We start from the raw sequence: 108,673 nt of genomic DNA, 5'->3' as shown, positions 1-108,673 counted from the left end.
GTAATGCGTTAAGCTAACTGATACTAATTGCCCGTAAGGCTTGATCCTATAACAGGTGTGTGTCGGCAGCCGTTAGTGCTTCAGCACTTATGGATGCCCCACCCTGCGCGATGCGCAGGGTCTCGGACACCACGCACGGTTGAGTGATCGATGTTGTGCCAGAAACAACACAACCCCACAACGCTCCCGCTGGTGAGCATCACCAGAAACTACTTCTTCCCGATTGGCTGTATTGCTCCACGAGCAGTGCAGCAACAAGTCATGCCTGATGACCATAGCGTGTCGGTACCACCCCTTCCCATCCCGAACAGGACCGTGAAACGACTCCACGCCGATGATAGTGCGGATTACCCGTGTGAAAGTAGGTAATCGTCAGGCTCCCTAGCAGCACCAGAAACCCCACCCCATCAAGGTGGGGTTTCTGCGTTTACGCGCGCAAATACGCTCGTCAAACCCCTCCACAGACCTCAAAGACCCAAGCACTCCGGCAGCGCTGGCAGAGTCGCTCACTGGCAGCGCCGCTTCATCCCGCCAAATCAAAGCGTCAACTGCATCACACCACATGCCGCCAACGTCCCTGTCCAGAGCAGATCGAAGTTGAGCCACTTGGTACGCAAACCGCCAACGCCAAAGTGGTCGAACACAGCCACAGCGATCACACCTGTAGTCACCAGCATCGCAGCACTATGCACGCCCAGGGCGATCGCCGCGATCGTCGCAGTAGGCCCGGAACTGGAGATCACCGTGCCTGGCGCGTGAGCCAACGCGCCGCATATCGGCATCAGAGCCGGAATCAACATGAGTCCGGCACCGTGCGAGCCGGCCATCACAAACGACCAGATCATCAGCCCGGCAAAGCCTGTCTGCATACCCACGCGCGGTCGCATGCGATGGCCTCGCAACGCATGCCACGCCGCCCACCCGATCAGCAAGACCCCACACACTCGGCTCAATATGGAATGATCGATGATCATGCCGAGCGACAACCCGGCCATCAGCATGCAGCCGGCGGCGAGCGCATGTCCAAGTGCGATTGGTATCAGCGAGAGCAAGACCACTCGCCGACTGCGTCGATACAGTCCAAGCGCGACAGCAAACAGCCAGCCCATCGCCGGGTTGATGCCGTGAAACGCGCCGAGCGCGGCAACCACGAACCATGTCCACCACGTCGACGTCGATGGATTCATGCCGTTCAGGGATAGCAGTACGAATCAGACGAACAGTCGCCGCCTTGCAGACGAATCTGATGCGGTCGATGTCCTTCCGGCCATTCCAGAAAGAACTCCTCATCGAACGACAGACCGCCGTCCGGGCCTGCATCGAGCTTGACCATCCAGCCGTCGATGCCATCCGGATAAAACTGCGGATCGACCGCACCGTACAGCGAGTTCGTAAAGTAGATCCGTTTACCGTCGCGACTTACCTCGACCATTTGCGGACCACCGCTGAGCGCACCGTTCGAGGCACCCGGATGGGTCGCCCGCGAGACGATGCCGCCAATACGCACTTTCCCCGTAAGTTTCGGTGCGAACGGATCGGACACGTCGTATTGCAGCAGATCGCCCGTGCCCCAGCAGGACACGTAAAGAAAACGATCATCGAGCGAGAGATCGATGTCAGTCACAAGCGGCGGCACTGCGCCGAAGGACTTGAGGACTGGCGGAAGCAATGCGGGGTCAGCAGGCTCAGCGGGAATATCAATGATCTTGCGCACCGCCCACTTGTCCTTGTCGCGATACCACGTCCAGATGGACGAAGACAAATCCTTCAGACTGATCACGCAATTGACGAAACCATGCGCTTTGGTGGGATCGTGCGCCGGCCGCAATTCGAACACGAGTTGGTACTCCGGTCCGAAATCAATTTCCTGCAGATGTTTGCGGCGCGTGAAATCCCAAAAATGCAGACGGCGACCGTAACGCGCGCCGAGAAGCACCTCCGGAATCAAACCATTCTCGAACGTATCCGGTGTACCTCATTCGCTGGTGACGAGCGTGTCGTAGCCGAGGTGCCACCAGCCGTCGTACGCGAGTTGCTGCGAGCCGCGGTCGACTTCCCAGCGTCCGAGTGGCTCAAAACTTTCCGGATCGAGCAGGAATATTCCACCGGGCGCACCGCCCTCAGCGCTGCCGAGGGCGGTCACATAGATCCCACCCGGACCACAATGTACGGTGTGCGGACGGCTATAACCCGTCCGGCTCGCAATGGTGGCCGGCTCGATCGTCTTGACGATAGTCGGATGAAGCGGATCAGGCTTCGTATCGAGGATATAGATGCGCGACGAGCGTAACCCAGGCACAACCAGGTAACGCCGCTCTGTATGCGGATGTGGCGCGTTGGGGCAGAGGCACGAAGAGCATGCATTCCAGCCGAAATGATGCAACTCGTCGCCGGCATGCGGCATGGCCAGATTGCCGACGATGCTGGCATAAGCCGGAGAGGCCGGATCGACATCGACCACTGCGATCTCATCCGGCCGGGTGCGATCAGGATCGAACGCGGCCACATAGGCGAGCTTTTCGGGCGGCGCCTCTGCGGCAAGGCGCGGTGAGGGATAAAAGCTCGGGTCCGGCTTCCAGATGCCCATGGTGCTCCTCCTCCGTATCAGTGCGACTCGGGACGACACAACTAGCCATCTTGAACTGTAGTTGGTTTAAGCCACGCTCAAAGCTCGATATGGAATAAGCAAATGCGCCGACGTTATGGGACAAGGCGAGTTCGCACAACGCGCAATGCACAATGCGTCGTATGCGATCTGTGGGACGAAGTCGATCGCGAGAAGAAGGGGGATGTGACGAGAGCGCCGTAGCAGCGGTTTGATGCAGTGCAAGTCAGGCGACCGAAGTCGCCCGACACGGCAAACGCTAGACTCCGCGCCGACTAAACAGGCGGACGATAAACAACAGAATGACCGCACCGATTACCGCTGTGATGATCGAGCCGATCCAGCCACCGCCAAGCGAGATGTGCAGGACGCCGGAAAGCCAACCGCCGATAAACGCGCCGACGATCCCGACGATGATGTCGACGATCAACCCGAAACCGCCGCCCTTGACGAGCACACCAGCTAGCCAGCCGGCGATCGCGCCAATGATGAGCCATGCAATGATGCCGTGTTCCATAATCAAGACTCCATGGTTGAGCGTGAAAAATTCACGGTGACAGAGCTTAGTCCAAGGGGGTGACGCAGTCCATATTCAGGATATGGATTTAACAATGTCTGAATGTATTGTGGCGGGATTGGCGAGGAGGCCGCCGCGGTGGCGGGACAGGGCGCATAGCCAGAATGGCTATGGCGCAAAGGCACGGTAAGACAACGCGCAGTCGCTCGGTTCATTTCGTTCTCGGTCTCGGGCTGCACAGACATACGGACCATCGATTCACACGACGCACTCTACCATCAATGCAACGCGGCGCCGGCCGATGCTTCGTCTACGGTTGTTATAGATGACGCCGTCGCCGGGCGCAAGGCGTGGACTACCACCCGCGGCCGGTGTCGCCAGGTTGGGCGTTTGAAAGCGAAGCGGCGGCGCGGGCCGAACAGACGTTTAGGTGCCGGCTTCTACACAGCACGCGGCGCTACTCCGGCGTCGGTTCCGCTTCTTTCGCAATCCAGCTTACGCTCGAGACGCTCGCTTCCATGCTGATGCGACTCGCCATCAATTCGAGCTTCGACTGATCCTTCGGATGCAGTTTCAGGTTAGCCGTGACGCGTATGCGCCCAGGTTGCTCTGCCACGTCCTCGCTCGTCAGACTCTGAAACGACAGGGGCATGGAATACATCGAGTTCGATAGCGCCGCGCGGATATGAACCTCATCCTCTTCGCGGCAGACCACGGTCAGTACGTACTCGCGCACGAGATCGGCATTTGAAACCGGCGTTGCGTTGATGGTGCGGCTAACTTCGCGTAACACGGTGTTGGTCAGCAGCACGATAGCTGTGCCGGCGAGTGCCGGGCCGAAATGTCCCGCACCGCACAACACGCCGACGGCCGCAGAACACCAGAGGGTCGCCGCCGTGTTGATGCCCTGGATGGATCCCTTGTCGCGCATGATCACGCCGCCGCCGAGGAAGCCGACGCCGGACACCACGTAAGCGGCGATCTGCGTGACACCAGCGGTGCCGTTGCCGGTCAGGACGCCCAACGAAACAAACAGACACGCTCCGCTCGCGACGAGGGTGATCGTGCGTAGACCGGCCGTACGTTGCCGCATCTGCCGTTCGATGCCGATTGCAACACCGCAGGAGAAGGCGGCGAGGAGCCGCCAGACAAATTCAAGCGTCATTGGATCAATAGTCGAGGCGTGCTCAAACGTGTAGTTTGAACCAGGCGCGTGACAGCATCGCTAACAATACACGAGTTGCGATGCGTGTCTCCGTGCTATGCCTCGTGCAGGCAGATCAGGCCGTAGAAGCAGACAGATCGAGGACGAGTCGAGTCCACTGTGCGCCGCGCACTTCATTGCGAATCACACCTGTGGTGGCGACAATCCGCCGGCTATCGCCTGCAGGGATGAAGACCTCCACGGAGTCGAAGGGCCGCTGCCATTGCCCTGTCCAGTTGACTGTCACGGCGAGCGTTGCCGCGTCACTTTCCACACTGACCTTCCAGCAACCGTATGCTCCGGTACGCCAGGCTTCCGATTCGCCATCGTCTTCATGACACTCGCCTTGCGCAATACCTGCGCCTTGACAGGGTGCCACCATAAAGCCGCGCAGATCGGCAGGTTGGGCGAAGTGTTGCTGCGCGACATTCAGCGGCACGACACTACCCTCGCGAATCAGCATGACGGGTTGATCCCACGGCGCGGGCAGGGTGATGTGCCGGCCGCCTTCGAATGCTTCACCGCTCCAGTACGAGATCCAACGTGCACCCGCCGGCAACCATACTGCGCGTTCAGTTTTCGAGGGTTCGACAACCGGCGCACAGAGCAGCGATGTGCCGAGCAGCATATCGTCGCCATCGACGTAGCATTGCGGATCGTGCGGGAAATCCGCGAAGGTCGGGCGCAAGACGGGCTCGTAGTGTTGGGTCGACTGCCAAAGCAGGTGGTACAGATACGGCATCAGGCGGTAGCGCAGCTTGATCAGGTCCGAGACTTGACCGGTCGCCTCAGGATGCATCCATGGTTCGTTGACCGTACCATCGTCGTTCCACGAGTGGATGCTGAAACGCGGCATCAGGATTCCGAACTGAATCCAGCGAACAAACAGTTCTGCGTCAGGCGCCGGGCCTGAAAATCCGCCGATGTCATGTCCAATGTTCGACACGCCCGAAAGCGCGAGTCCGAGCCCCATCTTGAGGTTGTAGCGCAGCGTTTCCCATGATGTGTAGTTGTCGCCCGACCACGTCTGAACGTAGCGGTGCATCCCCACACCACCCGAGCGCGAAACGAGAAATGGCCGCTTTTCAGGCGCGAACGCGCGCTGCGCGTCGCGTGATGCGCGCATCATCAGCATGGTCTGCAGCACCTTCGCTTCGCGGGCCGGGTACGGCTTGCCGAAGCCGTGGGCGATGGCGTCCGTCGCCCAGATTTCAAATTCGTTGTTATCGTTCCACGTCGAAGCAATGCCGTAACGCAGTAGCGCGTCGGTCACGTGCGAGCGCCACCATGCAATCGTGTCAGGATTGGTGAAGTCCAGATACGCGCCGACTTCGTCCCAGAACTGTACCCACGCGGGTTCGCCGCTTCGCGCGCGAATCAGCAGGCCGTCGCGTGCAACCTGGTCGAACTCCGGGTGGTCGCGCAGCAGGCATGGCTTGATGTTGGCGCACAGGCGCACGCCTTCTTCCAGATAGCCCTGCACAAAGCCGTCTACGTCGGGGAATTTGTCGCGATTCCAGTTGAAGACGTAACGCTTCGGCCCGATCGACGTATAACCCGACGACAGGTGGAACGAGTCGCACAGGATATCGTGTTCGCGACAGCGCTCGATGAACTCGCCCATGCGCTGCTGCGCGTCGGGCGCGTCCGTATAGCTCATCGTCGACCCGGAGTAGCCGAGGCCCCACTTCGGCATCAGGGCGGGGCGGCCGGTCAGCCACGTGAAGCGGCGCACGGCTGCGAGCGGCGTTGCTGGCGAAGCGATGAAGTAGTAGTCGAGATCGCCGTGCTCCGCGATGAAGTGGCGATAGTGGCCGTGATAGTTGTCGAGCTCACGGCCCATGTCGAATGTGCAATCGGCGAGCGTGTCGTAGAAGAGGCCGAAGCCGAGCGCCGCTTCTCGCTGCCACGTGAGGTAGAAGGGGATGTGCTTGTAGAGCGGATCGGTTGTCTTCGCGCTGTAGCCCATCGCGTCGACGTTGACCATCTCATAGCGCTGATTGGCTCGGTCGAGCGAACCGGCGCGCTCGCCGAGCCCCAGATACATCTCGCCCGGTTCACGGCGTACGTAGTGATAGACGCGCTCGTCCCACCAGCCGAAATTGTAGGCCTGCGTCGCGCGGTCCTGCAGCACGCGCTGCCATTTTTCACCGCTACGCAGATCCCAGCTGCAATGGCCGCCTTGCAGCGCGACGGTGAGCCGGATTTGCGCGGTTTCGATGCACAGTTCTGTGTCGTCGGCATGCTGTCTGAAAGACGGCAATGTATAGCCCGAAAGATCGAGACGATCGCGGCCTTCGATGTCTACGTCGTCGAGTCCCGGTGCAATGGCCCAGGTACGCGGCCCGTGTGCCTCGCCATCGGGCAGCACGCGCACCCGCACGATATCCTCTTCGAGCACGAAGATTTCCATGACCGGCCCCGCCGCGCTCGTCAAGCGTACGAGGTCGCCCGACTGGGTGGAGGGTTTGAATACGGGCGGATTTAACAGCGACGTCATCGGACTTTCCTCTGGTTGAATCTGCGATGCCGTGTCAGGCATGCGCGAGCTTGCGTTCACGTTTCGACTGGCCGCGTATCAGCACCACAAGCAGCGTTGCGCCGATCAGATCGAACGCGCCGAGGCAGCCGAACAGGGGCCCGTAACCGACCGTGTCGGCCAGCGCTCCGACCACCAGCGAAAAGCTCAGGCCTCCTATCCAGGCCGCCATGCCGGCGAACCCGCTGGCAGTGCCGACCTCGTCGGAATCGAATACGTCGGCGCTCAGAGTGTTCACGAGCGCTGAGATCATCTGGTGCGCGAAACCGCCGACGCAGAATAATGCAATGGCCGTGTACGGCGATGCGACGAGGCCGATACAGGCCGGTCCGATCATCAGGAATGCGCCGAGAATCACACCCGCCACGCGCGACCAGATGAGCGGGACGCGGCAATACCGGATCAGGAACGGCGATAGATAACCGCCGAAGATGCCGCCGAGGTCGGCGGCCAGAAAGGGCAGCCACGCGAAGATCGCAATCTGCTTGAGATCCATGTGACGTACCGTCACGAGATAAAGCGGGATCCAGAAACTGAAGGTTTGCCAGGCCGGCTCGGCGAAGAAGCGCGGCAGTGCAATGGCCCAGAAGCGGCGCGAGCCGAGGATCTCACGCACAGGGCGCTGACTGGCCGGTGCGAACTGGGTCTGACCGTCCTGGATCAATGCCAGCTCTTTTCGGGAGACGCGCGGGTGATCCGCGGGTGAACGATACAACGCGTACCAGAGCGCGGCCCAGACGAAACCGAACGCACCGGTTGCCATGAACGCAGCCTGCCAGCCAAAGCAGAGCGACAGAAAGATCACGACCGGCGGCGCGAGCAGGGCGCCCAGCGATGTGCCGGCGTTGAAATAGCCGACGGCGACTGACTTCTCCTTGTCAGGAAACCATTCTGCGACCGCTTTCATGCCAGAGGGAATCGCGGCCGCCTCGAACAGCCCAAGCGCGCCGCGCAGGGCGCCGAGCGACAGCCAGCCGGTGGCGAACCCGTGCAGGACGCCGGTGAGCGACCACAGCGCCGCAAACAGGGCAAAGCCAAGCCGCAAGCCAATCAGGTCGACGATCAGTCCACACACCGGCTGCATGATCGTGTAACCGATCTGGAACGCGCCGACGACGTACGAATACTGTTGAGTGGTGAGCGCGAATACATGCTTCAACTCCGGCGCCAACACAGCCAATGAGTTGCGAGCCAGGTAATTCATGATCGTGCCGAGACAGACGAGCACGATGATCCACCAACGTAAGCCTTTGATTACTTTCAACGCTGTCTCCATCCTGTCATTTTTTGTCGCGACGCGGCGATCCGGTCGGTGTGTCAGCCCTTGGTTTGCCGCTGGGCTCAGCGGTCGATCTGATAGGTCATCACATGACTATCTGCCGCATTCGGTGACCAGAAAGGCTATTTATCCCGAAAAATGGGTAGGTTGTCGTTTTGAGGTGCGCAAGTCATATGACAACTGATGTCGATGTCGCTTAGTCGTATCGTATGTTCGTAAACGAGCGCCGTCAAGCATTCCGCTGTTCGTTTGAACGCGAAATGAACAGTCTGACTGTTCGGGCCTGATTCGAGTCCGCCCTGGCGCGACTTCCGTACGTCAGACTGGAGTCGCCCCGCTGACGGAGACCACGTGGCCGGCCTTCTCACGTCAGCTCAGCGGCGCTTTTGCGCCAGATTTGCCTTCACGCTGCGAAACCGCTGGCTCGAAAGCTGGTCTGCGTATTCCCGTCATCCTCGAGTTCAATCCAGCTAAACCGTCTTTCCATCCCAAATTAAATGTGGAGTCCGAAGCTTGACAGGGTTCATCCCAGAAAACAGACTGGCCCGTGCTTTGAATCAGGTCGTGCAGCCCCTGCGCCAGATCGCATGCGGCAGCCAGGTCCGGCGTCCTCCTGCATAACCCGGCGTGAGCGCCCCCGTTGATCGGGGTTGTGCTCCTTGCGCGCCTGCCCGCGGCCTGATTCTCTTTTCGTTATTACCTGATTGAGGATTGCATGAACAAGAAAACCCTTGGCATCGTTGCCGGCGCATTGATCGCAGCAGCACCGCTTGTTTCACCGGCGGCCGAAGCGTTGCCCGCGGCTTTCGAAGGCAACAGCGTGTTGCAGGCTGACGGCGTGGTGAAGGGTGTCGACCAGGTACGGCACGCCGTTACCGTGGTCGACGCGCATGGCGGCGAAGCATCCTTCACGGTCACGGATACCAGCAATCTTGCCCAGATCCATCCGGGCAGCAAGGTCCATGTCCGGATGATCCGTAGCGCGCTCGTGAGCCCGTCGCATGGCGCGCTTGCGGCACAGTCGCCGCAGAACCTCACGGCCGAGGTGGTGGCGTTCGACCGCGCTTCAGGTGTGGTCGAATTGAGGGGACCTAATGGCGACGTATTCCACATCCAGAGCCACGATCCGATGAAGGTTGCAAACCTGCAGCCGGGGATGCACGTTGACGTGGCGTACGCGCCGCAAGTGAGCGTCGCAGTGGCGCCTGCGGCGCAGTAAAACGTCGGCTGTGAGGCTGGCGTAGTTACTTTGGTAGGGGTTCGCACGCGGAGCACCTGAAAGAGCGTTCCGCGTATTTCATTTCAGCTCGGCTCGCCCGGCACCAACCGTAGCCTCGTGATCTCCGAAGGTGCTCCGAGGCGCTTCGGCGGGCCCCAATAGCCGGTACCGCGGCTCGTATAAACCCACAACCCATTGAGCCGCGCGAGCCCTGCCGTAAATGGCTGCTGCAGGCGCACGAAGAAGTTCCACGGGAAAATCTGTCCGCCGTGCGTGTGTCCCGACAACTGGAGGGTAAAACCAGCTTCGGCAGCGGCTTCCGCCGAACGCGGCTGATGCGCAAGCAGCACTTTGATCAGCACGTCGCCAGGAGCGCCTACGAGCGCGGCAGCAGGATCGCTGTGATGGGCAGGGTCGAAATGGCCCGCGGAATAGTCAGTCACGCCTGCAATCACCGCGCGGGCGCCTTCGTGCTCCACCACCACGTGCTCGTTGAGCAGCACATGCAAGCCAAGCCGGCGAAACTCGTCGATCCACGCGTCGGCGCCGGCGTAATACTCATGATTGCCCGTGACCAGAAACGCTCCGTGGCGCGCGCTCAGACGCGACAGCGGCCGCGTGTGGTCGCGCAACTGCGGCACGCCGCCGTCCACGACATCGCCGGTTACCGCGATCAGGTCAGGCTTCAGGCGGTTGACTGCGTCGACGATCGCATCCACGTAACGGCGCTTGATGGTTGGGCCAACGTGTATATCGCTGATCTGGACGATCGTGAAGCCGTCGAGCGCTTGCGGCAAATCGTCGATGGGGACATCGATCGTGACGACGCGTGCCCGCCTGCGCGCATTGAAAAAGCCGACTGCCGTGGACAGCAACGCCAGCAGCGGCACCGCCGCAGCGGAATCCATGCGCAAGCGCGCCAGTGGGATGGTGTGCGGCCAGATGGCATCGACAGTCAGCAGCGACGCCAGCACGAGATCACGCGCGAAGGTCAGCACCAGCAACGAGGAGAAAAAGCCCATCGCCAGTAAGCCGGCCCAGGCGAGCCGGTCGCCGAGAGGCTGACGTTTGATGGTCCGTGCCAGCATGCCGAGCGGTATGAGCAGGACGGATAGCACGAGCCAGAGTGCCGCAAGCCAACGGCCGGCGTTTCCCACCGGCAGGTCGGGAATGACCCGGAAGCCGACGTAAATGTGCAGCAGGACGCCAATGCCAATAATGCGAAAAAGGAACGATAAGCGGCGCATAGGAAGGGGGTAAGGCGAATCGGGTGCCGGACGTACGCGCAAACTTGCTGGCGCGTGCGGAGAAGGTGTTCGCCGGCAAGGCAGATCATTCTACCGACATGTCGTCACGCCTGCCGACGGCGCCCAAGCCTTTTTGAATTGCGTGTGCGGTAAGCTATTCTAAGGGGGCGCGGGACCGCGCATGTTATCTCCCATTCCATGAACGATCTGTTCGACGACCTTCCCAAGCCCGACGTTGACTGGTATCCCGACTGGCTCTCGCCCGAAGCTGCGGGCCGCGCCTTGACGCAACTGATCGAGGAGGTTGCGTGGAAGCAGGAATCGATGGGCACGCCAGCGGGACGCGTGGCTCTGCCGCGACTCACCGCCTGGCAGGGGGAGGCGGACGCGGTGTACGTTTACTCCGGCATTCGCAATGTGCCGCAAGCGTGGACGCCGATGGTGGCCGAGTTGAAGGCCAGCGCCGAAACGACCAGCGGATGCCGTTTCAATAGCGTGCTGATCAATCGTTACCGCAGCGGAATGGACAGCATGGGCTGGCACGCGGACCACGAACCTGAATTGGGCGCGCAACCGGTAATTGCGTCGGTGAGTCTTGGCGTGGCCCGGACCTTCGATTTGTGCCACAACAAGACGGCGGTCGTGCAGTCGTTTCAGCTCAAAGGCGGCAGCCTGCTCGTCATGCGCGGAAACACTCAGGCGGAGTGGCGCCATCGGGTGCCGAAAGAACCGCGTATCAGCGGCGAACGGATCAATCTGACGTTTCGCTGGGTGACGTCGCGCCGCTAGAGCGGCTAGTTCACTGCGGTGACCGGTATCCTGGAAACCCTCACCAGACGGTCCATCACGCTACGGTTGATGATCCGCGCAGCAGCGTGGAACAGGTCTCTGCGCGGCGCTGCGACGACGATCTCGTCGCAGCCGTATTGTTCTGCACAACTTGCGATAGTCGGCACCAGCGGGCCGACCCTGATTTCTACGGAATACTTAACGCCTGCGTCGTCGAGAATGCGTTTGGCGCGGCTCAGCGCGGCCTCGCCGTCGGAACCTTCGAGTGTGCGCAGCTTCGAGAGGGAATAAAAGGCTTCAAGACGCGTCGATTCGAGCGAGGGCTGCACGTTGACCAGCACGATCTCGGACGCACATCGCTCGTTGTAGAGGAACGCAGCGTGCCGCACGGCCTGTAGCGAGCGCGCCGAGCGGCTTACGGGTACCAGAAGTTTCAGCATGATCGGTTGTCCATCAGATGACCGTTGGATCTGACTGCAGACGCGCAGCAGGATCGACTAAAGCGTAGCGGCAGCCGCGTACCGGGCGTCTAAAGAATGCCCGTGAGCACATAAAAATCGCATCAAAAAATCGTGCCGAAGCGCGAACCAAGGCCGGGCTGGGGCGCCATCAGGGTATGCCCGAATACGTAGTCTGATTGGCATCGCTATACCAAAATTGGTATCGAGTGTGCAAATCATATGATTGGACGCGTGTCACGCCAGCCACTACGCTTTAACACGATCCCCTGCCGCAGCCTTGCTGCAGGCGGCTACGGATCGCCAGCACAACAACGATCAGGAGACAGACATGGCGAATTCACGGCGCGTGGTATGTCGTGCGTTGGGCGCGCTTGCACTCACGGCAGGCACCGGGACATTGAGCCTCGTGGCGCGCAGCGCATATGCCCAGGACAAGACCATCACCCTCGGTTTTGCGCAGGTCGGCGCCGAGAGCGCATGGCGCACGGCGAATACCGAATCGATCAAATCGGCAGCAGCCGATGCAAAGATCAACCTCAAGTTCTCGGACGCCCAGCAGAAGCAGGAAAACCAGATCAAGGCGATGCGCTCGTATATCGCGCAGAAAGTCGATGTGATCGCCTTCTCACCGGTGGTGGAGTCGGGCTGGGAGCCTATCCTGCTCGAAGCGAAGGCCGCCAAAATTCCGGTGATCCTGACCGACCGCAACATCGACGTGAAGGACACGTCGCTCTACGTCACCATGATCGGTTCCGACTTCATGGAAGAGGGGCGGCGTGGCGGTCACTGGCTTGAAGACAACTTCAAAAGCAATCCCGGGCCCATCAATATCGCGGAACTGCAGGGAACGGTCGGATCGGCGCCGGCGAATGATCGCCATTCTGGTCTCATCGAGGTGATCAAGAACGACCCGAAATTCAAGATCATCGCCTCGCAAAGCGGCGACTTCACCTTGGCCGGCGGTAAGCAGGTCATGGAAGCCTTTATAAAAACTTATGGAAATAAAATAAATGTAGTTTATGCGCATAACGACGACATGGCGCTCGGCGCCATCCAGGCGATGGAAGAGGCCGGCCTGCATCCCGGCAAGGACATCACCGTCGTCTCGTTCGACGCGACCAAGGGCGGCTTCCAGGCAATGGCCGCGGGCAAGATGAACGTCGATGTGGAATGCAGCCCGTTGCTGGGACCGCAACTGATGTCGGCGGTGAAGGACGTGGTGGCCGGCAAGCCTTTGCCCAAGCGGATCCTGACGCAGGAAACGGTGTTCCCGATGAGCGTCGCGGCGCAGACGTTGCCGACCCGCAAGTACTGAACCGGGTCGCTGACCGCGTGACGCAGACATAACAAGTTTCTCCAGCGGTGCCTGGCCGTCCTGCTGCGTTCCACAGCAGACGGCCTCTTTTCCACCCATCGAGCGAGGTCTATGGCCCACCCGACTCCCGACTCCCCGGAACCCGTCCGCAGCCACGGCCCGGCGTTGGCGCAGCATGCCGACGCGACCGCCCAGGCGGGAGAGATTGAGCCAATTCTGGCAACGAAGGGCGTCACCAAGACGTTTCCCGGCGTGAAGGCGTTGCAGAACGTCGATTTCCGCCTGTTCCCCGGTGAAGTTCACACGCTGATGGGGCAGAACGGCGCGGGCAAATCCACCTTGATCAACGTTCTGACGGGCGTGGTTGCGCCCGACGCGGGCGTCGTACATCTAGGCGGTCAGGTGGTGGCTTTTGCGTCTCCGCAGGAGGCTGAGGCAGCCGGCGTGCGGACGCTCTATCAGGAAGTGAATCTGTGCCCGAATCTGTCGGTGGCGGAAAACGTGTTTGCGGGCCGCCAGCCGAAACGCTTGGGCGCGATCGACTGGCGCGAAATCCGGCGTCGCGCGCAGGCGGCATTGGAGCGCCTCGATGTCTCGCTGGACGTGACCAAGTCGCTCGATGCCTATCCCATCGCCGTGCAACAGATGGTGGCCATCGCGCGGGCGATTTCGGTCGACGCGCGCGTGCTGATCCTCGACGAGCCGACCTCGAGCCTCGATGACAGCGAAGTCGCGCAGCTTTTCAAAATACTTCGGCATCTTAAGCAATCGGGCATTGCGATCCTGTTCGTGACGCACTTTCTCGAGCAGACCTACGCAATTTCCGATCGCATCACCGTGATGCGCAATGGCGAGCGCGAGGGCGAGTACCTGGCACGCGATCTGTCGGCGGACCAACTGGTCGCGAAGATGGTCGGACACGAGCGCATGAGCACGCGGCTGCGGGAAGCGGCGCACGAAGCGCCGGCAGAGAAAGAGGCGGTGCAGCCGTTCGTCGAGTTGCGCGGAGTGGGGCGTCGCGGGAGCATGCAGCCGGTCGACCTCGACGTGCAACCGGGGCAGATTCTCGGTCTCGCCGGCCTGCTCGGCTCGGGACGTACCGAAACCGCGCGCCTGCTGTTCGGCGCTGACCGCGCCGATAGCGGCACGATTAACGTGGGCGGTCGCGCCGTGCGCTTGCGTTCGCCTCACGACGCCGTGGCGCTCGGCATCGGTTATTGCCCGGAAGACCGCAAGAAGGAGGGCATCGTCGCCGAACTGTCGATTCGCGAGAACATTTTGCTGGCACTGCAGGCACGGCGCGGGTGGTTCCGCAAGATCAGCGGACAGCGGGCGCGTGAGCTGGCTGACTTGTGGATCGAGCGCCTGGGCATCAAGGCATCGGACGCCGAGCAGCCCATTGGCCTGCTCTCCGGCGGCAACCAGCAAAAGGCGCTGCTGGCGCGATGGCTCGCCACCGAACCGAAGCTGTTGATTCTCGACGAGCCAACGCGAGGTATCGACGTCGCCGCGAAGTTCGACATCATGGACCGCATGTTGGCGTTATGCGCCAGCGGTCTCGCGATCCTGTTCATTTCATCGGAGGTCAGCGAGGTGCTGCGGGTGAGTCATCGGGTAGCCGTGCTGCGCGATCGCCGCAAGATTGCGGAGGTGGCGGGTAACGCGTCGAATGAGGACAACATCTATCGGCTGATTGCGGGGAGCGGTGAATGAAGATATCGAACTGGTTCACCCGCGATGGCGCTGAGCGTCCCCTGATCTGGCCGTGCGTAACCCTCGTGCTGCTTTTCGTGCTGGATTTGTGGGTCAATCCGCATTTTCTGTCGCTGCGTGTTCTTGACGGACATCTGTTCGGCGCGCCCATCGATATCCTGAATCGTGCCGCGCCGCTCGCACTGGTGGCCACAGGCATGACACTGGTGATCGCCACACGCGGCATCGATATTTCCGTGGGCGCTGTGGTGGCGATTGCCGGTGCGGCAGCGGCCACGATCCTGGCGACGCAGCCGTTTCCGAGCGCAGGGCTGATTGGCGAGGCACTGGGTGCTGCGCTTGTCGTCGGCGTGTTGAGTGGCATGTGGAACGGCATGCTGGTGTCGTTCGTCGGCATGCAGCCGATTATTGCCACCTTGATCCTGATGGTGGCTGGGCGTGGGGTCGCGCAGTTGCTGACCGGCGGCCAGATTATTCCGATCGGCGCGCCGGGCTATCTGTTCGTCGGTGGCGGCTATCTGTTGGGCGTGCCGTTTTCCGTGTGGATCGCGACCGTCGCGGTGCTGGCGACCGCGTTGCTGATCGAAGGTACGGCGTTGGGACTGTTTATTCGCGCAATCGGCGTGAATCCGGTCGCGACCCGGCTGGTAGGACTGCGATCGAAAGCGATCGTGTTTGCCGTGTACGCCTTCTCGGGGCTTACGGCGGCGGTGGCGGGCATCCTGATCAGCTCGAACGTTCGCAGTGCCGACGGTAACAACGCCGGCCTGTTGCTCGAACTCGACGCGATTCTGGCGGTGACACTGGGCGGCACTTCGCTGCTCGGTGGCCGCTTCAGTCTTGCGGGCACCGTGCTGGGCGCGCTGATCATTCAGACGCTGACCTACACCACCTATTCGATCGGCGTGCCGCCCGAGGCGACACTCGTCGTCAAGGCGGTAGTGGTGCTTGCGGTCAGCGTGATCCAGTCGCCCTCGGCGCGCGCGCTGGTAATGTCTCTGTTCACCCAGCGCGGGGTGGCGCGATGAAACGGCTAGTCGATATCTGGGCCCGTATCTTCGATCCGCGGACGTTGCCTATCGCTGTCACGATCCTGCTGTTCTGCGCGCTGTTTGGCTTTGGTTCGGTGATGTACACCGGCTTTTTCTCGCTGCAAGTGCTGCTCGATCTGCTGATCGACAATGCGTTCCTGCTGATCGTCGCGATCGGTATGACTTTTGTGATCATCTCGGGCGGGATCGATCTGTCGGTGGGCTCGGTGGTTGCGCTTACAACGATTGTCGAAGCGGTGCTGGCGGAACGCTTCCACCTTCCGGTCGTGGTCATTCTTGCCATCGTGCTGCTGATGGGCGCGGTATTCGGCGCCGTGCAGGGGGCGCTGATTCACTTCTTCCGTTTGCAACCGTTCATCGTGACGCTGGCCGGCATGTTCTTCGCGCGTGGTCTGTGCTTCCTGATCACGACGCAGTCGATCACCATCACGGATCCGAGCTTCAAGGCAATCTCGGCGTACCGGCTACAAATCGGCACCGGCTCGGTGAGCGCTAATGTGCTGATCGCACTGGTGACCCTCGTCGCGGCGATCTTCGTGGCCCACTACACGCGCTTCGGCCGCAATGTTTACGCGGTGGGCGGCAATCCGCGTTCAGCACTGCTGATGGGGTTGCCTGTGGCGCGCACGCGGATCGGTGTCTATGCGCTGAGCGGATTCTGCTCGGCGCTCGGCGGCGCGGTCTTCACGTTCTATGTGCTGTCGGGCTACGGACTCCAGGGACAAGGCATGGAGCTCGACGCGATTGCGGCAACCGTGATCGGCGGCACCTTGCTGACCGGCGGGGTCGGCTATGTGATCGGTTCCTTGTTTGGCGTCGGGATACTCGGCACGATCCAGACGCTCATCACTTTCGATGGCACGCTGAGTTCCTGGTGGACCCGTATCGTGATCGGCGCGCTGTTGTGCGCGTTCTGCCTGCTGCAGCGGCTGATCGAGCGGCATGCGCGTTCGGTCCGGCGGCCTGGTGGCACCGCGGGCGCGGTGGTGGCGCCGTCTCGTGAGCGATCGCGACAGGACCCGGGCGCTACCGACTCGCACGCGGCCGGCCGCGTGGCGCGCGCGTCGCAGGAAGGTCTGGGCAAGGCGTTGTGACGTTGATGGCGCGGTACTGTGCTGCGCCTGCCCCGGCTTCCGGCGCGACCGGCGTATCCAGTGTGAAAAGTGGCACGGCGCGGCACGTGTCCCGACTAGCAGCTGCGAGCCGTTGCTAGCCGGGACACAAATGAGCGCGAGAAATCTCAAGACTGCAGTTGACGCCCCCTGGTTTCAGGCAACGTGAGCGCAGCAAGAATCACCACCCCGTAAGCGGCGGCCGCAAACACTCCGATAGCGTGCCCGAGCGTCATGCTTTGCGACACATAGCCGATCAAAAACGGAAACGTCGCGCCGACCGCTCGCCCAAAGTTGTAGCAGAAGCCTTGCCCCGAGCCGCGGATCCTGGTCGGAAAGAGCTCGGTCAGAAACGCCCCCATGCCGGAAAAAATCCCGGACGCGCAGAAGCCCAACGGAAAGCCGAGCGCCAGCATGGAGAGGTTGTCGAGTGTCAGGCGTGTGTACATCAAGGCGATGCCCACCGAAGCCAGCGCGAAGGCGATAAAAGCCCGCTTGCGGCCGATCGCATCACTGATATACGCGCCCGCCAGATACCCGCAATAGGAGCCGACGATCACGACGCCCAGATAACTGCCGGTGCCGATCACGCTCAGATGGCGTTCGGTCTTCAGATACGTCGGCAGCCAGGTCGTTACAGCGTAGTAGCCCCCTTGTACGCCTGTTGCAAGGATCGAAGCACGCAAAGTAGTCCAGACGATGTCCGCACGAAAGATGTCGAGCAGGGACGGCCGCGACGGTGCATTGGCTTCGATCTGCTTCTGTTGCCGATGCACCTCTGGCTCCTCGACGAAGCGGCGAATCCAGATGACAAACGGCGCCGGCGCAATACCAATCGCAAACAGGACGCGCCAGGCGTAGTCCGCGGGGACAAGCGAGAACACCAGCGTGAAGAGCAAGGTGGACAGTCCCCAGCCGATTGCCCAGCCGGCCTGCACGAGGCCGACCGCCTTGCCGCGGTCGCGTGGCCGGATTACTTCGCCGATCAGCACCGCCCCCGCCGTCCATTCGCCGCCGAAGCCAAGCCCCATCAGGCCGCGCGCCCACAATAGCTGCGAGAAGTTCTGCGCCAGCGCACACGCCAAAGTAAAGATCGCAAACCAGAGGATCGTGATTTGCAGCGTCTTGACCCTTCCGATGCGGTCCGACAACACGCCTGCCGCCCAGCCACCGATCGCCGAACTGAGCAACGTCACCGTGCCGATCAGACCTGCCGCGCCGCGCGTAATACCCCAGCTTGCGATCAACGTAGGAATCACGAAGCTCAGAAACTGCGTATCCATGGCATCGAGCACGTAGCCGATCTTGCAGCTCCAGAACGCGCGCTTCTCGCTCGCGGAGATCGTTCGATACCACGAGAACGGACCTTTGGTGCGTTCATCGTAATGGCCAGTCTCGGCCGTCAACGGCGCTTTGCTTTCCATGCTTAACCTCCGGATCGTAGTCAGTGCCGTGTCTGGTTGCGCGGGCTTGTATTGAATGAGAAGACGCTGGCGCAGCGCACGCTCAGAGAATGGCGAGCCGTGCGTTGGGGATATCGGTGATCAGCATGTGGCCTGGTTTGTGTGCGATTGCGAACGGCAGACGTGCGCTTTCAATGGCCGCCTGTGGTGTCACACCGCAGGCCCAGAACACCGGCAACTCGTCGCTGTGGATATCGACTGCATCGCCGAAATCCGGTCGCGACAGATCGCGGATACCGATCAATGACGGATCGCCCAGATGCACCGGTGCCCCATGCACGCCTGGAAAGCGGCTCGTGATCTGGATGGCGCGAATCGCGTCGGCAGCCTTCATTGGACGCATCGACACCACGCGGCGACCGCCGAACACACCGGCCGGCACATTCGCTTCGCTGGTGCGGTACATCGGCACATTGCGTTTCTGCTCGATATGCCGCAACCCGATGCCTTCGCGCTTGAGCATTTCCTCGAACGAAAACGAACAGCCAATCGCAAACACCACCAGGTCGTCGCGCCACAGTTCGTTCAGGCTGCGCACTTCCTCGGCGCGTTCGCCGTGACGGTAGACGTAGAAGGCCGGCACGTCATTGCGGACGTCGAGATCGGCACCGAGCGCAGGCACGCGCCATTCGCCGGGTTCGCCCATACCGAGCAATGGACACGCTTTTGGATTGAATGTGCAGAAGCGCAGGAAATCCTCTGTATATTGACGCGGCAGGATCGCGAGATTGGCTTGCGCAAAATCGCCGCAATAGCCGGCGGTCGGCCCGGAGATGCGGCGGCTACGCACCTGCTGGCGGAATTCGGACGGGGTGATGGTCATAAACAAAGCTCGCTTCGGATAACGAATGCGAACTAGAGTAGTCGCGCCGAAAATATCCCTCTAGCGAGATTTTTTTGCTTTTCGTTAAATTAAACTTAACGGTGGAGAAGTGACTTCGTGCCATTCTCTTCCGCTATTTCCTCGCTTTCCGCCCGAGATGCTGCCGTGAATACACGTTTTGTGGAAACCTTTCTGACACTCGCGCGCCTTGGCAGTTTTCGCGCCACGGCCACTGCGATGCACGCGACACCCGCTGCGATCTCATTGCGCATCAAGACACTCGAGGCGGAATTAGGCGTCGAGTTGATCGAGCGTAGCGCTACAGAGTTCCAATTGACGCCTGACGGCGAGCGGCTGCTCACTCACGCGCGTTCTGTCGTGCAGGCGACGCGTTCGCTGCAACTCGCCGCACAGGACGACGCGCAAATCGCAACGCGACTGCGCCTTGGGGTGATCGAAACGGTCGTGCATAGCTGGCTGCCCGACTATGTGCGCATGCTGAACGACGAACACAGCGGCATTGTGGTCGACCTGTCCGTCGACGTGAGTGCGGTGCTGGCGCCCCGGTTGCGCGCCGGAGAACTTGATCTGGTGTTGCAAGTGGAGGGCGACGGCGACCCCTCTGTGATTTCGACCGCGCTGGCGAGCTACCCGGTGCGTTGGATCGCGCGGCGCGACCTGATTCCGGCAAGCCGCACTAAGCACGTTCAAACCGTGCTGCGCAAACCGGTGCTGACTTTTGGCCGCGGCACCGCGCCGCAGATTGCAGTCGAGGGCATCGTCAGCGCATTGGCGCGACGGGCGGGCGTGCCGCTGGAAGAAACCAACGTCACGTGCATGCCCTCGGTGGCCGTCATCGTGCAGTTGCTGCGAGACGGCTATGGCGTGGCGGCCGTGCCGGCGCTGTTTGTCGAACCTTTGCTGCAAAGTGGCGAGCTGGGAGAGCTTCAGGTGCGCCCGCTGCCTCCGCCTATCGTCGTGGCTATGTGTTATCGCGACGATGCTGCCGTGGGCGTGCTGGCGGCAGCGCGGGTAGCGCGTAACGCGTGCGACGCATACGCCAATACGATGGGGCGGCAGTTGATCCAGCGACGCTAACGTAGCGCGCCATGGGCGCATGGTAGTGCGTTTTGGCCTATGCCATTTGCCGTGCTATCATGTAATTACATTGTGTTTACTTTCATCAGTTTACCCCGTAGCATTTCACTTCAGTTCAGGTGACGCCATGAAGACGACAATCCGCAGAATGGGCAACTCCCATGGCGTACTGATTCCGAAACCTATCTTGACCCAACTGGGACTGGAGGACGAAGTGGATATGCAAATAGAAGGGAACACATTAGTGTTGCGGCGCCCGCGGAGCGCCCGTGCGGGTTGGGCAGAGGCAAGCCGGTCGGTGGCGGCCGCCGGGAGCGACGAGCTCGTGATGGGTGAGTTTCCGAACGCGGACGACGCGGGGCTTGTGTGGTAGCGCGCGGCGAAGTCTGGCTGGTCGCGCTCGATCCTACGATAGGCAGTGAGATTCAGAAAACGCGACCGTGCGTTGTGGTCTCGCCACCGGAGTTGCACGATCATTTGCGCACCGTCATCGTTGCGCCCATGACCACCGCGGGCAAAGCAGCGCCGTTTCGCGTGCCGCTGACTTTCTTGCGCAAGAAGGGTTTGATTCTGCTTGACCAGATCCGAACGGTCGACAAGACGCGGTTGGTAAAAAAGGCAGGGGCTGTATCGGATCTCGCGTTGTCCAACGCGCTGTCGACGCTGCAGGAAATCTTCGCTGAGTGAGACGGCGCTAGAGTAGTGCAGCGTTGCAACGGACATAGCTGCTCTTGACGTGTTGCAATCTTTCGCGTCCGCGCTGTGACGAGCTGCTGCAGCAGTTTCGTTTAACGTGCGCCCGAGACAGACGTAACGCGTCGACGCACGGTCGCCACCCACTGATCCGGGGAAATACTGCTCAAAGCGATCGCCTTCGCTTGCGGCCACTGTTCACGAACAATGTCAGTTAACACCTGACCGGGCGGAGCTTCAACCACCGCCTGCGCACCCATTTCAAGCATCACCGTCAGCGCGTCGAACCAGCGCACGGTGTAACGCATATTCGTCGCGAGGTCGTCGCGGATTGCCTCCGCGGTATGCAACGGCCGGCCACCTCGATTGCCCACGTAGACACTTTTTGGTGCCTGAAACGGCACATTCCGCGCGTAGTCGACCAATGCATCGGCAGCTTCCCCGAGCAATTCGCAATGCGAAGGAACGCTCACTGCCAGACGTGTGGCTTTGCGCGCACCGGCGGCAAGTGCGCGTTCAATCAGGGCATCGAGTGCGGCGTCCGCGCCAGCCATAACGATCTGTCTGGGCGCATTGACATTGCCAATATAGACCTGCGGCAGGCCGTCCTTCGTCTGATTTGCTGCGAGAGTTTCCAATTGCCGTTCGGTCAGACCGGAGATAGCGGCGAGTCCGTAGCCTGACGGATAGGCAGTCTCCATCAACTCGGCCCGCTTGTGAACCATGCGCAGCGCATCGGGAAACGCAAGCGCGCCGCAACTGACCGCGGCGGCATAGGCGCCTACGGAAAGACCGGCGCTGATATCGGGGGACAATTGTGCGTCGGCCAGCACGCGAGCGGCGGCAACGCCTGCCACTACGAGTCCCACCTGAACCGCCACAGTGGAGCGTAGCGCGTCGGGTGTGTCGAGCGTTAGCACGTCGATGCCTAGCACCTGTGAAGCGTCATCGATCGTCGCGGTGACGACAGGGTGCTGCGGCAATCGATGCAGGAAGCCTGCCGATTGAGCACCTTGGCCGGGGAACTGATAGGCGAGCGTCATGCTTGCGGAGGCGGCACCGCCCACGGATCGCTAACCAACCGCGGTCCCTGAGCATGGCGCACCATCACACGTGCCTTGCCGGCTGCCCACTCCGCGAGAGCAATTCCGCCCGAGGGAGTTTCCAACTGGACATCGACGCGTATTCCAGCGTGCCGCGCGAACGATTCGAGTTCGCTCAGCAATTGCGCGGCACGCTCGCGGGAGAGTTTCTGTGCCGTACGGATCAACAGGTCGAGATCGCTCGTAGCTGTGACAGTGGGCGTGCCGGTAGCAAGCTCGAAGCCTGCGCTTCCGGTGGGTCCCCAGGAGAATGCGCGCAACGATTGCGCTTCGTCACGCACGCTGTAAAGCAGCGCGAACGCGGGTAGCGCAAGACGTTCCATATCAAGCTGGGAACTCGCACCCAGGAGATCTTCGGGGGCGATCACGGCCTCGATATCATCGGCCTGCGCCCATGTACCGTACCGTTGCGCACGACCGTTACCGCGCATTCCAACCGCGATGAAACCGGGCGCGGCCGACGCGCGTCTGACCACCGCAAAAGGCGCATGCGCGAAGGCGGGGCGAACCCAGTCCGGTTCGCCATCGTATGAGGGCAAGCGCCGCAGGCGCAGCAGGTCGTGTGGCCGCCAGCGCGTATCGGAAGGGTGCCGTGCAGTGGCGCCATCCACTCCGCCAGAGGCCGCCGCACCAACCTGCGCGGCAAACGCAGTATCAAACGGCGGTGCCGCGCACGTCCGCATTACGCTGCGTCCCACTGTTCCGTCAGCCGCCGCCGCACTTCGATCGAAGCGGCACGGTTTTGCTTCGCAGCGTCCGATTGCAGTCTGTGTGACAGACCGCGGACGTCGTCGCGCGCGCTACGGATCGAATTGCTCAGCACCTGACGCACCTGATCGATCTGCGCGTCGCTCGGCGTATCGGCGTCGACGCCTTTGATCAGTTCGTCGAGCAGACCGAGTTTGGCGAACGAAGCCATCGAATACGACATCGGCACGATCGTTTCGCCCAGTGCTTCGAGGGCTTCGACCGTACGGCGCGTGACGCGGGCAGCCGCTTCCTTGCCCATCGCGTGCACCATCGTGCCGGGCGCATCGAGTGCGACGATCCGGTTGGCCTGGTAGCCATGCGCGAGGAACGCGCCCGACATGGCCGGTCCGACAATCAGCGCGACCACAGGATGACCGGCGTCGCGTGCCGATGCGTAAGCATCGACCGCCGACGCACAGGCAAGATGAAGCCCCAGCGTCTCTTCCCGGTAACCATAGGCCTGGCTCTTGACATCGACGATCGCGACGATAGGGCGGCGCGTGCCGCTTTGCGCATCGTCGGCGACCGCCTTGCGCACCGCGCGGGCGAGCTTCCAGCCTTGTTCGAGGCCGACGACGTTATCGGTAGCACGCGGAAAGCGGTTCTGCGGGTCAGGCACCACGGCAAAAAAGTGCGCGGTTTCGTTGCCGAGCGCAGCGGTGCCGCTCCACACCGGAGCGGGGCTGGACGGTTCGCCAGCGAGCGCCCGGAACCAGCGGGCCCCGCGGGTCAGTGAGGTATCGTTCACGCTTCCTCCTTCGAGGACTGAATTGCGGTGTTCGCATGAAACACGGTCCGCATGGTTTCGGGGGTGACGTTGGCCGGATCGACTTCCGCGAGCCGTGCGAGATAGGTGTCGACCTGTTCGCTACGATGCGCGGCCGGTACGCCCAGTTCGAAGGCGCGCTGCACGGCGGCGCGCACGGCATCCGGGTCATCCTCGACGAGCGCATCTGCGAAGCCCGTCAAGGCCCGCTGCTCGCCGCCGATCAACTGCCACACATGACGGCGGTCGCTGGAATCGAGTTCCTCGATACCGGCTTCCTGCTCGATCACTTCGGGTCCGTTCATCCCAAGCCGTCCTTGCTTCGTGACGACCAGATAGGAGCACAGCGCGGCTGCGAGCGACATGCCGCCGAAGCAACCCACCATCCCCGTGATGACGCCGACCACCGGCACATGCCGGCGCAGCGCGACGATCGCCGCCTGCATCTCGGCGATCACGGCGAGGCCCAGATTGGCTTCCTGCAGGCGCACGCCGCCGGTTTCGAACAGCACCACGGGGCGCACCGGTTTGCCGCGTTCGCAGTCACGCAACGCGAGTTCGAGCGCCGCGGCGATCTTGCTGCCTGACACCTCGCCGATGCTGCCGCCTTGAAACGCCGACTCGATCGCGGCTACCACGGCGGGCTCGCCGTCGATCGTACCGCGTGCGATCACACAGCCGTCGTCGGCCTGGCAGACGATGCCCTGCAGCGGCAGCCACGGCGACTCGATCCGGTCGAACGGCCCGAGCAGTTCGCGAAACGTGCCGGCGTCGAGCAACGCACGGGCGCGCTCGCGTGCCGACAGTTCGATGAAGCTGTCGTGCAGCACGGGCGCTGCTTGAGGAGTGGCAACGGTGCTCACGCTTCACCTCCCTGTTCTGCTTCTTCGACCGCTTCGGCGAGCCGCAACGCCACCACGCCGGGCGTGGCGCCGAAGTCGTTGATCTCGATCTGCGCAGCGCCGTCGTAGCGCGTGAAGAAGCGGTCGAGTACGCTCTTCCAGATATGTCCGTAGCCGTCGACGCTGGTGCGTACGATTACGTGCGCCGTCATTGCGGAGGCTGGCGACAACAGCACTTCGAGGTCGCCCGAGCCGACCACGCCGACGTGCGCGCGGGCCGTGACGGCGCGTTGCGCCGGATAATCGAAGGTCAGATTTTCCATGAGGATTGGCTCCCGCCGGTGCTGTGATGCACCAGCTTGTCGATGAAAAGGGTGGCGGCGAGCAGATCGGCTGCGCCGCCGGGGGATGCATTGAGGGTGAGCAGCGCGCGGTCGAGCTCGTAAAGCGCGGCACGACCCGCGACGCTGGCGCTGCCGCCGAGTTCGAGCACCCGCCGCGCGCCTTGCTGGCCGGCGCGCAATCCGGGCAGGCCGGCGCGATGCAACAGGCAGGTGTCGTCGAGCGAGGTCATGATCGTGAGCAGTGCGTCAAGCCGCGCTGATTCTTCGCTCACGCCATTAGCACGGGCCGCCAGCAGCGCCGGAAGACCGATTGCCATGACGTGTGGAAAGCCATCCTGCGCTTCGCGACGAGCACCGCCCACCTGGTAGCGTTGGCGCGCACGCTCGCCGTTGCTATCGGCAACTGCAGCGAAGCGATCGGGAAAGCAGGCAATCTGCGCGGCAAGCTTGCAGACTTTTACCGCGTGCGAGACCCGGGTCGCTGCGGGCGCGTGTGCGTGGCAGTGACCTTCGGAGTTCGAATGAATTGAATCGCTCGCATGGTTTGTAGCGGCTTGCGCGTCGCGTTGCGCAAGTGCTGCGCCCGCAACCAGCAGTCCGACGATCCAGATGGCGCCACGATGCGCATTGCTGCCGCCGGTGGCCCGCATCATCTCGCGTTCTCCAGCGCGGCCGATCTGCGCCAATTCTGCGCGCAAGGTAGCGGATGGCACGCTGTGCCGCGCGGCGCGCGCAAGCGCAACGAAAGTCGGCTCGAGTGCATGAGCGGAGCGCAGCATGATGTCCAGATCGAGATCGCGGTGCGCGCCGCTGCCGCGCTGATCCACCAGCGCGGGCTTGGGCGTCAGTTGCGCCTCTTCGATCAGCGCAGTGACGGCTAGCTGCGCCAACAGTGCGTCGGCCTCAAAGCTGCCTGAAACACTTTCCGGTGTACGGAGTGATGGCGCCGTCGCGCGTGTTGTGCGCGTACCGGCCGGCGACGCTTCAGTCCCGGATAGAAGCCGGCCAGAATCGCTCGAGATTCGCGTCGCCGTCACCGGCATTACCGCAGGCGTGGCCATGATTACCAGCTCCGGAATTGCGCCGGCGGCACATACAGACCGCCCGACCATGTCACCAGATCGTCGATGCTGCGCGCGGCCAGTAACGAGCGCTTCGCTTCACCGCGGCGGATGCCGAGATCCTCGGGATACGCGACGATGCCGCGCCGGCGCAGCTCCGCGGTTTTTTCCGGCTTCGCGCGCAAGCCGATCGGCGTGACGCCGGCTACCGCAGCAAGTGCCGCGCGCCGTTCGTCGATCCCTTCGGCCTTGTGCAAGTGGGCGATGCCTTCCTCGGTGACCACGTGGCTGACGTCGTCGCCGTAGATCATCACTGGGGCGATAGGCATGCCGCTCTTCGCGCCGACTGCAACCGCATCGAGCTCATCGACGAAGGTCGGCTCGCCGCCTTTCTTGTACGTCTCGGCGAGCTGCACGACCAGCTTCTGACCGCGGGAGACCGGCCCTTGATCCTTGAGAAGCTTGAGCCACGCTTCGCTCGAATGACGTCGTCCGCGCGGATCGTGTCCCATGTTCGGGGCGCCGCCAAAACCAGCGAGCCGCCCACGCGTAACTGTCGACGAATTCGCATCCGCGTCGATCTGCAGCGTGGAGCCGATAAACAGGTCGACGCCGTATTGCCCCGCCAACTGGCACAACACGCGGTTCGAACGCAGACTGCCGTCGCGTCCGGTGAAGAACACGTCGGGGCGTGCCTCGATGTACTGCTCCATGCCCACTTCGCTACCGAAGCAATGCACGCTTTCGACCCAGCCGGATTCGATGGCCGGAATCAAGGTGGGATGGGGATTGAGCGTCCAGTTGCGGCAAATCTTGCCCTTCAGCCCGAGTGACTCGCCATAGGTGGGCAACAGCAGCTCGATGGCCGCCGTGTCGAAGCCGATGCCATGATTGAGTGCGGTCACGCCATACGCTTCGTAGATGCCGCGAATTACCATCATCGCGGTCAGCACCTGCAGGTCGCCGATGTGGCGCGGATCGCGCGTAAACAGCGGCTCCACTGCGAAGGGCCGGTCGGCCTGCACGACCACGTCGACCCACGAGCCGGGAATGTCGACGCGTGGCAATTCATCGACGATTTCGTTTACCTGAACAATCACGATGCCGTGCCGGAACGCCGCGGCTTCTGCGATGGTGGGCGTGTCTTCGGTGTTCGCCCCGGTGTAGAGATTGCCGTGACGGTCTGCTTTTTCTGCGCACAACAGCGCAACGTTCGGCGTCAGCTCCACGAACATCCGTGCGTACAGCTCGACATAGGTGTGGATCGCGCCGATTTCGAGCTGGCCGTCTTCCAGCAGTTGCGCGACGCGCAGGCTCTGCGGCCCCGCGAAGGCGAAGTCGACCTTGTGCGCGATGCCGCGCTCGAACAGCGTCAGATGCTCGGGCCGGCTGATGCTCGAAATCAGCAGATGGACGTCGCGGACCTTTTGCGGATCCACCTTCGCGAACGAGCGCGACAGAAAATCGGCCTGCTTCTGATTGTCGCCTTCGAGCGCAACGCGGTCGCCCGGGCGGATCAGCGTTTCCAGCGCATCGACGATGCGCTCGCTGCGCAACACGCCGTCTTCGAGCCACGGCGCAATGGCGGCGAGGCGGCGCGCTTTCTCGTCGCGCATGGTGGTCCAGGACCGTGCTGCCGGTGCGGCGGCGGAGCGGGGGGATGGTTGGGCTTGTGGATTCATCGGCGGATTCAGCTCCCGGAAGTTGGAGTGCGCGCGCGTCTCGCGCGCGGCTTGCGGCCGTTGGCTTGCGCGGCTTCAGCCTGCGCGCGTTCGGTCAGGAAACGGTAGAGCAACTCGCCGGTGCCGAGCAGATGCGCGGTCAACAGCGAGCGTGCAGCGGGGATGTCGGCGCGGCGCACCGCGTCGAGTATTTCCGCGTGTTCGCGATCGGACTCGTCCTTGTACAGCGGTAGTCCGAATTTGAGCCGTAAATAACGTTCGCCGCGCCGATGCAGCGTGGCAATCATTTCCTCGAGTTGCGGTCGTGCGGCCGACGCGTAGAGGCTCATATGAAACTCCTCGTTGCGGGTCACGTAGAGCGCCGGATCCATCTCTTTCTCCGCAGCGCGGCACAGCTTTTCCGACTCACGCAGCGTTGCCGCGGTGTGGTGCGGAATGGCGAGGCCGACGGCGAGACTCTCGAGCGCCGAGCGGATCTCGTAGATTTCGCGGGCTTCGTCCGCCGACAGCGGCGCGACCGTCGCCCCTTTGTGGACGGTGACCTTCGCCCAGCCTTCGCCTTCCAGTTGACGCAGCGCTTCGCGCACGGGAATTGCGCTGACCGAGAAATGGCGGGCAATGGCGTCCTGCCGCAAGGGGGCGCCGGGGGCCAGCGTGCCTTCGACGATCGCCGTACGCAAAGCGTCCGCGATCACGCGTGACGTGCTGGCCCGCGGCGTGGCCGCTACGGGCAGAAAGGGGACGCGCGCAGCGCTGTCCAGGGGAAAACCATCGGTTGCATCGTTCATAAGTTCAAATATTATATATGAAATGACGCGTTTTGCACGAGGGAAATCCAGGGTCCAGGAAGCAAGCAGACTGTAGGGACCGCGTTCAGAAAGTGTCAGGGGCTGTCTGGCGAAAGCCCATGTAGTTGCCGCACGCACGCTAACCCGTTGTTAAGAATAGGCAATTGGCAATCCAACCGTAGTATCGGAGGAGCATGATGAATTCAATCTCGGACCGCGCGCGTGTCGCGCGGCATCGCACGCCACTAAACCGCTCGCAGATCGCAGGGTTCTGGGGCGCATGGGCGGGCTGGACGCTGGACGGGATGGATTCGTTCATCTACGCGCTGGTTCTCACCCCCGCGCTCACCGAACTGTTGCCGCGCTCGGGCTATGCCGCGACGCCAGCCAACGTCGGGCTCGCCGGGTCGATCCTGTTTGCGCTGTTTCTGATCGGCTGGGGGCTGTCGTTTATCTGGGGGCCGCTAGCCGACCGCTTTGGCCGCACCAAGGTGCTGGCCGGTACGATCTTCACTTTTGCAATTTTTACGGGACTTTCGGCGATCTCGCAGAACGTCTGGGAACTGGCTATCTTCCGGTTTATCGCGGGCGTGGGGATCGGTGGCGAATGGGCGCTGGCTGGCACCTATGTGGCCGAGGCGTGGCCGGAGGACCGTCGCAAGATGGGGGCGGGCTATCTGCAAACCGGTTACTACGCCGGCTTCTTTCTGGCTGCGGCGCTCAATTACACGGTCGGGGTTCACTACGGCTGGCGCGCGATGTTCCTGACCGGTGCAGTGCCGGTGGTCGTCGCAATCCTGATCTTGCTGCGTGTGAAGGAGCCGGAAAAATGGCAGAAGGCGGAGCCGCAAGCCGTGCGTAGCAGGCCATTGCGCGAGATTCTCGGTCCCGTGTACCGGCGCCGCACGTGGGTTGCCTGTGCGTTGTTGACGATTGCGATTATCGGTCTATGGGCGGGCGCGGTGTATGAGCCGTCGGCAGTGATCCAGCTGGCGACGCGCGCAGGAATGGGTAAGCCGGATGCGATCCGCACGGCGTCGATCGCAACTGGCTTGCTGTCTATTTCGACGGTTCTCGGGTGTCTTGCGTTGCCGCCGCTAGCGGAACGGATCGGGCGTAAAAAGACTCTGGCGATTTACTTCGCCGGGATGGCGGTGGCAATCGCGGGCAGCTTTGGGTGGTCGTTTTATATGCCTAACGGACTGGTGCCGTTTATCGCGTGGTTGTGTGTGCTGGGGTTCTTCGGCGGCAACTTTGCGCTGTTCAGCCTGTGGCTGCCGGAGCAGTTCGAAACGCGTGTGCGGGCCACGGCGTTTGCGTTTTGTACGTCGTTCGGACGGTTTGTCGGGGCGGGCGTGAACTTCCTGTTGGGCGCGGCGGTGCTGCATATGCATACGCTCGGTATTCCGGTCGCGCTGACCGCGGTGGCGTTTGTTATCGGGCTCTTCATCATCCCGTTTGCGCCGGAGACGAAAGGGGAAGTTTTGCCGCAGTGAGAAGCAGCGGAAAGCTGTCCTGCGCACGTCGATAGCCAATCGGCCAGGTGGTGCCTGGCCGTGATACACGGCATGCTTCTGATTGTTAGCGGGCGTGCAACATCCTTGGCCATATGCTTGAGGTGTTGTACGAATTTCTGTACAATGAACTCCGGGTCGGGAGTTTCCGATTCGCGCTCGTCAGTGGACTTGCTCGCTTTGTCGCCGGGCTTTGTTCGCCGCAGGAAATACCGCTAACTTTTTTATCAGGAGCGGCCGGAGGCACGCCTTCGGGCCGGATAAGCCATGAACACCCTTACTTACAGCGAGGCCCGTGCTGGCTTTAAGCAAGCGATGGACGACGTCTGCCGCGACCACACGCCTATGCTGATAACCCGGCAAAGTGGCGAACATGTGGTGATGGTTTCGCTCGAGGACTTCAGCGCGATGCAGGAAACCCTGTATTTGCTCAGCTCTCCGAAGAATGCCGAACGGCTTGTACGTTCTGTCTCCCAGATCAATGCACGCAAGGGTACGCCGCGCACACTGCTAACAGATGAGCAAACAGAAAGCCCGAAACAAGGAGACCGTGAGGTCTGATAGTGTTTTTGTCTTTACGGATGAAGCTTGGGAAGACTATTTGCATTGGCAGAGAGTCGACCCCAAGGTATTGCGGAAGGTCAACGAACTGCTTGAAGAATGCCGGCGTGACCCTTTCAAGGGCGCGGGCAAGCCGGAGCCCCTGGTTGGCAATCTGACGGGTTTCTGGTCACGCCGCGTGAGCCTTGCTGATCGCCTGGTCTATATGCCGCAGGACGGATTAATCTACGTCGCCGCCTGCCGTTTTCACTACGACGATTGAATGGAATCCGGGTGCCGCGCCGCCCGGTTCTTTCGTCTCAATCCGCCGAGCGCCTCGCCCTTACCCCACGCCGCAAAATCGACACGAGCGGCCACCCAAGATTGACGCCAAGGCTCGCCGTCACAATCAACGCCATCCCGGCCAGCTGCACTGGCGACAGCGCCCGCCCATAAACAACCGCATCCACGACGATCGCGGTCAGCGGATAAACAAACAGCAGTACCGCGATGATCGGCGTGGTCAGCTTGGGCAGCGCGCCGTAAATCAGCACATACGACAACCCCGTATGCAGCACGCCCATGCCGACGAGCCAGAACCATTGCTTGGGCTCGATATGGGCCACCGAATGCAGCGGCGCAATAAACGCCAGGCAAACCACACCAACCAGACACTGAGCGAGCGTCAGCAGATGGGGGCGCAACTGACCGAGACTCTTGGCGATCAGCGTCACGCTTGCATAGAGCACTGAACCGGCCAGCGCTTCGCCTACACCGATCAGATAACCGGCATGCCCTTGCAGGTTTTCGCTCGTTGCCACACCCGAAGCAAGCACGAGTCCGACAAACGCCGTCGCGATCCAGCCGAGCCGGTCGCCGCCGAGCCGCTCGTTGAAAAGCGCCGCACCCATCAGCACGACCCAGAACGGCTGCACGTGAAACACCACGGTCGCGACCGCGATGCTGGTGCGGTGAATGGCATCGAAGAACCAGACCCATTGGGTCACCATCAGCGCACCGGACAGCACGGCGAGCAACACCATGCGCAGCGTAAATTGCTGCGCCCTGAAAAATCCCTTCCACGCGCAATAACCCGCTAGCGCGAGAGATCCGAACAGGCAGCGAAAGAACACCATCGTCATTGCATCGAGACGCGCTTCCTCGACGAAGATGCCGATCGTCCCCATCAGCAAACCACCGCTGGCGAGGGTGATGGCGCCTTGTTGACGCGAGGTGAGTGACATGCAGAACGCTCCGTGACCGAGACCTTGGTCGAGTATCGGGGACTTGCGAGGCAACGACAAACGAATAAAATTGAGAAATCTGATAAGCCGGGCTTATAAATCATGAACCCTGAATTCGACGTGGATCTGTTGCGTACCTTCGTCGCCGTGGTCGAGACGGGTAGTTTCACGAAGGCCGCGGCGACCGTGCATCGTTCGCAGGCGGCGGTCAGCATGCAGATCAAAAGGCTCGAAAGCATGCTCGGCACGACGCTGTTCGCGCGTGACACCCGCAGTCTGGCGCTGACACGGCCAGGCCACACGCTGCTCGAATACGCGCGGCGGGTGATCGATCTGCATGAGGAAGCGTGGTCGGCGATCGTGCGGCCCGAGGTGACTGGGCGGGTCGTGCTGGGGGCGCCAGACGATTACGTGTCGTCGTTGTTGTCGCCTGTGCTCAGGCGCTTTTCGAATCTGTACCCGCAAGTCGAGATCGAGATTGTCTGCGCGCAAAGCACGGCGCTCGCGCCGATGCTGGCCGACAACAAGATCGACCTCGCATTCGTCACCCGCGATCGCAAGCTGCGCGGCGAATTTGTGCGCAGTGAGCCGATGGTGTGGGTGGGGGCGTCGGAAGATACGCCGGTGCTGGCGGCCTCACCGTTGCCGGTGGGCTTATACGAGCCGGGCTGTGTAGCCCGTACGCATACACTGGCCGCGCTCGATAAAGCGCGGATTCGTTACCGTGCCGCATACAGCAGCGCCAGTCTGCTTGGCCTCGTGGCGACCGTAGATGCCGGATTGGCCGTCATCGCGCTGACTCGCTGCAGCGTGCCGACACGTCTTGCCATTCTCGGCGACGCGCATGGCCTGCCGAAGATCGAGCCACTGGAAATCGTGGTGGCGCGCAGCGCCAAGTCGGACCGCCCGACCTGCGACTATCTCGCGGCGCAGATGATTCAGGATTTGTCGGTGCGCACGCAGTCGCGCGCCTCGGCGGCTGTGGCATCTGCCTTGACGCGCGAGGACCGCGCGTCGGACGTTCAGGCGCGGGCGTAGGCGGTCACGTCACCGTCGATGGCGAGCCTCACGCGCTCGCCCGGTTGCGGTGTCCGGTAGCCCGGCACGCGGGCGCGCACCACCGTCTGCGCCGCCGACTGCAACTGCAGTGCAACGCCGGCATCCTGTCCCTGGAAGGTCACGTCCTGCACGATGGCATCGAACGAAGCGGTCCCATCCGGCGTGGTTTCGTTCGCGCGCCACAGACGGATCTGTTCGGGGCGAACCATTACGTCGACCGCGCCGTCCCGTGCCGGCGCCGACAGCGTCAGCTCGCCCAGTTCGCAGGTCACGCGATCACGGGCGGCAACCCCCTGCAGCAACACCGCCTCGCCGATAAACGAGGCGAGTTCGCGCGTCACCGGACGACGGTAGATCATCTCCGGCGTATCGGTCTGGATCAGCTTGCCTTGCCACAGCACTGCGACTTCGTGGCCCAACGAGAGCGCCTCGGATTGATCGTGCGTCACCAGCACCGCAGTGGCGCCGGCCGCTGCCAGTGCGCTGGCCACCGCCTGGCGCGTTTCGAGGCGTAGGGCGGCATCAAGCGAGGAGAACGGTTCATCGAGCATCACAAGCGTAGGCGATGGCGCCAGCGCGCGCGCCAGCGCCACCCGTTGCTGCTGACCACCGGAAAGCTGCTGCGGCGCGCGGTCGGCAAACGCCGCCGGCAGGCCCACGAGCTCGAGCAGTTCGGAGACGCGATGCCGAACGCGCCGTTGCGTGCGCGGCAGACCGAAGACGATATTGTCCGCCACCGACAGATGCGGAAACAGCGCGCCTTCCTGCGGCACATAGCCGATGCGGCGCTGCTCCGACGGCACATGCAATGCGTCGCCGACAACCCGCCGGCCGTCGATTTCCACGCTACCGCGGTCCGCACGTTCGAAGCCGCACAACACGCGCAGCAGGGTAGTTTTGCCGCTGCCGGACGGACCGAGCAGGGCGAGCAGCGTGCCGCGCTCGACGGACAGATCGATGCCGTGCAGCACCGGGTTGCCGTCGAACGATTTTTGCAGGCCGCAGATACGAAGGTCGCTCATGAAAATCCGATGGGGAAAGCGGTAGATTCCACGCAGTCTTAGCTGCGTTCGCCAAGCAGCGCCGAGCGGCCGAGCAGCGCAAACAGCAGGCCCGAGGCGCACAGCGAAATGCCTGTGAGCAGCGCCGCATAGGGCGCAGCAGCGGCGAAGGCCATGGTCGATGTGTCGGACCAGACCTGGGTGGCGAGCGTCTGGGTGCCGATGGGGGAGAGTAGCAGTGTGGCGTTGAGTTCGGTGACCACCGAGATGAACACCATCGAAGCCGCTGCACCCAGACCTGGCCCAGCCAGCGGCAATAGCACGCGAACCAGAGTTTGTCCCCAACCGAGACCGAGCGCACGCGCCGTCTCTTCGAGCCGCGGTTGCGCCTGCATCAGCGCAGCGCGCACACTCACCAGCGCGAGCGGCAGGAACAGGATGGCATAAGTGATGATCAGCAGCGTGGTGCTTTGGTACAGCGGCTGCAACGCGTGCACGGCGAGTGAGACGACTGCCAGCGCAATCACGAGACCGGGAATGCCCTGCGCCAGAAACACGGTGCGTTCGAACAGCGTGGCGAGGCGTCCCGGATAGCGCACCAGCAGGAACGCCAGCGGCACGATCAGCAGGGTGGTGAGGACGGCCGCACCGAGGCCGAAGCCGAGCGACGAAAGCGTCGAGTCGAGCAGCAATTCGGGCGAGACGTCGGCCGGCGTGACAGCGGCGGCGCCGGGCTGCGTGAGCCAGTAGCCGATCATGCCGAGCGGCACGCCGAGCGTGGCGACGGTCAGCGCGGTAAAGCCAGCAACCACCAGCCAGCGCCAGAAGCCGAGGTCATAGCGCAGCACCGCGCGGCGCGTGCCGCGATCGACGCGTTCGTAACGCGCGGCCCCGCGTACGCGGAATTCGAAGGCCAGCACAACGAGACACATCACGATCAGCAGACAGGCCAGCAGCGATGCGCCGGGGCCGTCGAAACTCGTGCGATATTCGGCGTAGATCTCGGTTGTGAAGGTGCGAAAACGCAGCAGCGTGAACGCGCCGAATTCGGACATCACACCGAGCGCGACCAGCAGCATGCCGCCGAGCAGAGCAGGGCGCAGTTGCGGCAGGATCACGCGAAAGAAAGTGTTCCAGCGGCCACAGCCGAGCGAGCGGGCGCTTTCTTCGAGAGCCGGGTCCATGCTGCGCAAGGCAGCTGCGACCGGCAGATAGACCAGCGGAAAATACGCGGACGTAATGACCAGCAACGCGCCGTTGAAGTCCTGCAGATCGAGACTGAACGATACCCACGCATAGCTCGTGATGAACGGCGGCATCGCGAGCGGCGCGGCCATCGCCACGGCCCAGAAGCGGCGGCCGGGCAGGCGGGTGCGTTCGATAAACCAGGCCGCAGCTGTACCGATCACAGCGCAGGCCAAAGTGGCCGACACCGTGATCATCAACGTATTCACAAGCAGCTCGCCGACGAGCGGCCGGAACACCAGTTCGGCCGCCTCGGCGAAGCCAAAACTTGCCGCCCGCCACACGGTGAACGCGAGCGGCAACAACACCAGCAGAGCACTGACCGCGGCAGCAGCAAACAGACCACCAGGCGCGCGCTTGCGCGCACGCGCCGGTTCAGGGACAACAGCCGGCGCTGCGGCTGACACGGCGTCGCTCATTTACAGCAGTCCGGCCTGGCGCAGCAGCTTGCCAGCCTGGCTGTCGTCGCCGAGTTGCTGCACGGTCAGCGTCGGCGGGCTCAGTTCGTTGAACGGCTTGAGGATCGGGTCCGGAGCCACGCCGTTATGCAACGGGTACTCGAAGTCGACATGGCCCTTCGCCATCAGATCCTGAGCGCGTTCGCTGACCAGATAGGCCAGGAACTTCTGCGCGCCTTCCGCGTTGTGCGCCGACTTCAGCACTGCTGCGCCCGAGACGTTGACGAGTGCACCGGCGTCGCCGTTCGTGAAGTGATAAAGCGCGCTACGGGTGGACTTGTCGCCGATTTCGGCATGCAGACGCGCCCAGTAGTAGTTGTTGATGAGGCCGGTTGCAACCGCGCCGCGATTCACCGCCGCCACCACGCCTTCGTCGTCGTCGAAGATCTGCGAGTTGGCCTTCAGGCCCTTCAGCCAGTCGAGCGTCTGCGCTTCGCCCTTCAGCGCGATCACGGCGCTCACGAGCGGCAGGAAGTCGCCGTCGCTCGGGGCAATGCCGACCTTGCCTTTCCATTCCGGCTTGGCCAGATCGAACAGCGATTGCGGCAACTGGCTCGGCTGAACCTTGTTCGTGTTGTAAGCCAGCACGTTTTCGCGTGCGGTCACGCCAACCCAAACGCCGGTCGGCGAATCGAAGCGTGCCGGCACGGCCGCGAGGGTCGACGCATCGACCTTGCCGAGCAGCCCCTTTTCCTCGAGCAGCATCAGTTCGGGCGAGTTTTCCGTGAAGTACACGTCAGCCGGCGACGCCGCGCCTTCTGCAACGAGCTGGGCAGCCAGTGCCGGGCCTTCGCCGGTGCGGATCTTGACGGAGATGCCGGATTGATTCTGGAAGTCCTTCGCGAGCGCGTTGACCACCTGCTCGTGCTGCGCGCTATAGAGCGTGATCGATTCAGCGTGGGCGGCGAGCGGCGCTGCGCTCAACGTCGCCAACAGAAGAGCCGCCGCGCCGCTGATTGCGCGGACACGGTTGCCAAGCCAGGAATGAGTCATGATTCAGAATTCCTTTTGTGATGGTATTTGATCTTTGTTCATACGCGGCGCGCCGCGAGCGACACCGTTGCGGGTGCCGGTCGCGGCGCGAGTGGTGGTCCCGCGCATCCAGCCAAATCTGCTTCATGAGAGCCGCGTGTGGCTTTCACTGCTTACGTTTCGAACAGCCCAGCGCCGATGTACGAACCGGGCTTCGTTCCCGGCGGACAGGCAAACACCGCGCTGCCGACGTGCGTCGTGAACTGGTTCATCATGTCGAACTTCGAGAGCTTCTCGTTGATCGGGATGAAGCCGGTACGTGGATCGCCCTGATACGCGATAAAAATCAGGCCTGCGTCGTACTCGGTTTCCTGGCGCCATGGCGGCCAGCGCTCGATGTAGAAATTCGAGCCGTCGTTGTACGAATACGAGCGGCGCAGAATCTGCGCGCCGTTGTTGGTGGCCTGGTTCGACAGGCGGACGTGCGAGTTTTCCGGAATGACCGGATTGCCGTCCTTGTCCTGGGCGTCGAGATCGAGCGGCTCGAATTCGTTCTTCTTGCCGATCGGCGCACCGCTGTACTTGTGACGGCCGAACACCTGCTCCTGGAAATCCTCTTCCGTCATGTCCCAGTGTTCGAGCGTGATTCGGATACGGCGCACGACGCTATACGAGCCGCCTTGCATCCATGCGGCATCCTTGCCGTCAGCCCAGACAAACTGGTTCATCAGCTCAGGCTTCTTGATAGACGGGTTGTTGGTGCCGTCCTTGAAGCCCATCAGGTTGCGCGGCGTCTGGCCGCGCGGACCCGACACGAAGCCGGCCTGCCCCCAGCGCATCGTCGCCGCGCCGTAGCACTGGCGCACCAGTTGGCGCACCGCATGGAAGGCTACTTGCGCGTCGTTCGCACAGGCCTGAATGAACAGGTCGCCGCCGGTCTTTTCCGGAATCAGCTGGTCGCCGTTGAAGCGCGGTAGATCGACGAGCGCAGCAGGGCGCCGATCGGCGATGCCGTATCGGTCCTTGCCGCCCGAGGTGAAGAGTCCAGGGCCGAAGCCGAAGGTCACCGTCAGGCCGGCCGCACCGAGGCCGAGCACGTCGCCGGAATCCGGCGCGGCCTTGCCGTCGGGGCCGGGCAGCGCGCCCGCGGGTTGCCCTTGGGTCATGCGCGCGGCCGAGTCGGTCCACGTGCGCAGCAGGGCAATCACATCTTCGCGCTTGGTCGTGGTGAGATCGAGTGCTGCGACGTAGATATGCGCCTGCTGCGGCGTGACGATGCCGCTCTGATGCTCGCCGAAGAACGGTTCGACCGCGAGGTACGGATCGGCGGCGTGCGGCGCTTGCGACTTGTTGAGCGCGGCGTGGGCGACGCCGGTCGCACCCAGGCTTGCGCCTGCGGCGACCGCCGCCCCCCCCGCTTTCAGAAAACCGCGCCGGGCAGGCCGCTTGGGGGGATTTGTATCGTTGGCCATGATTACTTCGCCAGTACCAAAGTGTTCACGTCGTCTTGCACGTAGTAAAAGCCATCGCCGGCCGGCGTCATGACGATGCCGAACAGGTCGCCGTTACCCGGGGGCGATTGCGCCTTGTCGGTGTCGATCCAGCGTGCGTAGATCTGCTTGCCGGTGGCGGGATCGATCTCGACGACCTGGCCGTTCAGCGCGTTCGTCACCAGCAGGTGGTTGTTCGGCGCCACGACCATTGCGAGCGGTCGGTGCAGCAGTCCGTCGGCGGTCAGCTGGCGGCCGACACCGGCGCTGGTGTCGCGCGTCATCGGATCTTCGATTGCGTTGACACGATTGCCGATAGCGTCCGAGACGTACAACAGCTTCTGGTCGGGCGAGAGCGCGAGGCCCGTCGGTCCGATCAGGAACACGCCCTTGTCGGCCTGCGCGCCGAAGCCGCTGCCGACCACCGTTTCGCTCTTCACGACCGGCGGCTTGCCTTCGGGAATATCGAGCTCAAGACGCAGTACCGTCGCCTGCTTGAACACCGGCGGTTCGCCGTCCGGCCCGACCGCGGTTGCAGCACCCACGCCGAAGCCCGCATTGCTTACGAACAGCGTGGCGCTATTGCCGTTGTCGACAACCGCCATGTTGCCCCAGGGGTCGTTGATGTTCGGGCTGGAGATCGTCGAGACGATCTTGCCTTGCGGATCCAGCACGATCAGGCAGCCGGCGCCCTTGGTGCCGGTGGTGCCGTCATTGCTCGGCGTGCTGCCGACGATCACCCAGCCGGACTTCAGCATGGTCATTGCCGTCGACAGACCGACGCCGCCCGGGCATTCCTTCAGGTCGCGCGGAATCACCGCGAACAGCGACATCTGCCTGGTGTCCGGGTGGTAATCGACGATCGTGCTGCCGGTGCCCTGCAGGTTGGTCGAGTTGTTGAAGTTGTCGACGAGCACGTCGTCTTTTTTCACCGTGCCGGCCGTAACCGGCGCGACCACGATCGCGTACGGATTCTGGTCGCCGTTGTCGGGCACCGTGTTGATGAGCGTGGTGTGCTTGTGGACCGTCTCGAGGAATCCTTGCGGATCGGCGTACGCGGTGCCGGCCGCGACCAGCGCAACGGCGCTCGCCGCTGCTGCCATCAGTGCCCGCGTAGCGCGTGGCAAATACTTGCGCCTGGGGTAGTTCATGCTTGAGCCTCCGTGCCTGCGCACAAAGCGTTGAATGCGGTCATGATCGAAAGCATAGTGTCTGGGTTATGAAAGCGGTCAGAACGTGATGTTGGTGCGCACGCCGACGACCAGCGTGTTACGCAGCGGCTGGGTCGGATCCACCGGATTCTGGCCGGCGCCGGCGTTGAACGTGTATTGCGCGTCAGCCTGGATCTGCCACCACGGATTGACCTGATACTGATAGGTCGCCTCCAGCGTGGTTTCCTGGGTGCGCACGCCGTACGGGCCGCCGCTGAACAGGCGGTTTTGCAGATCGAGATTTTCAACGCTGTTGCTGACCTTGATGTACGTCAGCGCAAGGCCCACCGTGTCATTGTCGCGGCCGGGAAGCGGATCCTTCATTACCACGCCGAGGTTGGCCGCGAAGCTAACGAGGTTGCGGTCGCCCGGCGCGCCCATCACGCGTGCAAACACATTGATGGCGCGTGGCTCGTCCGGATCGGGACGCCAGACCATCTGGTCGGCCACGGCGTAGAAGCTGTAGTCGCCGCGATGCTGCGCGGCAATCCCCGTCGAGTTCGGGTTAGCCAGCGACAAGCCGGTAGTGTCGTAATACTCGTCGGCGAAGCTTTCGGTGTTGTACCAGAAGCCGATCTTGTAGCTGCCGGGCAGGCCGCTGTGACCGGCGCTGACCATTTCACCGTCGCCCGGCTGGTTCAGCGCGTACTGCAGTTCGCCGATATAGAGTGCGCCGTTGTGCAGGTTGAAATTCGTGCCGCTGATGTTGTTCGGATTGTTGCCGAGCGGATCGGCGTCGAACACGCCCGCGAGTGCGGTCACCGCCGGCGAGAGCTGGCCACGCACGCGCACGCCGAGGTCCGAAAGCGGGTACGCCGGGCCGCCCGAGGGCAAGTCGTACGACGGCAGGGCAGGCCAGCCGAACATCGTGTTGACGAACAGGCCCGCGCTCTGGCTGCCGATGAATTCCTGGTCGAGACTCTGCTGCCCGACCTTGACGTCCATCTTGTTGTTCAGGAAGGACTGCTGGTACCACAGCTCCCACAGACGCGTCGTATCCTGGGCTTCGATCCCGCTAGCAGTGTTCAGCGTGCCGAGATTGTCCGCGCTCAGGTTCTGACCGTGAATGTTCAGTGCGCTGACGTTGAAGAGGCCGCCCTGCAGACCAAATGCCTTCTTCGTATCGACCTGGACCGTGGCCGTGGTCAGGCCGTCATAGGTGCCGCCGGTGTTCAGGCCGCCGCGCGCGTTGTAGAGGTATTCGCTGGTCTCGGTGAGGGCGAACGTGATGCCGTACTTGCCGAGCCAGGGACGCAGGCCGCCGATGTCGCCGAGCAGGTTGCCCCGGTTCCATACACCGGTCCATTGGCTCGCGGGCTTCGCCTGAATGCTCAGGTCGGCTTCGGGCGCATCGTTCGGCGTGGCGTCGGGGTTGGTCTCGGCCATCGCGGTGGCGGCCGTCAAAGAGGCCCATGCGAATGCCGTGTAAAGTGCCATGCGACGCATCGAGGGCAAACCTGGCGAGCGTGCGGCGCGACCGCGCGGTGAGGCATTCCTGAACGAACGTGCGCTTGACGCGAGTCCGGTGGGCTGGGCGAACTTCATCGAAATCCTTATTGTGTTGTATCGACTGTTCCGGCTATTTGCAGCGAGTGTCGATAGCTGGACTTTGCGCGCATTGCCGCTGCGGGTCGCGACGCCTCAGACAGCAATGCCGAGATCGTACGCATGCGGAATAGGTGCGTCAATACAAATGAGAACGATTCGCAACAATATTACTGCAGTGTAATTCGAATTTTTACGGTTGCTGGAATTTATTTGAGGCTTTGTTATTGTTAAGTAAATTAAATGTAATTACTTTGTATGCAATATGGGCCTTTGATTTCGATCTACGTTCGTTGTGCATACCGCTTGTCAGCGGCGTGTCGCACGCGTAGCTCAACCTGTTACAACTGTCTGGCGGCGCCGTTCGCGTCGAGCAGTAACGTCGCGTCCCGCAGGCCGCTTCAGTCGTTCCAACCGTTCCAGGATTCACTTTCATGTCAAACGTGCTCGACCTCGATCTGTATTTCGCCCGTATTGGCTATCAGGGCCCGCGTGCCCCGACGCTCGCGGTGCTGAGCGAACTGCACCGCCTGCATCCGCTTGCGATCCCATTCGAAAATCTCGACCCGTTTAGCGGCCGGACGGTCGCGCTCGAACTGCCGGTGATCGTCAGCAAGCTGCTCGAGCGCCGGCGCGGCGGATATTGCTTCGAGCAGAACAAGCTGTTCGCCCATGTGCTGATGCAACTGGGCTTTCGCGTGACGCCGCTGATTGCGCGCGTATTGTGGGGCTGCGAGCCGGGTGCGGTCACGGCTCGCACGCACATGCTGACGCGCGTCGATATCGACGACACGGCATGGCTCGCCGACGTCGGTTTCGGCAGTATGACGCTGACCGCGCCGTTGCGTCTCGAGGCGGGCATGCCGCAAGGTACGCCGCTGGAAACGTTCCGGCTCGCCGATGCGTCGCACGGTGCGCTTGACCTCGAAGTGCAGTTGGGCGATACCTGGGCGAAGACGTACCGCTTCGATCTGCAGCGCGCCGAGTGGATCGACTATGAGGTGGCGAACTGGTACACGTCGGCGTGGCCGCAGTCGAGGTTCGTCAATCATCTGATTGCTTGCCGGGTCTTGCCGCAGGGCCGCCTCGCGCTGTTCGACCGCCGTCTGACCGAACGCGGTGCGAATGGCGAAGTCGTCAGCGAGCAGGTGCTCGAGTCCGCCGCGGAGCTTGCGGCGTGCCTCGTCGAGCGGTTCGGCTTTATGCCTGGCGAGATCGACGCGCCGCGTCTCTTCGAGCGGGTGCGGGAGCAATAGCGCGACACCGGCGCGTCTTTGCAGGATCAATCCTGGAGCCTGATGCGATGATCATGCGACTGCTGGTTCAAATGGTGGCTTCGTCCGTCGTCATGGCGGGGCTGCTGTTCGGCGCGGCGGGCACGTTGCATTGGGCCGGCGCGTGGTGGTTTCTGCTCGAATGGGCTGTGCTCGGGACGTGGATCGGCCTTTGGCTCGCCCGGCACGATCCGGCGTTGCTGGCCGAGCGGCTCAAGCCGATCGTGCAGCGGCAACAGAGCCGCTGGGACCGCGTTTTCATGGCGTTCACCGGCGCGATCTGGATCGGCTGGATGATCCTGATTGGCCTCGACGCCGGGCGTTTTCACTGGTCGGCTGTGCCGGGCTGGCTGAGCGTGATCGGCGCGCTCGGGATATTTCTCTGCCTCTACGGCTGCCGTTATGTATTCCGCGCCAACAGCTTCGCCGCGCCTGTCGTCAAGATTCAGTCCGATCGCGGCCACACGGTCAGCGATACCGGCCCCTATGCCTACGTCCGGCATCCGATGTACGCGGCGGCGCTGCTGTTCCTCGCTGGTACACCGCTGCTGCTCGGGTCGTGGTGGGGGCTCCTGTGCGTGCCGCTGCTGATTGCCGGTATCGGTTATCGCGCCGTGCGGGAGGAGCGCATGCTCGCCGAGCAACTCGAAGGCTATGCCGACTACGCGGCGCGCGTGCGCTATCGGTTCGTGCCATATATCTGGTAGCCGGTACCCAGTTCGCACCTCGCGGTCTCACATCCCGGCCTGATTTCTTGTCGGGCCACGTCGGCGCATCCGTGCACCAGCACGGCACATCTTGCGCCATCAGGTGAACCTGTCTAGACAAAATGCACCGCGACGGCGCGTCTGACGGATACTTTTCAACTCCTTCAGGCTTTTAAATATTCGTATATAGCCTTGTTTTATAGGGCTTACCCGAAGGTTTGAGAAAAATTTCATGATTCTGCTTGCGACGATTTTTTTACTCATGCAGACTTGTCTAGTCAATTCAGTCGAGTGAATGGATCACTCGGCTAGCTGGATGGTGTTCCCTCAATCAAAGGAGTTTCGACGTGAAGGTAAAGCGCACTACGTTGGCTAAAGCATTGATTGGCGCCGTCCTCGGCGCAGCGACTATTCTCGCGGCGCCCGTGCAGGCGAAGGAATGGAAATCGGTGACCATCGCCCTGGAAGGCAGCTATGCGCCGTGGAATCTGACGCTCCCCGGCGGCAAGCTGGGGGGCTTCGAGCCCGAACTGGTGGCGAACCTGTGCGCGCGCATCCAGTTGCAATGCAACCTGGTCGCCCAGGACTGGGACGGCATGATTCCGGGTCTGCAGGCAGGCAAGTTCGATGTGTTGATGGACGCCATCTCGATCACGCCGGAACGCGAAAAGATCATCGCCTTCTCGCGCCCTTACGCAGCCACACCGGCCACCTTCGCCGTGACCGATACCAAGCTGTTGCCGAAGTCCGGGCCGACCAGCGCCGTGCTCAAACTGACGGGCGACCCGAAAACCGACCAGCCGACCGTCGACGCGTTGCGTAAGGAGTTGAAGGGCAAGACCATCGGTATCCAGTCCGGCACGGTCTACACCAAGTTCATCAACGACGGCTTCAAGGACGTGGCCACGATCCGCGTCTACAAGACCTCGCCGGAGCGCGACCTCGATCTGGCAAACGGCCGTATCGACGCCTCGTTCGACGACGTGACCTACTACGCCGGCAACGTCGACAAGAAAGAGACTGCGTCGATCGTGATGGCCGGACCGAAGATCGGCGGCCCGATCTGGGGTCCGGGCGAAGGCCTCGCGTTCCGCAAGCAGGACGCCGACCTGAGGGCGAAGTTCGACACTGCAATCGCCGCGGCACTCGCCGACGGCACCGTGAAGAAGCTCTCCATGAAGTGGTTCAAGACCGACGTCACGCCTTGAGCGGCGAGTGCGCGAGCGCGGCGACGCCGCCTCGCGGACGAAGCCGTGACCGCGTGCCTGCACGTGCGGTGAAGTTGGCACGTGCAGCGTGACTGATACAACGGATAGGACGAGGAGTAGGGTATGACTCTAATCGGGATGCTCGGCTTCGGGCCGGATGGCTGGGGCGGCGTCGTGCTGCTGGCGGCCTTGATGACCGTCGCGCTGACGCTCGCGGCGCTCGCTGTCGGCGCGGTGTTTGGCGCACTGGTGGCGGCGGCCAAGCTGTCGCGTTTTCGCAGCTTGCGCATCGTCGGCGATTTCTACACGACGGTGTTTCGCGGCGTACCCGAACTGCTCGTGATCTATCTGTTCTATTTCGGCGGTTCGACGCTGGTGACGACCATCGGTCAGTGGTTCGGCGCCGACGGTTTTGTCGGCGTACCGCCTTTCGTCATCGGCGCGCTCGCGGTGGGGATGATTTCCGGTGCGTATCAGGCCGAGGTTTACCGCGCGGCCGTGCTGGCGGTCTCCCGCGGCGAGCTTGAGGCGGCCCGTTCGATCGGCATGTCCACGCTGACGATGGCCCGTCGCATTCTGATTCCGCAGGTGTTGCGCTTCGCATTGCCAGGCATCGGCAATGTATGGCAACTGAGCTTGAAGGATTCCGCGCTCATCTCGGTCACCGGCCTTGCCGAACTGCTGCGCGCAAGCCAGATAGCGGCAGGCTCGACCCATCAGTATTTCACCTTCTTCGTCGTGGGCGGCGGCTTGTATCTGCTGATGACGAGCATCTCCAACCGGATCTTCAATCACGCGGAAGCGCGTGTGGGCCGGTCCTTCCGCCGCAATTTCGCGCGCAACTGACGAGGCCGGGTCATCATGCATATCGACTTCGATTTCCTGCTCGACACGCTGCGCCAGTTGTTTGCCGCGGTGCCGACCACGCTCGGACTGTTCTTTTCTTCGCTGGTGCTGGGCGGTCTGCTGTCGCTCGTGATCGTCACGATGCGTGTGTCCCCGCACTGGCTGCCGAACCGCTTTGCACGTGCTTACATCCTTGTGTTTCGCGGCTCGCCGCTGCTGATCCAGATGTTCCTTGTGTATTACGGGCTCGGCCAGTTCGGTGTGATCCGCGAGAGCTTCCTGTGGCCGGTGCTGCGCGAACCGTATATGTGTGCGGTGCTGTCACTGGCATTGTGTACGGCCGGCTACACCGCCGAGATCATCCGTGGCGGCCTGATGGCCGTGCCGGTCGGACAGATCGAAGCGGGTTATGCGATCGGCCTGTCGGGCTTCGCATTGCTGCGCCGGGTGATCGGCCCGATCGCGCTGCGGCAGTGTCTGCCTGCCTATTCGACCGAGGCCGTGCTGCTCGTCAAGTCGACCGCGCTCGCGAGTCTCGTCACCGTGTGGGAAGTGACCGGCGTCGCGCAGCAGATCATCCAGCAGACCTATCGGACTACTGAGGTGTTTATCTGCGCTGCGTTGATCTATCTGTTCCTGAATTTCATCATTGTGCGTCTGCTGGGGCTGCTCGAAGTACGGCTGTCGCGCCATCTGCGCGCGGCGCCCGCTCAAGCCGCAACGCGCCCGGTTCCGGCCGCCACCGAAGCACGCCAAACCCCTCGGGCGGCACCTTGAACGGCCACTCGTCCTGGATAGTCTGGAGAATCACATGAACGCTACGGCACCCGTTGCATTGTCGGTCAAGAACATTCACAAGTCGTTCGGCGAGCATCACGTTCTGAAGGGCATATCGCTCGACGCGCATGAAGGCGACGTGGTCTCGATCCTTGGCGCCAGCGGCTCCGGCAAGAGCACTTTCCTGCGCTGCCTGAACTTGCTAGAAACTCCGGATGACGGTTCGGTCGCGCTGGCCGGCGAAGAACTGAAAATGAAGCGCCGTGGCGACGGCAAGCTGCAACCAAGCGACCGCCGCCAGGTGGACCGCATCCGTTCGCAACTTGGCATGGTGTTTCAGAACTTCAATCTCTGGTCGCATATGACGGTCCTCGACAATCTGATCGAAGGTCCGATGCGTGTGCAAAAGCGCAGCCGCGCGGAAGCCGTCGAAGAGGCCGAAGCGTTGCTCGCCAAAGTCGGTCTGGCGGAAAAACGCGGCCACTATCCTGCGCACCTGTCGGGCGGTCAGCAGCAGCGCGTGGCGATCGCCCGGGCGCTGGCCATGCATCCGAAGGTCATGCTGTTCGATGAACCGACTTCGGCGCTCGATCCGGAACTGGTGGGCGAAGTCTTGCGGGTGATGCGCTCGCTGGCGGAGGAGGGCCGCACGATGCTGGTGGTCACGCACGAGATGGGCTTTGCCCGCCATGTGTCGAACCGCGTGATGTTCCTGCATCAGGGCGAAGTCGAAGCGGACGGCACGCCGGACGAGGTGTTCGGCGATCTCAAGTCCGATCGCTTCAGGCAATTCGTCTCGAGCCACCACCATCGCACTACGAACTGAGTATCGTCATGGCCGTTATCCGTTCCGATCGTCCTTTGGACTGGCGTCAGATCGCGGCAGTCGCCGCGGGTGAGCCGCTCGAGCTTTCCGCCGATGCACGCGCGCGCATTTCGGCGGCCCACGTGCTTGTCGAACAGATCGTCGAACGCGGCATTCGCGCCTATGGCGTGAACACCGGCGTGGGCGCGCTGTGCGATGTGATCGTTTCGCCATCCGAACAACGCACCCTGTCGCGCAACATCCTGATGAGTCACGCCGTGGGTGTCGGCACGCCGCTCGGCGCCGCGGAAACGCGGGCGATTATCGCTGCGGCCGTCAACAACTTTGCTCACGGACATTCGGGTATCCGGCTTGCCGTAGCGGAGCGGCTGGTGACGCTGCTCGACGCCGGATGCCTGCCCGAGGTGCCGGCGTTCGGCTCGGTCGGCTATCTGAGCCATATGGCGCATATCGCGCTCGTGTGTATCGGCGAGGGTCATGCGCACTACCGCGGCGAGCGTCTCAGCGGGCGTGAAGCGCTACAGCGGCTCGGACTCGAACCGCTCGTGCTCGACGCAAAAGAGGGGCTCAGCCTGGTCAACGGTACGCCCTGCGTGACAGGCCTTGCGGCGCTGGCGCTTGCGCGCGCCGGGCGGCTGCTCGACTGGACCGACGTGGTCGCGGCCATGAGCTTCGAAAACCTGCGCGGCCAACTGGTTGCATTCGATGCCGAATCGTTGGCGTTGAGGATTTCACCGGGCCTGAGTCTGGTTGGCGAAAGAATGCGCAGCGCGCTTGCCGATAGCGGCATACTCGCAGCGGCGATCGGGCGCCGCACCCAGGACCCGCTCAGCATGCGCACCATTCCCCATGTGCATGGCGCGGCTCGCGACGTCTTCAGCGCAACCGCGGAAGTCGTCAATCGCGAACTCGCTTCGATCACCGACAATCCGATCGTTGCCGGCACGCCCGAAGAGCCGCGCGTCTATTCGCAGGCCCATGCCGTTGGCGCTTCGATTGCGCTGGCGATGGATAGCCTTGCTACGGCTATCGCGCAGGTGGCGGCGATGGCGGAGCGGCGGCTCGACCGCCTCGTCAATCCGCTGGTGAGCGGCTTGCCGGCGTTTCTTGCCGAGCCGGGCGGCACCTGTTCGGGCTTCATGATTGCGCAGTACACCGCGGCTTCGCTGGTGGCGCAGAACCGGCGCCTCGCCATGCCCGCTAGCCTCGACGGCGGGATCACATCCGGCCTGCAGGAAGACCATTTGTGTCACGCGACGCCGGCGGCGCTCAAGGCGCTGGAGATCGTCGACAACGCTGGCCGTATCGTCGCCATCGAACTGCTGGCAGCAGCTCAGGCTTACGATCTGCAAACGCTCGATGCCCCGCGCGCGCCGTACACCGATTCCTTGTGGCGACGCGTGCGCAGCGCCGTGCCGACCTATCGCGACGACCGGCCGCTCGCCGAGGACATGGCGCTCGCATTCCGTATCATTGCCGACACAGCGCCGCCGCCGCTACCGGACCCGGGTAAGATGCGGCCTGCAACCATTGGCACCGGAGCGGACACTGCCTATCCACCGGTTGCCGGCGCGAGCCCTGCAGCACCCACGACGGTTGCGATCGCTGCTTGCGATCTGCAATCGGCGGCGTGAAACGGTCAATGGACCCACGAGCCGGTGCGGCCGGCCTACCCGCCGGACGCATTGGCGCATTTGCGTATTGCGTGCCACCCACGAGGTCGACGTGAATATGAACATAGACAACGCGCCATTCGAAACGACCGAGGGCAGTCCTCGCCAGGTTGCCGAAGCGTCAGCAAAAAATAACGCACAGGAACCTGCAAAAGCGACGCCGGCCTATCAGCAGATCAAGCGCTACGTCGTGAAGCGGATTGCCGAAGGCGACTGGAAACCGGGTGGGCTGATTCCATCGGAGACCGAACTGGTCAAGGAGTTCGGCGTGGCGCGCATGACCGTGTCGCGCGCGCTGCGCGAGCTGACCACCGAGCGGGTATTGACCCGCGTGCAAGGGTCCGGCACGTTCGTTGCGCCGCAGCGCTACGAATCGACGGTACTCGAGATTCGCAATATCGCGGACGAGATTGCTGCGCGCGGCCATCGGCATATGGCGCGCGTGCTGACGCTTGAACCGAGCGACGATCCGGAGGCGCTCGATGCACTTGGTCTGTCCGCTGGACCGGCGTTTCATTCGCGCATCGTGCACTGCGAAGAGGGCGAGCCGATTCAGTACGAAGACCGCTACGTCAATCCCAAGGTATTCCCCGAGTATCTGCAACAGGACTTCACGGCCGAAACGCCGAATCACTACATGGTGCGGCTCGCGCCGATCCAGCGCGCCGAGTTTCGCATCTATGCGCAAAAGCCTGACGCGCACGTGCGCAAGCATCTGCTGATGGAGATCGGCGAGCCGTGCCTGCTGTTGTGGCGCCGCACCTGGGTGGGCGTTGCGGTGGCGACCTCGGTGCGGTTGTGGCATCCGGCGTCGCGCTTCCATCTGGCGGGCAACGTTTGAGTCTGATCCTGGACTGCGGCTTGTTCAGGCGGCCCGTCCAGGCCGCCGTATTCACCCCTGGCGCTGCGAGATGTCAGGCGTGAACCGGCAGCCCAGCCGGTAGCGTGAGCCCGGATGAACGAAGCGGGCGAACGTCACGGCTACGCCGCTCGTCCACGTGCGGCGCACCAGCGTCAGACACGGCTCTTCGACGCGGATTTCCAGCAGCGCGGCTTCGGCAGGCGTCGAGAGGCCCGCATCCACGACATGTTCGACGTCATGCGCCGGCACGACGTTGTAGAGATACTCGGATGGGCGGATCGCCGCGAAGTCCTGCTGCAAAAACTCCGGCGCGGTGGCCGGATTGACGTAGCGGTCCTCGAGTTGCACCGGCAGGCCGTTCTCGCGATGCACGCAGATCACATGAAACACCGAAGCACCCGGCGCCAGCCCCAATGCATTGGACACCACCACGGGCGCGGTTTCGCGTTGCTTGAGCAGCGTTTCGTACGTGTACTCATGACCACGCGAGCGGATCTCGTCGCCGATATGGGCGATCATCAGCAGGGTGGATTGCGGTTTGGCCTCGGCGACGAACGTGCCCACGCCCGACACCCGCGTGACGAGCCCTTCGTCGGCGAGCTCGCGCAGCGCGCGGTTGACTGTCATGCGCGAGACGCCCAGTTCGGCGACGAGGTCGAGTTCGGACGGGATGCGGTCGCCGGGTTGCCGTGCACCCGATTCGATGGTGCGGCGAATATGGCTTTTGACCTGTTCGTAGCGCGCAGTCGGATGGTCGGGCATGTCGAGCGCACTGCCAGCCGCAGCGCTGGCGGTCGCGGCAGCGGCGCTTGCAGAAACGCGCGTTGCCGGCATACGGCCAGTACCGCGGGCGGCGCGTGCGGTCATGCTGGGTCCGCCTCGCCGGCGTCCTGCGTCCAGAAGGCGTTGCGGTCGAAGTAATTCTGCAGGAACTGGCGCAGGCGCGGCTGGCCCGCATCGTGAAAGACGTCGCGCGGTTTGCCTTCCACGGCAATGCGGCCCTGATCGATAAACACAACCTTGTCGGCCACCTGGGCGGCAAAGCCCATTTCGTGCGTGACGACGGCCATCGTCATGCCGTCGCGTGCGAGTTGTTTCATTACCTGCAGCACCTCGCCGACCAGTTCAGGATCGAGCGCCGAGGTGGGTTCGTCGAACAGCATGATGTGCGGCTCCATGGCGAGCGCTCGCGCAATCGCCACGCGTTGCTGCTGGCCACCCGACAGTTTGGCCGGATACGCATCCGCCTTGTGCGCAAGCCCGACCGTCTCCAGCATGGTATTGGCGCGACGTCGCGCATCGTCGCGCGAAAGATGCTGCACTCGCAACAACGCCTCCATCACGTTGCCGAGCGCTGTCATATGCGGCCACAGGTTGAACTGCTGGAACACCATGCCGACATTGCGCCGCACGCGGTTGATTTCGCCCAGCGAAGCGCGCACGCGTTTGCCGTTGCGCTCGGTATAGCCGAGCAGTTCGCCTTCGATGCGTACGTCACCCTGATCGTAGGTTTCAAGCGCGGCGAGGCAGCGTAATAGCGTGCTTTTGCCTGAGCCCGACGGTCCGATGATGCAGACCACCTCGGAGCGGGCAATCTGCAGGTCGACGCCACGCAGGACCTCGACTTCGCCGAAGCGTTTGCGCAGGTCGCGCACGTCGATCAGCGATGCGCTGTTCGCGTGTCCTGCAGCGGCGGCGGCGGTGGGGGCGGAGGTCGGCATATCGGCAAGGGCGTTCATCGATCGGTCCAGTGTGGGGTCATGCCATGAAGCGCGCAATCCGGGCTTCGGCCCACATGCCGGCGCGCGAGGTGATCTCGACCAGTGCGAGATAGCAGACGCACAGCGCCAGCAGCGTTTCGACAAATGCGAAGGTGGCCGAACCGATACCGGTCAGGACAAAGGTAAGTTCAGGCACGGTGACGATCGACAGCACGGCGGTCTCCTTGCTGAGCACGATGATCAGATTGGTAAGCGCTGGGACGATCAGCACGAGCATCTGCGGCACCTGAATGCGTAGCACGGCTTGCCAGCGCGACAGCCCGAGACAGGACGCCGCTTCCAGGTGGCCGCGCGGCACGGACTGGAAGCCGGAGCGGAACGCCTCGGCAAAATACGCGCTGCCGTAGAGGCCCAGGCCGAGCACACCGGCGGTCATCGGTTCAAGCGTGAGGCCGAACGAAGGGCCGCCGTAATACAGCAGAAATAGCTGCACGAGAAACGGCGTGCCGCGAAAGAGTTCGATATAGAAGCGCAGCAGCCCGCGCACCCAGCGTCCGCAAAACAGCTGCAGCACCGCGATCAGAAAGCCGATCAGCATGCCGATGACGACACCCGCCACCCACGTGCCGATGGTCGTCGCGAGACCCGCTGCAATCGGCTGCAGGTTGTGGGTGATGACGGTGGGATCGAATTGCTGCATCGCTGGGGCTCGGGCTTGGTTTCAGTGCTGTCGCGGTGGCATCTTCAGGCGTGCTGCAAGCGGTGCTCGGCACCGTGCGCAACCAGCGCGAGCGCGCCGCAGATGACGAAATAGATCAGTCCTGCAGCAACATATGCTTCTAGCGGCCGATAAGTGCTGGCGGCAATGTTCTGCGCGGTGCGTGTGAGTTCCGCCACGCCGACCACCGAGATCAGCGACGACGCCTTGATCAGCAGCACCATCTCGTTGACGAGCGACGGCAGTGTGAGGCGGAACGCCTGCGGCACCTGGATCCGGCGCAGCATGTCGAAGGGCGACATGCCGAGCATGCGCGCCGCTTCGATGTGCCCAGGTGGAATGCTCAGAAAACCGCCTCGCAGAATCTCGGCGATATACGAGGCCGAGCACAACGACACCGCGCTGATCGCTGCAGCGAGCGGCGATACGTTGATGCCGACGAACGGCAGCAGGTAGTAGACGAGCAGCAGTTGCACGAGCATCGGCACGCCGCGAAAGAAAAACACGTACGCACCGCCGAACATGCGCGCGGCACGATGCGCCGAGAGCCGGGCCGAGCATACGCCGATCGCGACAAAGAAGCCGATCACGAGCCCCGTCAGCGAAATGCCGACCGTGGCGATGGCCGCGTGCAGCAGCAGCGGCAGCCCCTGCAGAAAGACAGTCATGCTGAACATGTGGTGCACCCGCTAGAAGAGCCGGCGAACCGCTGCGGCATGACGCGTGTCCTGCAGCGGTTCGCTCAGTTCATCAGTAGTTCGGCGTGGGCAGCGTGGTCGGCGCATCCATCGCGACGCCGAACCACTTCTTCTGCAACGCGGCGAGACGTCCATCGTCGTGCATCTTGATCAGCGCGGCGTTGAAAGCGTCGTCGAGCGACTTGCTGTCCGGGTCTTTGCGCATGCAGTAAGCAAAGTACACCTTGGCGCCGAACGGCGGCTGCACAACCGCAAAGGTCTCGGGCCGTTGTTTCGCCACATAGGCGATGTTCGTCATCGAGTTCGCCACGGCGGCAATCCGGCCGGCGGCGAGGTCGGCGTACGCCTGGTTGTTGTCGACGTATTCGCGGACTTCAGGCGGCTTGGGCAGCGTCGCGATATAGGCCTTCAGCTGATCGAGTTGCGCCGAGCCCTTGCCGGCGCCCACGGTCTTGCCGGCGATGTCCGACGATTGCTTCAGCGACGTGTCGTTGGCGCGCTTGAGCAGCGCGTCGGTGGCGTCGGCGATGGGCAGCGTGTACGTATAGCGTTCCATACGCGCTTTCGTCACGGTCAGCGGCCCGCCCACCATGTCGAACTTGCCGGCTTCGAGACCGGGCAACACGCTCGGCCAGGGCAGGTCGATGAAGCGGACCTTCACGCCCAGTTCCTTGCCGATCTCGGCGAACAGGTCCTTGTTGAAACCGGCTTGCTGGCCGTTCTCGAGAAAGTCGAACGGTGCGAACTGCATTTCTGTACCGACGACAAGCTCGCCCGCCTGCTTGACCTTGGCGAGCTGATCCGCGTGGGCAGCAACGCTTGCCATACACAATGCCAACATCACTAAACGACACTTCCAGCCTGCAAGGATGCTCATACGATTCTCCGGTTGGCAAAGCGGTGTCGCGCGGCACGCAATGGAGCAGGCGCGCGCTATTGATCGGTATGCGAGGCAGTATATACCGCACCTTTTGCGCGAAATAAATAATCGCATTGTGCACTGCAAGGCAAGCCTGGCAATGGTGAGTCCGAGCGGAAACGTCGCTTGCGAAGGTGCTTTTGGCGGTATATACAACTGAGAACGCGTGTAGCGCCCGGCTCGCTTTGCAAAGTGTTCGAAGTAAAGGCCGCGCACGCATTCCTCAGTCATATCCATCTTGCTCACCAGGAGCATTGCGATGCCACCTGTCACCCGCATTCCGATCATCGACTTTGCCGGGGTGCGCGCCGGCGATCCCGCGGCCCTGCAGCGCGTCGGCCGTGAGATTCACGACGCCTGCACCACGATCGGGTTTTTCTACATCGTCAACCACGGCGTGCCGCAGGCGGTGATCGATGCCGCGGAGCACGCGGCCCGCAGTTTTTTTGCGTATCCGGTCGAGACCAAGCGGCGCGTGGCGGTGAATCAGCGGCATCGCGGCTTCAATGCGCTCGGCGATGCCACCATGTACCAGGCGAAGCGACCCGACTACAAGGAATTTTTCAGCGTCGGACTGGAGTTGCCGGAGGACGATCCCGATGTGCTCGCCGGTCAGGCATTACGCGGGCCGAACAACTGGCCGGACTTTATGCCAGCGTTACGCCCGGCGCTGTATGGCTACTACGAAGCAGTGGCATCGTGCGGCACGGACCTGTTGCGCGCGGTAGCGGCGGGTCTCGGCGTCGACGAACAGTTTTTCGCGCCGCGCTATACCAAGCGGATGCAGCGTACGCAGATGGTTTATTACCCGCCGCAGCCGCCGCAATCGGATGCCGGGCAGTTCGGCGTCGCGCCGCACACCGACTACGGTTGCATCACGTTGCTCTGGCAGGATCAGGTGGGCGGCCTGCAGGTGCGCGAAATCGCCAACGACACATGGGTGGACGCGCCGCCCGTACCCGGCAGCTTCGTCGTCAACGTCGGCGATCTGCTGGCGCGCTGGACCAACGACCGGTTCCGTTCGACGCTGCACCGCGTGATCAACGCGTCGGGCCGCGAGCGTTATTCGATCGCGACCTTCTACGATCCGACTTACGGGGCGCTAGTCGACCCACGCGAACTCGGCACCAGCGAAGCCGACCTCAAGTATCAGCCAGTCGCGGCGGGAGACTACATCCTCGGTCGTATCAACGACTCCATGGGTTATCGAAAGAAACTGGCGGTCCAGGGGACGACGGCATGACCGTAAGTACTCCCGCGGAGTTTTCCAGTACGCTGGCTGCCTTGCGCGATGCGCTGGGTGCGGACGCAGTGCGCGTTGGTGAGCAGATCGGCGAGCGATCAATGACGGATTGGACCCGTCACGAACCAACCCGCGCAGCAGCGTTGCTCTTGCCACGCACGACGGAACAGGTGTCGCAGGCACTGGCGATCTGCCATGCAGCGCATCAACCGGTGGTGCCGCAGGGCGGTATGACGGGCCTCGCGGGCGGGGCGATCCCACGCGCCACCGATATCGCGCTATCGCTCGAGCGTATGACGGGCGTTGAAGAGATCGATCCGGCCGCGGCGACCATGACGGTGCTGGCCGGCACCACCTTGCAGACCGCACAGGAAGCGGCCGCGCAGGCGGGTTTCGAACTGGCGCTCGATCTCGGCGCACGCGGCTCGTGCCAGATCGGCGGCAATCTCGCCACCAACGCCGGCGGTAATCGCGTGATCCAGTCGGGCACGGCACGCGATCAGGTGCTCGGCCTTGAAGTGGTGCTCGCGAACGGCGCGGTGTTGAGCTCGCTCGGCAAGATGGTCAAGAACAATACCGGCTATGACCTCAAGCACTGGTTTATCGGTTCGGAAGGTACGCTCGGCATCATCACGCGGGCGGTATTGCGGCTGCATCCGCAACGCGCGGCGCGGCATACCGCACTGGTTGCGCTGAACAATTACGATGCTGCGGTAAGTCTGTTGCGGCGGCTGTCGACGCGCTTTGGCAACGATATCGGTGCGTTCGAAATCATGTGGCCGGACTTCTATGACTTCGGTGTTGCATTGACTGACGCACGCTCGCCATTCGCCGAAGCGCATCCGCTATATGCATTGATCGAGCACGCCAGCTTCGATGCGGCGGACGACGGCGAGCGCTTCGCTGCAGCGCTTGCCGAAGCGCTCGACACACAGGTCATTCGCGACGCAGTGATTGCGCAATCGGTGGCCGACGCGCGGGCTCTATGGGCGGTGCGCGAATGCACGGCCGAATTCCCGGTACGGCTCGATCCGATCAATTTCGACGTCAGCCTGCCAATTGGTGAGATCGGCACATTCGTCGAGCGTTGCCGCGCGGCACTCGATCGTCAGTGGCCCGGCAACGAGTCGTATTTCTTCGGGCACATCGGCGATTCGAATCTGCACCTCACCGTGGACGGCCGTTCGCTCCCGGGCATCGATCATCACGCCGTGTACGCGTTCGTCTACGAGATGCTGGGACCGCTGCACGGCTCGGTGTCGGCGGAGCATGGCATCGGTTTATTGAAGCGCGAATTCTTGCCGATCTCACGCTCGCCCGAGGAGTTGGCTGCCATGGCCGCGATCAGGCAGGCGCTCGATCCGCACGGAATTCTGAATCCGGGCAAGCTGTTTTGAAGGCGAGTGGGGCGGACAGGGACACCATGCCGCCCGGCATCTCAGTAGGCGGAGTAGTCCAGCAGCTCGTTGGCGTAACGCCGGTAAAGCCAGGACAGGACCGAGGCGGCAAGTCCTATGAAGACGGTGTTGATGAACCCGAATCCCAACGCGAATGCAATCGAGCCCTGCCCACCGGACATCAGCAGCCTCGGGCCGAGCACGGCAAATGTGATTGTCCAGATGAGCGTTAGCGGCAGGTGGGCGACGAAACCGACGCCGAGGATGCTCCAGAAATGACCGCGGCTGTCTTTCCATGCCGCTCGCAGCGTAAGCGGGCTACCTAGAGAGACAGCCGGGTAGATCAGGCATAGACGGCAGACTGCATACAGATACGCTAGCGAAATGAGTAACGCGAACAGGAAGAAGCCGCCCGCGCCCATGTGGCGCATGACCGGGATCAGGAGCATGACAAGCAGAACCGTCACCACAACCAGGACCACCGCGAGACCCAGCGAGAAGAGCATGTAGCGGCCGAGCGGTTCGCCGTTGAGGGGCAGGAGAGGCTGGGTGCCTTCGCCGAGTAGCAGGAACCGGTTGACCTTGATGATCACGCACCCGTAGACGACGAGCTGCAGCACTGAGCAAACCAGCTTGACGAGAGGATGACCGGCCCTTGCTGCGAAATCGAGTTCTGCGCCTGGGGCGAGATGCTGAAAGGGAGCGGAGAGCAGGGTGGTGCAGGTGAGGACTGCAAATATGCAGAGGAAGAATCCAGGCATCCGGACGATGGCTTGCCAGGTGCTGATCCAGCTATTCTTGACGCAGTTACCGAAGGTCAATTCTTCCATGGCGTTTGCCGTAGCTGTTAGGGTTTATTGGAGTGATTCGGATCATAAATGAATTTGCAGGCGCGGTCTGCAGGATGATCGAGTCATTCGGATACCGGACGCACATAGCGCTTCAATGCGCATCCAGATAGCGCAGTATCACCGGGTACACGTCCGCTGCCGCGTTCTTGCCGAAGATGCAGTCGAGATGTCCATACCCAGGAATCACATGCCGTTCGTAATGTTCGGCACCGAAGCGCTCCACCAGCAGATTGAAGGTGGTTTCAGTGCTCACCGGCAGATAGCACCGGTTCTCTGAACCGTGAATGAAGCCGATCGGCAGACGCATGCCCTCCAGATTGGGCAGATAAACGTCCTTGCCGTGAGCGTCCACCACGTGTCCCGCACGCACCATCGTTGCCAGCTGACTGAAAAGCTCGACGTCATGCACGCCGAATAGCTCCTGCAGATTGGCGTGAAGCTGCTCGCCGAGTTGAGCGTGTTCATAGAGGAGACCATACAAAAACGTCGCGCGATGGCAGAGCGCATTGCCACAGCCTTCGTCGTGTCCAACCGGATAGAGGCGCAGCGCCTCGTCGAGCAGATTGTGTGGCCAGTCATGAGCCCGCGTAAATACCGTCAAGTCCCTGACGCCCAGGTGTTCGAGTATTTCCGGCATGTGCAGACCGGCCTTGATCCGCTGCAATGCACCTGGAACCGGATGGGCCGATACCTGAGACAGCAGGGCCGAGCGCACGCCCGTGAGCCCCGAGAGCAAAGACATGGTGACAGCCATTGCGCCGAAACAATGCGCGACTACCTGGATCTGCTCCGCGCCCGTAATCCGCCTGACCTGCGCGACAGCGGCGGGGATGTCCTCATGTGCGATCGCATCCGCCGTAGTGGATTCGAGCGCGCTCGGCAGTTCGATGCTCACCCGCAGGTCGACGAGCCATACGTCATAACCGGCGGCGCATAAAAACTCGACAAGGTTGGTGTCGACCAGGTCCGTCGAGAAGATCCGGCTCGACGTGCCCGAGCCGTGCACGAGCAGCACCGGTCCCTTGTTGCCAGCGTGATAGCGCGTCAGTTTTAGTGTCTTGCCGTCCGCTCCAGATGTATTGAACCAGTTCAGTTCCGGCGCCGGCGCGCGTAGGGTGCGCTTCACGCGCGGTGCGGAGGTGTCCTCCGAATCCAGAAACTGCAGCGGCGCCGCGACGCCGCCATATTCAGTGAACAGCACCCCGCCGAAGAACTTGCCGAATTTCAGCGTCCATTCGAGCCGTGTCGCGAGGTCAGGTGTGTGCGTGACTTCGATGGTGCGCATCTGCCTGAGGAAATTCTCTGGCGTGATGATCAGGGTTGCTTTGCCGATCACGGGGGCATCGGCGACGTCGGAAGCGCGGATCTGCGCGTACAAGGTATTCGTCTGCGGCCACAGTTCGAGTAGCGACGAACGCGTGATGATCTTCTGTCCTGAGAGGTAGTAGCGCGGACCTTCCACCGTCTCGAGCGTCATCTGGTAGTTCATGTCGCGTCGGTCGACCTCGGTCTGATCGACGACGAACAGGTTGAAATGGCCATCCACGATGGTCATTGGTTGGGCCGACAACGCCGGGCACGTCAGCGTGCCGACTGCGCGTGCAGCGTGCTGAGGGTTTTCGAGCATGTCGGCCAGATCGTCGGATTCGACCGTGAGCGTAAAGCTGATCGGAATGGTGCTGTGAGACGCGCCTGGCTGCGCTGCATCAGGCCGATCATGGTTTCGGTGAAGCGCAGGCCGATCTTTTGCGGTGGCGGTGGCGCGACGTCGCCGCGCGATGTGTAGTCGATTTGCCAGCCATGCGCCGCAGCCAGTTGTGCGCAGTTGCGTTCGGCCAGTGCCGAGATCGTCAGCAGTGGATTCACGCCGAGCGAGATCGGCATGACCGCGCCGTCCATCACATACAGGCCGTCATGAACCGCGGCCCCTGTCGTGCCCGAGAACACACGGCCGGCCTGATCGACGACGCCGTTTTCGGCACTATCCGCCATTGCGCAACCGCCCAACGGGTGCACGGTCACGAGGCGCTCGCCAAGCAGATTCGCGGAGATCGGGTCGCGCACATAGTCGCCGCCCAGTGCGCGCGTCGCCGCTTCGAGCGTCTTTTCGATGGTGGCGTAAATCGGCTGCTTGCCGGCGTTGGGCCAGCGGATGCGTGGCCGCCCATGCTCGACTGTGATCTGTCCGCTTTCGTCGTCGTGCGCCATCACGAGGTACGTCTGCGTGTGGTTCATGGCGCCGTGGTACGGCCCGCGCAGCAGGCTTTCGGCGATGCGCGCGTCGGCATCCAGCGTGGCGAGTGTCGACGACGGAGGCTCGGGCATCTTCACGCCTTCGGCCGGCGCGGCGATCCCCATCACGCCCATCATGGCTACTCCGACCGGCCCGGCCAGCGAGCCTTCCTCGATCACGAAGCCATCGCGGACGTCCGGTGTATTGCGGTGATCGATCAGGCCGCAGATCGTGGGTCCGACCGGTGGAATTTCACCGGCCTTGTGTGCGCCCCAGCCGATGCCGTTGATCGGCTCATCGGTGTTGTAGGCAAAGGCGAGCACATCGCCATTGCCGGTGAAGTGCTCGCCGAGTTGCGAGGACACAGATAGGCCGGCGTCACGTGAGCGCAACAGGATGGCGGTCGAACCGAGCGTGCCCGCCGACAGGATGACGATATCCGCAGTGACCACCAGATCCGGCGCGTCATAGATTTCGCGGCCGAGGTCCACCGGTTGATAGCGCACGAGCCACCGCTGGGTAGCCTCGTCGCGCACCACGGAATGCACGGCTATGCCCGTGAAAATCTGCGCGCCGTGCGCGACCGCGTCCGGCAGATAGTTCATGTGGGTCGAATTCTTCGACTCATGGTTGCAGCCTGCATTGCAGTCGCCGCAGCCGATACAGCGTTTCTGTCCAATACCAGCGGCGTTCGGGCCGTCCTTGAAGGTGACCGTGATGGGCGGTCGCGAGAAGCGATCCTGCATGCCGAGTGCCTGCGCCGAGCGCGCGAGCGCATTGAGCTTCGGCAGCGAAGGGAAGTCAGCGGGCACTGGCGACGGTTGCAACATTGCTTCGGCGCGTGCGTACCCGGCGGCGAGGCCGGCCTCGTCGGCGCGCACCGCTGCGGGCCAGCGTGGGTCCTGCCATAGACGCGGATCGGGCCTGAGCGCCACGTTCGCATTGATCAGCGAGGTACCCCCGAGTCCGCAGCCGACCACCGCGTTGACCTCGGCATTGACGTGCACTTCGAGCAAGGCCAGCGGCGAGCCGATCTGCGCAAGCTCGGTGTTGTATTGCACCTGGCTTGCACCCTCAAGCTGCGTGGCGGGAAACTCGCCCGCCATGAATTCGCGGCCGCGTTCTAGCAGGCACACCTTGCGGCCCGCCCGCGCCATCCGGCTGGCCGCGATGGCGCCACCATAGCCCGAGCCCACTACGACGATTTCGTAGTGCGGCTGCATTGCCTGAATGGCGCTGGACAAGCGATCCATCGTGAACACCTCGATTAGGCGGCCACTTCATTCATTTCGCTGTCGGTCGATTCGGCGGCGAGCAGGTTCAGCGCGATCAGGATCGCCGCGCGATTTTCGACGTCGATTTCGATGCCCAGCACGTCGACTAGCCAGCGGCCGATCTTGGTATTGGAAAAATCAGCGGCGTCGTCCGTCTTTTTCATTGTGACGCCGAGTTTGATGGCGCGATAGTGATAAGAGGGAACGCGATGCTGTGCCGCCACGGCCGAAAGTCCGCCTTTGCATTCCGAGCACCAGCCGAGGCTGCCTGCCAGCACGATCCGCTCCGGTTCGTCGAGGCCGTCGATGAAAGCCCGCGCTGCGAAGCGCACGCGCGCTTCGTCGAGACCGTATTGCAGCAGCACGCTTTCGACCGGGTCTTCGAGCGCGTGAGCGTGCAGATCGATTTCCTGCGCCATGCCCTCGTTTTCCATCGAGACGTTGCGCTGATGGCCGGCGCTGCGCAGGCAGTCGATCAGATAGCGGCGGAAGTATGCGCACAGCGCGTAGCCGTTGGACGGCGCGCTTTCGGCGCAGGCGTTCGTGTCGGAATGACCGGGGGTGAGGCGCAAAACCCGGGAAAAGATGAACTGCGCGACCAGTTCTTCCTTGTCCTCGCCGAGCGCCTGCAGTTCGAGCGGATGGTAGGTCCGCAGCGCCCGTTTCACCAGATCCACCATCGAAACCATTTCGTCACCGGACAGTTGGGTGCGACGGCGCCACAGATCAGGCAGGATCGCATTGTCCAGATTGCGGACGAACTCGCGGCTCGGTACAGCGCCCATGAAAACCTCCGTCGAAGGATGGGTCAAGCGCGCGGTAGGCCCCAGTGCGGGGCGGCGAGGGCTGTGTGAACCGGCCCGGTGCCGCGCTGGAAAGTGATCCCAGTATGGTTTTTGCGCGCGGCTTCGCCTATATGGATTAAGTGATAGCTGACAGGTAAACTGCCGGGTAAACCAACGGCGCCGATGGTCCCAAATGGCCCGCTGGCGCTAGCGCCGCCTGATGCCATGCACCATTTCGGTCATCCAGAGCGCCTGAAGCCCGCCTCTTGCCCGCAGCACTTCACCATCGAAATAGCCGGACCCGGCAGCAATAACCTTGCATGGGAGACCGCACGATGCGGGCCGATCCTGTCCAGCGAGCGATCGACGAGGACCTGGTGCGGGTGCTGTACGCCCAGAATCCGATAGCGTTCTTCACTCACTGGTTCGCCATAGCGGTGCTCGTGTCGATCTACTGGGTCGACATGCCGTATCCGCACCTGTTCGCCGCGTGCTTTGGTTTTTACGCGGTGGCTAACTTTGCCGCCCTGGGGCTGTGGCTCTGCAGGCGCCGCTGGCCCAACGCCATGACGGCGCGCAACTGGATCAGGCTGCACGCGGTGCGTGGCGTGTTGCTGTACAGCGCGCCGGGGCTGGCGATCTGGTTCGCGTTCCACAGCCGGCAAGCGGATCTGCCGGTGTTGCACACCGTCATGCTGGTAACGCTGGCGGCGGGCGTGTTCATGTCGAATGGCTTCGACCTGCTCAACTTTTCGACCGGCATCGTCTTCGTGCTGCTGCCGGCCATCGTGCTGCTGTTCGGCAGCCACAACTTCGATCGCACCATCCTGGCGATCGTCCTCGCGTTCTTCTTTTGCGCCATCAACGTCTATGCGATCAGCTATCGCAAGCTGTTCCAGCGGGTCGTGCAGGCGCGCGTCGATCAGCAGCAACTGGCGGAGTCGCTCGCCGAGCAGAAGCATGTCGCGGAAGAGGCGAGTCTCGCCAAGACGCGCTTCTTCGCCGCGGCGAGCCACGATCTGCGCCAGCCGCTGCACGCGATCGGCCTGCTGGCGGCGTCGCTAAATGACGTTGCCGTGACACAGGCGCAGCACGGTAAAACCGCCGCTCACATCGTTCACAACGTGGAGGCTCTCAACCAGCTGTTCAACCAGGTCCTCGATCTGGCGCGACTCGAGAGCGGCGTCACTCAGGTTATCCGGCTGCATTTCCGGCTGGACGAACTGTTCGAACGGGTTGGCAGCCAGTACCGGCCGCAGGCAGCGGCGAAAGGGCTGGCGCTGCGCATCGCGCCCACCACGATGGTGGTGCACGACGATCCGGTGCTGCTCGAACGGGTGCTGAGCAACCTGCTGTCGAATGCGGTGCGCTATACCGAGGAGGGTGCGATCTGGGTGGGCCTGCGGCGCGGCGGGCGGCGTGACGGCGGCTACATCGAGGTGCGCGATTCGGGTATCGGCATTCCGGCGGTCGAGCAGGAGCGCATCTTTGAGGAGTTCTACCAGGTCGCCAACCCGCAGCGCGACGCGCGCCAGGGACATGGCCTCGGCCTGCCGACGGTGAGGCGTCTGGTCGAGCTGCTGGGCGGCGAGTTGCGCTTGCGTTCAGCGCCGGGCCGTGGCTCGGTGTTCCGCTTTCCGGTTCGGGTCGGCGACCCCGGCGGGATTTTGACCAGCCTGAGCGACACGGTGGTGACTGGCCCTTCGGCGCAGGGGCGGCACGTGCTCTGCATCGACGACGACCCTTCGATTCTCGAAGGCCTGACGAGGCTGCTGGGGCGTTGGGGCTGCATCGTGCGGGGTGCGCGCGACGAAACGCTGGCGTTGCAGGCGTTGAGCGAGGGCTTTGTGCCAGACGCGGTGTTGTGCGACTTCCAGCTGGCGAACCATCGCACGGGGGCGCAGGCGCTCACTGCAGTGCGCGAGGCGCTGCGGCGTAGCGGCCACGAAGGGGCTGTGATGCTGCTGATTACCGGTGATATGGCGTCCGGTGAACTGGCGACGCTCGCCGCGCAAGGCATTCCCGTATTACATAAGCCGGTCACGCCGGCACGCCTGCGCCGTACGTTGGAAATCTTGTGGCAGCAGGCGGAGCGGGACGGCGCAGCCGGCAACCTGGCTACAGCGTCCTGCCCGCTTCCAGCCAGCCGTTGATCACGGCAATCGCGGTGGACCGGTTGTGGACGCCGAGCGCCCGGAAGATCACCGAAAGATGCACCTTGATCGTTCCTTCCGCCACACCCAGCTCGCGCGCAATCATCTTGTTGGTCCAGCCGCGGTGCACCAGACGCATGATGTCCTGTTGGCGCGGCGCGAGATTTTCAAGCAGATGCTGCTGATGCGGCTGCAAGGCCTCGACGTGAACAATGGGCTCGGTCACGGATGGCGCGCCCGGCGAACTCCCCGCGCCGCCCGGTGCTGCCTGCGCAGCTTGCGCCGTTTCGCGTACGCCGAGCAGACTCAACGCTTCCATCGGCACATACGCGCCGCCCGATAACACCAGTTCGATGGCCTTCAGCATGACGCTGGCCGGCTGGCGTTTCGGAACGAAGCCAAGCGCGCCGGCCGCGAGGACCGCGCGCATTTCGTCAGGTGATTCTTCAGCGGAAAGCACGACCACCGGTAGCGCCGGGTGTTCCTTGAGCAGGATTTCGAGTGACGCCGCGCCGCTCATGCCGGGCATATGCAGATCGACAATCGCCAGATCGTGATCGGCGTCGGGCCGCGCGGCGGCGGCGAGGGTGTCCCAGGTGTCGGCCTCGTCGAACTGGGCATCCGGGTCGAGTCCGCGCAGCATTCCTTTGACGCCCTGGCGGATCAGTTCATGGTCATCGGCCACAAGAAACTTCATGATGTCTCCGCGTGTCGGCACTGCGCGCTCGTATTTCCCACCCTTATTCCGCCGATGCCGGACGCGGATGGCACCTCCCCGAGATACGTCATCCGTCCCGTCAGGCCACCTGCGCGAGCGTGGCCGCGTCTATCGCGTGCCTCGTCGAACGCGAGGCTATGCTGTTGTGTCGCACTGCTGATGCTTCATCATCTTCATCGCCCCACGCCGCGATCATATGCTTGATCGTCGGCCATGAGGCATTCCCCAGGTGGCCAGCGATGCGACCGGTGAGGGCGCATGCGTGGCGCATTCATTTTTATGGTGTTGATCCCCGGCGGGCTGCGGACAGTGTCGGCGATGGATTGGTCTCCTGCGCTGCCGGCTCTGCGGCACGGTCGTGCGTTTTGCACGCCGTTTTGTTTCCATGCGCCGGACGACTGTCTTTGCTGCGGCCTGCAACATAGACGCATGAAGCGGCGCAATTTTGAAGCACAGCATGAGAGGTTTAACAATTGACGCCGTGTGGCCTTGTTTGGCCCGGTGTGACCTCGTCTGGGCCAAGCTGACCGGCGGAGCAAATGGCCGCCGGCCACAAGTCAATTCACAGCGAACAGCGTCAGGTTCATCAGGATCCGGAATGCGAAACCGAGCGACATCGCGCCGCCCACGCCCAGGCACCAAAGCGCGATAAACCAGACCCAGCCGGGCAGCACTCGCTGCGTGGGCGCGGCGGCCGGCTGCCGGGACTTAGTGATAGTGATGTTGGTCGTCATGGCGCACCTTGCCGCGAAATACCCAATAACCCATCGTCGTATAGCTGATGATGACCGGAATGATCACCGCTGCACCCACCAGCGTGAACATCTGGCTCGAACGCGGCGCGGCGGCTTCCCACAGCGTCATGCTCGACGGAATGGCATACGGCCACAAGCTCACCAGCAAGCCGAGATAACCGATCAGCACAAGCGCGAGCGCCAGCACGAATGGCGTCTTGTGATGCCGGTCGCGCACGGCGCGCCGCATGAACAACGCACAGATGGCAACGAGGAACGGCACCGGCAGCAAGCGATAGAACAAACCCGAGTCGAACCAGCGCTGGGCGATGTTCGGGTCTTGCAGCGGGGTCCAGAGACTGACCACCGCGATGAAGCCGAGCAACACGATCGTCAGCGGCCACACGACGCGATGCAGGCGGCGTTGCAGATCGCCTTCGGTTTTGGCGACCAGCCAGCAGCAGCCGAGCAGCGCATAGGTGACGACGAGGCCAAGACCGGTCAACAGGCTGAACGGCGTGAGCCAGCCGAACGCCGAGCCTGCATAGCTGCCGTCCACGACCGGAATGCCTTGCAGGAAGGCCCCCAGCACGATGCCCTGGAAGAACGACGCGCCGGCCGAACCGCCGATAAACGCCAGATCCCACAGATGCTTCGTACGATTTGCCTTGGCGCGCAGCTCGAACGACACGCCACGGAAGATCAGGCAGGCGAGCATGAAAATCAGCGGCAGATACAGCGCCGACAACACGGTTGAGTAAACCACCGGAAACACCGCAAACAGACCGGCGCCACCGAGTACGAGCCACGTCTCGTTGCCGTCCCAGACGGGCGCGACGGTGTTCATCATCAGATTGCGTTCTTTCTCATCGGGAAAGAAAGGAAACACGATGCCGATGCCCAGATCGAAGCCGTCGAGCACCACATACATGAAGAGGCCCAGCGCGATGATCGCGGCCCACACTACGGTGACATCCATTTTTTAACCTCGTTACGGTGCGGTTCAGGCTACGTCGGCCAGCTGCTCGGCGGCCGGCATGGGGAGACGCGCGGGGCGGCCGGGTGGCGTTTCCGGCGTGCCGTGGGGCGTCTGGCCGGGCAACGCGGGACCCGAGCGCATCAGCTTGAGCATGTAGTAGATGCCAGTGCCGAACACGAGGAAGTAGACGATCACGAACGCCATCAGCGAGATGCCCACTTGCTGCGTGGTAAGCGGAGACACCGCCTGCGAGGTGCGCAGCACGCCGTATACCACCCACGGCTGACGGCCTGCTTCGGTCGTCACCCAACCGGCCAGCAACGTGATGAAGCCAGTGGGGCCCATCGCCACGGCGAGCTTCTGGAACCACCTGGCGTCATAGAGCCTGCCGCGCCGGCGTACTACCCATGCGGTGATCGACATCACGATCATCAGCACGCCGAGTCCCGCCATCACGCGGAAGCTCCAGAAAACGATGGTCGAATCCGGCCGGTCCTGCGGCGGGAATTCCTTCAGGCCGCGGATCTCGCCGTCCCAGCTATGCGTGAGAATCAGGCTGCCCAGATGCGGAATCGACACCGCGTAGCGAGTGGTCTCCGCCTTCATGTCGGGGATGCCGAACAGGTTGAGCGCCGTGCCGCCTTTCTCGGTGTTCCACAGGCCTTCGATCGCCGCGATCTTGGCCGGTTGATACTTGCGGGTGTTCAGACCGTGCTGGTCGCCGACAAAGGCCTGGATGGGCGTGAGGATCAACAGCATCCACAGCGCCATGGAGAACATCGTCTTGACCGCAGGATCGCGCCGCCCCTTCAGCAGATGCCATGCGCCGACGGCCGCGACTACCAGAGCGGCGACGATAAACGCGGCGAGCGCCATATGTGCGAGGCGGTAAGGGAACGACGGATTGAAGATGATCTTGAACCAGTCGAGCGGCACGACGTGACCATTTTCGATAGCGAAGCCTTGCGGCGTCTGCATCCAGCTATTGGAGGCGAGAATCCAGAAGGTGGAGATCAGCGTGCCGATGGCGACCATCAGAGTCGCACCGAAATGCGCGCGCCGACCGACGCGCTGCCAGCCGAACAGCATGATGCCGAGGAAGCCCGCTTCGAGGAAGAACGCGGTCATGACCTCGTACATCAGCAGCGGTCCGGTGATCGGCCCGGCGAAGCTGGAGAAGCCCGACCAGTTGGTACCGAACTCGTAGCTCATGACGACGCCGGAGACGACACCCATGCCGAAAGCCACTGCAAAGATCTTCGACCAGAACAGACACAAATCTTTGTAGTAGGCCTTACCGGTCTTGAGCCAACGCCATTCGAGGACGGCGATGAAACTGGCGAGCCCGATGCTCAGTGCGGGGAAAACGATATGAAACGAAACCGTGAACGCGAACTGGATGCGCGCCAGGTCGAATGCGGAGATTGTGGATGCGGGATTCATGATCTTGATACCGGAGACAACCTACGCGCATCGACCGATGTCGACGCGCACTGCCGTAAGCAGATGGCGCAAGCGTAGGGGAATGCGCGGTGTTTTGCTGCGTCGCGAAGTGCGTCGAAAAGACGCGCGAAGAACGGTGGTCTAGCGATTTTGAGATGCTAAACCGTTGATCGGTATCAAGTTTCTATAAGGTTTCGTGAGCGCTGATGCGGCCCCGAAAATGAAAAACTGCGTCAATACACCGCGCTGCAGCAGAGCGCGTGTGACGCTCGTGCTGGACAGCGAATCACGCGATCGAAATGACGAGTTTCTTGCCGCACGCGGCCGCATATTTGCGCAGCGTGTCGATGGACGGCGAGTGCTGTCCTGACGCAAGTGCGCGCTCGAGTCGCGTTACAGCGGGTGCCTTGGTGCCCATGCGTTCAGCGACTTGCGCCTGACTCAGCCCGGCGGCGTGACGCGCTGCGAGCATCTGGTCGAGGAGGGCGAATTCTTCGCGGTTCAGCCGTTCGTATTCGGCGCGGACTTCGGGGTCCGCGAGGGCGCGGGTGCGTAATTCCTTATACGTTGTCACGTTTGATCTCCAGCAGTCTTTTGCGAGCTATGTCCAGCTCGTTTCGGGGCGTCTCTTGCGACTTCTTCACGAACGCGTGCAGCATGACGACGCGGCGTTCGACGACCGTGCAAAAGAACACTCTGGCAATGCCCTCCGCTCCCTTCAGACGCATTTCGAAAAGGCCGCCGCCCATGGATTGGGTGTGCGGTTCTCCAAGGTTCGGACCATATGTTTCCATGCGATCCGCCAGTGCGATAAATCGCGCCAGTAGCGTCTTGGGCAGCGAAGCGACCTGGACTTTGACCTTCTCGTTGTAAAAGTCGATCAGAAATGCCATTGGACTCCAATATAACAAATATGTTACTAAAATGCAAGCAGAAAACTACCGGTCGGGACCGGTCCGGCATCGCCTTCGATCAGGCAATACCGGGTAGCTTCGCGAACTCGGATGGGGCGACAGGACAGCGAGCGAGAGCAGGGGCGCGACGAACGGCTACGGTAACGTTCAGGATAACGGAGCGAATTGCTCGTGAGAATCTGCCGAATGGTCAGGTCAATTCGGCCGTGTCGTACAAGGCCGTAATAAGTGTTTGAATCTGTAAATTGACAATCTGGATGATTGAACCAGCTAAAGCGATGAGAGCTTGACGCGGCGGGGGAATGCGAGAAAGCGCTTTCTCGAGATCCGTAAGAGCTACCTGGCCGGTCGTTACAAAGGAAGGTTTTTCATCTTGAGACGCGGCCGGGTAGCGGATACTGTCGGGTTCTCGTGTGGTCGACCCCGACATGCGAGTGTGGTCCTAGCGGCGTCCCGCCTTCAAAGCGGAGACGCCGTCTTTTTTATGCCTTGTTTTCCGGCGTTTTTTGCTCGGGACAGCTCTCAGACGTTATAAGCTGGCGAATCCGCAGCCAGCATTTTCGAAAGGAGGCAGGCCATGCGCGATATACGTTGGGTATCGGAGGAAGGCGACGGCATCGAACATCTCGCGTTCGATGCACGTGACGACGGTTTCCACGTCGAGAGCGCGCTCGTAGGACAGCGCTACGGAAAGGGTTATGGGCTTTACTACCGGATGCATTGCGATCCGCGTTGGCGTGTGACCTATGCGTTTCTCAAGATCATGGGCGGCGGCGAACTGGAGATGCACGGCGACGGCGAGGGCCATTGGCGCGATGGCAGTGGCAAGACGCTCGGCGCGATCGAAGGCTGCATCGACATCGATATTGCCGCTACGCCGTTCACCAACACGCTGCCCATCCGGCGTCTGCAACTAACCGAGGGCGAGCGCCGGCCGATTGCAGTGGCTTACATCTCGACGCCAGAGCTTCAGGTTACTCGCGCCGAGCAGGCCTACACATGCCTCGCGTTGAACCGCGAATACCGCTACGAAGGCATCTTTCGCAACTTCACCGCCGACATGCAAGTGGACGAAGATGGTCTCGTGATCGACTATCCGACGCTCTTCACGCGCTTGCCGCGAACGCGCTGACGCCGTTCGCCCGGCTTGGCGACGGATGCTGTGAGGCAAACCGGTCGATCCGGGTGGCGATACCGACGGGATCGCGCAGCACGACCCAGTGGCCGGCGTCGATCGTCTCGCGCGTATAGTTGCCGAGCCACGCCTCGAGCCCCAATGAAAGGGCGGGCCCCACATAACGGTCGCGCAACGGCACAACGAATTGCACCGGCGCGTGAGCCGGGCGGTTGCGTGGATGAAACAGCCGGTCGACGAAGTTGGCGCGGTACAAATTCAAACCGTTGATCGCATTGCGTAGCTGGGCAGGATCTGGCGCACGGCGGATGCGCTCGGTGAGCCGCAACCACAGCGGCCATGCGCGTGCGCCGCCGCAACGCCACACCAGTTCGGGCACGAGCGGCACATGAAACAGGAAGATGTACCAGGACTTCAGCGTTTGGCGCAGGCCACCGGCGAACCGCTGCGTAGAACTGTGCGTGCGGGGTTTGTCCGGGGACGACACGCCGTGGCTGCTATCGCTGCTGCGGTTACCAGGGCCACTCAGGTTACGTAGACCCAACGCGGCGTGATCAAGACACGGCCCCGAAATTGATGTGAACGAAGCGATGCGGCCTTCGAACGCGGGGCTCGTTACCGCTTCCCAGCTCTGGATTGAGCCCCAGTCGTGGCCCACCAGATGAAAGGCCTGTCCGCCACAGGTAGCGTCGACCACGGCGGCCAGATCAGAGGCCAGCCGTTCCAGCCGATACGCGGCCCGGCCAGACGGCGCTTCCGACGCGCCGGCGCCGCGCACGTCGTAGGTAATCACACGATAGCGCCCGTCCAGTTGCGCCCGCACCGGCTCCCATACCGCCGCCGAATCCGGATAGCCGTGTACGAGCACCAACGGCGGCGCCTCGCGCGGTCCGCTGACGTACACGGCAAGGCGTACGTCGCCGGCTTCGACGACGAGCGTATCGCGGATCACGCCACCGCCCGCACGCCGCGGCGGCTCGCCTTCAGCGCGGCGGGATTCGCGGCATTGGCCGAATCAACGGCGGCCACGAGGCCATCGATTCGCGCCAGTTGTGCGCGGTTATCGTGATCCCACGGATGGAAGCTGGGTTTGAAAAAACGCAGCCACTCGAGCGCGATGCCCGGGAACACACCGTGTTTTGGCCCGTACAGGAATTTGACGACGCGCCACATGCCGTGCAGATGTCCGCCGCGTTTGCGATCGGAGATCAGCAGACGCACGTGATAATCGAACACGATCAGCCAGAACGCCAGCGTCACTGTCAGCATGGTGCCGGTGCGCAGCAGATAGCGCGCCGGCCCGGGTTTGATCACGGCGTTCCACACGTCGAACGAGACGGCCTTGTGCTCGGTCTCTTCGAGCGCATGCCAGGTCCACATCTGCGCATAGCCTTGCACCGATCCGCCCACCCGCGTGTCGTCCTCCAGCAGCAGACCGGCCAGCATCGCCGTGTAATGCTCCAGCGCGACGGTCATCGCGAGCTGAAACGATTTGGGCATCTTGCGATTGACGTTGAGGAACCACGTGAGACGTCGATCGAGCTTGTGCGCGGGCAGCCTCGCGTTTTGCAGCAGATCGTTGTACTCGATGTGCTCGCGGGTATGCATCGCTTCCTGGCCGATAAAACCGAGTACCTGCTTCTTCAGGATGGGGTCGTCGATGCGGTCTCGGTAGTTGCGCACGCTGTCCATGAAGAAACGCTCGCCCGCTGGAAACAGCAGCGAAAGCGCATTGAAAAAGTGCGTCACATGCGAGCCTTCCTGATGCCAGTCGCAGGCACGCTCAGGAGGTAAAACGAAACGAAGGTCGCGGCGAATCGGCATCATGGCCTTTCTCTCCCTATGATCTTTGATGTTCACGCGCGCCGTCCGGCGGCTTCTGCTTCGGCAGCGCGGGCGCGCTTATGCGCAATGCGGTGCAGGCGGCGCGTCTGCATCACGACGAGCGCCTGATAGGCGGCCGGCAAGGTGCGGGCGAGCCAGTCGGCAGCCCGCGCATCGCGGCCTATCAGCACGCGCCGTCTGTTCCTGCGCACGCCGTCGAGAATCGTGCGGGCGGCTTCGTCGGCCGTTGTGATGAAGAACTTTTCGAAATCGTCCTTGCCTTGCTGTTCGCTCTCGATCATGAAACCGACCATGTTCGAGGCGATCCGGCTCGACTGCGCGATGCTGGTTCGGATGCCGCCCGGGTGCACGCAGGTGGCCGAGACGCCGCATTTCATCAGATCGAGCTCTTGCCGCAGCGCTTCGGTGAAGCCGCGCACAGCGAACTTGGTCGCGTTGTAGCCGCTCATGCCAGGTTGTGCGAACAAACCGAATACGCTCGAGGTGTTGACGATATGCCCTTCGCCTGACGCCTTCAGATGCGGCAGGAACGCTTTCGTACCATGCACGACGCCCCAGAAGTTGATACCGACGATCCATTCGAGATCGGCATAGTCCATGCCGTCGATCGTGCTGGACAGCGCCACGCCTGCGTTGTTGAAGACGAGATTGATGCGGTCGTGCTGGGCGGCGGTTTCGGCGGCCCAGTCGAACATCGCCGCGCGATCCGCCACGTCGAGTACGCGGGTCGTCACACGTAGCGGCGCACCGACGATCTGCGGTGCTGCGCCCTCGGCGAGCAGCGCGGTTTCGGCAAGGCTTGCGGTGTTGCGATCGGCGAGCGCCAGGTGGCAGCCCTCGCGCGCCAGCTGGATCGCCAGCGAGCGGCCCATACCCGAGCCGGCGCCGGTAATGGCGGCAACACGGTCTGTGAAATTCTTCATCGTACTGTCCTCTCTGAGCGGTGCCTTGTTGTTTTGTCTGTGCGTGCGACGTGTTCGCTTGACGGCATGGCGTTAGTGCGTGCTGCGTCTCAAGTCGCCTCTGCCGACGATGCAGCCGAAGAAGCGGACCCGGCTGAAGCCGTTGACGCGCCGCCCTGCGTCGACCTGGCCGTGTGCGCGTTCAATCCCGCCTCGGTTTGAGCCGCAGGCGCATATGCAAAGTAATCACCCATGCTGAAGCTGCGGGTAGCCTGGCGGAAACGGAACGCGAATCCAGGCCACAGCGTCGTGTTCTTGCCGGTCCGCGGATCGAGGTACCAGCTCTTGCAACCGCCTGTGGACCAGATGGCGCGGCTTAGCTTCTGCTGGATCTGCTCGTTGTAGGCACGTTCGACATGCGGCCGCACCTCGATCGCGGCAGCGCGTTCGCGTTGCATGGTTTGCAGCGCGCGCAGGATGTACTCGACCTGCGACTCGATCATGTACACCATCGAGTTGTGGCCGAGCCCTGTGTTCGGACCGACGACCATAAAGAAGTTCGGATAGCCAGGCAACGTGGTGCCGAGGTACGCGTGCGCACCGTTGTGCCAGGTATCGACGATATCGACCCCGCCTTTGCCGCGTACCACACCACGCGGGAACGGATCCGCGATCTTGAAGCCGGTGCCGAAGATCAGGCAGTCGGCGGGATGACGCACGCCATCGGTCGTGATCACGGCGTCTTCTTCGACGCGCGCGATCCCGCTCGTGATGACCGCCACATTCTGGCGCGACACCGCCGGGAAATAGTCGTTCGAAATGAGGATACGCTTGCAGCCCATCGTGTAATCGGGCGTGAGTGTGGCGCGCAGTTGCGGGTCGGTCACCTGACGATGCAGATGACGCACCGCGACTTTCTGCGCAGTCTTCATCAGCGATGGATGAATCGCAAAGCCAAACGCCCGCGATTCCAGCATGCAATAGAGACCCGCGCGCCACATCTTCTGGGTGAACGGCAGGTGCCGGAACAGCCACTGTTCGAACGGTTTCACGGCGCGGTCGGCCTTCGGCATGATCCACGGCGGCGTGCGCTGGAACAGGTCGAGCTGTGCGACACGCGGAGCAATCTGCGGCACGAACTGAATGGCGCTCGCGCCGGTGCCGATCACGGCGACGTGTTTGCCTTCCAGCGAATAGCTGTGGTCCCACTGCTGCGAATGGAAGGTCTTACCCTTGAAGGTATCGAGCCCGGGAATATCCGGCACCGCCGCACGCGACAGGCCGCCCATGCCCGATACCAGCACCCGCGCCGACCAGCGTTGGCCGTTGGCGAACAGCATGTGCCAGCGATGACGCGTTTCGTCGTAGATGGCGCTCACCAGTTCGTGACCAAAGCGAATGTGCCGTTGCACGCCGAAGCGCTGGGTGCACGCTTCCAGATACGCGCGAATTTCCGGCTGGCGCGCGAACATGCGCGTCCAGCGCGGGTTCGGCGCGAACGAGAAGGAATAGACGTGCGATTGCACGTCGCAGGCGCAACCCGGGTAGTGATTGTCGCGCCAGGTGCCGCCGACGGAGTCGGCCTTTTCGGCGACCATGAAGTCGGTCATGCCGGCCTGGCGGAGCCGGATTGCCATGCCGAGTCCGGCGAAGCCCGAACCGATGATAGCGACATCGGTTTCGAGGGGCGCCAGAGCGTCGGGGGGCATCGTGCGTGCGTTCATCCGATCCGTCTCCTTTTATTCACTCTTAACTGTGACATTGGGTGATGTAACGATAGAGGCTGAGAAGGAATGACGCAAGCAGACGTTTAGGTTGGGGACTCTATGGGTGGGAAAGAACCGGCGGCGGTCGGATGCCGCCGGCCGATGACCGCCTGGCTGTGCGTTACTGGGTAACAGCCCGCGGGCGGGATACCGCGCGATCCATCACCGGCTCGCCTGGTTCAGCGCTTTGCACGATGTGCAATTCCCGCGTCCGCACCGGCAGCCCGCATTGCGCGTCGTTGAGTGTCTGGCGTACCTGGCGGGCGAGATCCCAGCGCATGTCCCAGAACACATCGATCTTCGCCCACACGCGGATATTGAGCACCACCGTGCTGTCGTCGAAGCGGGTCACCATGACTTGCGGCGCGGGCGTTTGCAGTGCGCGCGGATCGGCGGCGGCGAGGGCGCGCAGTGCGGCGAGCGCGTGATCCACGTCGTCGCGCACGGAGATTTCCACTTCGAGATCGAGACGGCGGGTCGGATTGCGGTTGTAGTTGCGGATCGAATTACTCCACAGCGCGCTATTCGGCACGTACTCGCAGATGCCGTCGGATTTGGTCAGGCGCGTGGTGAACAGGCTGATTTCTTCGACGGTGCCGGCGACAGTACCCGTGCCCGCTTCGATCGAATCGCCCACCTTGAACGGGCGTAGCAGCAACAGCATGATGCCGGCCGCGATGTTCTGCATCGTACCTTGCAGCGCAAGACCGATCGCGAGGCCGGCAGCGCCGAGCACCGCGACGATGCTCGCGGTCTGAATACCCAACTGGGACAGCGCGCCGATGATGGCGACCACGCGAATGCCCCACAGGCTGGTGTCGCAGAGGATGGGGCGCAGCGTGGCGTCCATACGCGACTGGTTGGTAAGCAAACGGTTGAGCGAGCGCGAGACGCGCCGCGCCACCCACCAGCCGACCACGAGGATCAGCGCGGCGGCGCACAGGTGCATTGAGATGGCGGTGAGCGAATCCCAGAGAAAGGTCCACCGGTTCGGGTGGATCTGGGCGAGAAGGTTCTGCATGGCCGTGACGGTCCTGGTTTTTCAGGCGACGGCGAGCGAGGGCCGTCGTGATGGTTCATAAGAGGCAATGGGTGCCGGCGCGCTCGCGCGAGGCGAGCGGCCAGTCCGCAAGAGCGGAGCAACCCGGAGAATGACGCGTGGAAGCGTGCGGAGAAGGGACCGCAGCGAAAGGCGAAAGTTCTAGTGATTCAACGTTTTTGACAATTTGCTTTTGCGAGATGCGGGACGGCACGACTGTGTGAAGTTGGTCCCGCAGCCCGCTTATTTCGCTGCGAGACTCGCCGCTACTTGCTGGTTTTGCCAGACGTTGTCGCGCACGGTGATCTTCTGCGGAATCAGATGGGCGCCATAGAACGCGTCGGCGACGCTTTGCTGCGAGTGGACGATTTCGTCGGTGACAGCCGTGGTGCCGTAGGGGTAGCGGCGCACCCAGGTTTCGACCAGTTTTTGATCGAGACCGACCTTCGGCGCAATCAGCGCAGCGGTTTCTTCGGGATGCTGGGTGACCCACTGGCCCGTCGAGCGCAATTGACCGAGAACCGCCCCGATGACATCAGGGTGTTGCTGGGCGAAATCACGGGTCGCCTCGTAGAAGCTGTAGGCCGTATCGAGATTCGTATAATCCGCCAGCGTGCGCGCCTTGAGCGCTTCTTGCGCGGCGGCATAGTAAGGATCCCAGATTACCCATGCATCGACGTCGCCGTTTTCGAATGCGGCGCGAGCGTCCGCGGGGGCGAGGTACACCGGATGAATATCTTCGTAGCGCAAGCCCGCCTTCTGCAGTGCTTCGAGTAGCAGGAAGTTCGAGCTGGAGCCCTTTTGCAGGGCGACGCGTTTGCCCTTCAGATCGGCGACCGTTTGCAACGGCGAACCGGGCTTGACGATGACCGCCTCGGTATGACGTCCTCCAGGTTCGGCACCCACGTACACGAAGCCCACGCCCGCGGCTTGCGCGAACACCGGTGGCGGCGAACCCGTGTAGCCGAAGTCGATGCTGTGCGCGTTCAACGCTTCGAGCAGTTGCGGACCGGCCGGAAATTCAAACCACTTCACGCTGTAGCCAAGCGGCTTGAGCTTTTGCTCCAGCGAGCCTTGTACCTTGAGGACTGCGAGCAAACCGGCTTTCTGATAGCCGATGCGCAGGACTTTCTCGGTTGCACTGGAAGCATCTTGCGCGAGCGCGCTGCTGGTGGGAAGCAGCGTCGCCGCAGCGAACACAGCGCATGCGGCGAGCGCGGTGAATGCGCTAAACGTGGCGGCGATCGGTGCAGCCAGACGAGGGCGGCGGCTCGGGTTGCGTGTCATTCGAAAACTCTCCATGCGTGCGGTCAAGGCAGCGGCCGTGCACGTCCATCCCCGACAGGCGTGCGCGATCGTATGCCGATGCTGCGGGAAGGATGCTGCTGCTGCGGTCAACGGATCGTCGCATGGACGTGCTATACCGCAAACCAAGCAATGGAGATTTGGATATGACGCGCACGGGGAATATGCCTGGTGCGTGGTACTCAGTGCGCTATGCGCGTGGGGTGGGCTTACTTCTTCGCTTTGGCTTTTGTGTTGCGCGTCGGCTGTGCAGCTTTAGTTTCGGCGTGAGCGTCCGCGTCAGCGTGAGACGCCGCCGACGGCTTGCCGGCAGACGCATTACCGAGCCGCTTTTCCATGATCGCAGCGACGCGGTCGCCGAGATAGTCGCCGGCGGCGTCTTCGAGTGCGCGGTTCATCTCGGTTTCGACCAGCACCATGGCCAACGGACGCACCCGCCAGATGGCGTCGACCAGCGCGGGTACATCGGCGGGCGGCGGCAGTGCATCGGCTTCGTAACGATCGAGCTGACGCACCACGAGATCGACCATCGCCTTGGCGACGGCATTGAAATGCGGACGGGAGATCCGTACCGCGTCGAGCAGATCGGCAAGCGGAATGCCTTCATTCGCCATGGTCGCGCCGGCCGACAGCGCGGCGGGGCTGTCGGCCACGAACGACAATCCCTTGCGCTCGAGCAGGCCCAGGTCGACCGCTTTGGACAGAGCGCCAGGCGAGGCCTTGTCGCCGAACATCTGCAGCAATTCGAGCAGCGAATATTTCCTGGGCCGCTCGCGCGACCAGCGGCTGCCGATGGCCGTCTCCAGACCGAGGATCGAGCGCAGGTCGTGGCCTTCGTCGACGGCCTTGATCAGATCCTGGATATTGGCCAGCGTGTAGCCGCGCGCGAGCAGGTGATTGATGAGCTTGAGCCGCGAAACATGCGTGTCGTCGTACACGCCGACCCGGCCTCGCTTCTCCGGCGGCGCGAGCAGACCGCGGTCCTGATAGGCGCGCACGTTGCGCACGGTGCTGTCCGTCACGCGCGCGAGTTCGTCGACGGTGTATTCGTTGCGCGGCGCGGCGGGCGCTGGGGACGGGGAGGGGAGCGTTTTCGGCATGGGGGGATTTTAGCGCGGTGGCGTAGGGGAACGTCCGCGGTTATTTTCAGTGAGATACGGAACGATGGCGAAACACAAACGGGTTGGCCGGGCTAGTATGGACTTGGTACTTACCGTCTAGTCAGGCCAATCCTCGGGCAACGCTTTATCCCCCACACCCAGCGCACGCTGCATCAGCGTGGTATCGAGCCAGCGCCCGTGTTTGAATCCGACCGCTTTTAGCGTACCGGCCATCTCGAAGCCGAGGCTGCGATGCAGCGATCACGGCCACCATTTGCCGCCATGGTCCGGTTTCGCAGCGTTCGATCAACGCCTTCAGCAGAACACGGCCAATGCCGCGCCCGCGAAACGCGTCGTCGATATAGATCGAGTCCTCGATCGTGTTCCGATACGCCGCTCGCGGCCGGTATGGCGTTGCGTAGCAATAGCCGGCAATCGCGCCGTCGATCTCGGCCACCATATACGGCAGACCATGGCTCAACACGGATGCGAGCCGGCCGCGCAGATCGTCGATGGAGGGCGGTGTCTCCTCAAATGAGGCGACGCCGTGCAGCACGTGATGCGCGTAGATCGCTTGAATCGCCGGCAGGTCAGCTTCCGTTGCATCGCGCACCTCCAGCTGTAGGGCCGGGAGAGCGTTCGTCGACGTTTTGGCAGGGGTTTGCGTGATGGTGCTCATGCCTGATCCTGTTGCTGGCCCGGAGCCTCTCCGGAAACACATCACTATGCCCCCGGTTTGCGAGGAATTGAAGCCGTGCAAAATTGTCCGCGGGGTGGCCGTGACGTGGCCGCCCCGCGCGCAGCTCAGCCGCGCGAATAGAGATTCACGTTCGATGCTTGAGGCGGCTGGCGCTTCTGGTGCGCCGCCTGATGCTTCGGTTTGGTCTTATGCTGCGAGGGCCGCGCATTGGCGGCGTGTGGCGTGGTCTGGCCTTCGCCGAAGTTAAACGTCTGCGAGGTTTGGGCATACGCGCCGACGGATACGAGCAGCGCTGCGCATCCCAGACAGGTCGAAAATTTCATGGGTCCTCCTTCTGAACACGAGCGCGTGAGCATACCGCAATGCGGCGCGGGGGAGGAAAGCAGCGCCGCTAACCAGCCGGTCGGACGGGCGCGGCCCTGGCAAACCGGCGCGCCCCGGCGACGCATGCCACCACGACGACCGTGACGAGAATCATCACTGGCGGCACCTGCTCGTGCAGCAGGAGACCGGCGAGCAGCAACCCGAAAAACGGCTGCAGCAACTGCAGTTGTCCGACGCTGGCGATGCCGCCCAAAGCCAGCCCGCGATACCAGAACACGAAGCCGATGAGCATGCTGAACAGCGATACATACGCGAGTCCCCACCAGGCTGCCTGACTGACGCCGTCGAACGAGGCCGGGCACGTCCACCAGGTGAGCGGCACCATCAGCGGCAGCGACAGCACGAGCGCCCAGGAAATCACCTGCCAGCCGCCGAGGTGTCGCGACAGCCGTGCGCCTTCCGCGTAGCCCAGTCCGCAGACGATGATCGCCGCCAGCATCAGCGCGTCGCCGAGTGGCGATGCCTGGAGCCCGTTGCGCACCGCGAAGGCGACCACCGCGCAACTGCCGAGCGCCGAGAATAGCCAGAACGCCGCTTGCGGACGCTCGCCGCCGCGCAGCACGCCGAAGGTCGCTGTCGAGAGCGGCAGCAGGCCGACGAACACCACCGCATGGGCCGAGGTGATATGACGCAAGGCGAGGGCGGTCAGCAGCGGAAAGCCGACCACCACGCCGAGCGCGACGATCAGCAACGGCAGCAGGTCGCGACGCGCGGGGCGCGCCTCGCGAAACACCAGCAGCAGGAGCAAGCCGAGCGTGCCGGCAATCGTCGCGCGGGCGACGGTCAGAAAGATTGGATCGAGCCCCTGCACAGCGATGCGGGTGGCCGGCAGCGAACCGCTGAAGATCAGCACGCCTAGCATGCCGCTAACCCAGCCGTTCGCGGCCCGAGCATTGGTGGCCCGGCCGTCTTTGGACTTTTCCATTGCGATTTCCATGTGCAAGCTAAAGCCGTCAGCATCCTCCTGTCTGGCAAAAAGGGTAAGCTACGGAGCAGTACAATTCGCAGAAACTGTACCTATCGAGGAACAGTACAGATGATGGAAACCGCCAGGGACAATCCGGACAATGTTGTTTTAGCACGCACGCGGGTCGATGTCGTGATGGACGCCTTGCGCGAACGCATCGCCGGCCGCTCGCTGATGCCTGGCGCTCGCGTCCCATCGATCCGCGCCATGACGGAAACGCTTGGCGTGTCAAAGTCGACGGTCGTCGAGGCATACGACCGGCTCGTGGCGGAAGGCACGATCGTCGCGCGACGCGGCTCGGGTTTTTTTGTCTCCGGTCATGCGCCGCCGCTGGCTCTGGCTGATCTGGGGCCGCGGCTCGACCGCCAGGTGGATCCTCTGTGGCTCACGCGGCAGTCGCTTGAGACAGGGCAGAAGGTGCTGAAACCCGGTTGCGGCTGGCTGCCCGCCTCATGGTTGCCGGAAGACGGCGTGCGGCGTGCCCTGCGCGCGGTAGCGCGCGATCCGCATGCCGCGCTGGCCGATTACGCCACGCCGCCCGGTTTGCCCGCCCTGCGCCAGCAACTCGCGTGGCGGCTCGCCCAGCATGGCGTCGACGCACCTCCCGAGCAGATCATCCTGACCGACGGCGGCACCCACGCGCTCGATCTGGTCTGCCGCTTCCTGCTCGAACCAGGCGACACCGTGCTGATCGACGACCCCTGCTATTTCAACTTCCAGGCCTTGCTGCGCGCCCACCGCGCCCGCATCGTCAGCGTGCCGTACACACCGTCCGGGCCGGATCTCGCCGCGTTCGAGCGGGTGCTTGTCGAACATCGCCCGCGCCTGTATGTGACCAATTCGGCGATCCATAATCCGACTGGCGCAACGTTGGCGCCGGCGGTTGCGCATCGTCTGTTGAAGCTGGCTGGCGAGCACAAGCTGCTGATTGTGGAGGACGACATCTTCGCGGACTTCGAGGACGAGGCTGCGCCGCGTCTGGCTGCGTTCGACGGACTCGCTCGCGTCGTATCGATCGGCAGCTTTTCGAAGACGTTGTCCGCGGCCGTGCGTTGCGGTTTCATCGCGGCACGTGCGGACTGGGTGGAGCCGCTAATCGATCTGAAGCTCGCCACGTCGTTCGGTAACGGTCAACTGGCGGCGAGTGTCGTGCACCGACTGCTGGTGGACGGCACCTACCGGCGGCATCTCGAAGGCATGCGCGCGAAGCTTGCCGATTCGATGGGCGAGACCATCCGTCGCCTGACCCAGGCCGGTCTCGATATATGGACCCGGCCGCGCGCCGGCATGTTCGTGTGGGCACGTTTGCCAGGCGGCCTGGATGGCGCGGAGATCGCCCGTCACGCGCTCGTAGACAATGTGGTGCTGGCGCCGGGCAACGTGTTCAGTGCTTCGCACTCGGCGGCGGGATTCCTGCGCTTCAATGTCTCGCAGTGCAACCGGCCAAAAGCCTACGAAGCGCTGCAACGTGCGATGGATCTTGCCCAGGCGCCAGTGTGATTCACTTGCACAGCATCAACACCCGTGCCTCATCCGTGCAATTCGATTTGGGAAGCGCCTTGTCCGCCGTCTGCGCGGGCGCTTCAGTGGTCACGGCCGCCGCACGACGGGCGACGCAGCTGCGCAGCCGCCTTTCGACAGGCGGATAGTATTGCCAGCCCTTGCCGAGACTCGGCAGCTCCATCTTCACCTGCTTCCACTTCGGATGACCGTGCTCCTGCAGGTTGTCGAAGTTCGTGCACAGCGAATCGGCGAAGTGATCGAGGTTGTTGACCGTATCGCGCAGCCCGAAATCGTACGTGACCAGAAATGCCTTGACGGTGAAGGTCGGCACATCTTCCTTCAGCCAGGTCGGATAGCTCGTGGTGTGGATGATGGCCGGAAAGTAGGTCTGCTTGGCGCGCGCCGTTTCAGGCGCGTTCGGATCGACGCGCAGCAGGCGAAGCTGTTGCAGCAGTTCCGGATTCATATCGGTAAAGAGCTTCGCGGGCTGACCGACCACCACGACGGCCACGTCGATCTTCTTGACGATCAGCGCGGCGAGGGCGTCCTCGTTGCTCAGATGCTGCGCGTTCTGATCGGCAATCGGCTGGCCGAACATCAGGCGATAAATGGTGTTGGCCGATTGTGCAGTACCGCTGCCGAGCAGGCCGACGCTGATGTTCTTGTCCTTGATCTCGTTGATGGTCTTGATAGGCGAGTCGGCGCGCACGACGAAATTTATTTCTTCATCGTAAAGCGGCATGATGAGCCGCAAGGGCCGGATCGCCTGGCCGGCGTCGGGGTTGCCGGCATTGGCCATATCCACATAGGCCTGGTAGACATCGGATTGCACCAGCGCGAGTTTTACGCCCGGTTCGAAGCGCATGCGCTGGACGTTTTCCGCGGAACCCTTCGACGGCATGACTTCCAGATCAATACCGGCCGGTTCGGCCACCCATTTCGCGAGATCCGCGCCGATCTGGATGTAGGTGCCTCGTTCGGGGCCGGTGACGATCTTGTAGTGAGCGTTATCGGCAAGCGCGGGCGAACACGCCAGCACCAGCCCGAGCCACCCCGCCAGAATTGTCTTGAGCATGGTCTTCTCCGCCTATCCCTGTGGTTTTAATCAACTTTCGCGGCGAGCCGCGTGAAGCATCGGTGAGTCAGGTTTTGCACTTCCAGATATTGCGTCCTTCGAGGTGCTAAAGACTTCTGTGGCTGCGTTTCGCTCAATGGGCCGGCGCCGCGGCTGAGGCCGGCGTGGTTCGCCAGCCGGACTGCGCGATGGCCCGTTCCTGAGCGTCGATGCTGTTGGGGGCAGGCGTCGCAGTGACGATCTGTGCGGTTCGTGCGGATGGCGGCGGTTGAGGTACCTGAGAGGGTAACGGGACAGTCTTCGCAGCCGGTGCCGCGTGGCCGCCAAGCGGCACCCACCCGGTCTCGACGATCGCCCGCTGCAGCAACGTCTTCGCCTCGGGACTGCCGCTGTCGACTGCGAGCGCATCGCTGGCGCTGTGCTCAACACAGTTCCACAGGTGATCCTTTATGCACACGTGCGCCGTCTGCAATGCCGCGTCGCGCCGTTGCTCGAGTGGCGTGATTTCATGCTGGATCTGCAGCGCGTCGGCGTTGCCGGAATCCATCGAAAGCGCGGCGTTCACCGCAGCCTGCGCGCCCGACAGATCGTGAGCGTCCTCGTGCGCATGCGCTGCACGCAAGCTCTCGGAGAGATCGCGATAGTGCGGAACGGCAACCGGTGCTGCCGCCCCTCGCGGCGGTGCCAAAGATGCGTTGACGGTGCCCGCGCTGGCCGGCGAGTTTGCTGCCTGTTCTGCCATATAAGGTGCGATCGAACCGGCCGTTGATTTGGCGTCCTGTTCATCATAGGTGGGCGGGGCAGTACGATGGTCGCCGAATAGTGTGTAAGCGCCATAACCTAGTATCAATACGACAAGCGCGATCAGCCCGCGTGTGAGCAGCCATCGCGAGCCCACAGGCGCGCCCAGGGGAAGATGCTTGAGCGGGGGAATCGACGCTTTCGGCGTTGCCAGTTCCGGTGCCGCAGACTTGAGATCGGCATCTGTCTGCGTGGGAGGGTGGCGCAGGCCATGGACACCCGCGAAGCGCAGAGGCGACGGCGTGGCTATCGGACGCCGGGTGCCGCAATACGGGCACAGGTCGGCGGGCTGATACAGCAAGCCGCCGCAACGTTTGCAAGGCGCTGGGAAACTTTGGCCAGGAGTAGTCTGGGTGGACATTCTGTGGACCCACCTGCGAAAGGCTATGCTGCTACGGCATGCACCAGATCGTGCTTGAGGCAGTCCGCACTCTCTGCGTGAAACACGATCCACATGCGCTGAAGAGGAGCGTCTGCGATGCAAGTGCAGGCGACGCCACCATGAACAATATGTGAGCTTTCGGAGCGAACGTCAATCGCCGTTCGCACCTACCATGTGTGCCGAAACACACATAGTGGCGGGACGAATCGTTGCACTTGTCGGCAGAACGAATGAATGGGGAGTTTTTTGCACGCTGCCGGTAGCGTGCAGCGTGCGGGGAACATTGATTGGATGAAATGCTTCGCGAGGCCGTTGTCGTAAACAGCCAGGCGAATGGCGGAATTCAATGCTTGCGCAGCGGGTGATCTTTGAGTAGCCAGGCCAGCGCGAACGCCAGGACGACCACACATGATGCCGACAGATAGACCGTGTGCAGCGCGCCGGCAAATGCCTGCAGATAATCGTCGCGCAATGCGACAGGCAACTGATGGATCGCTGCAGGGCCCAGTGCGTGGGGCAATTCGGTATCGGGCGGAATCAGCGTTTGCAAGCGCGCTGCGAGACCGTTCGAAAACACCGCGCCAAAACCCGCGACACCGACCGATCCACCGATCGAGCGAAACAGCGTGGCACCGGATGTCGCGACGCCCATATACTTGAACTCCACTGTGTTCTGCACGGCGAGAATCAATACCTGCATCACCATGCCGAGACCTAGACCCAGCAGCCCCATGTATAGATACATCACATGAATCGGCGTGGAAATTTCGAGCCGCGCGAGCAGCGTCATCGCCACAGCAACGAGAAACGTGCCACCGATCGGAAACATGCGGTACTTGCCGATCTTGCTGATCACGCGCCCGGTGATGACCGACATCACGAGCAGGCCGCCCATCATCGGCAGCATCTGCATGCCGGCCTCTGAAGGCGTCGAGCCTTTGACGACCTGCAGATACAGCGGAATGAACGTTACCGAGCCGAACAGCGAGACGCCGATGATGAAGCCAATCAGGCAGCTCAGCAAAAACGTCCGCTGTTTGAAGAGTTCGAGCGGCATGATGGGCTCGGCCGCGTCCCGTTCCTCATAAATAAAGCCGGCGATGCAGACAAGACCCATGGCGAGGGTGAACCACAGTTGCGGCGACGTCCACGGCAGGATTGTGCCGCCCTGGCTCGTGAAGAGGATGATGCAGGTGAGCGCGCCGGCAAGGAAGGCAGCGCCCATGTAGTCGATCGTGTGCTTGATATGTGCGGCGTGCGGCTTGAACACTGCGCCGATGACGGCCAGCGCGATCACGCCGAGCGGCAGGTTGATGTAGAAAATCCAGCGCCATGACAGATGCTCGACCAGGAAACCGCCGAGGAGTGGGCCGACGACGGTGGCCAGACCGAATACGCCGCCAAACACGCCTTGGTAGCGACCACGATCGGCGGGCGGGATTACGTCGGCGATGGCCGCCATGGTCACCACCAGCAGGCCGCCGCCGCCGAGACCCTGCAGTGCGCGCAAGACGATCAGCTGGGTCATGTTCTGCGCGAGGCCGCACAGTGCGGAGCCGACGAGGAACAGGACGATGGCCGCCTGCAGCACGATCTTGCGACCGAACAGGTCGCCGAATTTGCCGTACAGCGGCACGACGATGGTGGAGGTCAACAGGTAGGCCGTGACGACCCACGACAGGTTGTTGAGGCCGCCGAGCTCACCGACGATGGTGGGCAACGCCGTCGACACGATAGTCTGATCGAGCGCAGCAAGCAGCATCACCAGCAGCAGGGCCGGGAACAGGAGGCGAATCGGCGGATGTTCTGGGCCGCTCGCGAGTTCGGCTGGAGTAGTGGCAGGATGATCCATATGATGGGGACCTATCGAACGTGTCGGGTGTGTTGAAATTAATTAATTCGGAGATTAATATATGCGATATCTCACAATTGGTCAAATGGAAAGGAAATGAGTACTGCACCAGCCGATGAGCTCGCGGCCAAAGAGGCGTCAACAGAACCGGTCGTGGAACAGGCCGCCACGCGCCGGCCCGGTCGGCCGAGCGGCAGCGCGCGCGGCCCGGAGCAGCGTGCCCGTCTGCTCGACGCGGCGCTGAACCTGTTTGCGCGTCAGGGCATCGTCGATACGACACTTGGCGCCATTGCACGGGAGGCCGGTTTCACGCCGGCGATGGTCCATTACTACTTCAAGACCCGCGACCAGTTGCTCGACGTGCTGATCGACGAACGTTTTCTGCCGCTGCGCACGGCGATCGGCGGTGCGTTCGAAGCCAATTCCGACGACCCGGTGGCCGCAATTACGCAGGTTGCGCGAGGCTTCGTGCAAATCGCCGAACAGAATCCGTGGTTTCCGCCGTTATGGGTGCGCGAAGTGATCAGCGAAGGTGGTCTGTTGCGGCAGCGCATGCACGAGCGTTTCGGCCATACCCATCACAAGGCCTCGGTGGCGCGGATCGAGCAGTGGCAAAAGGAGGGGCGTCTCAACCCGGATCTTGAACCTTCGCTGGTGTTTCTGACGCTGCTGGGATTGACCATCCTGCCGCTCGCCACCTCGAAGATGTGGCGCAACGATCCGGTGCGACGCAGTTTGAGCTCCGACGACATCGCCCGCCACGCGGTGGCAATGCTGGTACATGGGGTGGGGCCGCAGCGCGGGAAGGACTAAGGCGTTGATGGCGCCGGTTTGTCGCCGGCGCCAGGTGGGCCCGGATAGAGCGCGAGCTTGGCAGTGGCCCGCGTCGTTCGTGAGATGAACCCGCCGCTGCGATAGGGCGTGCGGGCGCCGGACATCACGTGGTGGTATCCACGCGGATGTCGCGCCTATGCTCCGGTCTTAAGCGTGTGGTAACGCCGAGAAACATCCGGAAAGAGTTTTGCGCTGCCAGCCGATGCAGCGCTGCCTCGCTCTCAAACCTGACGCGTCTTTTTCCACGCCTCGTACGCGGCCTTCGTCGCGTCGTTCGGCGGGTAGGTGCCCGGCAGCGGCGCACCGTCGCGAATTCGCCCGGTCAGAAACTCCTCCTGCAGTTCCTGTTCCGCCGCGGCCTTGGCAACGTCCGCGGCCATTTCGCGCGGAATCACCACAATGCCGTCGGCATCTCCGACGATCACGTCGCCGGGAAATACCGCAACACCGCCGCAGCCGATCGGCACGTTGATATCGATCGCATGATGGCGGATCAGATTCGGCGGCGCGCTTGCACCGGCGCAGAACACTGGCAGGCCGAGCGCGGCAATCGTCGTGCTGTCGCGCACCGGGCCGTCCGAGACCATGCCGGCGACGCCGCGCACCTGCAGACGCTGCGTCAGGATCGAACCGAACGACGCGCTGCTGCGCTCGCCGCGGCAGTCTTGCACGAGGACGTGTCCGGCGGGGATCGTTTCGACGCATTTGCGCTGCGCGTACTCAGGGTCCGCAAACAGCTCGAGGACGTCGATGTCCTCGCGCGACGGGATATTGCGTAGCGTGAACGCCGGCCCGACGAGGTTGGGACCGCTATGACCCGCCAGCGGCGCGACGCCCTGCATGAACGTGTTGCGCAAGCCTCGCTTGAATAGCTGAGTGGTGAGCGTGGCCGTGCTGACTTGACGGAGGGCTTCGAGCGTAGCGGGATCGAGTTCTTGCATCTTGAGATCAGGTGTTGAGAGTTGGAAAAGAGCCTGGTTCAAAGCCTCACTTCGCTGGATGATGAAGCGTGGGCTTGAGTCCAGGCTTGAGTGTCTCATTGTCCGGCAGCGGATCCGAGGAAGCTGGGTGCGTGCGCCGGTAATTCGCCGACAGCACGCCCCAGCGGCGCGCCCAGATCGCCGTGAGAATCGGCGTGAGCAGCGAGGTCACCACCACCGAGGTGGCGACCAGTGCCGTGGCCGCCGGAGCGACCGCAGCATAGCGCGGTTCGATGCCGGCGATGATCTGCGGCACCGCGACCGCCGCGCCGGCGGTCGATGCCGCGCCGATGCCCGCCGTGCCGTTGCCGCGCGCGAGAAAGATATCGGCCAGCACGAGCGTCGTGCCGGTCACCACGATGACACAGAGCCCGATCAGCACGCCGAGCAGGCCCGTGTCGAGGATGACACGGAAGTCGAGATTATTGCCGAGCGCGAACGCAAAGAACGGCACCATCACCGCCACTGCCTGACCGAAGAACTGCCGCAGATCGCTATCCAGATTGCCGAGGACAAAGCCGATCAGGAACGGCAGCAGCGCGCCGAGCAGCGTGGCGTAAGGGAAACTCGCGAGTCCGGCGATACCGAGCGTCACCATGGTCATGAACGGGCCTGACTCGAGCGACATCAGGCAGAACGCGCCGGCTTCTTCCGGCGTGCCGTACTGCTGCATGAGCGCCATATACAGGCCGCCATTGCTCTCGTTCATCACGCAGATCACGGTGAGGACCGACAGACCCGTGAGAAAGCCGGAGGTGATGCCGCCCGGCGGCAGGAAGTGCGAGGCGATCACCCCTGCGACCGCGGCGGTCAGCACCTTGGTGACGACCAGCACACCGCTTTTGCGCAGCACGACGGGCGTGGCCTTGAGACTGATGCTCGCGCCCATGCAAAAGAACCACACGGCGAGAATCGGCAGTGTGCCGGTAATCAGGGCATTGGAGAACGAACCCAGAAATTTCCCGGCATGCGGGGCGAACGTATGCACGCACGCGCCGAGCAGCAGCGGGACCAGCATCAGCCCACCAGGAATACGGTCGATCGCCTTCTTGATTTTCATGCCGGGTGCTCCTCCGCGGTCATCGTCTCGACCGAAATTTAGCACCGCGAGGTCGGAGCGCCCGCAAAATCGTGGTCCTTTGAAGTCATCGTTTACACCTAAGGTGGGGAAGATAGAAATGGCATGACGCCTGGCAGATTTTGCACACCGGAGGTGCATTCTGCCGTGTTGTCAATCGATAAATGGTGACTTGGCTGTGCAGCCTTTTGCGCCCCGCCCGAAGGGCGCAAGCCTTATGCGACGGCGCTGTGCGGCCCACTCACGAGCAAGCGCCGCACCCCTCGCGCAGACAAGGCACGTGATGTGCTATTACCGGATCACCCGGACGAGGGCGTATTTGCCGGAAGAATGCAACTCGTCGTGCGAAACCGAGTCGGAGCTTGCGAGCGATGCATCATGTGATGTACGCCCGCTCCACGAAGGCCGCGGCAAAGCGCGCGATACAATGGCTGCCTTATCGGGCCTAACCTGCTTTATAGCAACAACGCAAAATGAACGGAGTGTTGAGACTCGATCAGGCAACGATCGTGCTCGTCGAGGATGACCTGCAAAGCAGGGAATCGTTGACGCACCTGCTTGAATCGGAGGGCGCGCATGTCGTCGCAGTGGCGGATGCGGAAGAGGGCGTCGAAGCGGCGCTGCGATTGTTACCCGATGCGGTGGTTTGCGATCTCGAACTGCCCTGTATGGACGGTTTCTATCTGATCCAGCGGCTTCGCGATCACGAGATTCGCGGCGATCATTCACCGGCGGTTGCGGTGGCGCTGACCGGCCACACTGACGATACTTACCGCCTGCGCAGCATCGGTGAAGGCTTCCAGCATTTCATGACCAAACCGGCCCGGCCGGATGATCTGGTCGAATTGCTACACGATGCGATAGACGCCCGCGCGGCGGGCTGAGCGCTTTCAGACGCCGCTGCCGCTCGCTGCCGCGGCGGCGCTGGCTTCGACGGCCTGACAGTCGGAGCACAGGCCTTTCAGTTCGATCTCCTCGCTGGCGAGGCGGTAGCCTGCGTCCTGAATCTGCAGCACCAGCGCCTGCCGCAGTTTCGGCTGATGGAGTTCGGTGACGTTGCCGCACTGCTGGCACACCACCAGAATGCCGTGCTGACATTGCGTCAGATCGTGGCAGACAGTGAACGCATTGATCGATTCGATTCTGTGTACGAGCCCCGCGGAGAGCAGGAAGTCGAGCGCCCGATACACCGTCGGCGGCGCGGAGCCCGGGTGGATCTGCCGCATGTCGTCGAGTAGCGAATACGCCTTGGTCGCGCGGCCCGACGTCAGCAGCAGTTCCAGCACCTTGCGCCGGATCGGCGTGAGTTTCTCGCCGCGTTCGCGGCAATATTCCTCAGCCAGCACCAGCGCCGCTTCGGGCGAAGCGGCCCGGAGATGCCCGTGGTCATGCTCGTCGCCGTGGGCGTGATGATCCGCATGGGGATGCGAATGATCGTGCGCACTCTTGTGTGCGGTGTCTTGGGCAGGGGCGGTTTTTTCGGCAACCGCGGCGGACTTGGCGTTCTTCATAAAGCAATTATAAGGTCCATCGCGGTTCGGCGTAGCAGGTGGGATACCCGTTCTTCGGGAGAGGGAATCTCTGCAGAGTCACCGCTCGGCTTAGTCCAGCTTCGCCGCAAAGCCGCGTTGCACGCCGGGCCGCGCAAACAGCGTGTCATACCAGCGCCGCACGTTCGGATAGGTGGCGAGGTCGACCTTATGGCGTTCGTGCCGCCACGCCCAGCCTAGAATCGCGAAATCCGCCACGGAAAGCTCGCCTGCGACGAACTCCACTTCGGCGAGCCGCCGGTCGAGCACGCCATACAGCCGGTTGGTTTCGTCCGAGAAGCGTTTGAGCCCATAGCGGCGGTCGTCTTCCGCTTCGAGCGCGGCGAAGTGGTGCACCTGGCCCGGCATTGGACCGAAGCCGCCCATCTGCCACATCAGCCATTCGAGCACCGGTATCCGCTCGCGCAGACCGGCGGGCAGGAACTTGCCGGTTTTCTCGCCCAGATAGAGCAGGATCGCGCCTGATTCGAACACGCTGACCGGGCCGCCGCCTGCGCCGTCCGCACCGCTCATGCCGCCCGCAGCGGCGGGGCCGTCGGGATCGACGATGGCCGGAATCTTGTTGTTCGGACTGATGCGCAGGAACTCGGGCCGGAACTGCTCCCCCTTGCCGATGTTGACCGGTACGACGGTGTAAGGCAGTTCCATTTCTTCGAGGGCGACGCTGACCTTGCGGCCATTCGGCGTACCCCAGGCGTAGAGCGTGATTGTCATATCAGATAGAAAGAGGATGCCGTTCAGGTCAGCGGAAAATCGACGTACTTCTTGAAGCCAGTGCGGGTGGCGAGACGCGAATACCAGCGTTCCAGATTCGGCAACGGCGGACGCTCGACACCGTCCAGTCCAAACCAGCGCTTTGCATACGAGCCGATCACGATATCGGCCAACGTGCATTTTTCGCCTTCGAGGAAGAAACGGCCCTGCAGATGCGTGTCGACCAGCTTCCAGAGTTGCGTGACGGCGGCAATGTCGGCGGCGAGTTTGGCCTCGTCGCGCTCGGCGGCGGGCGTACGCACGATGGACCAGAACACCGGGCGTTCGGCCGGTTGCAGGGTGGAAAGCGACCAGTCCAGCCAGCGGTCGATACTCGCACGCTGTTTGGGCTCCGACGGATAGAGCGGGCTTGCCGGCGCGTACTCCATCACCAGATAGCGCAGGATCGAGTTCGATTCCCACAGCACGAAATCCCCATCGACCAGCGTCGGAACGCGGCCAGTGGGATTCATTGCCAGATACTCCGGCTCGGTGTTACGCCCGAAGTGCAGGCCCGCGTCGATGCGCTCGTACGGCAGCACGAGTTCGTCGCAACACCACAACAATTTCTGGACGTTGACCGAGTTGGCGCGTCCCCAGATCGTAATCATCCGGCAGATCCTCTTTTCATGGTTGGCAAGCCGCACCTGTGTGCGGCGTTCAACGGGTAACGATACACGATGCAGCCTGTAATTGCCCCTCCATTAGCCGAATGGCCGATGCCGGAAACGCATGCGCGTTGCGTACAATGCTGCATCCGAACATGACGAGGCACCGCATGGCCCGCATTGTCCCCGACGACTGGAAGAACCTCGCTGCTACCGGCGCCGCCGCGCGCGAACGCGAGACGCTGGCATTGCTGGAAGAGGCGTTGCCCGACGCTTACACCGTCTACCACGGCGTGCACTGGACGCGGCTCAACCAGGGTTTTTCGGTGTTCGGCGAAGCCGACTTTGTGATTGTCGGGCCGTCCGGACGGCTGATGATCGTCGAGCAGAAAACCGGCTTCCTGCGCGAGACGCCCAAAGGGCTCGTCAAGGTCTACCTGCAGACCGAGCGGAATGTGGCGATTGCGCTGGCACGGACTATCGAAAGCATGCATCGGCGTTTTACGGCGGCCTTCGGCGCGGGCACCTATTTCATCGAGGAACTGCTGTACTGTCCGGACCACATCGTCAAAGACACGGCGATTGCCGGAGTGAACCCGGCGCGCATCGTCGACGCTACGCGCAAGGAGCGCCTCGCTGCAATCATCCGCGAGGCGTTGCCGGCCGACGAACCGCGCCTTGCCTGCGCCACCAAGATCCATCACTTTCTCGCGGACGAACTGGCGCTCTCGCCCGATGCCAGTGCGCTGGTCGGTCAGGCGGGTACGCTCGTCACACGTCTGGCCGGTGGTCTGGCCACCTGGGCGCGACGGCTCGAATTCACGCCGTTCCGGCTGCGCGTCGCCGGTACGGCGGGCTCCGGCAAGACGCAACTGGCGGTGCAGGTAATGAAGGACGCGGTGGCGCGTGGACAACAGCCGTTGTACGTGTGCTTCAACCGGCCGCTCGCCGACCACATTGCCCGCGTGGCGCCACCCGAGGCGAAGGTGGCGAACTATCACCAGTTGTGCGACTGGATTGCGCGCGACGCCGGACGCGCGCCCGACTTCCAGTCCGCCGATATCTTCGACCAGCTCGAAAGGCTTTTTGTCGACACGCCGATCGACGCACGCTGGCAGTTCGACGTCTTGATCGTCGACGAAGGCCAGGACTTCCAGCAGCCATGGGTCGCAGCACTCGAACGGCTGCTGCGTCCGGGCGCGGCATGGTGGTGGCTCGAAGACCCGTTGCAAAACCTCTACATGCGCGAGCCGGTCGAGCTGCCCGGCTGGACCACGCTGAAGGAAACCACCAACTACCGCAGCCCGCGCGACATTCTCGACTACCTGCGCGACGTCGTGGGCGCTGAAGTGCCGCTCGCGGCGGGGCTCGCCTCGGGCAGTCCGTTCGACGGCTCGGATCTGTCGCTCTCCACTTACGACGAAGCGCACGCGGCCGAGGGCTGCATCGACGCCACCAAGCGCGCGATCACCCAGGCGCTCTCGCTAGGCTTTCGCAAGCAGGACATCGCCGTGCTGTCGTTCCGCGGACGCGAAGGTTCGGTGTTGACCTCGCTGGACCAGCTCGGACCGCATCGGCTGCGCAGCTTTACCGGCAAGTACGATCTGTTCGGTAACCCGGAGTACCGCGAAGGCGACGTGCTGCTGGAGTCGATCTACCGCTTCAAGGGACAATCGGCGCCGTGCGTGATCCTGACCGAGGTCGATTTCGACACCTTCGATGAGCGCAGTGCCCGCAAGCTGTTCGTCGGCGCCACGCGCGCGACGATGAAGCTGATCGTGGTGGCCTCGCAGCGCGCGTCGCGTCATCTGCGGATGGCGGACGGCAAGGATTGAGGAACAGCAAGCAGAGCAGGTCACGACAGAACAAGAAAACAGACGAAAAAGGCCGTTGAAATGCACTACCAGAAAAATGGCGCGCGCTGGATCGCGTGCCTCGCCATGGCGTTAGCCGCGGGCTTCGCCCAGGCCGCCGCGCTCTCGCTCGACGTGACGGGCGCCGCCACTGCAGCGAACGACCCGGCACACCCGGCGCAGCAGGTGTACCACCTGACCGAAGAACAGCTTCTCGCGCTGCCCGCGCATTCGATCACCACGTCGACCTCGTGGACGCCCCGCGCGACCTTCACAGGACCGTTGCTCGCGGATATCCTGAAGCTGGTCGGCACTCACGGCAGCCAGATCGAAGTCCATACGCTCGACGACTACATCGAAACCATACCGGTTTCGGACTGCGCTCGTTACGGCGTGATCGTGGCGTATAGCATGAACGGTAAGCGTCTGAAGGTCAGCGACTTCGGACCGCTGTTTCTCATCTATCCGCGCGACGCCTTTCCAACCGAACTGTCGGGTGCCGACGCGGACTCAAAATTCGTATGGCAAATCAAGGGCTTGATCGTCAAGTGACACCGCATCGGCCGCGCCGCTGGCTGCTGGTGGCAGTCTGGGTCACTGCGCTCGCGGCGCCGGTGGGGGCGATCGGCTACCTGATGTACGCCAATCTGCTCAACCCGCGTTCCACGGAATTGCTGGCCGGCACATACGATGGTTTCTATTGGGACGCCGCACAGCTGCAAATTGCCTACGCGCGCCTCGAAAACCAGCTGCTGCTCTACCGCAACGGCACCGATGCCGATTACCCGCGACTGCAACTGCGCTACGAAGTGCTGCAGTCGAAGCTGCACGTAATGGCCGGCTCGACGCGCATGCTGATCGATCAGGTCGCTTTGCTGCAGCGCCAGGAGGGCGAAATCCAGACGCTCGAGCACACGCTCGACCAGCTCGAGCCCGACATCGCAGCGCTGCCGCAGGATTCCCGCCGAGCTGACCGGATAGTTGCCACGCTGCGAGCGCATTGGCAGGAGGTCAACGATCTGGCCTTGACGCGCCGCTTCGCCGACGTAGCCGACCGCGAAGCGCTGACCCGCGACTTCATCGACAAGCGGCGCATGTTGTTCGCGGCCGGGATCATGCTGGTGCTGCTATCGGCCGCGGCCACCCTGCTGCTCGTGGTGAACGGCCGGCGCCGCAGCCGCCTGATCCGCCAGCAACGCGCGGCGCTCGAAGCCGAGCATCAGGCAACCCGCGCGGCCCGTGAGGCGAGTCTCGCGAAAGACGCTTTTCTCGGCATGATCAGCCACGAACTGCGCACGCCGCTGCACGCGATCGTGTCGTCGATCGAACTGCTTGGCTTTAACTTCCAGTCCGAAGCGGACCGCAAGGTGATCCAGCGGCTGGAAAGCGCGGCGCGCCACCTTGAGGCGCAGATGCGCGACCTCACGGACTACGCGCGCCTCGGCGCCGGCAAGCTCGAATTGCGTTACGAGCAGTTCGAGCCGCGCGAGCTGCTGGCTTCGATCGTCGACGAACATTCGCCGTCTGCGCTCGCACGCGGGCTGACGCTCGCGAGCGAGGCGAGCGGTCTGACCGGGCCGGTCGATTCCGACCCGCACCGGATCCGCCAGATTGTCAGCAACCTGGTGACCAACGCGATTCGCTATACCGAGAAGGGCTCGGTGCGGGTGCGCCTGGTCCAGCGGCTGGCTGTGCTCACTATCGAAGTAAGCGACACGGGGCCAGGTGTGCCGCCCAAGCAACTGCCTCTGATGTTCAAGGAATTTACCCAGCTCGACGGTTCACGCACGCGCCGCTTCGAAGGGGCGGGTATGGGCCTCGCCATCGTGCAGGGGCTGCTGAAGCTGTTCGGCGGCAGCGTCGCTGTGGAGAGCGAAGTAGGCAAGGGCACGACCTTCACGGTCACGATTCCGGTGGGCCCGGTCGAGCCTGCCGCGCAGCCCGACGCGAAGGCGGCCAGCGCCCAGGAAGGCGAGCGCTCGCAAGTGCTGATCGTCGACGACAACGGCCTGATTCGCGAGTCGCTGCTGGAAATGATCGCGCATATGGGCTACGACGCGACGGCCGTCGCGAATGCCAAAGATGCGCTCGCCTGGCTCGACGTGCGCCGCTGCGATGTGATGTTGCTCGATCTGCATATGCCGGATCAGGACGGCTACGCGTTCTTCGCCGAATTCACGGCGCGCGGTGGACCGTCGGCAGGCGCACCGGTGATCGCGATCAGCGCGTATGCACCCGAAGCGCCGCCAACCGACACGGCGCCGTTTTTCGAGTATCTGGTGAAGCCGGTGCACTACGAACAGTTGCGCTCGGCGCTGCAACGCGCGCTGGCGGCGCGTAGTGTGGTCTGAGGGTAGTCTGAGGGCCGAGCGTACATGGTGGCTTGCGCCACCGCGTGCCCGGCCATTCATTCATCCATTCATTCGCCCACGCTTGCCGCCGCTCTCAGGCCCGGTTCAAACGCTTCGAAAGATCGGCCACCAGAATCGCCATCCGCGCCGGCTTCTCATAGCACGCCACGTTGTAATTGCGAATGATCTCGCTGATCTCGGACTCGCTGGCCTTGCCGGTCAGCAGTTCGCCGGTCAGCACGAACACGGGCGCGTCCGGGTTCTCTGAAGCGCGCACAGCGCGAATCGCTGCGGCGGAAGTCTGATTGCCGAATAGCCAGTCGATCACGACACCGTCGAACACCTGCGTCTGCAACTGCTCGACGAACGCGGCCAATCCGTAGATCGCGACAGCGGCGAAGCCGCTGCGATCGAGATAGTCGCGCAAGTTGTCGGCAGAGGACTGGTCGTCGTCGACCACGGCGATCAGCGGTTTGTCGGCTTCCGCGCGGCGCGGATAGATCTCGATCTTGTGGACTTCATAGGCGCTTTGATACAGCGCGCCGTCATGACGCGTGACGCGCCATTGTCCCAGTTTCGAATACGCAATGAACTCGGGCCGGCTGCCGGGTTCGATCGCGGCGCCCACCCAGGCCGTGCAGGCGAGTTCGATGCCGCCGATGGAGAACACCGCCTCCTGGGCGACCGCGCCGACCATGCCCGGGTCGAGCGTTTGCGCGCCGAACAGTTGCGCAGCCGGCTCGCCGAATACCTCGGCGACTTTCTTGATCTGCGATAGGGTCCAGGGGCTATTGCCGCGTAACTTGCGATGCCCTTGTGAAAAACTCAGGTCGAGAATGCGGCACAGTTCCGTGGTCTGTTGCCGCTTTCCGATGCCGTGACGGCTCATCAACTCGCGCACGCGTTCCGCGACTGCGATGGAGTCAGGTGAGGTTGCTTCGTTGGCCATGCTGCGTGGAAGTCCGTCTTTATAAATAGTATCGGGTGAAGGACGCGTGAGGCTTGACGGCGATGGGTTGCATCACCTTCTTTGCGAGCCGACCGGCCACGCATGGGAGAGCAAATGTACAGCAAAAAAACGCGGCGTTGCTGCTTTTGTGCAGCAGCCACGAAACTGCCTGAGTTTGTCTCCGGGATTCTCAGTCAAGGACAGGCCGGCCCATTCCGGACGGCGTCTGTCCGATGCGTCTTGCGTATTTTAGCGAGGAAACCCCGTGCCACATGTAATGAAATGTGATCCGATTGTGGCGTGCGTCGATGATCGCCGTGTGAATGGGCGTATGAATCGATGTATAGGTCGCCGCACGAATTTGCGCGGCTTCGTCGGACGATATTCTGCGTTCAATAATCCGCAATAATGAGGTCCATTGCTTCATTCCGTGACTACCGTCCTATCCATCCCGACGCTATCTCAACGCCATTCATGAAAGACAACAAAACCCTGCGCCATACCGGCGTGCCGTACTACTCGCAATGGGGCAGCCCCGAATGGGTGCGGCCGATCGTCGAAGAAGACGCCGATCCCTGCGACGACCCTGCATGGCAACGCAGCGGCTTCACCGAGCGCGAGCATTACCGTTTCTGGGCGCAACGTCTGTGCGGCCTGACGTGTCTCGAGTCCGCCCTGGACTTCTGGGATATCGGGCATGCGCCACGTGCTGCACTGCTTGACGAGGCATTGCGCCACGAGGTGTACCGGATGCGCGAAGACGGTGGTGTCGATGGCCTGATTTACCGGCCGTTCGCCAGTTGGGCCGAGCAGGCCTTCGGTTTGCAAGTCGAGGTGTTGCCCGAAGCTACGCTCGAGGAGATCGCGGCGCGCATCGATACCGGGACGATGGCGATCATTTCGGTGAGCCCGGAGATCCGTCGCCCGCATGAGCCGAATGCGCAGCGCGGCGGTCATCTGATCCTGCTGCATGGACGCGACCCCGACGGCGTCTGGTTTCACAATCCATCCGGTATCGCGCCGTATCAGAGCGATGTGTATATGCCGTTCGGAACGGTTGCGCGCTTTTACGCGGGGCGCGGTTTGACGCTTACGCGTCCCGCCAACCACCAGGTAGCCAGCTAACGGGCCCGTGGTCCGGTCACGGTCGCCGCGTCGTTACTCAGTTTCCGGGTCCGTTTTCTGCTGAAGAAACAGGCGGGTGGCAGGCTGCCGCGCAGCTGATCAGCGCTGCGGGGTGGAGTGGGGACGCTGGACGAGATGCTCCTGCAGACCTTCTTCGTGGCCGGCCGCCAGCATCACCTGATACAGGCTGTGCCGCTCGGAAGAACGCCACATGAGGCGAGCGAGGCGGCTTAGGGTCGCCCGCAGCGACGGCGCCGGCCCGCGAGTGATAGCAGGAACGGCGCGGGACGAAATGGATCGGCTGGACATCGCGGCACCTGTCAAGGGATGAGATAAGGGTTAATACCTAAGTGTTTCCCATTGTAGGTGCGTCAAAAAGAATAGTGTGCGGTGCAGCAAAATTCTTTCCTTTCCGTTCGTACCGTCCTGGGCGAGCCTGTATCGGGCTTGGGCTGACTTGATAACCGGAGCGGATATGAATCGATACAGAGCCTTGCTTGCAGCCAGCCTGACCGCGCTGGTAGCCGTCAGCGGAGCGCACGCAGCTTCGCAGGATGAACAGGAAAAGGCCTGCCGTGGCGATGCGATGCATTTTTGCAGTGCGGAAATTCCTAACAAGCAGAAGATCACCGCCTGCATGAAGCAGCACGTCAGCGAACTGAGTCCTCCCTGCCGGGCAATGTTCAAGGAAGGAGATCATTCCTCCGGCAACTCGGGGAATTCCGGCGGCGCTTCCTCGGCGCAATAGTCGTTCGAACGGTCGAGCGAGCGCGCTGTGAAGCTCACTTTGGGGCGATATCGCGGCGCACGCGCATGATGTGCTGCTCGACGTAGAACGCCGCAGCGTCCGCATCGCCGCCGACAATCGCCTCGTAGATCATCCGGTGTTCGGATACGTACAGGCGTATCCGGCCGGCGTCGTAGATGCCGTCGTCCTTGAGCCGCTTCCAGAGCGGCTGATCCATCGTTTTCGCCACTTCCTCGGCGATTTTCACCAGCAGCGCATCGCCGGTCATCATCGCCAGTTGCCGGTGAAACAGGCGGTCGCTGTTATTCCACAACACGCGCTGCGCCGGATCGGTGATGTCGGCAATCGAATCCATCTGCGCAAGATAGTGCTCGGCCAACTCGTCACGCTGCGCGCGCGCCGCGGCGCGCCGGGCAATCGCCGGTTCGAGGATCAGACGCACATCGAGCGTCGAGGTTGGGCTGGCATCCGGATCGGCCAGCGACGCGGCGTCTGCCGGCGCCGCCGCGAGACGCTGCAACGCATCGGCGCAGACATAGGTGCCCGAGTTGCGGCGCGTGATCACGAGCGCCTCGTTTTGCAACGCGCCGATCGCCTCGCGCACGGCCGGGCGTCCCACGCCAAAACGCGCTGCCAGTTCCCGCTCCGACGGCAGGCGCGACTCGACGGCGAACTGCCCGCTGCGGATCTCCGCGCGGATGCGCTCGGAGACCTGTTCGTAGATCTGCTTTGGGCGGAACGTGCTATCCATAGCGAGGGCGGAGTTGACCATGAGCGCCTGTCTGTTCGCGGGTTCGTCGTGGATCGGAGGGAGCGGGGAAGTTCAAATGCTACGTTCCCCCGTGATCCCGATTCCAACCAGTTTAGCGCAATGATTTTGAAATTGGTTGATGTAAAACCAAAGCTGGTCTACATTTTGATCCAGTATAAGACTGACGGAGACAATGGGATGGTTCACAGCGAGGCATTTTCGGCCTTTGGGTCGCACGCGCGAGAGGGTTGCCAGGCGTCATGAAACTGAATCGCGTTATCAGCACGGTCGAAGTGCATACGGGCGGCGAACCGTTTCGGATCGTCACCAGCGGACTACCCAGATTTCCCGGCAAGACGATTGTCGAGCGGCGCACCTGGCTCAAGGAACATCACGATCACCTGCGCCGCGCGCTGATGCTCGAGCCGCGCGGCCATGCCGACATGTACGGCGGCTATCTGACCGAACCAGTCAGCGAGGGCGCCGACTTTGGCATCATCTTCGTGCACAACGAGGGCTATAGCGACCATTGCGGCCACGGCGTGATCGCGTTGGCAACGGCGGCGGTAGCGCTCGGCTGGGTCGAGCGTACTGAACCCGAAACGCGCGTGGGTATCGACGCGCCGTGCGGCTTCATCGAGGCCTTCGTCAAATGGGACGGCGACCACGCCGGCAGCGTGCGCTTCGTCAATGTGCCTTCGTTTATCTGGCAGCGCGATGTGACGGTGAATACGCCGGGCTTTGGCGCCGTGACGGGCGATATCGTCTTCGGCGGCGCGTTCTATTTCTACACGTCCGGCAAACCGTTTGATCTGAACGTGCGCGAAGCGGACGTGGACCGCCTGATCCAGTTCGGCGCCGAAGTAAAGCGCGCGGCCAACGAGGCGTTCGAGGTCGTCCATCCGCACATCCCCGAAATCAACCATATTTACGGCACGATTATCGACAACGCGCCGCGTCACACAGGCTCGACGCAGGCCAATTGCTGCGTCTTCGCCGACCGCGAGGTGGACCGCTCGCCGACCGGCTCGGGCACTGCGGGACGCGTCGCGCAACTGTACCTGCGCGGCGAACTGGGGCGCGACGAAACGCTCGTCAATGAATCGTTGATCGGCACGATTTTTCGCGGCCGGGTGCTGTCCGAAACGAAGCTCGAGCGCTTCGATGCCGTGATTCCGGAAATCGAGGGCGACGCGCATATCTGCGGCTTCGCGAACTGGATCGTCGACGAACGCGATCCGCTGACGTATGGCTTTCTCGTGCGCTAAACCGCGCACGCCGATGGAGAAACCGCTGACATGACGCACCCGGCTACACCGATTTTCGACGCTGCCGCCACTGCGCGGCTCACGCCCTACGCCGAACTCGTGGAGGCGCTGAAAACGGCGTCCGTCGATTACGCGCAACAACGCATCGCGAGCCCGGAGCGGCTCGTCGTGCCGCTCAACGAGGGCGGGATAATGCTGTCGATGCCGGCCACGGCGCCGGACCTCGGCATCCACAAGCTTGTCAACGTGTGTCCTGCCAATGGCCCGCGCGGCTTGCCGACGATTCACGGCAAGGTGATGGCCTTCGACGCGGATACTGGCGAGACACTCTTTATCCTCGACGGGCCGACCGTAACGGGCCGGCGCACCGCGGCGATGTCGATGCTCGGCGTGCAGACCTTCAAAGGTGGGGCATCAAGTGCCTCCGGCCGCCCGGCACCGCAAGAATTTCTGCTGATCGGCACCGGCACGCAGTCCGCCAACCACGTGGAGGCGATCGGCGAACTGTTTCCCGATGCGCGCATATGGGTGAAGGGCCGTGCACCGGCGAAGGCGCAGGCGTTTTGCGACGCGCAGCGCGGCAAGGCGCGCAATCTGCAGCCACTGGCAGGTCCCGACGTACCCGCGTCCGTTGATGTCGTGATTGCCCTCACGACCAGCCGGCAAGCGGTCTACGACGAAGCGCCGCGCGCCGAACGCCTGGTGATCGGCGTGGGCGCGTTCACCCCCACGATGCTCGAGATCGGTTCACGCACCGTGCACGGCAGCGCGCTGTTCGTCGACGACCTGGCCGGCGCTCGCCACGAAGCGGGCGACTTCATTCAGGCAGGAGTGGACTGGGCAAAGGTGACGGGTATCGCCGCGCTGATGGACGGCAGCACGCCGCGGCCGACGGGCAGCACGCCCGTGCTATTCAAGAGCGTCGGCTGTGCGGCATGGGACCTGGGCGCCTGCCGGGTGGCGCGCGCAGCGTTGCAGCGCAACTGAATCTGCGAGAAAAGTCACGGCGAAGTCAAAAGCGAAGTTGCATCTTTTCTACACTGTCATCGCCGCGTCGCGTGCAAACAATCCAAAAACGTTGCACCATAGGCGTTTGCCAGAAAATGCCGGGTCACCGGCATTTTGCCCTTCGTTCGACGCCCTTCATGACGGTGACATCGCGCTATGATTACCCAACACGCTTCTGCCACCCCTGACTTGCCGCTCGACATGATCATCTTCGGCGGTACGGGTGACCTGTCGTTTCGCAAGCTGCTCCCCGCGCTTTACATGGCGCATCTGCACTGCAATCTGCCGCCGGAAACGCGCATTCTCACGATTGGCCGAAAGCCGTGGTCGCGCGAGGAATACATCAACGAATTCATGGAATTGAAGGCCAAGCCCTTCATCGAGAAGAAAGCTTTCGATGCGGCCGCGTGGGACAAATTCCTGGCGTTGTTCGAGTATGTGCGCATGGACGTCGATTCGGTCGAGGACTATCAGCGGCTGAAAGATGCATCGCGCCCCGGCGTGCGGCGGGTGTTCTATCTCGCGACTTCGCCGGATCTGTTCACGAACATTTGCGACAACCTCTCGGCCGCGGGTCTCGTCGACGAGTACTCGCGCGTGGTGCTGGAAAAACCGCTCGGTCACGATCTCGCGTCGGCGCAGGAAATCAACACCGCGGTCGGCCAGCATTTCAACGAAGCGCAGATCTACCGGATCGACCATTACCTCGGTAAGGAAACCGTGCAGAACCTGATGGTGCTGCGCTTCGGCAATGCGATTTTCGGCCCGCTCTGGCAGGCGCCGTATATCAAGAGCGTGCAGATCACGGTGGCGGAAACCGTCGGTGTGGGCAGCCGTGCGGGCTTCTACGACAAGACCGGCGCCTTGCGCGACATGGTGCAGAACCACTTGCTGCAACTGCTGTGTATCGTCGCGATGGAGCCGCCCGTATCGCTCGATCCGGATGCCGTGCGCGACGAAAAGCTCAAGGTGCTGCGCTCGCTGCGCCCCATGACGCCCGACGATATCGCACGCGACACCGTGCGCGGACAGTACACCGCAGGTGCCGTGGACGGCGAGGCGGTCAAGGGCTACCTCGAAGAAGACAACGTGCCGGCGACGAGCCGTGCGGAAACCTTCGTTGCGTTGCGCGCCCAGATCAACAACTGGCGCTGGGCCAACGTGCCGTTTTATCTGCGTACCGGCAAGCGCATGCAGAAGAAGGTGTCGGAGATCGTCATCGAGTTCTCCGAACTGCCGTTCTCGATCATTCCGAGCGGTCCGCATCACTACGGCAATCGTCTCGTGATCCAGTTGCAGCCGGAAGAATCGATCCAGTTGCAGATGCTGGCGAAGGAGCCGGGCAGCGGCATGCATATGTTGCCGGTGAATCTGAATCTCGATCTTCAGGAGGCTTTCACCGAGCGCCGTGCGGAAGCTTATGAGCGACTGCTGATCGACGTGATTCGCGGACGCCTCACCCACTTCATGCGTCGCGACGAACTGGAAGCGGCATGGGCATGGGCGGAGCCGATTCTGGACGGCTGGAAGAGTTCGGGCGAGCGGCCGCGCGGTTATTCCGCCGGCACGTTTGGCCCAGCGGCGGCTACGGCCTTGATGGCGCGCGACAATGCCGTGTGGGCGGAAGAGTCGCAGTAAGCGGTTTAATCGTGCATAGGGACGGCGCAGGTCGCTGTCCCATTACGATTGATTGCGCTTAATACCGCGTGCTCGCCTTCGCGGCGATCGCCGCAGCCGCTGCACGCGTCTCCACATGCAGCTTGCCGAATACATGTTCCAGGTGCTTGTTGACAGTGCGCGGTGCCATCCCCAGGATGTCGCCGATATCGCGGTTGGTCTTGCCGCGCGACAGCCATAGCAGCACTTCCGCTTCACGAGTCGTCAGGCTGAATTGGGCCGCGAGCGCGGTGGTGTGTGCTGCATCGTCGAATTCCTCGAGCAGGATGACCCAGTCGCCGCGCGTGGCCCGGCCCAATACCCTTACGACGCGGCGCACGCCGCCCGCGGCCGTTTCGAACGCCGCTTGCAGATCGCAACCGGCCTCGATCCAGCGCGTCAGCCATTGAGCCAGCACGGACGGCAGACGCGGGCCGGACTCGGCCAGCGGATCCGGCACCTCTGCTGAACGGGCTGTCATAGCGTCCGCGCCGTCTGTCACTTCCGAGATATCCGCACCGCTCGACGCATACTGAGCAAGCCGTTGCCGGGCAAGGTCGCTTTGCCATTTGATCTCGCCTCTCGCAGCGGCGATCAGCGCGGCACGCATGCCGATCTCGAGCACCATGTCGGCCTGCCGTTGCAGGCGCGAACGCTGGACGTGGGCGGCGATTCGCGCGCTGACCTCGCTCGGCTTCACCGGCTTCGTCACATAGTCGATTCCTCCCACCCGGAAGCCCTGCACGACATGCTCGCTGTCCGTCAGCGCGGTCATAAAGATGACCGGCAGGTGGCGGTTGCGCGGATCGGCCTTGATGTGCAGACAGGTCTCGAAGCCATCCATGCCTGGCATCAGCGCGTCGAGCAGCACGGCGTCAGGCGTGATGCGTGCGAGGCGTTGCAGCGCGGATTGTCCGTCGAGCGCCACCAGCACGGCGTAGCCTGCCGCCTGCAGCGTGTCCGACAGCAGGGCAAGGTTATCCGGCGTGTCGTCGACGATCAGCACCACCGGTTTGCCATCGGGCAGCTCGGGTTGCGTTTCGGGTGGCAGAAGCAGGGATTCGTCATGCATCGGGATTGACCTGCTGGGTGGGCGCGAGCAACTGCGCGAGTTCAGTCAGCCGGAAGCGGCGCGCGAGGACACGCAGCGGTTCCAGCAGGGTGGCGAGCTCTGGCGCGCCGTGCTCGGCAGCGTCCAGTTGTTCGATGAAGCCTTGCACGTAGCCCATCTCCAGTTGCGCGTGCAACTTCTCTCGCAAGCTGGCCGGCAGGCTCGTCGATACGTCGAGTAGCGCAGCCGCAGCCGGAGTGGCCGGCTCGACGGTTTCGGCAATCCATTGCAGTTGCAGCAGCGCGGCCATTTTGTCGAGCAGCAGTGGCAGATGCAACGGCTTGGCCAGGTAGTCGTCGCAACCGGCCGCTGCACCTTTTTCGCGGTCGTCGGCGAAGGCGTTGGCCGACAGGATCAGGATGGGCGCGCTCGACAACTGGTTGTCGCGAATCAGCCGGCTTGCCTCGAAGCCGTCCATGGCCGGCATCGAGACGTCCATCACGATGAGATCGGCCGAGCCGGTGCCCAGCCATTGCAATGCCTCCGGTCCGCTGGCGGCTTCGACCACCGTAAAACCGAGGGGAGAGAGCGTCTGCGTGACGATGCGCCGCTGCTCGGCGAGATCGTCGACTACCAGCACTGTGAGGCGTGGTCCGCAATAGCCCTTCAGGTGCCGGGGGTCGCTGGCCAACACCTGGGGCGCGCGCACTTCGGGGGCGAACAGCTTGACGATAAAGCGCGTGCCCTTGCCGACTTCGCTCTCTACCTGCAGATTGCCGCCCATCAGTTCGGTCAGCAAACGGCAGATCGTCAGACCGAGTCCGGCGCCATGGTCGTGTTCGCGCGCCGCCGCGCCGCGCTCGAACGGCAGGAACAGCCGCTCCAGTTCCGTGGCCGGCATGCCCGGGCCGGTGTCGGTAATCTCGAACGTGATGGTCTCCCACGCATACCCGGCGCGCACCTTGACCGAGCCGCTTGAAGTAAAGCGGATCGCATTGCCAATCAGATTGATGAGAATCTGCCGGGCCCGTTTTTCGTCGATACGCACCACGTCGGGGATGCGGCCACTAGTCTGGAAGTCGAATTGCAGTCCCTTGTCGGTCGCCTGCGGTTCGAGCATCGCCGAGAGCTGCGTGACGAATTCCGGCAGCGAAATCTCGGTCACGTGCAACTGCAGTTTGCCTGCCTCGATGCGGGCCACGTCCAGCAAGCCGTCTACCAACGCCAGCAAGTGCTCGCCGCTGCGATAGATGGTCGCCACTGCGTTGCGTCGAGCCGGCGGCAATTCATCGGTGCCTTGCAGCAGCAGTTGCGCGTAGCCGAGGATGCTGTTGAGCGGCGTGCGCAGCTCGTGGCTCAGGCCCGTCACATAGCGGCTTTTTGCGCGGTTCGCCGACTCGGCTGCAGCGCTTGCTGCCTGCAGCGCCGCGTCGGTCTTCTGGTGGGCTTCGATTTCCTGCATCAGAAGTTCAGCTTGCCGCTGCGATTCCTCCTGGGTGACCTTGCGGTTTTCATTGGCGAGCACCAGCCACCAGGCTGCGATGCAGCCGACCAGCGCGAGCGCGAAAAACGCCTTTAGATACCCTTGCAGCAGCACGTCGTGGATCGCGGTGTCGAGATCGGGGAGCGTCCTTATGCTCTGGTACCACTGTGCGGCGAGCACGCCACCAAGCAACGCCAGCACGACGATCAGGAGTCCGGCATACTGCGCGAGCCGCAGGCCCGCGGGTCCCAGCTTCAGACGTGGAAACAGCGTGCTCATCGACTTGCCGAACTGCGCGGGGAGTCGCGCGTGTGGCTTGCAGGAGTCGTTGCAGCGCGAGTCGAGCGAGCAGCACAGCGAGCAGATCGAACCCGCATAAGCCGGGCAGTGCGCCATGTCTTCGCGCTCGAAGGTGTTTTCGCAGATCACGCAGCGCAGGACCGCGCCCTGTTCGAGGTCGTGGCCATCGCGCGCCAGATAGAAGCGCCCGCGTGTGGCGATGGCAAGCAACGGAGCACAAATGAAGGCAACCAGCAGCGCGATAAACGACGACAGCGCTTCCGCGCTCGCGCCGAACACGCCCGCATGAGAGAGCGCGGCGACGGCCGTGGCAATCAGCATGGCGCCGACGCCGACGGGATTCACGTCGTAAAGATGCGCCCGCTTGAACTCGACATAGGGTGGGCTGTAACCGAGCGGCTTGTTGATCACGAGGTCGCCGACCACCGCGCCGATCCAGGCAATCGCCACGTTGGCATACAGCGCGAGCACTTTGCTGATGGCTTCGAACACGCCCATTTCGACGAGCAGCAGCGCGATCAGCACATTGAAGATGAGCCAGACCACGCGCCCCGGGTGGCTGTGCGTAAGCCGCGCGAAGAAATTCGACCACGCGAGCGAACCGGCGTACGCGTTGGTGACATTGATTTTCAGCTGCGACACGATCACAAACAGCGTCATTGCGGCGAGCGCTCCTTCGGGCGAGCGGAACACGTAGTGATACGCGACCAGATACATCTGGGTCGGTTCGACCGCCTTGACCGGATCGATCTCGTGCTGAATGGCGAGAAAGGCAAGGAACGCCCCGCCGAGCATTTTCAGCGCGCCCGGCACGATCCAACCCGGGCCGGCCGAGATCAGGGCGACCCACCAGCGTACGCGGTTGGCGTGGGTGCGCGGGGGCAGGAAACGCAGGTAATCGACCTGTTCGCCGATCTGAACGATCAACGAAAACACCACCGTGCAGCCGGCGCCGAATGCGACCAGGTTGAACTCGTGGCCGTCGCCCGAGAGACCGCCGAAGGTGACCCACTCGGCGAGCACGTGCGGCTCGCGCCACAGCACCACGGCGTACGGTACCACCAGCAGCACGAGCCACAGCGGCTGGGTCCAGCCCTGTAGCCGGTTAATGAAAGTAATGCCGAAGGTGACCACCGGAATGATCACCAGCGCACTGATGACGTAGGCGACCGAAAGCGGGATCTTCAGATACAACTCGAGCGCGAGCGACATGATCGCCGCTTCGAGCGCGAAAAATACGAACGTGAAGATCGCGTAGATCAGCGACGTCAGCGTCGAACCCATGTAGCCGAAACCGGCGCCGCGCGTGAGCAGATCCATGTCGACGCCGTAGCGCGCCGCGTAGTAGGCGATCGGTATACCGGTCAAAAACACCAGCACCGAGACGGCGAGAATCGCGTAGACCGCATTGGTGAAACCGTAGTTGACCACCAGCGAGCCGCCGATCGCCTCGAGCACGAGGAACGACACCGCCCCTAAAGCCGTGTTGGCGACGCGGAATTCGGACCAGCGCCGGAATGTGCGCGGCGTGAAGCGCAGCGCGTAGTCCTCGAGCGTCTCGTCACCGACCCACGCGTTGTAGTCGCGGCGGATCTTCACGATGCGCTGCGTGCCGCTCGGCTGCGGGCGCGATGCCCCAGCTTGGGTGGCCGGATTGGCGGAGCGAGGCGGCGGTGGTTCCGTTTGGTGCATCGGGGCCTTTCGTGGAGCGGTTCGGAGCGCTGGCCGTGCGTCCACGCAAATAGCATTCCATTCCCGGCCCTTACGCCGGCAGCGACCCGTAGTCGCCGCGATTATAGAGAGCGCATTTTCGGCGCGCCCTACGTCAACTGACGTATTTGGATCCGCAAATTGGCTACCTACCTTTCGTTGCGTCGACCCCGCCAGCCCGGTTACCAGGTTTTCCAGAGCGGGTCGCCCGACCATGACGACAAGGAGAATTCGATGTCACACGACGATCAGAACGAGCAAGGCCAGCCTTCGGCGCTCCGGCGCAAACTCCTGATGGGTCTCGCTGCCGCGCCCGCGCTGGCCATGTCCGGCATCGCGCGGGCCCAGCAGTTTCCGACCGCGAAGGTTAATACCACGCACCTCGCCGTGACCGATACTGAAGTGACGGTCGGCCAGTTGCACTCGGCGACCGGCACGATGGCGATCTCCGAAACCGGTTCGATCCAGGCCGAACGGCTCGCGATCGAGCAGATCAACGCGGCTGGCGGCATTCTCGGCCGCCAGATCAAGATCATTCAGGAGGACGGCGCTTCCGACTGGCCGACCTTCGCCGAAAAGTCGAAGAAGCTGCTCGAAAACGATCACGTGGCGGCTGTGTTCGGCTGCTGGACCTCGGCGTCGCGCAAGGCGGTGTTGCCGATCTTCGAGCGCGACAACGGCCTGCTGTATTACCCGACGTTCTACGAGGGCCTGGAACAGTCGCACAACGTGTTCTATACCGGCCAGGAAGCGACCCAGCAGATTCTGTGGGGACTGAACTGGGCGAACCAGACGAAGAAGGCGAAGAGCTACTTCCTGATCGGTTCGGACTACATCTGGCCGCGCACGTCGAACAAGATCGCGCGCAAGCATATCGAGCAGCATCTGACCGATTGCAAGGTGGTGGGCGAAGAGTATTACCCCCTCGGCACTACCAATTTCAACTCGCTTATCAACAAGATCAAGATCGCCAGGCCCGATTGCATCTACGCGATCATCGTCGGCGGTTCGAATGTGGCCTTCTACAAGCAACTGAAGGCGGCCGGCATCACGGCTGACAAGCAGTTCCTGCTGACCATCTCGGTGACCGAGGATGAAGTGCTCGGCATCGGCGGCGAGAATGTGGCGGGCTTCTACTCGGCCATGAAGTATTTCGAATCGCTCGACAACGACAACAACAAGAAATTCGTCGCCGCGTTCAAGGCGAAATATGGACCGAAGTCGGTGATCGGGGACGTCACGCAGGCCGCGTATCTCGGGCCATGGTTATGGAAAGCGGCGGTGGAGAAGGCCGGCAGCTTCGACGTCGACAAGGTCGTCGCCGCGTCGCCGGGTATCGAGCTGAAGACCGCGCCGGAAGGCTACGTGAAGATCCACGCGAATCACCACCTGTGGAGCCGCACGCGCATCGGCGAGGCGCAGGCCGACGGCCAGTTCAAGGTGGTGGCCGAGTCGCCGACGCTGATCGAGCCGAATCCGTTCCCGAAGGGTTACCAGTAAGCAACAAGCGGCGCTCAGGCAGCAGGCGCGCCATGTCGGCGCGCGCCGATCATTTCGAGGAGAGACGCATGTCGGCTTCGGACATTCTTAACATCACCTTGATGCAGGGCTTTGCGGGTTTGAGCCTGTTCAGCGTGCTGCTGTTGATGGGGCTCGGGCTGGCGGTGATTTTCGGCCAGATGGGTGTCATCAACATGGCCCACGGCGAGTTCATGACGATCGGTGCGTACACGATCTACATGTTCTCGCAGCTGGCCGACAACTACTGGCACGGGTTCGCGCCAATCTACTTTCCGCTGGCGATCTGCGCGGCCTTCGCGCTTGCCTTTGCGGCCGGCTGGGTGGCGGAATGGGCGTTGATCCGCCATCTGTACCGCCGTCCGCTCGACACGCTGCTCGCGACCTGGGGTTTGAGCCTCGGGATGCAGCAGGTGTTCCGCTCGGTGTTCGGCCCGAAGGAGGTGAGCCCGACACTGCCGGACTGGCTGATGGGCTCCTGGTCGCCGAAGCAAGGTCTCGATATCCCGATCAACGGTTTGTTCGTGATGAGTCTCGCGGTGGTGATGACCGGCGGCGTGCTGCTGGCGCTGTATCGCTCGCGCTGGGGGTTGCGGGTACGCGCCACCGTCGCAAACCGTCAGATGGCGAACGCGGCCGGCATCGA

96 protein-coding genes, 1 rRNA gene and 4 pseudogenes (1 of these 101 running past the window's edge) are annotated in these 108,673 nt (G+C 62.7%); 39 read left to right on the top strand and 62 right to left on the bottom strand.

The genetic code is table 11. The features are described 5' to 3' along the window. Positions 1 to 264 precede the first annotated feature (264 nt). Positions 265 to 378, top strand: a 5S ribosomal RNA gene (gene rrf, locus P3T24_RS06435). A gap of 158 nt (positions 379 to 536) precedes the next feature. Here rrf and P3T24_RS06430 read toward each other — a convergent pair. The 6 genes and pseudogenes from P3T24_RS06430 to P3T24_RS06405 form a co-directional block, all read right to left on the bottom strand. Continuing rightward, positions 537 to 1,187, bottom strand: coding sequence for a hypothetical protein (locus P3T24_RS06430; RefSeq protein ID WP_429433198.1), 651 nt, complete (start codon positions 1,185 to 1,187; stop codon positions 537 to 539). Positions 1,188 to 1,192: 5 nt separating this feature from the next. After that, positions 1,193 to 2,587, bottom strand: a pseudogene (locus P3T24_RS06425) (selenium-binding protein SBP56-related protein). 277 nt (positions 2,588 to 2,864) lie between these two features. Beyond that, positions 2,865 to 3,122, bottom strand: a complete 258-nt coding sequence (locus P3T24_RS06420) for a GlsB/YeaQ/YmgE family stress response membrane protein (RefSeq protein ID WP_074268210.1) — start codon at positions 3,120 to 3,122, stop codon at positions 2,865 to 2,867. Positions 3,123 to 3,579: 457 nt separating this feature from the next. Next, positions 3,580 to 4,287, bottom strand: a complete 708-nt coding sequence (locus P3T24_RS06415; RefSeq protein WP_133894625.1) for an MgtC/SapB family protein — start codon at positions 4,285 to 4,287, stop codon at positions 3,580 to 3,582. A 115-nt stretch (positions 4,288 to 4,402) separates the two neighbouring features. Then, positions 4,403 to 6,826: a TIM-barrel domain-containing protein gene (locus tag P3T24_RS06410; RefSeq protein ID WP_429433195.1), complete on the bottom strand. Its 2,424-nt coding sequence runs from the start codon at positions 6,824 to 6,826 to the stop codon at positions 4,403 to 4,405. A gap of 34 nt (positions 6,827 to 6,860) precedes the next feature. Then, positions 6,861 to 8,129, bottom strand: coding sequence for an MFS transporter (locus P3T24_RS06405; RefSeq protein ID WP_429433193.1), 1,269 nt, complete (start codon positions 8,127 to 8,129; stop codon positions 6,861 to 6,863). A gap of 730 nt (positions 8,130 to 8,859) precedes the next feature. Between P3T24_RS06405 and P3T24_RS06400 the strand changes: the two genes are divergently transcribed. Then, complete coding sequence (locus P3T24_RS06400) at positions 8,860 to 9,363, top strand: hypothetical protein (protein ID WP_429433191.1); 504 nt, start codon at positions 8,860 to 8,862, stop codon at positions 9,361 to 9,363. A gap of 83 nt (positions 9,364 to 9,446) precedes the next feature. On the opposite strand, the gene P3T24_RS06395 is transcribed toward P3T24_RS06400, so the two are convergent. Then, positions 9,447 to 10,610 (bottom strand): metallophosphoesterase, encoded by a 1,164-nt coding sequence (locus tag P3T24_RS06395; RefSeq protein ID WP_429433189.1) that lies wholly within the window; start codon positions 10,608 to 10,610, stop codon positions 9,447 to 9,449. Positions 10,611 to 10,808: 198 nt separating this feature from the next. On the opposite strand from P3T24_RS06395, the gene P3T24_RS06390 reads away from it, so the two are divergent. Further along, positions 10,809 to 11,399: an alpha-ketoglutarate-dependent dioxygenase AlkB family protein gene (locus P3T24_RS06390; protein ID WP_429433187.1), complete on the top strand. Its 591-nt coding sequence runs from the start codon at positions 10,809 to 10,811 to the stop codon at positions 11,397 to 11,399. 5 nt (positions 11,400 to 11,404) lie between these two features. Here the strand turns inward: P3T24_RS06390 and P3T24_RS06385 are convergent, their stop codons facing one another. Further along, positions 11,405 to 11,839: a universal stress protein gene (locus P3T24_RS06385; protein WP_429409378.1), complete on the bottom strand. Its 435-nt coding sequence runs from the start codon at positions 11,837 to 11,839 to the stop codon at positions 11,405 to 11,407. 349 nt (positions 11,840 to 12,188) lie between these two features. Between P3T24_RS06385 and P3T24_RS06380 the strand changes: the two genes are divergently transcribed. From P3T24_RS06380 to yjfF, 4 genes are all read left to right on the top strand, one after another. Then, positions 12,189 to 13,175, top strand: a complete 987-nt coding sequence (locus P3T24_RS06380; protein ID WP_074268218.1) for an ABC transporter substrate-binding protein — start codon at positions 12,189 to 12,191, stop codon at positions 13,173 to 13,175. Positions 13,176 to 13,286: 111 nt separating this feature from the next. Next, complete coding sequence (locus P3T24_RS06375) at positions 13,287 to 14,888, top strand: sugar ABC transporter ATP-binding protein (protein WP_429433185.1); 1,602 nt, start codon at positions 13,287 to 13,289, stop codon at positions 14,886 to 14,888. Further along, positions 14,885 to 15,916, top strand: coding sequence for an ABC transporter permease (locus P3T24_RS06370; protein WP_074268220.1), 1,032 nt, complete (start codon positions 14,885 to 14,887; stop codon positions 15,914 to 15,916). Before P3T24_RS06375 ends, P3T24_RS06370 begins: the two co-directional genes overlap by 4 nt. Continuing rightward, positions 15,913 to 17,034: a galactofuranose ABC transporter, permease protein YjfF gene (gene yjfF, locus P3T24_RS06365; protein WP_074268221.1), complete on the top strand. Its 1,122-nt coding sequence runs from the start codon at positions 15,913 to 15,915 to the stop codon at positions 17,032 to 17,034. Before P3T24_RS06370 ends, yjfF begins: the two co-directional genes overlap by 4 nt. Before the next feature lie 146 nt (positions 17,035 to 17,180). On the opposite strand, the gene P3T24_RS06360 is transcribed toward yjfF, so the two are convergent. Further along, positions 17,181 to 18,476: an MFS transporter gene (locus P3T24_RS06360; protein ID WP_429433183.1), complete on the bottom strand. Its 1,296-nt coding sequence runs from the start codon at positions 18,474 to 18,476 to the stop codon at positions 17,181 to 17,183. A gap of 82 nt (positions 18,477 to 18,558) precedes the next feature. Next, positions 18,559 to 19,332 carry a putative hydro-lyase gene (locus P3T24_RS06355; RefSeq protein ID WP_429433265.1) on the bottom strand — a complete coding sequence of 258 codons (774 nt, stop codon included), beginning with the start codon at positions 19,330 to 19,332 and terminating at the stop codon, positions 18,559 to 18,561. Between the two features lie 171 nt (positions 19,333 to 19,503). On the opposite strand from P3T24_RS06355, the gene P3T24_RS06350 reads away from it, so the two are divergent. From P3T24_RS06350 to P3T24_RS06340, 3 genes are all read left to right on the top strand, one after another. Next, positions 19,504 to 20,436: a LysR family transcriptional regulator gene (locus tag P3T24_RS06350; protein ID WP_429433181.1), complete on the top strand. Its 933-nt coding sequence runs from the start codon at positions 19,504 to 19,506 to the stop codon at positions 20,434 to 20,436. A 127-nt stretch (positions 20,437 to 20,563) separates the two neighbouring features. After that, on the top strand, positions 20,564 to 20,809 hold the full coding sequence (locus P3T24_RS06345; RefSeq protein ID WP_429433179.1) for an AbrB/MazE/SpoVT family DNA-binding domain-containing protein: 246 nt from the start codon (positions 20,564 to 20,566) through the stop codon (positions 20,807 to 20,809). Next, positions 20,803 to 21,123, top strand: coding sequence for a type II toxin-antitoxin system PemK/MazF family toxin (locus P3T24_RS06340; protein WP_122156219.1), 321 nt, complete (start codon positions 20,803 to 20,805; stop codon positions 21,121 to 21,123). Before P3T24_RS06345 ends, P3T24_RS06340 begins: the two co-directional genes overlap by 7 nt. Before the next feature lie 101 nt (positions 21,124 to 21,224). Here P3T24_RS06340 and mdcH read toward each other — a convergent pair whose 3' ends face one another. The 8 genes from mdcH to P3T24_RS06300 are packed head-to-tail and all read right to left on the bottom strand — an operon-like array spanning position 21,225 to position 28,465. Beyond that, the gene (mdcH, locus tag P3T24_RS06335) at positions 21,225 to 22,172 is read right to left on the bottom strand and encodes a malonate decarboxylase subunit epsilon (RefSeq protein ID WP_429433177.1); all 948 of its coding nucleotides are present in this window, start codon (positions 22,170 to 22,172) and stop codon (positions 21,225 to 21,227) included. Next, positions 22,169 to 22,915, bottom strand: a complete 747-nt coding sequence (locus tag P3T24_RS06330; protein ID WP_429433175.1) for a malonate decarboxylase holo-ACP synthase — start codon at positions 22,913 to 22,915, stop codon at positions 22,169 to 22,171. Before P3T24_RS06330 ends, mdcH begins: the two co-directional genes overlap by 4 nt. Further along, positions 22,915 to 23,730, bottom strand: a complete 816-nt coding sequence (mdcE, locus tag P3T24_RS06325) for a biotin-independent malonate decarboxylase subunit gamma (protein WP_429433173.1) — start codon at positions 23,728 to 23,730, stop codon at positions 22,915 to 22,917. The genes P3T24_RS06330 and mdcE overlap by 1 nt, the downstream gene beginning before the upstream one ends. Further along, positions 23,727 to 24,611 carry a biotin-independent malonate decarboxylase subunit beta gene (locus P3T24_RS06320; protein ID WP_074268229.1) on the bottom strand — a complete coding sequence of 295 codons (885 nt, stop codon included), beginning with the start codon at positions 24,609 to 24,611 and terminating at the stop codon, positions 23,727 to 23,729. The genes mdcE and P3T24_RS06320 overlap by 4 nt, the downstream gene beginning before the upstream one ends. Beyond that, positions 24,608 to 24,913: a malonate decarboxylase subunit delta gene (locus P3T24_RS06315; protein WP_074268230.1), complete on the bottom strand. Its 306-nt coding sequence runs from the start codon at positions 24,911 to 24,913 to the stop codon at positions 24,608 to 24,610. The genes P3T24_RS06320 and P3T24_RS06315 overlap by 4 nt, the downstream gene beginning before the upstream one ends. Further along, positions 24,901 to 25,995, bottom strand: a complete 1,095-nt coding sequence (locus P3T24_RS06310) for a triphosphoribosyl-dephospho-CoA synthase (protein ID WP_429433171.1) — start codon at positions 25,993 to 25,995, stop codon at positions 24,901 to 24,903. The genes P3T24_RS06315 and P3T24_RS06310 overlap by 13 nt, the downstream gene beginning before the upstream one ends. Before the next feature lie 2 nt (positions 25,996 to 25,997). Continuing rightward, a complete protein-coding gene (gene mdcA, locus P3T24_RS06305) occupies positions 25,998 to 27,677 on the bottom strand; it encodes a malonate decarboxylase subunit alpha (protein WP_429288690.1) in 1,680 nt (559 codons plus the stop codon). Between the two features lie 8 nt (positions 27,678 to 27,685). Further along, positions 27,686 to 28,465, bottom strand: a complete 780-nt coding sequence (locus tag P3T24_RS06300; protein ID WP_429409387.1) for a GntR family transcriptional regulator — start codon at positions 28,463 to 28,465, stop codon at positions 27,686 to 27,688. 194 nt (positions 28,466 to 28,659) lie between these two features. On the opposite strand from P3T24_RS06300, the gene P3T24_RS06295 reads away from it, so the two are divergent. The 3 genes from P3T24_RS06295 to P3T24_RS06285 all read left to right on the top strand — a co-directional run bounded on the left by P3T24_RS06295 (position 28,660) and on the right by P3T24_RS06285 (position 30,802). Continuing rightward, the gene (locus P3T24_RS06295; protein WP_074268234.1) at positions 28,660 to 29,961 is read left to right on the top strand and encodes an MFS transporter; all 1,302 of its coding nucleotides are present in this window, start codon (positions 28,660 to 28,662) and stop codon (positions 29,959 to 29,961) included. A gap of 285 nt (positions 29,962 to 30,246) precedes the next feature. Beyond that, the gene (locus tag P3T24_RS06290; RefSeq protein ID WP_429433169.1) at positions 30,247 to 30,540 is read left to right on the top strand and encodes a type II toxin-antitoxin system Phd/YefM family antitoxin; all 294 of its coding nucleotides are present in this window, start codon (positions 30,247 to 30,249) and stop codon (positions 30,538 to 30,540) included. Continuing rightward, positions 30,497 to 30,802 carry a Txe/YoeB family addiction module toxin gene (locus P3T24_RS06285; RefSeq protein ID WP_143787690.1) on the top strand — a complete coding sequence of 102 codons (306 nt, stop codon included), beginning with the start codon at positions 30,497 to 30,499 and terminating at the stop codon, positions 30,800 to 30,802. Before P3T24_RS06290 ends, P3T24_RS06285 begins: the two co-directional genes overlap by 44 nt. A gap of 37 nt (positions 30,803 to 30,839) precedes the next feature. Here the strand turns inward: P3T24_RS06285 and P3T24_RS06280 are convergent, their stop codons facing one another. Beyond that, the gene (locus P3T24_RS06280) at positions 30,840 to 31,763 is read right to left on the bottom strand and encodes a DMT family transporter (RefSeq protein ID WP_429433167.1); all 924 of its coding nucleotides are present in this window, start codon (positions 31,761 to 31,763) and stop codon (positions 30,840 to 30,842) included. A 102-nt stretch (positions 31,764 to 31,865) separates the two neighbouring features. Between P3T24_RS06280 and P3T24_RS06275 the strand changes: the two genes are divergently transcribed. Beyond that, positions 31,866 to 32,801 carry a LysR substrate-binding domain-containing protein gene (locus P3T24_RS06275; RefSeq protein ID WP_429433165.1) on the top strand — a complete coding sequence of 312 codons (936 nt, stop codon included), beginning with the start codon at positions 31,866 to 31,868 and terminating at the stop codon, positions 32,799 to 32,801. Here the strand turns inward: P3T24_RS06275 and P3T24_RS06270 are convergent. The 6 genes from P3T24_RS06270 to P3T24_RS06245 form a co-directional block, all read right to left on the bottom strand. Beyond that, positions 32,786 to 33,844, bottom strand: a complete 1,059-nt coding sequence (locus P3T24_RS06270) for an ABC transporter ATP-binding protein (protein ID WP_429433163.1) — start codon at positions 33,842 to 33,844, stop codon at positions 32,786 to 32,788. The genes P3T24_RS06275 and P3T24_RS06270 overlap by 16 nt on opposite strands. A 38-nt stretch (positions 33,845 to 33,882) precedes the next feature. After that, positions 33,883 to 35,487 carry an ABC transporter permease gene (locus tag P3T24_RS06265; RefSeq protein WP_074268240.1) on the bottom strand — a complete coding sequence of 535 codons (1,605 nt, stop codon included), beginning with the start codon at positions 35,485 to 35,487 and terminating at the stop codon, positions 33,883 to 33,885. Continuing rightward, the gene (locus P3T24_RS06260) at positions 35,488 to 36,519 is read right to left on the bottom strand and encodes an iron ABC transporter substrate-binding protein (RefSeq protein WP_074268241.1); all 1,032 of its coding nucleotides are present in this window, start codon (positions 36,517 to 36,519) and stop codon (positions 35,488 to 35,490) included. It lies immediately after the preceding gene. Positions 36,520 to 36,671: 152 nt separating this feature from the next. Beyond that, on the bottom strand, positions 36,672 to 37,970 hold the full coding sequence (efeB, locus tag P3T24_RS06255; RefSeq protein ID WP_429433161.1) for an iron uptake transporter deferrochelatase/peroxidase subunit: 1,299 nt from the start codon (positions 37,968 to 37,970) through the stop codon (positions 36,672 to 36,674). Positions 37,971 to 37,972: 2 nt separating this feature from the next. Then, positions 37,973 to 39,139 (bottom strand): hypothetical protein, encoded by a 1,167-nt coding sequence (locus tag P3T24_RS06250; RefSeq protein WP_074268243.1) that lies wholly within the window; start codon positions 39,137 to 39,139, stop codon positions 37,973 to 37,975. 78 nt (positions 39,140 to 39,217) lie between these two features. Beyond that, positions 39,218 to 40,744 (bottom strand): carbohydrate porin, encoded by a 1,527-nt coding sequence (locus P3T24_RS06245; RefSeq protein ID WP_429433159.1) that lies wholly within the window; start codon positions 40,742 to 40,744, stop codon positions 39,218 to 39,220. Between the two features lie 434 nt (positions 40,745 to 41,178). Here P3T24_RS06245 and P3T24_RS06240 point away from each other — a divergent pair, with 434 nt between their 5' ends. From P3T24_RS06240 to hutC (P3T24_RS06205), 8 genes are all read left to right on the top strand, one after another. Beyond that, positions 41,179 to 42,000: an arylamine N-acetyltransferase family protein gene (locus P3T24_RS06240; protein WP_429433157.1), complete on the top strand. Its 822-nt coding sequence runs from the start codon at positions 41,179 to 41,181 to the stop codon at positions 41,998 to 42,000. A 47-nt stretch (positions 42,001 to 42,047) separates the two neighbouring features. Then, entirely contained in the window at positions 42,048 to 42,725 is a 678-nt protein-coding gene (locus P3T24_RS06235; protein WP_429288696.1) for a methyltransferase family protein, read from the top strand. Between the two features lie 347 nt (positions 42,726 to 43,072). Continuing rightward, positions 43,073 to 43,933: a transporter substrate-binding domain-containing protein gene (locus P3T24_RS06230; protein ID WP_429433155.1), complete on the top strand. Its 861-nt coding sequence runs from the start codon at positions 43,073 to 43,075 to the stop codon at positions 43,931 to 43,933. A gap of 123 nt (positions 43,934 to 44,056) precedes the next feature. Then, positions 44,057 to 44,779 carry an ABC transporter permease gene (locus tag P3T24_RS06225; protein ID WP_074268248.1) on the top strand — a complete coding sequence of 241 codons (723 nt, stop codon included), beginning with the start codon at positions 44,057 to 44,059 and terminating at the stop codon, positions 44,777 to 44,779. A 15-nt stretch (positions 44,780 to 44,794) separates the two neighbouring features. Continuing rightward, the gene (locus tag P3T24_RS06220; protein WP_074268249.1) at positions 44,795 to 45,556 is read left to right on the top strand and encodes an ABC transporter permease; all 762 of its coding nucleotides are present in this window, start codon (positions 44,795 to 44,797) and stop codon (positions 45,554 to 45,556) included. Positions 45,557 to 45,590: 34 nt separating this feature from the next. Next, a complete protein-coding gene (locus tag P3T24_RS06215; RefSeq protein ID WP_074268250.1) occupies positions 45,591 to 46,382 on the top strand; it encodes an ABC transporter ATP-binding protein in 792 nt (263 codons plus the stop codon). An 8-nt stretch (positions 46,383 to 46,390) separates the two neighbouring features. Next, entirely contained in the window at positions 46,391 to 48,016 is a 1,626-nt protein-coding gene (locus P3T24_RS06210; RefSeq protein ID WP_429433153.1) for an HAL/PAL/TAL family ammonia-lyase, read from the top strand. A 91-nt stretch (positions 48,017 to 48,107) separates the two neighbouring features. Continuing rightward, on the top strand, positions 48,108 to 48,896 hold the full coding sequence (gene hutC, locus P3T24_RS06205) for a histidine utilization repressor (RefSeq protein ID WP_254369016.1): 789 nt from the start codon (positions 48,108 to 48,110) through the stop codon (positions 48,894 to 48,896). 51 nt (positions 48,897 to 48,947) lie between these two features. On the opposite strand, the gene hutC (P3T24_RS06200) is transcribed toward hutC (P3T24_RS06205), so the two are convergent. From hutC (P3T24_RS06200) to P3T24_RS06180, 5 genes are all read right to left on the bottom strand, one after another. Further along, positions 48,948 to 49,784, bottom strand: coding sequence for a histidine utilization repressor (gene hutC / locus P3T24_RS06200; protein WP_429433151.1), 837 nt, complete (start codon positions 49,782 to 49,784; stop codon positions 48,948 to 48,950). Further along, positions 49,781 to 50,656: an amino acid ABC transporter ATP-binding protein gene (locus tag P3T24_RS06195; protein ID WP_429433149.1), complete on the bottom strand. Its 876-nt coding sequence runs from the start codon at positions 50,654 to 50,656 to the stop codon at positions 49,781 to 49,783. Before P3T24_RS06195 ends, hutC (P3T24_RS06200) begins: the two co-directional genes overlap by 4 nt. Positions 50,657 to 50,675: 19 nt before the next feature. After that, the gene (locus tag P3T24_RS06190; protein ID WP_074268253.1) at positions 50,676 to 51,338 is read right to left on the bottom strand and encodes an amino acid ABC transporter permease; all 663 of its coding nucleotides are present in this window, start codon (positions 51,336 to 51,338) and stop codon (positions 50,676 to 50,678) included. 44 nt (positions 51,339 to 51,382) lie between these two features. Beyond that, positions 51,383 to 52,033: an amino acid ABC transporter permease gene (locus P3T24_RS06185; RefSeq protein ID WP_429409407.1), complete on the bottom strand. Its 651-nt coding sequence runs from the start codon at positions 52,031 to 52,033 to the stop codon at positions 51,383 to 51,385. Positions 52,034 to 52,106: 73 nt separating this feature from the next. Then, the gene (locus P3T24_RS06180; RefSeq protein ID WP_429433147.1) at positions 52,107 to 52,931 is read right to left on the bottom strand and encodes a transporter substrate-binding domain-containing protein; all 825 of its coding nucleotides are present in this window, start codon (positions 52,929 to 52,931) and stop codon (positions 52,107 to 52,109) included. A gap of 301 nt (positions 52,932 to 53,232) precedes the next feature. Between P3T24_RS06180 and P3T24_RS06175 the strand changes: the two genes are divergently transcribed. Next, a complete protein-coding gene (locus P3T24_RS06175) occupies positions 53,233 to 54,216 on the top strand; it encodes an isopenicillin N synthase family dioxygenase (protein ID WP_429433145.1) in 984 nt (327 codons plus the stop codon). Next, positions 54,213 to 55,613, top strand: coding sequence for an FAD-binding oxidoreductase (locus P3T24_RS06170; RefSeq protein ID WP_429433143.1), 1,401 nt, complete (start codon positions 54,213 to 54,215; stop codon positions 55,611 to 55,613). The genes P3T24_RS06175 and P3T24_RS06170 overlap by 4 nt, the downstream gene beginning before the upstream one ends. A gap of 41 nt (positions 55,614 to 55,654) precedes the next feature. Here the strand turns inward: P3T24_RS06170 and P3T24_RS06165 are convergent, their stop codons facing one another. The 3 genes and pseudogenes from P3T24_RS06165 to P3T24_RS06155 form a co-directional block, all read right to left on the bottom strand. After that, a complete protein-coding gene (locus P3T24_RS06165) occupies positions 55,655 to 56,443 on the bottom strand; it encodes a hypothetical protein (RefSeq protein WP_074268257.1) in 789 nt (262 codons plus the stop codon). Between the two features lie 112 nt (positions 56,444 to 56,555). After that, positions 56,556 to 59,950, bottom strand: a pseudogene (locus tag P3T24_RS06160) (alpha/beta fold hydrolase). Positions 59,951 to 59,964: 14 nt separating this feature from the next. Further along, positions 59,965 to 60,756 carry a hypothetical protein gene (locus P3T24_RS06155; protein ID WP_074268259.1) on the bottom strand — a complete coding sequence of 264 codons (792 nt, stop codon included), beginning with the start codon at positions 60,754 to 60,756 and terminating at the stop codon, positions 59,965 to 59,967. A gap of 335 nt (positions 60,757 to 61,091) precedes the next feature. Here P3T24_RS06155 and P3T24_RS06150 point away from each other — a divergent pair, with 335 nt between their 5' ends. After that, complete coding sequence (locus tag P3T24_RS06150) at positions 61,092 to 62,909, top strand: hybrid sensor histidine kinase/response regulator (RefSeq protein ID WP_429433141.1); 1,818 nt, start codon at positions 61,092 to 61,094, stop codon at positions 62,907 to 62,909. On the opposite strand, the gene P3T24_RS06145 is transcribed toward P3T24_RS06150, so the two are convergent. The 7 genes from P3T24_RS06145 to P3T24_RS06115 form a co-directional block, all read right to left on the bottom strand. Further along, positions 62,875 to 63,606, bottom strand: coding sequence for a response regulator transcription factor (locus tag P3T24_RS06145; RefSeq protein WP_074268260.1), 732 nt, complete (start codon positions 63,604 to 63,606; stop codon positions 62,875 to 62,877). The two genes, P3T24_RS06150 and P3T24_RS06145, sit on opposite strands and share 35 nt — an antisense overlap. Positions 63,607 to 64,184: 578 nt before the next feature. Then, on the bottom strand, positions 64,185 to 64,361 hold the full coding sequence (locus P3T24_RS06140) for a hypothetical protein (protein ID WP_429433139.1): 177 nt from the start codon (positions 64,359 to 64,361) through the stop codon (positions 64,185 to 64,187). After that, complete coding sequence (cydB, locus tag P3T24_RS06135; protein ID WP_429409415.1) at positions 64,336 to 65,340, bottom strand: cytochrome d ubiquinol oxidase subunit II; 1,005 nt, start codon at positions 65,338 to 65,340, stop codon at positions 64,336 to 64,338. The genes P3T24_RS06140 and cydB overlap by 26 nt, the downstream gene beginning before the upstream one ends. A 24-nt stretch (positions 65,341 to 65,364) precedes the next feature. After that, positions 65,365 to 66,783, bottom strand: coding sequence for a cytochrome ubiquinol oxidase subunit I (locus P3T24_RS06130; protein WP_429433137.1), 1,419 nt, complete (start codon positions 66,781 to 66,783; stop codon positions 65,365 to 65,367). Between the two features lie 286 nt (positions 66,784 to 67,069). After that, positions 67,070 to 67,357 (bottom strand): helix-turn-helix domain-containing protein, encoded by a 288-nt coding sequence (locus P3T24_RS06125; protein ID WP_122156182.1) that lies wholly within the window; start codon positions 67,355 to 67,357, stop codon positions 67,070 to 67,072. Continuing rightward, positions 67,344 to 67,676 carry a type II toxin-antitoxin system RelE/ParE family toxin gene (locus tag P3T24_RS06120; protein WP_074268264.1) on the bottom strand — a complete coding sequence of 111 codons (333 nt, stop codon included), beginning with the start codon at positions 67,674 to 67,676 and terminating at the stop codon, positions 67,344 to 67,346. The genes P3T24_RS06125 and P3T24_RS06120 overlap by 14 nt, the downstream gene beginning before the upstream one ends. A 211-nt stretch (positions 67,677 to 67,887) precedes the next feature. After that, a complete protein-coding gene (locus P3T24_RS06115; protein WP_429288709.1) occupies positions 67,888 to 68,127 on the bottom strand; it encodes a hypothetical protein in 240 nt (79 codons plus the stop codon). 147 nt (positions 68,128 to 68,274) lie between these two features. On the opposite strand from P3T24_RS06115, the gene P3T24_RS06110 reads away from it, so the two are divergent. Then, a complete protein-coding gene (locus tag P3T24_RS06110) occupies positions 68,275 to 68,829 on the top strand; it encodes a putative glycolipid-binding domain-containing protein (RefSeq protein WP_429288710.1) in 555 nt (184 codons plus the stop codon). Here P3T24_RS06110 and P3T24_RS06105 read toward each other — a convergent pair. From P3T24_RS06105 to P3T24_RS06060, 10 genes and pseudogenes are all read right to left on the bottom strand, one after another. Further along, positions 68,804 to 69,784 (bottom strand): alpha/beta fold hydrolase, encoded by a 981-nt coding sequence (locus P3T24_RS06105; protein WP_429433135.1) that lies wholly within the window; start codon positions 69,782 to 69,784, stop codon positions 68,804 to 68,806. The two genes, P3T24_RS06110 and P3T24_RS06105, sit on opposite strands and share 26 nt — an antisense overlap. Next, positions 69,781 to 70,659 (bottom strand): metal-dependent hydrolase, encoded by an 879-nt coding sequence (locus tag P3T24_RS06100; RefSeq protein WP_429433133.1) that lies wholly within the window; start codon positions 70,657 to 70,659, stop codon positions 69,781 to 69,783. The genes P3T24_RS06105 and P3T24_RS06100 overlap by 4 nt, the downstream gene beginning before the upstream one ends. 29 nt (positions 70,660 to 70,688) lie before the next feature. Continuing rightward, the gene (locus P3T24_RS06095) at positions 70,689 to 71,600 is read right to left on the bottom strand and encodes an SDR family NAD(P)-dependent oxidoreductase (protein WP_429433131.1); all 912 of its coding nucleotides are present in this window, start codon (positions 71,598 to 71,600) and stop codon (positions 70,689 to 70,691) included. Positions 71,601 to 71,689: 89 nt separating this feature from the next. Then, positions 71,690 to 73,303 (bottom strand): flavin-containing monooxygenase, encoded by a 1,614-nt coding sequence (locus P3T24_RS06090; protein ID WP_429433129.1) that lies wholly within the window; start codon positions 73,301 to 73,303, stop codon positions 71,690 to 71,692. Positions 73,304 to 73,466: 163 nt separating this feature from the next. Continuing rightward, complete coding sequence (locus P3T24_RS06085; RefSeq protein WP_429433127.1) at positions 73,467 to 74,366, bottom strand: mechanosensitive ion channel family protein; 900 nt, start codon at positions 74,364 to 74,366, stop codon at positions 73,467 to 73,469. Between the two features lie 261 nt (positions 74,367 to 74,627). Then, positions 74,628 to 75,671, bottom strand: coding sequence for a sulfonate ABC transporter substrate-binding protein (locus P3T24_RS06080; protein WP_429409427.1), 1,044 nt, complete (start codon positions 75,669 to 75,671; stop codon positions 74,628 to 74,630). A 227-nt stretch (positions 75,672 to 75,898) separates the two neighbouring features. Further along, on the bottom strand, positions 75,899 to 76,789 hold the full coding sequence (locus P3T24_RS06075) for a MerR family transcriptional regulator (RefSeq protein WP_429433125.1): 891 nt from the start codon (positions 76,787 to 76,789) through the stop codon (positions 75,899 to 75,901). Positions 76,790 to 76,906: 117 nt separating this feature from the next. After that, positions 76,907 to 77,468: pseudogene (locus P3T24_RS06070) on the bottom strand (N-acetyltransferase family protein). Between the two features lie 125 nt (positions 77,469 to 77,593). Continuing rightward, positions 77,594 to 77,812, bottom strand: a complete 219-nt coding sequence (locus tag P3T24_RS06065; protein WP_429409431.1) for a hypothetical protein — start codon at positions 77,810 to 77,812, stop codon at positions 77,594 to 77,596. A 68-nt stretch (positions 77,813 to 77,880) separates the two neighbouring features. Further along, entirely contained in the window at positions 77,881 to 78,798 is a 918-nt protein-coding gene (locus P3T24_RS06060) for a DMT family transporter (RefSeq protein ID WP_429433123.1), read from the bottom strand. Positions 78,799 to 78,909: 111 nt separating this feature from the next. Between P3T24_RS06060 and P3T24_RS06055 the strand changes: the two genes are divergently transcribed. After that, positions 78,910 to 80,340, top strand: a complete 1,431-nt coding sequence (locus P3T24_RS06055) for a PLP-dependent aminotransferase family protein (RefSeq protein WP_429433121.1) — start codon at positions 78,910 to 78,912, stop codon at positions 80,338 to 80,340. Position 80,341: 1 nt separating this feature from the next. Here P3T24_RS06055 and P3T24_RS06050 read toward each other — a convergent pair whose 3' ends face one another. The 3 genes from P3T24_RS06050 to P3T24_RS06040 all read right to left on the bottom strand — a co-directional run bounded on the left by P3T24_RS06050 (position 80,342) and on the right by P3T24_RS06040 (position 84,453). Continuing rightward, entirely contained in the window at positions 80,342 to 81,418 is a 1,077-nt protein-coding gene (locus P3T24_RS06050) for a TAXI family TRAP transporter solute-binding subunit (RefSeq protein WP_074268275.1), read from the bottom strand. A 133-nt stretch (positions 81,419 to 81,551) separates the two neighbouring features. Further along, positions 81,552 to 82,580 carry a hypothetical protein gene (locus P3T24_RS06045; RefSeq protein WP_429433119.1) on the bottom strand — a complete coding sequence of 343 codons (1,029 nt, stop codon included), beginning with the start codon at positions 82,578 to 82,580 and terminating at the stop codon, positions 81,552 to 81,554. Between the two features lie 364 nt (positions 82,581 to 82,944). Beyond that, positions 82,945 to 84,453, bottom strand: coding sequence for an MDR family MFS transporter (locus P3T24_RS06040; RefSeq protein ID WP_429433117.1), 1,509 nt, complete (start codon positions 84,451 to 84,453; stop codon positions 82,945 to 82,947). A 96-nt stretch (positions 84,454 to 84,549) separates the two neighbouring features. Between P3T24_RS06040 and P3T24_RS06035 the strand changes: the two genes are divergently transcribed. Continuing rightward, positions 84,550 to 85,266: a TetR/AcrR family transcriptional regulator gene (locus P3T24_RS06035; protein WP_074268278.1), complete on the top strand. Its 717-nt coding sequence runs from the start codon at positions 84,550 to 84,552 to the stop codon at positions 85,264 to 85,266. A gap of 242 nt (positions 85,267 to 85,508) precedes the next feature. Here P3T24_RS06035 and P3T24_RS06030 read toward each other — a convergent pair whose 3' ends face one another. Together P3T24_RS06030 and kdgT are read right to left on the bottom strand one after the other, a co-directional pair. Beyond that, positions 85,509 to 86,228 carry a ribonuclease activity regulator RraA gene (locus tag P3T24_RS06030; RefSeq protein ID WP_429288725.1) on the bottom strand — a complete coding sequence of 240 codons (720 nt, stop codon included), beginning with the start codon at positions 86,226 to 86,228 and terminating at the stop codon, positions 85,509 to 85,511. Between the two features lie 46 nt (positions 86,229 to 86,274). Beyond that, entirely contained in the window at positions 86,275 to 87,327 is a 1,053-nt protein-coding gene (gene kdgT, locus P3T24_RS06025; RefSeq protein ID WP_429433115.1) for a 2-keto-3-deoxygluconate transporter, read from the bottom strand. A 445-nt stretch (positions 87,328 to 87,772) separates the two neighbouring features. Between kdgT and P3T24_RS06020 the strand changes: the two are divergent. Then, positions 87,773 to 88,229 (top strand): annotated as a pseudogene (locus P3T24_RS06020) (response regulator). A gap of 6 nt (positions 88,230 to 88,235) precedes the next feature. Here the strand turns inward: P3T24_RS06020 and P3T24_RS06015 are convergent. The 3 genes from P3T24_RS06015 to P3T24_RS06005 all read right to left on the bottom strand — a co-directional run bounded on the left by P3T24_RS06015 (position 88,236) and on the right by P3T24_RS06005 (position 90,259). Next, complete coding sequence (locus tag P3T24_RS06015; protein WP_429433113.1) at positions 88,236 to 88,856, bottom strand: transcriptional repressor; 621 nt, start codon at positions 88,854 to 88,856, stop codon at positions 88,236 to 88,238. A gap of 90 nt (positions 88,857 to 88,946) precedes the next feature. Then, positions 88,947 to 89,609, bottom strand: coding sequence for a glutathione S-transferase family protein (locus tag P3T24_RS06010; RefSeq protein ID WP_074268282.1), 663 nt, complete (start codon positions 89,607 to 89,609; stop codon positions 88,947 to 88,949). 23 nt (positions 89,610 to 89,632) lie between these two features. Continuing rightward, positions 89,633 to 90,259 carry a glutathione S-transferase family protein gene (locus P3T24_RS06005; protein ID WP_429409440.1) on the bottom strand — a complete coding sequence of 209 codons (627 nt, stop codon included), beginning with the start codon at positions 90,257 to 90,259 and terminating at the stop codon, positions 89,633 to 89,635. A 167-nt stretch (positions 90,260 to 90,426) separates the two neighbouring features. Between P3T24_RS06005 and P3T24_RS06000 the strand changes: the two genes are divergently transcribed. The 3 genes from P3T24_RS06000 to P3T24_RS05990 are packed head-to-tail and all read left to right on the top strand — an operon-like array spanning position 90,427 to position 94,460. Next, entirely contained in the window at positions 90,427 to 92,091 is a 1,665-nt protein-coding gene (locus P3T24_RS06000) for an ATP-binding domain-containing protein (protein WP_429433111.1), read from the top strand. 60 nt (positions 92,092 to 92,151) lie between these two features. After that, positions 92,152 to 92,661: a molybdopterin-dependent oxidoreductase gene (locus tag P3T24_RS05995; RefSeq protein ID WP_074268285.1), complete on the top strand. Its 510-nt coding sequence runs from the start codon at positions 92,152 to 92,154 to the stop codon at positions 92,659 to 92,661. After that, complete coding sequence (locus tag P3T24_RS05990) at positions 92,631 to 94,460, top strand: ATP-binding response regulator (RefSeq protein ID WP_074268286.1); 1,830 nt, start codon at positions 92,631 to 92,633, stop codon at positions 94,458 to 94,460. The genes P3T24_RS05995 and P3T24_RS05990 overlap by 31 nt, the downstream gene beginning before the upstream one ends. 94 nt (positions 94,461 to 94,554) lie before the next feature. On the opposite strand, the gene P3T24_RS05985 is transcribed toward P3T24_RS05990, so the two are convergent. Further along, positions 94,555 to 95,409 carry a helix-turn-helix domain-containing protein gene (locus P3T24_RS05985; RefSeq protein ID WP_074268287.1) on the bottom strand — a complete coding sequence of 285 codons (855 nt, stop codon included), beginning with the start codon at positions 95,407 to 95,409 and terminating at the stop codon, positions 94,555 to 94,557. 474 nt (positions 95,410 to 95,883) lie between these two features. Here P3T24_RS05985 and P3T24_RS05980 point away from each other — a divergent pair, with 474 nt between their 5' ends. Beyond that, positions 95,884 to 96,534: a C39 family peptidase gene (locus P3T24_RS05980; protein ID WP_074268288.1), complete on the top strand. Its 651-nt coding sequence runs from the start codon at positions 95,884 to 95,886 to the stop codon at positions 96,532 to 96,534. A gap of 475 nt (positions 96,535 to 97,009) precedes the next feature. Then, positions 97,010 to 97,282, top strand: a complete 273-nt coding sequence (locus P3T24_RS05975; protein ID WP_074268289.1) for a hypothetical protein — start codon at positions 97,010 to 97,012, stop codon at positions 97,280 to 97,282. Between the two features lie 34 nt (positions 97,283 to 97,316). Here P3T24_RS05975 and P3T24_RS05970 read toward each other — a convergent pair whose 3' ends face one another. After that, positions 97,317 to 98,054: a FadR/GntR family transcriptional regulator gene (locus P3T24_RS05970; RefSeq protein WP_429433108.1), complete on the bottom strand. Its 738-nt coding sequence runs from the start codon at positions 98,052 to 98,054 to the stop codon at positions 97,317 to 97,319. A 239-nt stretch (positions 98,055 to 98,293) separates the two neighbouring features. Between P3T24_RS05970 and lhpH the strand changes: the two genes are divergently transcribed. The 3 genes from lhpH (at position 98,294) to zwf (ending at position 101,947) form a co-directional block, all read left to right on the top strand. Further along, complete coding sequence (gene lhpH, locus P3T24_RS05965) at positions 98,294 to 99,301, top strand: trans-3-hydroxy-L-proline dehydratase (protein ID WP_429433106.1); 1,008 nt, start codon at positions 98,294 to 98,296, stop codon at positions 99,299 to 99,301. A gap of 30 nt (positions 99,302 to 99,331) precedes the next feature. Further along, entirely contained in the window at positions 99,332 to 100,288 is a 957-nt protein-coding gene (gene lhpI / locus P3T24_RS05960) for a bifunctional Delta(1)-pyrroline-2-carboxylate/Delta(1)-piperideine-2-carboxylate reductase (protein ID WP_429433104.1), read from the top strand. A 177-nt stretch (positions 100,289 to 100,465) separates the two neighbouring features. Beyond that, a complete protein-coding gene (gene zwf / locus P3T24_RS05955) occupies positions 100,466 to 101,947 on the top strand; it encodes a glucose-6-phosphate dehydrogenase (protein WP_074268294.1) in 1,482 nt (493 codons plus the stop codon). A 58-nt stretch (positions 101,948 to 102,005) separates the two neighbouring features. On the opposite strand, the gene P3T24_RS05950 is transcribed toward zwf, so the two are convergent. Both P3T24_RS05950 and P3T24_RS05945 read right to left on the bottom strand, forming a co-directional pair. Continuing rightward, positions 102,006 to 103,037: a response regulator gene (locus tag P3T24_RS05950; RefSeq protein ID WP_429433102.1), complete on the bottom strand. Its 1,032-nt coding sequence runs from the start codon at positions 103,035 to 103,037 to the stop codon at positions 102,006 to 102,008. After that, positions 103,030 to 106,491, bottom strand: a complete 3,462-nt coding sequence (locus tag P3T24_RS05945; protein ID WP_429433100.1) for a hybrid sensor histidine kinase/response regulator — start codon at positions 106,489 to 106,491, stop codon at positions 103,030 to 103,032. The genes P3T24_RS05950 and P3T24_RS05945 overlap by 8 nt, the downstream gene beginning before the upstream one ends. A 252-nt stretch (positions 106,492 to 106,743) precedes the next feature. On the opposite strand from P3T24_RS05945, the gene urtA reads away from it, so the two are divergent. Both urtA and urtB read left to right on the top strand, forming a co-directional pair. Further along, positions 106,744 to 108,009, top strand: coding sequence for an urea ABC transporter substrate-binding protein (gene urtA, locus P3T24_RS05940; protein ID WP_074268296.1), 1,266 nt, complete (start codon positions 106,744 to 106,746; stop codon positions 108,007 to 108,009). Positions 108,010 to 108,077: 68 nt separating this feature from the next. Then, positions 108,078 to 108,673, top strand: the 5' portion of a protein-coding gene (gene urtB / locus P3T24_RS05935) for an urea ABC transporter permease subunit UrtB (RefSeq protein WP_123387549.1). It continues 322 nt past the right edge of the window; the window shows 596 of its 918 coding nt (coding positions 1–596); the start codon lies at positions 108,078 to 108,080; its stop codon lies off the right edge, out of view.

The sequence above is a fragment of the Paraburkholderia sp. GAS33 genome, assembly GCF_050436645.1.
Lineage (GTDB): Bacteria > Pseudomonadota > Gammaproteobacteria > Burkholderiales > Burkholderiaceae > Paraburkholderia > Paraburkholderia phenazinium_B.
Note: the sequence above shows the minus strand (reverse complement) of the source record. Positions and strands in the feature narration are given on the sequence as shown.

Excerpts from the sequence above, each read along its gene's own strand:
- P3T24_RS06050 (WP_074268275.1), bottom strand. The coding sequence starts at position 81,418 with ATGCTCAAGACAATTCTGGCGGGGTGGCTCGGGCTGGTGCTGGCGTGT.
- P3T24_RS05990 (WP_074268286.1), top strand. The coding sequence starts at position 92,631 with ATGGCAAATCAAGGGCTTGATCGTCAAGTGACACCGCATCGGCCGCGC.
- P3T24_RS06150 (WP_429433141.1), top strand. The coding sequence starts at position 61,092 with ATGCGGGCCGATCCTGTCCAGCGAGCGATCGACGAGGACCTGGTGCGG.
- P3T24_RS06390 (WP_429433187.1), top strand. The coding sequence starts at position 10,809 with ATGAACGATCTGTTCGACGACCTTCCCAAGCCCGACGTTGACTGGTAT.
- P3T24_RS06165 (WP_074268257.1), bottom strand. The coding sequence starts at position 56,443 with ATGGAAGAATTGACCTTCGGTAACTGCGTCAAGAATAGCTGGATCAGC.
- P3T24_RS05945 (WP_429433100.1), bottom strand. The coding sequence starts at position 106,491 with ATGCACCAAACGGAACCACCGCCGCCTCGCTCCGCCAATCCGGCCACC.
- P3T24_RS06035 (WP_074268278.1), top strand. The coding sequence starts at position 84,550 with ATGAGTACTGCACCAGCCGATGAGCTCGCGGCCAAAGAGGCGTCAACA.
- P3T24_RS06245 (WP_429433159.1), bottom strand. The coding sequence starts at position 40,744 with ATGAAGTTCGCCCAGCCCACCGGACTCGCGTCAAGCGCACGTTCGTTC.
- P3T24_RS06115 (WP_429288709.1), bottom strand. The coding sequence starts at position 68,127 with ATGTCGGGGTCGACCACACGAGAACCCGACAGTATCCGCTACCCGGCC.
- P3T24_RS06360 (WP_429433183.1), bottom strand. The coding sequence starts at position 18,476 with ATGGAAAGCAAAGCGCCGTTGACGGCCGAGACTGGCCATTACGATGAA.
- P3T24_RS06180 (WP_429433147.1), bottom strand. The coding sequence starts at position 52,931 with ATGAGCATCCTTGCAGGCTGGAAGTGTCGTTTAGTGATGTTGGCATTG.
- P3T24_RS06210 (WP_429433153.1), top strand. The coding sequence starts at position 46,391 with ATGGCCGTTATCCGTTCCGATCGTCCTTTGGACTGGCGTCAGATCGCG.
- P3T24_RS06045 (WP_429433119.1), bottom strand. The coding sequence starts at position 82,580 with ATGTCCACCCAGACTACTCCTGGCCAAAGTTTCCCAGCGCCTTGCAAA.
- P3T24_RS06295 (WP_074268234.1), top strand. The coding sequence starts at position 28,660 with ATGATGAATTCAATCTCGGACCGCGCGCGTGTCGCGCGGCATCGCACG.
- P3T24_RS06385 (WP_429409378.1), bottom strand. The coding sequence starts at position 11,839 with ATGCTGAAACTTCTGGTACCCGTAAGCCGCTCGGCGCGCTCGCTACAG.
- P3T24_RS06100 (WP_429433133.1), bottom strand. The coding sequence starts at position 70,659 with ATGATGCCGATTCGCCGCGACCTTCGTTTCGTTTTACCTCCTGAGCGT.
- yjfF (WP_074268221.1), top strand. The coding sequence starts at position 15,913 with ATGAAACGGCTAGTCGATATCTGGGCCCGTATCTTCGATCCGCGGACG.
- P3T24_RS06290 (WP_429433169.1), top strand. The coding sequence starts at position 30,247 with ATGAACACCCTTACTTACAGCGAGGCCCGTGCTGGCTTTAAGCAAGCG.
- P3T24_RS06375 (WP_429433185.1), top strand. The coding sequence starts at position 13,287 with ATGGCCCACCCGACTCCCGACTCCCCGGAACCCGTCCGCAGCCACGGC.
- P3T24_RS06225 (WP_074268248.1), top strand. The coding sequence starts at position 44,057 with ATGACTCTAATCGGGATGCTCGGCTTCGGGCCGGATGGCTGGGGCGGC.
- P3T24_RS06280 (WP_429433167.1), bottom strand. The coding sequence starts at position 31,763 with ATGTCACTCACCTCGCGTCAACAAGGCGCCATCACCCTCGCCAGCGGT.
- P3T24_RS06240 (WP_429433157.1), top strand. The coding sequence starts at position 41,179 with ATGTCAAACGTGCTCGACCTCGATCTGTATTTCGCCCGTATTGGCTAT.
- P3T24_RS06145 (WP_074268260.1), bottom strand. The coding sequence starts at position 63,606 with ATGAAGTTTCTTGTGGCCGATGACCATGAACTGATCCGCCAGGGCGTC.
- P3T24_RS06170 (WP_429433143.1), top strand. The coding sequence starts at position 54,213 with ATGACCGTAAGTACTCCCGCGGAGTTTTCCAGTACGCTGGCTGCCTTG.
- P3T24_RS06085 (WP_429433127.1), bottom strand. The coding sequence starts at position 74,366 with ATGCAGAACCTTCTCGCCCAGATCCACCCGAACCGGTGGACCTTTCTC.
- P3T24_RS05980 (WP_074268288.1), top strand. The coding sequence starts at position 95,884 with ATGAAAGACAACAAAACCCTGCGCCATACCGGCGTGCCGTACTACTCG.
- cydB (WP_429409415.1), bottom strand. The coding sequence starts at position 65,340 with ATGGATGTCACCGTAGTGTGGGCCGCGATCATCGCGCTGGGCCTCTTC.
- efeB (WP_429433161.1), bottom strand. The coding sequence starts at position 37,970 with ATGGCCAACGATACAAATCCCCCCAAGCGGCCTGCCCGGCGCGGTTTT.
- lhpI (WP_429433104.1), top strand. The coding sequence starts at position 99,332 with ATGACGCACCCGGCTACACCGATTTTCGACGCTGCCGCCACTGCGCGG.
- P3T24_RS06095 (WP_429433131.1), bottom strand. The coding sequence starts at position 71,600 with ATGAAGAATTTCACAGACCGTGTTGCCGCCATTACCGGCGCCGGCTCG.
- P3T24_RS05950 (WP_429433102.1), bottom strand. The coding sequence starts at position 103,037 with ATGCATGACGAATCCCTGCTTCTGCCACCCGAAACGCAACCCGAGCTG.
- P3T24_RS06285 (WP_143787690.1), top strand. The coding sequence starts at position 30,497 with ATGAGCAAACAGAAAGCCCGAAACAAGGAGACCGTGAGGTCTGATAGT.
- P3T24_RS06380 (WP_074268218.1), top strand. The coding sequence starts at position 12,189 with ATGGCGAATTCACGGCGCGTGGTATGTCGTGCGTTGGGCGCGCTTGCA.
- kdgT (WP_429433115.1), bottom strand. The coding sequence starts at position 87,327 with ATGAAAATCAAGAAGGCGATCGACCGTATTCCTGGTGGGCTGATGCTG.
- P3T24_RS06065 (WP_429409431.1), bottom strand. The coding sequence starts at position 77,812 with ATGAAATTTTCGACCTGTCTGGGATGCGCAGCGCTGCTCGTATCCGTC.
- P3T24_RS06345 (WP_429433179.1), top strand. The coding sequence starts at position 20,564 with ATGAAGACGACAATCCGCAGAATGGGCAACTCCCATGGCGTACTGATT.
- P3T24_RS06195 (WP_429433149.1), bottom strand. The coding sequence starts at position 50,656 with ATGAACGCCCTTGCCGATATGCCGACCTCCGCCCCCACCGCCGCCGCC.
- P3T24_RS06130 (WP_429433137.1), bottom strand. The coding sequence starts at position 66,783 with ATGAATCCCGCATCCACAATCTCCGCATTCGACCTGGCGCGCATCCAG.
- P3T24_RS06060 (WP_429433123.1), bottom strand. The coding sequence starts at position 78,798 with ATGGAAAAGTCCAAAGACGGCCGGGCCACCAATGCTCGGGCCGCGAAC.
- P3T24_RS06220 (WP_074268249.1), top strand. The coding sequence starts at position 44,795 with ATGCATATCGACTTCGATTTCCTGCTCGACACGCTGCGCCAGTTGTTT.
- P3T24_RS06215 (WP_074268250.1), top strand. The coding sequence starts at position 45,591 with ATGAACGCTACGGCACCCGTTGCATTGTCGGTCAAGAACATTCACAAG.
- P3T24_RS06400 (WP_429433191.1), top strand. The coding sequence starts at position 8,860 with ATGAACAAGAAAACCCTTGGCATCGTTGCCGGCGCATTGATCGCAGCA.
- P3T24_RS06075 (WP_429433125.1), bottom strand. The coding sequence starts at position 76,789 with ATGCCGAAAACGCTCCCCTCCCCGTCCCCAGCGCCCGCCGCGCCGCGC.
- hutC (WP_429433151.1), bottom strand. The coding sequence starts at position 49,784 with ATGACCGCACGCGCCGCCCGCGGTACTGGCCGTATGCCGGCAACGCGC.
- P3T24_RS06430 (WP_429433198.1), bottom strand. The coding sequence starts at position 1,187 with ATGAATCCATCGACGTCGACGTGGTGGACATGGTTCGTGGTTGCCGCG.
- P3T24_RS05975 (WP_074268289.1), top strand. The coding sequence starts at position 97,010 with ATGAATCGATACAGAGCCTTGCTTGCAGCCAGCCTGACCGCGCTGGTA.
- P3T24_RS06315 (WP_074268230.1), bottom strand. The coding sequence starts at position 24,913 with ATGGAAAATCTGACCTTCGATTATCCGGCGCAACGCGCCGTCACGGCC.
- P3T24_RS06090 (WP_429433129.1), bottom strand. The coding sequence starts at position 73,303 with ATGAACGCACGCACGATGCCCCCCGACGCTCTGGCGCCCCTCGAAACC.
- P3T24_RS05995 (WP_074268285.1), top strand. The coding sequence starts at position 92,152 with ATGCACTACCAGAAAAATGGCGCGCGCTGGATCGCGTGCCTCGCCATG.
- P3T24_RS05985 (WP_074268287.1), bottom strand. The coding sequence starts at position 95,409 with ATGGCCAACGAAGCAACCTCACCTGACTCCATCGCAGTCGCGGAACGC.
- P3T24_RS06120 (WP_074268264.1), bottom strand. The coding sequence starts at position 67,676 with ATGGCATTTCTGATCGACTTTTACAACGAGAAGGTCAAAGTCCAGGTC.
- P3T24_RS06270 (WP_429433163.1), bottom strand. The coding sequence starts at position 33,844 with ATGAGCGACCTTCGTATCTGCGGCCTGCAAAAATCGTTCGACGGCAAC.
- P3T24_RS06410 (WP_429433195.1), bottom strand. The coding sequence starts at position 6,826 with ATGACGTCGCTGTTAAATCCGCCCGTATTCAAACCCTCCACCCAGTCG.
- P3T24_RS06005 (WP_429409440.1), bottom strand. The coding sequence starts at position 90,259 with ATGATTACGATCTGGGGACGCGCCAACTCGGTCAACGTCCAGAAATTG.
- P3T24_RS06395 (WP_429433189.1), bottom strand. The coding sequence starts at position 10,610 with ATGCGCCGCTTATCGTTCCTTTTTCGCATTATTGGCATTGGCGTCCTG.
- P3T24_RS06080 (WP_429409427.1), bottom strand. The coding sequence starts at position 75,671 with ATGACACGCAACCCGAGCCGCCGCCCTCGTCTGGCTGCACCGATCGCC.
- P3T24_RS06000 (WP_429433111.1), top strand. The coding sequence starts at position 90,427 with ATGGCCCGCATTGTCCCCGACGACTGGAAGAACCTCGCTGCTACCGGC.
- P3T24_RS06275 (WP_429433165.1), top strand. The coding sequence starts at position 31,866 with ATGAACCCTGAATTCGACGTGGATCTGTTGCGTACCTTCGTCGCCGTG.
- zwf (WP_074268294.1), top strand. The coding sequence starts at position 100,466 with ATGATTACCCAACACGCTTCTGCCACCCCTGACTTGCCGCTCGACATG.
- P3T24_RS06185 (WP_429409407.1), bottom strand. The coding sequence starts at position 52,033 with ATGTTCAGCATGACTGTCTTTCTGCAGGGGCTGCCGCTGCTGCTGCAC.
- P3T24_RS06140 (WP_429433139.1), bottom strand. The coding sequence starts at position 64,361 with ATGACGACCAACATCACTATCACTAAGTCCCGGCAGCCGGCCGCCGCG.
- P3T24_RS06310 (WP_429433171.1), bottom strand. The coding sequence starts at position 25,995 with ATGGCCACGCCTGCGGTAATGCCGGTGACGGCGACGCGAATCTCGAGC.
- P3T24_RS06175 (WP_429433145.1), top strand. The coding sequence starts at position 53,233 with ATGCCACCTGTCACCCGCATTCCGATCATCGACTTTGCCGGGGTGCGC.
- P3T24_RS06300 (WP_429409387.1), bottom strand. The coding sequence starts at position 28,465 with ATGAACGATGCAACCGATGGTTTTCCCCTGGACAGCGCTGCGCGCGTC.
- P3T24_RS06420 (WP_074268210.1), bottom strand. The coding sequence starts at position 3,122 with ATGGAACACGGCATCATTGCATGGCTCATCATTGGCGCGATCGCCGGC.
- P3T24_RS06260 (WP_074268241.1), bottom strand. The coding sequence starts at position 36,519 with ATGACTCATTCCTGGCTTGGCAACCGTGTCCGCGCAATCAGCGGCGCG.
- P3T24_RS06235 (WP_429288696.1), top strand. The coding sequence starts at position 42,048 with ATGATCATGCGACTGCTGGTTCAAATGGTGGCTTCGTCCGTCGTCATG.
- P3T24_RS06040 (WP_429433117.1), bottom strand. The coding sequence starts at position 84,453 with ATGGATCATCCTGCCACTACTCCAGCCGAACTCGCGAGCGGCCCAGAA.
- P3T24_RS06250 (WP_074268243.1), bottom strand. The coding sequence starts at position 39,139 with ATGAACTACCCCAGGCGCAAGTATTTGCCACGCGCTACGCGGGCACTG.
- P3T24_RS05970 (WP_429433108.1), bottom strand. The coding sequence starts at position 98,054 with ATGGTCAACTCCGCCCTCGCTATGGATAGCACGTTCCGCCCAAAGCAG.
- P3T24_RS06190 (WP_074268253.1), bottom strand. The coding sequence starts at position 51,338 with ATGCAGCAATTCGATCCCACCGTCATCACCCACAACCTGCAGCCGATT.
- P3T24_RS06370 (WP_074268220.1), top strand. The coding sequence starts at position 14,885 with ATGAAGATATCGAACTGGTTCACCCGCGATGGCGCTGAGCGTCCCCTG.
- P3T24_RS06015 (WP_429433113.1), bottom strand. The coding sequence starts at position 88,856 with ATGAAGAACGCCAAGTCCGCCGCGGTTGCCGAAAAAACCGCCCCTGCC.
- P3T24_RS06030 (WP_429288725.1), bottom strand. The coding sequence starts at position 86,228 with ATGCAAGAACTCGATCCCGCTACGCTCGAAGCCCTCCGTCAAGTCAGC.
- P3T24_RS06265 (WP_074268240.1), bottom strand. The coding sequence starts at position 35,487 with ATGAGCGACGCCGTGTCAGCCGCAGCGCCGGCTGTTGTCCCTGAACCG.
- P3T24_RS06055 (WP_429433121.1), top strand. The coding sequence starts at position 78,910 with ATGATGGAAACCGCCAGGGACAATCCGGACAATGTTGTTTTAGCACGC.
- lhpH (WP_429433106.1), top strand. The coding sequence starts at position 98,294 with ATGAAACTGAATCGCGTTATCAGCACGGTCGAAGTGCATACGGGCGGC.
- P3T24_RS06330 (WP_429433175.1), bottom strand. The coding sequence starts at position 22,915 with ATGCGGACGTGCGCGGCACCGCCGTTTGATACTGCGTTTGCCGCGCAG.
- P3T24_RS06415 (WP_133894625.1), bottom strand. The coding sequence starts at position 4,287 with ATGACGCTTGAATTTGTCTGGCGGCTCCTCGCCGCCTTCTCCTGCGGT.
- P3T24_RS06155 (WP_074268259.1), bottom strand. The coding sequence starts at position 60,756 with ATGGGCGCTGTACCGAGCCGCGAGTTCGTCCGCAATCTGGACAATGCG.
- P3T24_RS06010 (WP_074268282.1), bottom strand. The coding sequence starts at position 89,609 with ATGACAATCACGCTCTACGCCTGGGGTACGCCGAATGGCCGCAAGGTC.
- P3T24_RS06110 (WP_429288710.1), top strand. The coding sequence starts at position 68,275 with ATGCGCGATATACGTTGGGTATCGGAGGAAGGCGACGGCATCGAACAT.
- mdcA (WP_429288690.1), bottom strand. The coding sequence starts at position 27,677 with ATGAATCCACAAGCCCAACCATCCCCCCGCTCCGCCGCCGCACCGGCA.
- urtA (WP_074268296.1), top strand. The coding sequence starts at position 106,744 with ATGTCACACGACGATCAGAACGAGCAAGGCCAGCCTTCGGCGCTCCGG.
- mdcH (WP_429433177.1), bottom strand. The coding sequence starts at position 22,172 with ATGACGCTCGCCTATCAGTTCCCCGGCCAAGGTGCTCAATCGGCAGGC.